We start from the raw sequence: 112,676 nt of genomic DNA, 5'->3' as shown, positions 1-112,676 counted from the left end.
TCGCCCATCTTCCCTGCACCGATGATCGCGATCATGAAGGTTCCTCTCCGCGGGTCCCCTCCACGCTAACGGCACGGGGGCTCCGGTGCGGACGCGACGTCTCACACCGTGGACGGTCAGGGCTGCTCGGGACCCTCCGCGCCCCCGGTCGTCGTCCTGGTCGTCGACGGTCCCCTGTGTGTCGACGGAGAAGTGGCGGGGCGGCGCGGGCGGCCTGCGGCGCAGCAGGGCGATGCGTTCACGGCGGTCGTGCGGCTGGGTACCGGCGTCGGCGGTGGGTCTGGCGAAGTGCAGACGTGTGAAGGCGAGCGCCTCCGCCAGTTCGCGCATGCGGGACGTGCGGTCGGGCGACTTGCGGGTGCTCACCTCCAGGACGAGCTGGCCCTCGTAGCCGTCGCGGCCAGGTGCTCCAGGAGTTCGGCGACGGGCTGCCGCCCTCGGCCGGGGATGAGGTGCTCGTCGAGGTTCTGGCCGCCGAAGCCGTCGGCGACGTGGACGTGCGACAGGCGGTCGCCGAGCCGCTTGGCCATGTCCATGGCGTCGGAGCCGGACATGGCGGTGTGCGACAGGTCGAGCGTGACGTCGGGGTAGTCCCGGTCGAGCGGGTTCCAGCTCGGCGCGTAGGGCACGACCTCGCGGTCGCGCACGCGCACCGGGTACATGTTCTCCACGGCGAAGACGACGTCGGTCTCGTCCTGCATGCGCGCGACGCCGGTCTCGAACTCGCGGGCGTAGTCGCGCTGCCAGCGGAAGGCCGGGTGCACGACGATGGTCCTGGCGCCCAGGGCCTCGGCCATCTCCTTGGAGCGGACGAGCTTGCCCCACGGGTCGCGGCCCCACACCCGTTGGGTGAGGACCAGACAGGGGGAATGGACGGCGGTGACGGGCATCCGGTGGTAGTCCGAGAGGCGCCGCAGCAGGTCGATGTCCTGGCTGGCGGGGTCGGAGGAGACGAGCACCTCCACGCCGTCGTACCCCAGCTTCGCGGCGATCTCGAAGGCGGCCGGGGTCTTCTCCGGGTAGACCGACGCCGACGAGAGGACGACGGGCGCGTCTGGGACCTGGATAGGGCTCACGGGACACAGACTATGCGCTCCGCCCCCTCCCCCGGGTTCCGCTCCGGTGAACGCGGCGTGCCGCGACGGGCGCGGCGGCCACGCCCCACCGGTCACCGTAGGCTGCGGGGATGGTCTCCCGGAGCCCCAGGATCCCTGGGGACGCCATCCCCAGTCCGAACATCTGGAAGCACCCACGGACGTACGAACTGGAGAACGACGCCGTCGGCCCCGACGTGGTGCTCGGCGCCGCCATGGACCGCGTGCGGCCGATCGAGGACGCCCACGTGCTGGACGTCGGCTGCGGCACCGGCTACCACCTGCCCGGCTTCGCGGCGCGGGCGCGTCGGGTCACGGGGGCCGGATCCGGGTCGATCAGGACTGGCGGGCGGCCCCCGTGGCGCCCTTGGACGGGGTCACAGTCGTACGGCCCTCGCGCCGGCCATGACGTCGCGCTCGCGCACGTGGTCGCCGCGCTTGGGGGCGTCGATCATGCGCCCCCCGCCGAGGTAGATGCCGACGTGGTAGACGTAGCCGCCGCCGTGGGCCCAGTAGACGAGGTCACCGCGCCGGGCGCCGGAGTAGGGGATGCGGATTCCGGCCGCCGCCTGGTCGTGGGCGATGCGGGGCAGCTCGACCTCCGCCTGACGGAAGGCCCACTGGACGAGGCCGGAGCAGTCGAAGCCGTTCGGCCCGGTTCCGCCCCAGACGTAGGGCGCGCCCTTCTTCGACTCGGCGGCACGGATCGCCGTCTCCACGGCCGACCAGTGAAGTGTTTGGTGGACGCGGCCGTCGCCCCCTCCGGCGGACGCCGGGGCGGCGTGGGCGAGGGCGGGTTCCGGGACGAGCGCCGCGGCCACCAGGGACACGGTCGCGGCGGTGGCGGAGAGCACCCGCGCGACGGTCCGCACGGATCCGGCCTGCCGCCCGGGTTGGGCCGGACGACAGGCCGGAATTTGCTCGTGGTGTCGGGAGTGGGTCATGAGGTTCCCCGTTCGGATGTGCGTGCCCCGTGCCGGGTCGGCCCCGGGGCGTTCCATCCCAACCGATCACCCTTCGTCGCTTTCGTGCGGTAGCGAATCACCCTCGGTGATCAATTCCCCGCAAGATAACGTAAAATCTCGCACACAAAAGGCGCATCTCAGTCGTTGAGTGCGAAACCTCCATGACTCCTGACACGTTCAGTGACAATGGTCAGGGCTGGACGCCCACTCCCGCCAGCAGCCGCTCGGAGACGGCCTCCATGCCCGCCTTGTTCGGGTGCACGGGAGCCGCGTTGTTCTCCGGGACCAGCCCCTCGACCCAGCGCCGGGACGAGGACTGGCACACGTCGTGACCGCGTTCGAGGACGTCGACGAAGACCGCGCCCGCCGCCCGCGACTCCTCCGCGATCATCTGGTTGAGGGAGGTCTGGACGCCGTCCAGGTAGGCCACGTCGCCCCGGGCGATGGGCGCCTTGGGCCAGCAGCCCTTGCTCTCGGGCAGGATCTGGAGGTACCCGACGCCGACGACGGTCGCCTCCGGGCTGTGCTCGGCGATCTCGGCGTAGACGCCCGACACGTCGTCGCGCAGGCCCTCGACCCGCTGGTCGAGCTCGTCGCCGAAGTGGTCGGCGCACGGGCTCCCGAAGGGGTTGTGCAGGCTCCGCTTGGCGCACTCCATCAGGATGTCGGTGAATCCCAGGTCGTTGCCGCCGATCCCGACCGTGACGAGGTCGGTCTCGGGGGTGAGCGCGTCGAACTGCGGCGGGACGTCGATCAGGTCGGTGTGCTGCGGCTCGCGCAGGTCCCGGATGACCGCGCCGGCGCAGCTGACGTCGGTGAACGCGGCGACGCCCAACGCGTCGGCCGCGAGTCGGGCGTAGTTGCTGGACGAGCGGAGGCAACGGGGGTCGGAGCCCGGGCGACGGGGGAATGGAGCGGCCCCGAGGTGAACGAGTCCCCGAGGGCGACGTAGTGGTCGAAGGCGGCGGCTCCGCGGTCTCGGCGGAGGCGGGCGCGCCGCGGCCAGGCACAGGGCGGCGGCGAGCGGAAGGGCGAGGAGGGGGGTTCGTCGGCGGCCTCGGGGGCGGGCTGCGGGCTCGGGCGTGCTGGCGTCGGTGCGGGACACGTGGGGGTTCCTCTCCAGGGGCGGGGGTTCGGAGGTGTCGGACCCTACGCATTCTGTAACACGACCTACGAGAGACGTTGACTAACCCGTAGGTAACTTTCATGTGTCGCGATGTGCTGGAGAGCTGTCCCGTGAGGCGTGTCCCAGGGAGGCGTTAGCGTGGCGGACATGGCCAAAGCAGCGAAAACGACGTTCCGGTGCACCGAGTGCGGGTGGAGCACCCTCAAGTGGGTGGGCAGGTGCGGCGAGTGCCACGCCTGGGGCACGGTCGAGGAGGCGGGAGCCCCGGCCCCGACCGCGGTCGCGCCCGCGCCCGTGACCTCCCGGGCCCGGCCGATCACCGAGATCAGCGTCGAGACGGCCGAGGCCGTGCCCACCGGGGTCGACGAGCTCGACCGGGTCCTCGGCGGCGGCGCCGTCCCCGGCGGGGTCGTCCTGCTGGCGGGGGAACCGGGCGTCGGCAAGTCGACGCTGCTGCTGGAGGTCGCCGCGATGCGGGCCGCCCAGGGCCCCGTGCTCTACGTGACCGGGGAGGAGTCCGCCGGTCAGGTGCGGCTACGCGCCGAGCGGCTCGGGGCGCTGTCAGACAAGCTGTACCTGGCCGCCGAGACCTCGATCGCCTCCCTGGCCAGCCATGTCGAGGAGGTGGCCCCGCGGCTGCTCATCGTGGACTCGGTACAGACCATGGTCTCCCCCGACGTGGCGGGGGTTCCCGGCGGCGTCACCCAGGTCCGCCAGGTGACCGGCGCGCTGATCCAGATCGCCAAGGAGCGCGGTATCGCCACCGTGTTGGTCGGCCACGTCACCAAGGACGGCTCCATCGCCGGTCCCCGCCTGCTGGAGCACCTGGTGGACGTCGTGCTGCACTTCGAGGGTGAGCGCCACTCCCAACTCCGGCTCCTGCGCGCGGTCAAGAACCGCTACGGCCCCACCGACGAGATCGGCTGCTTCGAACTGACCGAGAGCGGCATCGTCGGGCTCCCCGACCCCAGCGGCCTCTTCCTCACCGAACGCACCGACCCGGTCCCCGGAACGTGCGTCACGGTCACCCTGGAAGGGCGTCGGCCGCTCATCACGGAGGTACAGGCTCTGATCGCGCCCACCCCGCTGCCCGCGCCGCGCAGGGCCACGTCCGGGCTGGACACGTCACGGGTGAACATGATCCTGGCCGTCCTGGAGAAGCGCACGGGCATGCGTCTGGCGAACATGGACGTGTACGCGTCCACGGTGGGCGGCGTGCGGCTGGGCGAGCCCGCGGTGGACCTGGCCCTGGCGATGGCGGCGGGCAGTTCCAACAACGACGTCGCCCTGCCGCGCGGGTTCATCGCGATCGGCGAGGTGGGCCTGGCCGGTGACATCCGAGCCGTGAACGGCGTCCAGCGCAGGATCGCGGAGGCGCAGCGCCTGGGGTTCAGGGAGGCGGTCGTGCCCAAGCACAGCGGAGATCCCGTGCCCGGCATCCGCACGCACGAGGTGGAGGAGCTCAGCGAAGCGCTGGTCTGGGTGGCGCGGCGCTCCAAGCGAACGTGAACCGACCGGCACGGCGCGCCGGGTCGTCACGCGGGCCCGGGGCCGGGCACCGCCTAGAAGTCGAAGACCGCGCGCTTGGCCGCCCGCAGCAGGCAGCCGTTGCCGTAGGTCTCCTGGAAGGCCTCAGCACCCATCGCGGTCGCGGCCACCGGGCGGTACTCCAGCGTGCAGACAGCGGCCGGGTCCGACGAAACGGCCGCGATCGAACCCGCCCGGGCGATCGCGGAACAGGCCTCGGCGGCGCGCGGGTGGGTGCCCCCGCTGCCGTAGGAGGAGCACAGGAGCGAGACCTCTCGCACGGACTCGTTCCCGAACCCCACGCCGTCGACCACGATCAGCCGGTAGACGGCCCGCCCCTCGGCCTCCCGCACGAGGGGCTCGGGCGGGCTCGCACGATCGGCGGACTCGACGGGAACGACGGGCGGCGCCGGAAGGGCGGGCGCGGTGGTGGCGATGACGGTGGCGGCGGCGACGAAGGCGGCCCGGGCGATCGCGGCGAGTCTCATGGTGGCCTCCAGTCGGCCGGGTGGCACGGGGTTGGGCCGCCGTGCCGTCACACCCGTCCCAACACTCCTACCCCGAACAGGGCGAGTCCGCCTGGCCCCGGTCGGCCCGCACCGCGTGGTGCGACGACCGGCCGGGGCCCCGTCCGCACCGGACGGCACGCGGCGGTCTACCAGTTGAACTTGTTGCCGTTGTCCTCGTAGTAGTAGCCGGCGTCGTTGTTGTCCTCGGGCACGCTCGGCGCCTTCGACGTCTTGAAGTCGTCGTGGTGGCCGTGGTGACCGTGCAGCCCGCCGTGGAAGCTCGGGTGACCGACCTCCTGCATGCCGCGGCCCTCGGTCATGTCGGCGGCTCCCCGGTACTCCACGCCGTCGGAGAAGTCGAAGATCGGGCCCTTGACGTCGAGCAGGACGCACTCGTTCGGGAAGGTCTCCTTGAAGTGCTCGGCGCCCTCGACGCGCACGACGACCGGGTCCCAGATCATCGGGCAGGCGCTGTCGCCCAGATCGACCTTCTCGATGGAGCCGAACGCGTAGATGAGGTCACAGGCCTCCTCTGCCTGAGGGTGGTTGCCACCAGGCGGTGCACAGAAAAGGGACCTGTGCTCCTTCTCGCCCGAGTGCTTCTTCTCGACTGAGAGGCGGTAGTAGTCCCGCCCCTCCTCCTCCGCCGCCTGCGCCGAGTCGCCATCGACAGTGCGAAGGCGGAGACGGCGATACCCGACAGGACGGTTCCGGCAAGCTTCACGATTGCTCCAGATGACTGCGAAATCGCTTGACGTCACATAGAGTAACACCCCAATAACAGAATGTGCTTCATGCGGCGTCGCGTGGCGCGCTTCCGGAGGGCCGCCTGTCACCGGACATGGGGTAAGGGCCCGGTCGGACGATCCGGCCGGGCCCGATGTCGCTCAGCGGTGGTCGGGGGCGCGGTCCACGGCCGCCGCGCTGGGCGCGCCGCTCGCGACGGGCGGCATCCGCTGAACACGCCCTAGCGCAGCTGGAACACGACCTCGTCGGTGTCACCCGCGTAGTCGCCCCGCAGGTTCGCGCGGTACCAGCCCGGGCGCGCCGAGGTGGCGTCGCGGCAGTCCGTGAAGGACCGCTGCCGGTCCCACCCGAACGTGGTCTCATAGGGCACGCCCCGCCGGAGCTGGCGCTCGTCGGCGGCCTCGCCCTCGACGCAGTCGCCCGTGGAGAAGACGCGGTCGTCACCGGAGTGGATGCGGATCTCCATCGCCTCGGGGCCGACGTCCACGGTGCAGGTCTGGTTCGCGGTGTTGACCACGGTGACCCGGAACTCCGGCTCGGCGCCGCTCCCGTAGACCTCGCGGTCCTCATCGGCCAGTTCGAAGGTGACGACGACGTCCTCCGGGCGGCAGGCGTCCTCCGGGCTCTGGGGCGCGGCGGCCTCGGCGCCCGCGCCAGATCCCCCGGCGGCCTCCCCGCTCCCGCCCTCGGCGCGCCCCGGGGATCCTCATCGCCCTCGGCGGCCCCAGGGGCCCCCTCCGACGCCTCCTCGTCGGGGTCACCGCTCGCGGTCGGGGAGGGCGTCTCGGGTGGGACACTGGGAGAGGGGTCGGCGTCCGCCACACCCGCCTCCGACCGGACCGGATCGGAATCGTCCTCGGCTGAGGAGCGGCAGGCGAACGTGATCAGCGTGAGCACGAGCAGGGCCCCCGCCAACACGAGTGCACGCCGCTTCCAGTAGGTCTCGCGGCTGACGGCTCCTGGATGTCCGGTACTTGACGCCATGGCCCGTAGTATTGCGGTTTCGCGTGCCACTCACCTACCCAACCCGCCGATACCCCGTAAAAGATGAGCGATAACCCTTACAGCACAGCGGTTCTGGCGTGGTACGAGGCCAACGCCCGTGACCTTCCCTGGCGCGCCCCGGACGCCACCCCCTGGTCGATCCTGGTCAGCGAGATCATGCTCCAGCAGACGCCCGTCGTGCGTGTGCTGCCCGCCTGGCGGGCGTGGATGGAACGCTGGCCCACCCCCGCTGACCTGGCAGGAGAACCCTCCGGTGAGGCCGTGCGCATGTGGAACCGGCTCGGCTACCCCCGGCGTGCGCTGCGCCTGCACGCCTGCGCGGTGGCGATCACCGAGCGGCACCGGGGACGGGTGCCGGACGACCACGCGACGCTGCTCGCACTGCCCGGCGTCGGCTCCTACACCGCGGCGGCCGTGGCCAGCTTCGCCTTCGGACAGCGCCACGCCATTCTGGACACGAACGTTCGACGTGTCCTCGCGCGGGCCGAAACCGGGATCGAGTACCCGCCGAAATCCCAGACGAAGGCGGAGGCCGCGCTCGCGGAGTCGCTGCTGCCGGACATCGCCTGCGTCGCGGCCCGCTGGGGCGTAGCCGTGATGGAGTTGGGCGCGCTCGTGTGCACCGCGCGGACCCCCGCGTGCGTCGACTGCCCCATCGCCCACCAGTGCGCCTGGCGGCTGGCGGGCAAACCCGCGCACGACGGCCCGCCGCGCCGGGGGCAGACCTACGCGGGCACCGACCGGCAGGTCCGGGGCCGACTGCTCGCCGTGCTGCGCGACTCCGCCGACCCGGTGTCCAAGGACGCCCTGGACGCGGTGTGGGACGACGGCGTCCAGCGTGAGCGCGCCCTCGACGCCCTGGTCGCCGACGGTCTCGTGGACCCCCTCGACGACGGGCGCTACGCACTGCCCGGCTGATCCCGCGCGTACGCGGTGCGGCCGGTCAGTCCGTCCGCACCGCGCCGCCGCCGTCCACGTCCGCGAGCGGCTCGTCCTCAGCGGTCCCGCCGTGGGCTCCGCTGCACGACGCGCCCGGTTCGGGCGCCTCCGGGCTCTGCTCGTACTCGCGGATGAAGGCGGCCAGGCGAGGGTCCTCGGGGCCTTCGAGGAGGAGCTGCGCGCCCCACGCGGAGGCGACGACCGGCGCGGGCATCCCCTCCTCCACCGGGCTGACGAGGAGGTAGTCACCCGTGGAGTAGTGGCTCTCCAGCGTGGCCGCCCCGCCGCTGTCGACGGCGGCGGGGTCGTAGGTCACCCACACCGCGCCGTGCTCCAGGGAGTGCACGGCCGTCTCGTTCCGGATCGGCGCGGCGTAGACGCCGCAGTTCTGCCAGTAGATGTAGTGCTCGCCCCCCGCGGGCGGGAACATCTCGTAGTCGACGGTCACCGTGGTGTCCACGTGGTCGGCGGACAGTCCCGAGTACTCGACCACCGCGCTCAGGTCGGCGGAACCGCCGCCCGGCGACGGGTACGCGCCGGAGTTGGCCGCCCACAGGGCCGCAGCCGTTCCCGCGGCGAGGAGGACCACCAGGACTCCGGCCCCCGACACCAGGCCGATGACGAGACCGCGGCCCTTCTTCGGCTGGGGCGGGGGGTGGGGGTGGGGGTGGTAACCCGGCACGGGACCGTACTGTCCGAGCTGGTTGTACTGGCTGGGCTGGTTGTACTGGCTGGGCGGACCGAGCTGGCCCCGCCGGCCATGAGCGCCCTGAGGTGTGTACGGCTGCCCCTGGGGGGCGTACGGCTGACCGTGCGGGCCCTGCTGGCCCTGGGGAGGGAACTGGCCGGGCGGGACGGGGCCGCCGGGCTGCCGGGGTTCCTGTGGAGGGGTCACGCGCACACCCTAACCACACCCGGTGCGGGGGCGATACCCCGCCAAGGGCGTCCCGGGTCCGCACGCACACGGGCGGGGACACCCCCGAAGGGACGCCCCCGCCCGTGATCGGATCCGGTGCGCGACCGGTGCCCTACTCGCTCTTGGCGGTCGACTTCTCGACCTCGGGCGTGTCCGGCACCGCGGCGGGCTTGGGCACACCCTTGAAGGTGAACTTGGCGTCGGTCCCCTCGCCCTCGGCGTCGATCACCACGATCTGGCCCGACTTGAGGTCGCCGAACAGGATCTTCTCCGAGAGCTGGTCCTCGATCTCGCGCTGGATCGTGCGGCGCAGCGGCCGCGCGCCCAGAACCGGGTCGAACCCGCGCTCCGCCAGCACCTTCTTGGCGCCCGGACGCAGCTCGATGCCCATGTCCCGCTCCTTGAGCCGGGAGTCGAGGCTGGAGATCATCAGATCCACGATCTGGAAGATCTCCTTCTCCGTCAGCTGGTGGAAGACGATGACGTCGTCCACGCGGTTGAGGAACTCCGGCCGGAAGTTCTGCTTGAGCTCCTCGCTGACCTTCCCCTTCATCCGCTCGTAGTTGGTCTGGGCGTCGTCCTCCTTGGCGAAGCCCATCGCCACGCCCTTGGAGATGTCCCGCGTGCCCAGGTTGGTGGTCATGATGATGACCGTGTTCTTGAAGTCGACGTTGCGGCCTTGGGCGTCGGTGAGACGGCCTTCCTCCAGAACCTGCAACAGCGAGTTGAAGATGTCGTTGTGGGCCTTCTCGATCTCGTCGAAGAGCACGACCGAGAACGGCTTGCGGCGCACCTTCTCGGTGAGCTGGCCGCCCTCCTCGTAGCCCACGTATCCGGGCGGGGAGCCGAACAGCCGCGAGACGGTGTGCTTCTCCATGAACTCGGACATGTCCAGCTGGATCAGCGCCTCCTCGTCCCCGAACAGGAACTCCGCCAGCGTCTTGGACAGCTCGGTCTTACCCACACCGGACGGGCCGGCGAAGATGAACGAGCCGCCGGGGCGCTTGGGGTCCTTCAGACCGGCGCGCGTGCGACGGATCGCCTGCGAGAGCGCCTTGATGGCGTCCTCCTGGCCGATGACCCGCTTGTGCAGCTCGTCCTCCATGCGCAGCAGACGCGAGGACTCCTCCTCGGTCAGCTTGAAGACCGGGATGCCGGTGGAGGCGGCCAGGACCTCGGCGATGAGCTCCTCGTCGACCTCGGCCACGACGTCCATGTCGCCGGCCTTCCACTCCTTCTCCCGCTGCGCCTTCTTGTTCAGCAGCTGCTTCTCGTCGTCACGCAGCGACGCCGCCTTCTCGAAGTCCTGCGCGTCGATCGCGGACTCCTTGTCCCGGCGGACCTTGGCGATCTTCTCGTCGAACTCGCGCAGGTCCGGCGGGGCGGTCATCCGGCGGATGCGCATCCGCGAGCCCGCCTCGTCGATCAGGTCGATCGCCTTGTCCGGCAGGAACCGGTCGCTGATGTACCGGTCGGCCATGTTGGCGGCGGCCACCAGGGCGCTGTCGGTGATGGACACGCGGTGGTGCGCCTCGTAGCGGTCGCGCAGACCCTTGAGGATCTCGATCGCGTGCGTGATGGTCGGCTCGTCCACCTGGATCGGCTGGAACCGGCGCTCCAGCGCGGCGTCCTTCTCCAGGTACTTGCGGTACTCGTCCAGCGTGGTGGCGCCGATGGTCTGGAGTTCGCCGCGGGCCAGCATGGGCTTGAGGATCGAGGCGGCGTCTATGGCGCCTTCCGCCGCCCCCGCGCCGACCAGTGTGTGCAGCTCGTCGATGAACAGGATGATGTCGCCGCGGGTGCGGATCTCCTTGAGCACCTTCTTCAGGCGTTCCTCGAAGTCACCGCGGTAGCGGCTGCCCGCGACCAGGCGCCCAGGTCGAGGGTGTACAGCTGCTTGTCCTTGAGCGTCTCGGGGATCTCCCCCTTGACGATCTTCTGCGCCAGCCCCTCGACGACCGCCGTCTTGCCGACGCCGGGCTCACCGATGAGGACCGGGTTGTTCTTGGTACGGCGCGAGAGCACCTGCATCACGCGCTCGATCTCCTTGTCCCGGCCGATGACCGGGTCGAGCTTGCTCTCGCGCGCCGCCTGGGTCAGGTTCCGTCCGAACTGGTCCAGGACCAGGGACGTGGACGGGGCGGACTCGGAGGAGGCGCCCGTCGCCTGGGGCTCCTTGCCGCTCTGGTATCCGTGGAGTAGCTGGATGACCTGCTGGCGCACCCGGTTCAGGTCCGCGCCCAGCTTGACCAGCACCTGGGCGGCCACGCCCTCGCCCTCCCGGATCAGGCCCAGGAGGATGTGCTCGGTGCCGATGTAGTTGTGGCCGAGCTGAAGGGCCTCGCGCAGTGACAGCTCCAGGACCTTCTTGGCGCGCGGGGTGAAGGGGATGTGCCCCGAGGGCGCTGCTGGCCCTGACCGATGATCTCCTCGACCTGCTGCCGAACCGCTTCGAGGCTGATGCCAAGACTCTCCAGGGCCTTGGCGGCGACACCCTCACCCTCGTGGATGAGGCCGAGCAGGATGTGCTCCGTACCGATGTAGTTGTGGTTGAGCATCCTGGCCTCTTCCTGGGCCAGAACCACCACTCGCCGCGCGCGGTCGGTAAACCTCTCGAACATGTCTCGTCGCTCCTCTACAGAGCGGTCAGGCAGGGACGGTACTCGCCGACCCAACTCTTCCGCATATCGGCCCCACAGGGATAACCGCCCCGGGGAGCACTGTCGCACCCGTCCGTCCCAGACGGCTGGCTGCCGACCGGTCGGACGCCTCCGCACGGCCGACCGCAGCCGTCCGTGCCAGAGACTTTCCCCGACGATAGGGCGTTCACCCAACATCCAACTACCAATTGGGGCGCCAGATTTCGGTGTACGCCGAAGGCGAACGGCCCGGGGCTCCCATCCATCACGGGAGTCCCCGGGCCGCACGCGCGTAAGCCCGATTATCGGCTCTTAGCGAACACACCGATCGTTGAGTTGTTCTTCGCCGCTCGCTGTGCGAGGCGAAAGCCACCGCCGGAATTCCGCCGCGAGGGCTCGCCCCCGCCGACCCCCACCCGCGGCGGGTGGCGCGACCGGCGGCCGGACCCGTGGCGGGCGGTACCGCCGTGCGACCGGAGCGAGACTCGCACGGCGGAACCGGATCGTGTCCGGGTCCGTACCTCCTCCAACGGTGCGACGGGGCGGGGTGTTCCCGTCGGGTCCCGGAAGGCGCGGGCGAGTGGCGACGTCCCCGGCCCCGCGGCCGGTCGGCCGCGGGGGGACGATGCGGGGGCATTCGCGAGAGCGGGGACCGCGGGGCCGTCACCCGTGCCGGACCGCGGCCGTGACGCACCGCCCCGCCGTCACGGCTCTCGCCGCGTCGAAGGGTCACGCGGTCGCGGCGGTCTGGACCGGCCCGTGTCGCGAGTGTGGCGGCGGTGGATCCGGTCCACGCCGCCCGGGGCCCTGGAGCCCGTGCTATCCCCTTCATCCCGTGTCACGTCGAACCCTCGTGAGGTCCGGGGATGGTCGGGTTCGGGTACGCGCCCCGGGACGCCGGCCCTGAATCGATCAAGAGCTGACAGCATTTCGGCGAACCCGGGTGCTGCGGCAAACCTAGCCCTTGACGGCCTCATATTCGGCGACGATCTTCGCGGGGATACGGCCGCGCTCATTGACCGGCTTGCCAGCGGCCTTCGCCCACGCGCGAATCTCCGCGCTGCGCTCGCGGCTGGGCGCATTCCGCGTTCCGGCCCGACGGGCGCCGCCGCGGCCGGCCGCCTTGGCCGGCGCCTTGCGAGCGGCGTCGACGAAGGGCGTAAGGGCCTCGCGGAGCTTGGCGGCATTACCCGCGCTGAGGTCGATTTCGTACACGGAGCCGTCCAGACCGAACGTCACCGTCTCCTCAGCCTCGCCGCCGTCGAGGTCGTCGACCAGGAAAACCTGGACCTTCTGTGCCATGGATTCAAACCTTTCAGAAGAGCAGTGCCTTCGCACCTGCAATATAAAGCTATCTCGCGCGAACGCGGAAGACAATTCCCGACGTGCCAGTAATCACCTGGACTTGACCCGGGGTTTCGGGGTCGCCTGAGCCGCGCGGGACCCTGACGGGCCGACGCGCACGCATGTTCCCTGATCGGGGCCGGTCGGGGCTCGGCTTGGTCAAGTACCGTATCAACGACCGTCCGATTCGGCGCGTTCCCCACTCCGGGTAATCGACGCGTCATCGGCCGCACCGGTCACGGACGCCGCGGACGCGTCCGCCCCCGCCGACTCGGCCGAGTCACCGCTGACCAGGCTGCCGTCCATCCGACGCGGAGCCATCTCCCTGCGCAGCAGCTTGATGACGAAGGCGCAGAAGACGGTGGCGACGACCACCGGCGGGATCAGCGCGGACAATACGTCGACCAGCCCGGCGGGAACCATCGACGAAAGGTCACCCATCGAAGCCGTCCACCCTTCCTGGTTGTTACTTATCGCAGCAAATACCCGACTCAGCGTCGGGCCAGTCCTGGGGGATGAGCACCGGGAACCCGGGCAATCGCATACCCGACATCATAGACATCGCTTGCCCCCGGTTTGACACCGGACGTACCGAAGCCCGCCCAGGCAAACCCGAAGGTGACCAATGTCCGGCCAAGGCGTCGGTGTCCTGTTGGCCGTGACGCCCTGAGCGAACTCGATTCGCGACCCTTCGTGACCGCCCCGGGGAACTCGGTCCACGGGAGGGTCGCTGAGCGCAGCTACACATTACCCGTCGTCTTCCCCTCTCATACCACCCGGTGGACTTAAACGAGAGGTCAGGACGGCACGCGCGGGCACGCCTCGGACCGACCCAATCGGGCACTCAGTCCCAAGAGCGCCCGAAAACCTTTACCTACGGGCGGTTCGGGACTCTGGCCTCAGGTGCACAAGCATCCGCGTGTTCCCGAGGGTGTTGGGTTTGACTCTCTCGAGATCGAGGAATTCGGCGACGCCCTCGTCATAGGAGCGCAGGAGTTCCTCGTACACGCGGGAGGAGACCGGGGTGCCCTGGATCGGGGCAAAGCCGTGTTTGGCGAAGAAACCGGTCTCGAATGTCAGACAGAACACACGCCGCACGTCCAACTCACGCGCCGCGTCCAGCAGTTCGGTCACGATTCGATGTCCCACTCCGAAACCACGCAGAGAGGGATCGACCGCGACGGTGCGGACCTCCGCGAGGTCCTCCCAGAGGACGTGGAGGGCGCCGCAGCCCACGACGCGATACTCGGCCTCCCCCTCTGCGTCGACGGCACCGGAGGGCGTCGTGGCGGGCGGAGCGTCATCAGGGACCTCTGCCTCGGCCACCCAGAACTCCTGGATGTCCTCGTAGAGGTTGACCGTGCTCTTGGAGAGGACACGGCGGTCGACCGTGTAGGTGTCGACCAGGCGGCGGATGTGGACCACGTCGCGCGTCTTGGCGCGACGGACTCGGACATGACGAACGGACATAGCCGGACCAGACTACGCCCACGTACGCACCCGCACCTACCGGACAGCTCTTCCTCCGGCGGGTGCCGCGTACCCGTTCGCTCTGGGCCGGGTATGCCCGTGGTCTCTCCCGGCTCACGGCGCCGGGACGGCCAGACTCAGATGAGCTGGCGCCGTGCGGCCCAGACGACCGCTTCGATGGGCGTGTTCACGCCGAGCACGTCGCAGATGGTGCGGATGCGTCGGCGCAGTGTGCGAGCGCTGAGTTCGAGCCGCCGCGCCGCCACCTCGGTGGTGACGCCGGTGGCGATCTCGGCGAGGAGTTCGAGGTCCTCAAGAGCCAGTTCGACCGGGGCGAAGGCGCCTCCCAGCGCCGCGTCGCGCGAACGCGGCTGCAGGGGAACCACGTTCTCCCGGTGCTCCCGCGGCTGGAGAGCGCTCTGGTCCTCAGCGTTACGCCGTACGAGTGTGGCCTGTTCCACTCCGTCCTCCCTCATCCATGTGAGTGCGGAACATCAACTCGTCGCCGGGCGAATCGAGCGTGCTTGGGGAGACCGAGCCCCGCGGGCCCGGCGGCCTTCCGAGAGGACCCCTCTGGCACAGGGGTGGAGGCGTCGGGGGACACGGGTCGCAGCGGGCCCGGGCGCCGTGGTCTGGGACGGTCAGACCACGCCGAGGGCACGGGTGCGTGCGGGATGGGCGGGCCGTGGGACGGCCCTCACACCTCGCTCACGGTCGTACTCGATCCACTTCGGCAATCTCGCGGACCAAGGTCCGCCCTCAGCACGCTAGGCGGCCGAGATGATACCGTCAAGGGCCGCTAAATCACCATGCGTAGCCCTGTCACATCGTTCGGTGACAGAGTGGCGAGTGGGATGCATTCACCACCGGATTGACCTGCGTAAACCTTCATCACTCTCGGTGGACTCCCCGAGGAACGGCGTTCCAAGGAAAAACCACGACGTGTCGCCGGCACCATCTCACCCTCACTGCGATTTGGCGTGTTATGTCCCAAGTGTGAGGTCTGTCCAGTGGCGCGCGCCACATTCAGGCACCGTAAACGGGACCGCCGCGATCAAGCGCGGCAGCCCCGTCCCTGATTTCGGTCCGCTGGTAGCCCGGATTCGGTTCGGAGAAAGAACTCAGTCTCCGGAGGGCTTCACGATCGGGAAGAGCACGGTCTCACGGATGTTCTTTCCGGTGAACGCCATCAGGAGCCGGTCGATACCGACGCCGACGCCACCGGTGGGCGGCATTCCGTACTCCAGGGCGCGGAGGAAGTCCTCGTCCAGCTGCATCGCCTCGGGGTCGCCCTCGGCGGCCATGAGCGACTGCTCGGTCAGGCGGCGCCGCTGCTCGACCGGGTCGATCAACTCGGAGAAGCCGGTCCCCAGCTCCATGCCGAAGCCGATCAGGTCCCACTTCTCCGTCAGCAACGGCTCTTCCCTGTGCTGGCGCGTGAGCGGGCTGGTCTCCAGGGGGAAGTCGCGCACGAACGTGGGCTGGACCAGCGTGTGCTCGACCAACTCCTCGAAGAGGTGCTCGACCAGCTTGCCCGGCCCCCACTCGTGGCTGAACTCGATCCCACGAGCCTCGGCCAGCCGACGGACCCGTTCCAGGGGCGTGTGGACCGTGACCTGTTCGCCCAGCGCCTCGGAGACGGACCCGTACAGCGTGATACTCGGCCACTCCCCACCCAGGTCGAACTCGCCGTCCGGCCGCTCGATGACCGTCGAACCGAAAGCGGCGGTGGTCGCCGCCTGGATCAGATCGCGTGTGACATCCGCCACCACGTTGTAGTCGGCGTAGGCCTGGTAGAACTCCAGCATCGTGAACTCGGGGTTGTGCGTGGAGTCCGCGCCCTCGTTCCGGAAGTTCCGATTGATCTCGAAAACCTTCTCCAGACCGCCCACCACGAGCCGCTTGAGCGACAGCTCCGGAGCGATCCGCAGGTACAGGTCCATGTCGTAGGCGTTGATGTGCGTGCTGAACGGGCGCGCCGTCGCGCCGCCGTGCACGCGCATCAGCATCGGGGTCTCGACCTCGATGTAGTCGCGCTCCTCCAGCGCGGTGCGCAGCCCCCGCACGACCCGGGCGCGGCACCGGGCCATCGCCTGGGACTCGGGGTTGACGATGAGGTCGACGTAGCGCTGGCGCACCCGGGCTTCGGGATCGGTGAGCCCCTTGTGCTTCTCCGGCAGGGGACGAAGGCATTTGGCGGTCAACGTCCAGGACTCGACCAGGATGGACAGCTCGCCCCTCCGGGAGGTGATCACCTCGCCCTCGACCCCGACGTGGTCGCCCAGGTCGATGTCGGCCTTCCACGCGTCCAGCCGCTCCTTGCCGACCCGGTCCAGCGACAGCATGATCTGGACGTCGCCGGTCTCGTCGCGCAGTGTGGCGAAGCACAACTTACCGCCGCTGCGGTAGAGCATCACCCGACCGGCGACAGCCACCTTCTCCCCGGTCTGGGTGTCGGGCTCCAGGCCCGTGTGTTTGTCGCGCACGGCACCGATCGACGTGGTCCGCGGGAAGGTCACGGGGAAGGGGTCGATGCCCTCCTCCCGGAGACGGTCCAGCTTCTGGCGCCGGACCCGCATCTGTTCGGGCAGGTCGTCGTAGGAGTCGTGCGCGTCATTCACGGCCCCGATCCTACTCTCACTCGGACACCCGAACGGCGCTGTCCACAGGCTGTCCGGCATCCGCGGACCCCAGCGCGAAGACCATCCGCGGACCCCAGCGCGAAGACGCGGATGTTCTGCGATCAGCCCATCACTGTCCGCGACAGATGTATTATGGGTGTATGAGTCGCACAAACATTGACATCGACGACGAACTGATCGCATTCGTGATGGAGCGCTTCCAGGTCCGAACGAAGCGTGAGGCCGTCGACATCGCGCTCCGCCGCATGGCCGGCACACCTCTCTCCAAGGACTTCCTCCTCAGCCTGGAGGGGATGGGTTGGGAGGGCGATCTGGACGAGATGCGCCGCTCTGGCTTCGAGGATGAGAACGTCCACGTATGACCACGATCTACCTGGTCGACAGTTCCGCGTGGGTGGAGTACCTCCGCAAGACGAAATCCGAGACCAACGACTTCGTCCGTGAACTCATCGAGAGGGAGGCGAATCTGGCGACGACCGAACCTGTCGCCGCCGAACTCCTGAGCGGTGTCAGGAACGCGGCCGAACAGCAGGTCATCGAGCGCCTGACCAACGGGCTCATCCAGTTGAGTCTGGAGAACCGCCTCGACTTCACCTACTCGGCGAACCTGTATCGAGAAGCACGGTCCAAGGGCAAGACCATCCGGAAGCTCTACGACTGCCTCATCGCCGCGGTCGCGCTGCGCACGGACGCGGTCCTCGTCCACTGCGACCGCGACTTCGACCATCTGGCCGAGGTCTTCCCCCGGTTGCGGGTCCAAAGACACAACAAGGACTGACCGGCGGTGCGGGGACGTCCCCGCACCGCACGGCATCGCTCAGGAGACGTTGCGCTCGAAGACCAGGCGCAGACCGGTGAGGGTCAGCCAGGGGTCGTGCACGTCCACGGTCTCGCACTCGCCGACGACCACGGAGGCCAGCCCGCCGGTGGCGATCACGGTCACGTCGTCGGGGACGTCCGTGAGCTCGGTGACCATCCGGTCCACGATCCCGTCGACCTGTCCGGCGAACCCGAACACGATCCCCGAGCGCAGCGCCTCCGTGGTGTTCTTCGCGATGGCCGCGCGCGGCTTGACGATCTCCACCATGTGCAGTTGGGCGCCCCTGCGCGACAGCGCGTCCACCGAGATGTCGATGCCCGGCGCGATCGCGCCGCCCACGTACTCGCCCTTCCCGCTCACCGCGTCGAACGTGGTCGCCGTGCCGAAGTCGACCACCACCGCCGGCCCCCCGTAGACGTGGCTGGCCGCCAGGGCGTTGATGATCCGGTCGCTGCCCACCTCCTTCGGGTTGTCCATCCGGATCGGCACGCCCGTCTTGACCCCCGGTTCGACGATCACGGCCGGCACGTCACCGAAGTGGCGGCGGAACATGTCGCGCATCTCGTGCTGCACCGACGGCACCGAGCAGCACAGGGCGATGCCGTCCACGTCCGCCGGGGACCCCAGTTCGCTCCCGTCGATGAGCCCGCGCAGCACCACCGCCCACTCGTCGGCGGTGCGGCGCGTGTCGGTGCCCACTCTCCAGTGTTCGAGAAGGTCGTCGGCCTGGAACAGCCCGAATACCGTCTCGGAGTTGCCGACGTCGATGGTGAGCAGCATGCTGGGAACCCTCATCCGTGGTCGAAGTGGCGTGTTCTCAGGGAATCTTCCACCAATCGGACCGCTCACGACAGGTCGAGTGCGATATCCAGTGCCGGACTGGAATGCGTGAGGGCGCCGACCGCGAGGTAGTCGACCCCCGTGGCGGCCACGTCGGCGGCCACGTCGAGCGTCAGCCCTCCGGAGGACTCCAGCCGCACGCGCCCGGCGACGAGCTCGACGGCGGAACGCAGCCCCGGCACCGTGAAGTTGTCCAGGAGGATCTCCTCGGCCCCGGCCGCGATCGCCTCCTCGATCTGGTCGATCCGGTCCACCTCGACCTCCAGGGGCAGGCCGGGGAAGCGCTCGCGGATCGCGCGCACCGCCGCGCCGACCCCGCCCGCGGCCACCACGTGGTTGTCCTTGACCAGTCCGGCGTCGCTGAGGCAGTAGCGGTGGTTGACGCCGCCTCCGCAACGCACCGCGTACTTCTCCAGCGCGCGCAGCCCGGGGCGGGTCTTGCGGCTGTCGCGGATCCGGGCGCCGGTCCCGGCCACCGCCTCCGTCCAGGCGCGGGTGGCGGTCGCGATGCCCGACATGTGCGTGAGGAGGTTGAGCGCCGTCCGCTCCGCGGTGAGCAGGTCGCGGGTGCGGGCGGTGACGGACATGAGCACGTCCCCGCGCTTGACCGCGTCGCCGTCCCGGGCTGGGCGGGCGATCTCCAGAGCTCCGTCGGTGACCAGCCAGAAGACCAGTTCGGCCAGGGGCAGTCCGCTGACCGTGCCGTCGGCGCGCGCGACGACGTGTGCGGTGCGCACCTGGTCGGCGGGGATGGTGGCCACGCTGGTCACGTCGATGCGCGGACCGGCGGTGAGGTCCTCGGCCAGAGCGCGGCGCACGAGGTCCACATGGGACTGGTGGGGCGCGGTGTAGGGGAGGGTGAACTGGGCCCGGGTTTCCGGGTCCGGTGTCCCCTCCGCGATCGGGAACGCGATGGCGTCCAGATCGGCGACGAGCGCGGGCGGCAGAGACGGGGTCCAGTCCTCGTCGATGGTCACGGGCGTGCCGCCCTCCAGTCGGACGACGACCGGGCGCGCCGGTACTCGGGGTCGGGTTCGGGGGCGTCGGCGCGCTGGTGCGAACCGCGGCTCTCGGTGCGGTGCAGCGCCGCTGCGGCGACCAGCCGGGCCACGGTGAGCAGGTTGACGGCCTCCCAGGAGGCTGTGTCCGGGCGGACGTCCGTGCCGTGGGTGGTGAGCGCGTCGAGTTCGGTGACCAGCGCGGCCAGCCCCTCGGCGGTGCGCAGGACCCCGGCGTGGCGGGACATCAGCGCCCGGACGCGGGCCGCGGCGGGCGGGTCGACCAGTCGGGTGACCTCCCCCGTGGGCACGCCCCGCGTCGGGACCGGGCGCGCCTCGGCGGCGAGGCGGGCGGCGATCCGGTCCGCGTAGACCAAGCCCTCCAGGAGGGAGTTGGAGGCCAGGCGGTTGGCGCCGTGGACGCCGGTGCGGGCGACCTCGCCGACCGCCCAGAGGCCGGGGACGCTGGTGGCGCCGTCGATGTCGACCTCGGCGCCTCCCGACGCGTAGTGCGCGGCGGGCGACACGGGGATCGGCTCCGTGACGGGGTCGATCCCGTGCGCTCGGCAGGCCGCCAGGATCGTGGGGAAGCGGCGTTCCCAGGCCGGCGCGCCGAAGTGCCGCGCGTCCAGGTGGACGTGGTCGGTGCCCTGTTCGGCCATGACGCGCGCGATGGTTCTGGCCACGACGTCGCGGGGGGCGAGGTCGGCCAGTTCGTGGACGCCCTCCATGATCCGTTCCCCGCGTCCGTCGACGAGGAAGGCGCCCTCGCCGCGCACCGCCTCGGAGACGAGCGGCTGCCTGCCGCGTGCGTCCGGGCCCAGCCAGAGCACGGTGGGGTGGAACTGGATGAACTCCAGGTCGCGCAGGCGCGCCCCGGCGCGCGCCGCGAGCGCGAGGCCGTCACCGGTGGACACCGGCGGATTGGTGGTCGCGGCGAAGATCTGGCCCATTCCGCCGGTCGCCAGGACGACGGCCGGGGCCAGCACGGCGCCGACTCCGTCGCGGGCGCTCGCCGATGACGTGGAGGGTGGCGCCGACGACGGCGAAGGTGTCGGGGTCGCGCAGGACGTCCAGGGCGAGGGCGTGTTCGATGACCTCGATCCGCTCCTCCGCCATGACCGCGGCCTGGAGCGCGCGCTGGATCTCGGCCCCGGTGGCGTCGCCCCCGGCGTGCGCGACCCGGTCGGCGCGGTGTCCGCCCTCCCGGGTGAGGGCCAGGTCGCCGCCGTCGGTGCGGTCGAACTCGGCGCCCACGCCGATGAGCCAGCGCAGGGCGGCGGGCCCCTGGGTCGCCAGGACGTGCACGGCGAGGGGGTCGCACAGGCCCGCCCCGGCCAGGTGGGTGTCGACCATGTGCGCGACGGGGTCGTCGCCGGGGGCCATGGCCGCGGCGATGCCCCCCTGGGCGTAGGACGTGGACCCGGTGGAGAGGCGGTCCTTGGTGACGAGCACGACGCGACCGCGTTCGGTGCGTTGGACGTAGCGCAGGGCCGTGCTCAGTCCGGCGACGCCCGAGCCGATGACGGCGACGTCCGCGCCGACGGTCCACGTCGGGGCGGGAGCGTCGATCCGGGTCTGTCTGGATGAGGTCATGTGCGTCTCTTTCGCAGGTGCCGACCGTGGCTGGGCGGTGGTGGGTCGGCTCGGTCCCGAGGGGCGGTCACCGTCGCGGGGCGACGGAGCGCCGCCCCTAGCGGTGGGGAAGCCGCACCGACACGTTGTCGATGAGCCGGGTCGCACCGACGCGGGCGGCGACGGCGAGGACGGCCTCGCCCGCGTATCCGGCGGGAACGTCGGCGAAGGTGGCGGGGTCGACCAGGGCGAGGTAGTCGGGTTCGACCGGCGGTGCGGCCTCGGCGGCCTCGGCCAGGACGGCCCGGGCGGCGGCGCGGACGGCGTCGGGTCCGTGGCCGGCCGCGGCGCGGCCGGCGTTCAGGGCCCGGGACAGGGCGAGGGCGCTGGCGCGCTCGCCCTCGTCCAGGTAGACGTTCCTGCTCGACGTGGCCAGGCCGTCGGGGTCGCGCAGGGTGGGGGCGCCGACGATCTCCACGGGGAGGTTGAGGTCGGTGACCATCCGGCGGACGACGGCGAGCTGCTGGGCGTCCTTGCGTCCGAAGACGGCCACGTCGGGGCCGACCAGGTGCAGGAGTTTGCTGACGACGGTGAGCACCCCGGTGAAGAATCCGGGCCGGGAGGCGCCCTCCAGGCGCTCGCCCATGGGTCCGGCCTGGACGGTGACCATCTGCTCCGACGGGTACATGGTGTCCACGCTCGGAGCGAAGACGACGTCGACGCCCTCCTGCGCGCAGACCCGCGCGTCCGTGCCGAGTGTGCGCGGGTAGCGGCCGAAATCCTCGTGGGGGCCGAACTGGAGGGGGTTGACGAACACGCTCACGACGACGGTGTCGGCGTGGGCGCGGGCGAGGCGCATGAGGCTGCGGTGGCCCTCGTGCAGCGCGCCCATGGTGGGGACGAGGGCGACGCGCCCGGCGTCGGCGAGAACGCGGCGCAGGTCGTCGGCCGTGTGGACGAGCAGGGGCCCGTCCGCGGGCGCGGTCTGTGGCGTGGGTTCGGTCATGGTGGTTTCCCGTGGTGGTGGTGTTCGGCGCGGGCGCGGTACGCGTCCGGTGTCGTCGGCCGCCGCGGTGGGCCTCAGCGGCGCAGGACGTCGAGCAGGCGTGCGGCGTCGGCGGGGTCGAGCATCCCCGCGTTGATCGCCCGGTCCGCGGTGAGGCGGGCGAGTTCGACGTAGCTGGCCACGCTCTCGGGGGCGTTCTCGCGCAGTTGCTCGATGTGTCCGGCGACGGTTCCGGCGTCACCGCGCAGGACCGGGCCGCTCAGACCGTGGATGCCGAGGCGCAGTGCGTTGTCCAGGGCGGCGCCGAGCATGGGGGCGAGCATCCGGCCGGGCTCGGGCACCCCGGCTGCGGCGAGCAGGGCCGCGCTGTCGGCCACGAGCGTGACCAGGTGGTTGGCGCCCCCGGCGAGGGCCGCGTGGTAGAGGGTGCGTTTGGACTCGGCGATCCACACGGGTTCCGCGCCCATCTCGACCACGAGCGCCTCGGCGATGGGGCGCAGCTGCTCGGGGGCGGTGACGCCGAACGCGCAGTTGGCGAGCCGCTCGATGTCCTCGTCGCGTCCGGTGAAGGTCATCGCGGGGTGGAGGGCGAGCGGCAGGGCCCCGGCGATGGTGGCGGGGGCCAGGACGCCGTGGCCGTGCGCCCCGCTGGCGTGCACGAGGAGCTTGCCGCGCAGGGCGGCGCCGATGGCGGCGAGCCCCTCGACGAGGTCGGGCAGGGCGTCGTCGGGCACCGTGACGAGGACGAGGTCGCTGGCCTCGACGACTTCGGGGGCGTCGACCACCCGGGCGGTCGGCAGCCGGGCGGCGGCGTTGGCCCGGGAGGTCTCGGAGACCGCGGTGGTCGCGACGACCTTGTGCCCGGCCCTGCCCAGGGCCTGGCCGAGAACGGAGCCGACCCGGCCGGGTCCGATGACGCCGACTCGCAGCCGCGCCGGGCGGCCCTGCGTCGTCTCCATGGTCGTGCCCCTTCGTGGTCCCGTGCGTCCTGTCGCTGCCGCACCGTGACGCCTGAGCACACGATAACTCTCCCGGACCCGTGCCCCGCCGACCAGCCCCGGGCGCGACGTGAGGGCCGGCTGCGACGGGCCCGGAGCCGCCCCGGACGCACGCGAGGGGCGCCACTCCGCGTTCGCGGAATGGCGCCCCCGAGCGTGCCGCTCTGGAACCTGACCGGACCGGATCACCCGGGACGTCTCCCGGGTGGACACCCCCGACCGGTCAGGTCGCTCGATCGCGACCCGGTCGGCTACTCGAAGACCTTGGCGTCGGAGCCGGTGCAGCTGGCACCCGCGACGCCGAGGATGCCGATCGCGTTGCCGCAGACGTTGATGGGAACGTTCAGGTCCGCCACGAGCTGGTTGCCTCCGAGGATGCTCCCGTTGCCCGAGGTGGAGATGTTGTCGTCGGCCATGGCCGGAGCGCCGGTGAACAGGACGCTGGCGGCGGCGGCGGTGATGGCGCTGGCGGCGAGAGCCTTCTTCAACATGGTTTCTCCCACTTGACTGGCTGGCTGAGGGCGCCAACCGGGCCAAATCATTGACGATGTGTATGACTGTGAACACTCCCCGTGTTCAACGACCATTTAGCCATACTCAACCGTCGCGCACGACCGAAACACGCGGGCGTGGCGCGACCCTCACCTGGAAATATCACACCGGGTGAGCGTACATGTCGGACATGCAGCCAGATCTTGGTGCACTTCCACCACTCCATGTGACACATCACACATTCACATCCCGGGAGTGTCACCGGATCGTTCAGAGGGGCCCTCCGTCGACCTCGTCGCCCACCGTTCGGTTCCCGCCTCGGGCACCCGTGCCCTGTGCGCGGCCTCGACCAGCGCGTCCAGCAGCCGGCGCCCCTCCGCGGCCGTCCGCCCCGCGGCGCGACCGTCCGCCGGCCCCGGCGGCGTGTCCACGTCCAACGCCACCCGGCCGGTGAACCGCGCCAGAGGCCCAGCCGTCAGCCTCAGGGTCTGCATCCGCTCCACCGGCACGATGTCCGTCACCCGGCCGAACAGGCCGCGCACCGTGACGAACAGGTGCTCGTCCGCGCCCGTCAGCCCCGGCGCCCACCGTCCACCCTGGGCCAACGGCACGAAGGCCGGATCCGACCCGACGAACACCTCGTTCACCAGTGAGAACGCCAGGCGTCGCGGCGCCACCGGCAGCAGCGTCGCCGAGTCCCCCTGGCGGGCGCCCGCGTACCCGGCCACGTTGGCCTCCACGCGCGCCACTCCGAGGACCCGCCACAACAGCGGCTCCACGACGCGCACGGCCTGGACCCGCCCCGGGGGGACCGTCTGCATCCGCCGCTGGAACATGCCGTACCGCAGCCGCAGGCCGTCGGAGGACAGCGAGGCATAGTAGTCCGTATAGCGCGCCAGCGGACCCCAGAAGTAGCGGATCAGGCCGAGGACCAGCGGGATCAGCGCACCCGCGACCCCCGCCTCGGCGAAGAGCAGCCCGATCAGCGCCAGCAGGAGCACCGCGACGAACGAGAGCAGGATCGGGACCCGGAAGGTCAGCGCCCCGAGCAGCAGCGGGAACGGCAGCCGGTAGAACGGCCACTCCGGCGCCTCGGGCGAGGCGCCCGGCAGCCCGGCGGCGTGCGCGAGCACCGCCACCCTGAGGCGTTCGGCCAGCGGCTTGCCCAGGCACCGCAGACGGATCGCGGTGCGGTCCCCGCCCGCCAACTCGATGCGCAGCTCGGCCAGCCCGAACACCTGCATCAGCAGCGGCTGGACCACGTCCACCGCCTGGAGGCGGCTCAGCGGGATCTCCCGCGAGCCGCGCAGCGCCAACCCGCTGTGCACCACCAGGTGGTCCTCGCGCAGACCGAAGGTGCCGTACCACCACGCGGGGAGCGCGTAGGCGAGCGATCCGAAGACGACCGCGAGCGCGAGCAGGAACACCCAGCGACGCCGAAGGTGAACAGGATCGGCCCCACGAGCGCCACGAACACCAGCGTGACGGCCATGACCCGCATCGGGATGATCGACCAGTGCGACCGGAACACTCCGCTGGTGACGTCGTCCTCCGGCCGTGGGCGCCACAGCGGCGGGGGCCGGTGTCCCACGGTGGGCGGCATCAGGGCGATTCCCGGCGGTACCGCGCCGGGGTACGGGGCCGGGCCCCACCACGGCCGTCCCCCGGGTGCGGACGGGCCGGGAGGGGCATGCGGTCCGGGCGGCACCGGTGGCAGCGGTCTCCCGTAAGCGCCCGGGGGGTGTCCGAGCGGCGGCTGTCCGGGCCGGGGGTACTGGGTCGATCCGTCCACTACAGCCCCGTCGAGAAGCTCTCGCTGCGCGCCGCGAGCCGGTCGCGCATCCCCACCGCCTCGCCCAGCGGAAGCCCGACCACCCGGGTGTCGGCCGTGCTCGCCGCGGTGCGCAGCCGAACGGTCGCGATACCCAGGGCCTGTTCCAGGAGGTCTGCGGTCACGTCGACGACCTGCATCCGGCCGTAGGGGACCACCACGAGCTGGCGCAGGAACACACCGTAGGTCAGGTAGAGCTCCCCAGGGCCCTCCACGTAGCCCCACGACCGCTGGAACCGCCCCGCCAGCAGCCATCCGGCCGCGAGGGCGACGAGGGTCAGGGCCGCCACGGCGGCGGCCCACACGGGTCCGAACCACACGTACGACAGGATCGCGGCGGCCGTGCCTCCGACCAGGCACAGCGAGCCGACCACCAGCCTGCGGTACAGGGCCAGGGCGGGCGACACGCGCAGCCAGGACGTCCCCTCGGGCGGGGCGAACGCCGCCGCGAGCAGGTCGTCGGACGGAGGCGGGCCGGGCGGAGGCGGCGTCGGTGCCGGGTCACTGGTGTCCACGACGCCAGTCAACCATCAACGGGCAAACGGCGGTCGTCACGCCTCGGCGTCGAGTAGCCACGTCTCTGGGAGGACACGATGGTCCCGTGGGAGTGTGCGGTGTTCGCCGGACAGCGTCCCCATACGTCCACCCGTCTCGCGTTCGGGGACACCGGACTCACCTCAACCGAGATGCGGCGACCCGTTCCTGAGTGCGTGTTCCACCCGCAGCCGCTGAGTGTGGTGCATGTCCAGCCCGCCCAACTCCTCCGCCGCGAACCAACGCACCTCGTGGGACTCACGACTCACCTGAAGCCCGCCGCCCACCACCACGGCCCGGAAACAGACATTGAACTGACGGCGCACCTCGCCATCGGTGTAGGCGATGATGTGCCGGGCATCGGTGTACGTGCCCACCAGCCCGGTGACACGGACGTCGTACCCCGTCTCCTCCTTCACCTCCCGCACGGCCGCCTCCGGCAGGCTCTCGGTCATCTCCATGCCGCCACCGGGCATCGCCCACAGCCCGTTGTCAGTCCGCCGCTGCAACAACAGGCGACCGGAGCCGTCGAACACCGCGGCGCTGGCCGCCACCACCAGGCTGTTCGGCTCCGGAGCTCCGGGTCGTCGTAGAACTCGGTTCGGGCCATCGGCATCACTCCTGGAGGGGACGGGCAGTACGCCACACGGCATCGACGCTCTCGGCGTAGGCGTCGAACAGACCGCTGTCGGTCTTCCTGTACAGGTGGAACAGCGGGTTACCGTAGGCGTTCACACCGTAGATGTGGGTGTTGACGTACATCTCGTCGTCGGCACGGTAAACCGAGTTGTACAGCGACGAATAGTCCGGTGGGTACACACCTACGCGGGGATCCCGAACACATTTCCTTTCCGGGATCCCCCTGTACCGGGTCCTACCGCGCCACGGACGCCAGCAGCGCCGCCCACTCGCGGGCGTCGAACGGCAGGTGCCCCAGCTCCCGATGCTGGGTGTCCCGGACGTACGCGCCCTGCTCGTGCTCGTAGACCTCCACGCAGTCATGCCCTTGGGTAGGGCTGTAACTCGACTTGTGCCACTCGTTCACTGCCACATTCCTTCCATGAGGGTTCTCGACCGGATCGCGGGCAGTGCCGCCCCCAGCATCCTCTTGGCCTGAGCCGTGAGGCGTTCGACGTCGCCCGGATCGTCGTAGGTCTCCATCCCCCGCACATGTTCGCCAGCGGCGACCGTGCCCCCGTCTCGCTGATGGAACAGGACTACGGGGGCGACGAGGGAAACGGGGGTGTCCTCGGGGATGAGGTGCACCCGCACACGTTCTCTATTGGTCAGGGAGAGTAGCCGCATCACCTGGTCGTGACTTACCTGGTCGGGCAGGCACGTCAACGCGTACACGGGGAAGATCGCCACGATCCACGGGTTGTGGGTCGCCCGGAGTCGGTCGTAGTCCGACAAGGAGATCATCACCTGCGGGGACTGCAACGGAACGGGGGAGAAGTGACGGACCTGGACGACCTGCACGCCCGGCTCGTCGAACGCCTGGACACCACCGACACCATTCGCGCCGCGTTCGCCGACCACCCGCGCCACCACCACATCCCCGATCTCATATGGCCGGACATCCAGGGGCTTCCGCTCCTGCGCAGGAAGAATCCGCGGCGCTGGGCGGAGTGCGTCTACTCGGACGGCTTCGTCGTCACCCAGGCCAACGACGGAGGCAGCGGCCTGGTCAACACCCCCTCCTCCTCGTCCTCGGCCCCCCAGGTGATGGCGGACATGATCGAGGCGGCGAACATCGCCCCCGGGGCGCGGGTGCTGGAGATCGGCACGGGAACCGGATGGAACGCCGCCATCCTGGATTCCCTGGTCGGCCCGACTGGTTCGGTGACGTCGCTGGAGATCGACCCGGACGTGGCCTCTCGTGCCCGCGCACTGCTCGCCGGAACCCGGGTGGACGTCGTCCACGGCACACAGCCGCCACCCGGCACGGTCTTCGACGTGGTCATCGCCACGTGCGCCGTCCGACGCCTCCCCCTCACATGGTTGGACTGCCTCGATGGGGGTTCGACGCTCGTCGTGCCCTGGGCCCCCTACACCGAAGGCGGACCGACCCCGATCGCGGCCCTGCGCAAGACGGGCCAGGCCAGTGCCGCGGGTCCCGTGGTGCGTGACGCGGCGTTCATGCGGGACCGCACCCAGCGCCAGGGCGGGCCCTCCTTCCCCGGAGTCGGTCAGGCTCCCGACACCGCAGCCCGGTTCCCACTGGGATCGGACGATCTGATCGGCCGTGACCTGCTGACCCGGCTCGTGCTGGCCTGCCCTGGCATCCACGTCGCCGTGGGCGGACGGCCGTGGAAGGGCGGGCGGGCGAGATTGGTCGCCGTAGGGGACGCCCAGAGCTGGGCGTGGATCTGGCCGGACGCCTCGGTCACCGGCAGCGATAAGACCACGGCACTGGAGACCTTCACGGCAGCCTATGCGGCGCTGGACGAGGCGGCCTGGCCCCCTCTGGACGCGTTCACGCTGGATGTCGATGCGCAGCGCGGTGTGTGCGTCGTCCGATCCGGGGCTGGTTCCTGGGAGCACCGGGCCTGACCCGCACACGGGTCGGGATGTCCCGTGCGACGGCGAGGATGCCCCGCCCGATCGAACAGAGGAATCCCGTAGCCCGGGTAACGCCACGAGACCCCGGGCAACGAACCTGCCCGGGGTTTCAGTGTGGGGCTCCTACCGCGTGACGGACGCCAGCAGCGCCGCCCACTCGCGGGCGTCGAACGGCAGGTGCCCCAGCTCCCGATACTGGGTGTCCCGGACGTACGCGCCCTGCTCGTGCTCGTAGACCTCGACGCACTCGGGTCCGGTTGAGCTGTAGCTCGACTTGTGCCACTCGTTCAATGGATCATTCCTTCCATGAGGGTGCGGGACTGGTCGGGGGGCAGTGCCCATCCCAAGGCCCGTTTCATCCGCTCGACCATGAGCGGAAGCTTGCCCGGCGTGCTGTAGTCCAACATGCCGCTCACACCATCGCCGATCGCGGCCGTGCCGCCATCCGCCAGGTGATAGATCGTCAACGGCGCGACGGTGGTCGCCATGGTGTTCTCGGGCAGTAGGTGAACGATCAAGCGCCCGTCGTCGATCGCCTTCACCAGGTGGTGCACCTGCACGACACGTACATGGGTCGGGACACCGAGCAGGCCCACGACGGGGAACACCGCCACGACCAAGGCGTTGGAAGTCGCCCGCAAAGTCGGATAGCGACCGCTCTTGCGCGTCACCTCCCGCCGGATGTCGTCGTCATCACCCGGGTAGACGCACTCACGAAGAACGTGCTCGACGTAGACACGGCACTGCAACAGTCCGGGCACGTAATTGGGTGACAGCATCTCGATCACACGCGCCGCCCTGTCGAGTTCGGGCTCGGACTTGCGCCAGTCCGCGAGCACCGACCCCGTTGTCTGTACCTGCCACGCGCGGACGAGGTGGCCTCCGATGCCCAAGGCCGTGTCAATCTGCTCTACCAGAGCACGATCGGGCAGGTTGTGGTCATGGCGCCAGCGGGACACCGTGGACCGGTCCACGTGGAAGCGTGCCGCGAGTCCCTTGTTGCTGATTCCGGCGGTGGCCATGGCTTCGGTGAGGATCCTGCCGAATGTGCGACCCATATCGCACAGGATGGCGCGAGCGTGCACACATGTGCCACGGGGTCGATGCACACCGTAGCGAAGGTGTGACCTGGTCTCATGCAGACCTGGACTCGTAAGGCCGCCCGCCAGCTTCTCCGGAACGACATCGTGCTCGTCGAGGCCGGGCACCTCCGCGTGGTCACCGCCGTGGAGCCCGACCCCGAACCCGGCTTCGTGAACCTCCGTCTCGGAACCGCGTGGTACCGCTATCCGGCCGGGAAGTTGGTGGTGGTGGACGGTGCTCGCCGGTGACCCCGTGGTCTCTTATCTGGGACACGGAGTCTGGCGCGTGGGCGACGTGGCCGGAAGCTGGCACGTCTGCCACACCCACCTCACCCGCCAGTACGGGATGCGGCACTCAGAGGCGAACACCGCCCTCGTCCACGGACACCGGCAATGGGCCGCCGACCAGCTCCACAAGCTGCTCAACGACCCGAGAGAAGGGCGTTGACGTGCTCGCGCAACGGCCCTTCCAGCCCTTCGTGGAATCCCGCCGAGATGGCCGACGTGATCCAACCCGCGCAACAGAGCTGAGCCAGCCGCCCGGCTCGCCACACGAGTGGCTCTCGACCTCGTGCCGACGCTCCGGCACCCGTCCGGTGGGCCGTTGCTGGTGTCCGTGGTGAAGCCGGTCCGTACGAGAGACACCAAAGACTCCACATGACGGAACGTCGATCATGTGGCCACGTGCGGTGAAGGCCTCCGGGCCGGACCCGCACACCCTTAGGAACGCACGAAAGGAAGTACGCAGATGCAGGAGCAGCAGTTCGACGGTGACCTGATGGTCGCCGTCGAGGAGATCACCACCGAGCGCAGCCGAGGCGACCAGCCCTCCGACGGAGGCGGCACCGGCCGCAGCGACACCAACGACGGCATCCGTTAGGAGCAACCGTGCCCGCTGATGTGATCAGCGGCCGTCTGGGCGGGGACCAGTTCCCCGCCCAGGTGCTCGGCCGCACCCACCGCCGCTACGCCGCCAACGCTGACCAGGCCGCTGACTTCGCTGATCTGCTCACCTGGCCCGACTTCAACCAACTGCTCGCGACCCGACGCCTGGACGTGCCGCGTATGCGGCTCTCGGCCGGAGAGACGGTGGACGTGAACGCCTACACCCGTCTCCAGACCTACCGACGCATGCCCTCATGGAACGCGCCCGTCCCGCACCTGTTCCACGCTCAGCTTCGCGAAGGCGCGACGCTGGTCGTGGATGCCATCGATGAGATGCACCCGCCCATCAACAACCTGGCTGCCGAGATCGAGGCCTGGTTGGGTACACGGGTCCAGGTCAACGCCTATGCCTCCTGGACCGCGAAGGAGGGCTTCGGGGTCCATTGGGACGACCATGACGTGATCGTCGTTCAGGTCTCGGGACGCAAGCGGTGGCGCATCTACGGCACCACCCGCGAGGCACCGTTGTACTCCGATGTGGAGGTGGACGACGAGGCACCCACCGAGCCCATCGATGAGTTCACCATGGAGCCCGGCGATGTGCTCCATGTTCCCCGGGGGTGCTGGCACGCGGCGGCGGCCTCGGAAGGCGAGCCCAGCCTGCACCTGACCTGCGGGCTGAACACCACCACCGGCTCGGACTTCCTCGACTGGCTCAACGGCCTGTTGCTTGAACACGTCGAAGTTCGGCGCGACGTCCCCCGAAGCGATGCTGACCAGGCGGCGTGGGCCGCTCGCCTGGCCGATCTGATCACGCAACGCCTTCAGGCCCCCGGCGTTGTCGATGAATATTGGAACCACCTGAACCAGACCGCTCCCGCCCGGATGGCGTTCAGCCTCCCGGTCGCCGTGACCGGGGACCTGGCGTCGTCCTCACGAGTGCGGCTGGCCAGCCACCGAGGCACTGTGCACGAGGAGAAGACGACGGTGGTCCTGTCAGCGCAAGGACGCCGCTGGCACCTGGCGCCTCCCGCCGCTCCAGTGCTGCACCGGCTCGCGGAGGGCGAAGCGGTCACAATCAAGGAGTTGTGCCAGCTCGCCCCCAACGTCGCCGAGGACGCTCTGGTGTCCTTGCTCCGGCGCCTGATGAACGATGGCGCTCTCGTGTGGGAGGGCCCCGCGTGACCCTCCTCGGCCTGGGGACCTACCGAAGCCACGACGCAGCCGCATCGGCCAGCGTCGCGGCTTCGGCCGGATGCCCCCTCATCGACACCGCTCCCGTGTACGGGAACGGGAAGCACCAATCGGCCATCGCACCTGTTCTGCGAGAACACCCCAGCATCCGCGTGACCAGCAAAGTCGGCTACATGACCGAGGGGCAGGCACGGGTCGCGCTCAGCGCCGGGGACCTCACCGGGGAGGACGTCCGATTCCGGCACAGCATCGCCCCGGAGTACGTGCGTCACCAGATCGCCATGTCCCGGACCGAGCTTCGCCGCCCCGTCCTCGATGTGGTGTACCTGCACAACCCCGAACACGATCACCAGAAGCGCGGCGACCTCCACAAACGGATGCGTGATGCGTTCGGTGCGCTCGAAGAGGCGACCGCGGCCGGAGCGATCCGTGGATACGGGGTGGCGACGTGGAGCGGGTTCGACACGGGAGCCTTCACCGTGCGCGATCTCGTCCGACTTGCGCAGGAAGCCGCAGGACGGCCCGAGACCGGCCTTCGCGCGATCCAGCTCCCCGTCTCCTTGGTCAAGATCGCCCCCATCCGAGATGCCTTGTTGGGAAACGGTCCCATCGGTCGGGCCAGCGAGGCAGGATTGGAGGTCTGGGCTTCCGCCCCACTGCACGGCGGCAAACTCGTCCGACTGGTGAATGAACGCCTCGCGCGCTACATCAGCGAGGGCGCGTCACCCGTGGAGGCGGCACTACTCGTGACAGCTTCAGCACCCGGCCTGACCGGGATGCTGATCAGCACGTCGAGTACAGAACACTGGGCGAACGCGGCCTCGGTGGTGGGCGGCCCGCTCCTGCCCGAGACTCGAATCAAGGACATCAGTGACCTCCTCCTCCGAGAACACGCCTGACCTGCATCAGGCGTGGCATCGCGCGATCATGGACCTGGACCTTGCCGCGTCCGACAGTGTCGCACTGCATCACGGTGTGGGTGGCCGGACCCTCAGCGGCCCGGCCACCACCGCCGACGGCTCGCCCGTCTGGCTTCGGGTCATGTCCGCGCCGCGACCCGGCGGGAAAGCGTGGAACGGGGCGGCACTCGCCGACGCACTGGTGAGCGACAACGTCCCCCGACCGCGTCTGCTCGCCGAGCACACCTGGGGCGACGCCCCCGCGTTCCAAGCACTGATGTGGGAGCGAATGAAGGGAACGGTGGTGTCGACGACCCCTGACCTCACCACCCCCGCGAAGAATGACGCCCAATGGTGGACCGACCTACGCCGCGCCCTGACCACTCTGGAAACCGTCCCCGCTCCGGCAGATCGACAGGTGTTCTCCCAAGCGTTCGTCCACCGCATACCCAATCATCTTCCTGAGATCGCCGAAGCCGGGGTGGATCTGAACGTAGGGAGGTGGGTGGCCTCGCATGGAGACCTCCATTGGGCCAACCTGACCCACGATCCCCTGATGATCCTGGACTGGGAGGGGTGGGGGCTGGCCCCGTTGGGCTATGACGCCGCTGTTCTCCACGCCTACGCTCTGCCCCAACCCGAAACAGCGGCCGAGGTGCGCGAGGTGTTCGCCGACATACTGGACACCGACGCCGGACGACTGGCTCACCTGGTGATCTGCGCCGAGATCATTCAGGCAGCCGAGCGGGATGCACTCCATGCGCGTCTCGCCCCCTACGCTCGCCGCTTCGCTACCGAGATACTGACACCGCAGTAGTCACGCACCGCAGGACCTCGGCCGGTGACACCGGCGAGGCCTCGCGTTTCGCACGCCGAGCATGCCTCCTGGAGGCGGGAAAGGCAGCTCACCGATCGGGCGTCCGTTCATCGGCTCCGCTTGGCGGGCTTCACACAGGCCGGATAATTCATCTCGATTCGGACCAAGAGGATAGTTCTGGCGAGGCCGAGAAATGGGACCATCCCTTTCTGCGCACCCCCGACCTGCGACGACACCGAGGGTATGAAGTTTTCCCCGACAAGTTCGCAGAAAAGTTCGCCTCCACTCCACGCGTGCTCTACTCTTCTTGCCAAACCCACAACTCCATACGTCGAAAGACCCCGCGACGCTAGCAAGCGCCCGGGGTCGTGGTCAGCAACTCAACACCTTCAAAGACAAGGATTGCCGACATGGCTCAGTTTAGCCGTGCGGTCCTCAGGTCTGCCCTGGCGACCCTCCAGAACCTCCTCACCCCCGCGTGCGGCCATCACTCGGCCCGGCGTCGCCGCTCCACGCGCGTCCGCCGCTACGCCCCGCTTCCCGTTCCTGAACAGGTCAGCGAGCCGCCCGCGACGTCGGAACCGCTCGCTCCCGCACCTCGCCCCGCACCCCGGCTCTCCCGGCCCACCGAGCGCGTGCGCGCCGACGAAACCGTGTTCGTTCGCCCCTACTACGTGGCCTTCGAACGGGAACTCGCCTACGCCCAGGCCCACCCCGCCCGCCGCCTGCGCGCCCGCACCACCCGGCCGGGCACGGCCGCCGCACCCACCGCCAAGCGCGCGAACCCCTACACGCCCAGGCACGCCGCCCCACGGATCCCCGCTCCGCGCCCGGCCCCGGAAGGCGACCTGCTCGCGGCCCCGGCGACACGCGTGCCCGGTGAGTTCGACGAACTCGCGAGCCTGGTGCGCACCTGGCACGCCCAGCGCGGCGGCCAGCAGCGGGAGGTGGTCGCGTGACCACGACCGTGGTGCGGGAACCCCGCCCCTCAGGCGCGACCGGTCGAGTCGTCGCGGCCCTCGCCGTCCTCCGGCACCCGGCACGCCGACTCCAGCCACAGCGCGGCCCCCAGCAGCAGGCCGCTGGCCCCGGCCGTCCCCAGCGCGGTCACGAACACCTCGCGGTGACTGGGCAGCACCAGGGTGTCGACCACCGCCAGCGCCATCCCGAGGAAGAAGCCCGCCGCCAGCGCCGCGAACAGGGCGCTGGCCTTGGCCAACGCCACCAACCGAGCGGCGCTGAGCGGCTGCATCGGCTCGGTGCCGGGGACCCGGCGAATCCTGCGGCGCGTCCGCCTGGCCGTGAACGCCTCGGCGAACGCCAGCAGGAGCAGCGTCGGGATCGCCGACCACGGCAGCGGCGGCAGCACCTCGATCGCGCCCGTGATCAACCAGCCCAACAACCCGCCGACCACCGCCAGCGACACGGGAACCCGCCAGCCCGTCGGGCGGAGCCTCCCCTCGTGCTCCTCGGTCACCGGTTCCCCGACCCCTCGGGCAGCCGCAGCCGCAGGTCGTCACGGCGGTTCAGCTCCTGCTCCCCCGCGGAGTCGGCCGCGACCACCGCCGCCAGCACGTCCGCCACCGGGCCGTGTCCGGGCAGGTCCGCCTCGGGATCGGCGTCGAGCCAGGGCCGCAGCACGAACGCCCGCAGGTGCGCGCGCGGGTGCGGAAGGATCAGCTCGGGGTCGTCGTCGCGGACGTCCCCGAAGGCGACGATGTCCACGTCGAGCGTGCGCGGGCCCCAGCGGACCTCGCGGACCCGGTCGAAGGCCCGCTCGGCGGCCTGGCCGCGCCGCAGCAGGTCGATCGGCTCGCCGCCCGCCTCCACGACCAGCACCGCGTTCAGGTAGGCGCCCTGTTCGGGTCCGCCCACCGGCGCGGTCTCGTACACGGGTGACACGGCCACCGGGCTCGGGGCGCCCTCCCCGGTCAGCAGGTGGTCCACCGCCCCTTGGAGAGTCGCCATCCGGTCACCCATGTTCGACCCCAGTGCCAGCACCGCGCGCGTCACGACCCCGTCCCCCCGCCCCGCGTGACGGTGACCGCCACGTCCGCGAACTCGTGCGGGATGGGGGCGGACGGCTTGTGCACCGTCAGCTCCACCCGCTCGACCGCGCCTCAGCCAGGCACGCGGCGGCCAGCCGCTCGGCGAGGGTCTCGATCAGGTTGACCGGCTCCCCCTCGACGATCGCCACCAGCCGCTCCGCGAGCAGCCCGTAGTGCACGGTGTCGTCGACGTCGTCGCTGGCCGCGGCCGGCGCCGTGTCCAGGTGCAGCACGGCGTCGACCACGAAGTCCTGGCCCGCACGGCGCTCGAAGTCGAACACGCCGTGGTAGCCGCGGGCCCGGAGCCCGCGCAGCGCGATGCGGTCCGCCATCAGGCCTCGTCCTCCCCGTCGTCGTCCATCAGCACGGGCGAGGCGTGGTGCGACCACAGCCGCCACCCCAGCTCGGTGTCGACGAAGAGGTTCGTCGTCACGACCTTGCCTCCCGCGACGAACCCGGGGCTGTCGTCCTCGGCGGTCAGCACGTTCTCCTCGCAGGTGACCATCGCGACGTCCCCGCCGACCCCGATGTGCGTCTCGGTCAGCACGTACTGGATGTAGGTGACGTTCGCCATGATCAGCGACCACGCCCGCATGATCTCCTCGCGGCCGCGCAGCAGCGGCCAGCCCGGGTTCACGCAGACCAGGTCGGGCGCCTCGTCCTCCTCGGCCCACACACTGCGCATCAGGTCGATGTCGCCGTTCTCGATCGCGCTGTAGAACTGCGTATTGGCCTCGGCGACGCGTTCCATGACTTCCTGGCGGGATCTCACAGGCTGCCCCGGTCCAGCGTCCGCGCGCGGCCCTCGTCCAACCGGGCGCCCCCGTCCGACCACGCGGCGGCCACGCGCACGGCGTCGGCGTTGGGACGGACGTCGTGCACGCGCACGGCCCAGGCCCCCCGGTCGGCGGCCAGCGTGGTGACGGCGGCGGTCGCGGCGTCGCACTCGGCGAACGGGCGGTCCCCGCCCTCGCCGTCGCCGAGCAGTCGGCTGAGGAAACGCTTGCGGGATCCCGCCACGAGCACCGGGCGGCCCAGTTCGTTGAACCGCTCCAGGTCGTGGAGGAGCGACCAGTTGTGGGCGCGCTCGGGGCGTTTGGAGAATCCCAGTCCCGGGTCCAGGACGATCTGGCCCGGGTCGACACCTGCACTGATCATGGCCTCCATACGGTCGCGGAGCTCATCGAGGACCTCCTGGACGATGTCCGTGTACACGGCACGGCTCTGCATGTCATGACTATGCCCGCGCCAGTGCATCAACACGTACGCGACGCCGGAAGAGGCCACGAGACGTGCCATCGCCGGGTCGGCGAGCCCTCCGCTGACGTCGTTGACGAGGACCGCTCCCGCCTCGACAGCGCGTTCGGCGACCTCGGACCGCATGGTGTCCACGCTGACCGCGACGCCGCGCGCGGCCAGCTCCCGGACGACCGGTTCGACCCGGCGCAACTCCTCCGCAGCGGCGACGCGCTGTGCCCCGGGCCGGGTGGACTCACCGCCGACGTCGACGATGTCCGCCCCGTCCTCGACCAGGCGCAGACCATGCTCGATCGCCAGCTCGGGGTCGAACCACTCGCCACCGTCGGAGAAGGAGTCGGGGGTGACGTTCACGACTCCCATCACCAGGCACCGCCCGAGGTCGGGCAAGCCGGAACTGTCTGTTTCGGCCGCATAAGCATCAACCCTACGCTCAGCGGACCCCCACCGGACACAGGCACTGCCGCGCGACGACGCCCCGGCCCGGCCGTGGCGGCCGGTGTCGGGGCGTCGGTGTCGGGGCGTCGGTGTCGGGGTTCGGGCGGCGGCGGGTCAGCGGCGGTCCAGGATGAGGCTCATCGCCTCGGAGCGCGTGCGGTCGCTACTGCGGAAGATCCCCCGGACCGCGGAGGTGACCGTCTGGGCGCCGGGCTTGCGCACACCGCGCATGGTCATGCACAGGTGCTCGGCCTCGACGACGACGATCACTCCGCGCGGCTGGAGGTGGCCCATGATGGCGTCGGAGACCTGCCCGGTGAGCCGCTCCTGAACCTGCGGGCGGCGCGCGTACACGTCGACCAGGCGTGCGAGCTTGCTCAGACCCGTGATCCGGCCGTCCGCGCCCGGGATGTAGCCCACGTGCGCGACCCCGTAGAAGGGCACCAGGTGGTGTTCGCACGTGGAGTACAGCTCGATGTCCTTGACCAGGACCAGCTCCTCGTGGTCGGCCTCGAACACCGTGGTGAGCACGTCACCGGGCTTTTGGCCCAGACCGGAGAACTGCTCCTCGTAGGCGCGTGCGACCCGCTCGGGCGTCTTGACCAGGCCGTCGCGGTCGGGGTCCTCGCCGATCGCGATGAGGATCTCGCGCACCGCGCGCTCGATGCGCAACCGGTCGACGGTTCTGGGCAGACGCTCCTCATCGAAGGTGTCGCTCACGCCTCGTCCCCCTCGATCGTGCCCGCGGTGCTGGGCAGCTGGCCGTTGGTGGAGGAGCCGTGCACCTCGGCGCCGTGGAGCTCGGTCAGCTCCTTCTTGGACAGGACCGGAGGCTGCTGTGAGGGCTGGCGCTTGCCGTAGCCGGTGTAGGAACCGCGCGAGGGGCGCTTGCGCACCGGCGCGAAGATCTCCACCACCTGGTCCTTGGTGAGCGTCTCCTTCTCCAGCAGGGCGACGACGAGGTCGTCCAGGACCTCCCGGTACTCGACGAGGACCTCGTAGGCCTCGTCGTGCGCGGCCTCGATGAGGCGGCGCACCTCCTCGTCGATGATGGAGGCGATCTCCTCGGAGTACTCGCGGGCGTGCGCCATCTCGCGGCCCAGGAAGGGCTCGGTGCTGGCGGAGCCGAACTTGCGGGCCCCCAGCCGCTCGCTCATGCCGTACTCGGTGACCATGTTGCGGGCGAGGGTGGTCGCCTTGTCGATGTCGTTCCCGGCGCCCGTCGTGGGTTCGTGGAAGACCAGCTCCTCCGCCGCGCGCCCGCCGAGCATCATGGCGAGCTGGTCCATCATCTGGGAGCGCGACGTGAGGAACTTGTCCTCGGTCGGCACCGACATGGTGTAGCCGAGCGCCCTGCCGCGCGGCAGGATCGTGATCTTGTGCACGGGGTCGGCGTTGGGCAGCGCGTGACCGACCAGGGCGTGACCGCCCTCGTGGTAGGCGATGACCTTCTTCTCCTCGTCGGACATGACCCGGGTCTTGCGCTCGGGACCGGCCATCACCCGCTCGATGGCCTCCTCCAGGGTGGCGTGGGTGATGACGCTGCGGTCCGCGCGGGCGGAGAGCAGGGCGCCCTCGTTGACGACGTTGGCCAGGTCGGCTCCGGTCATCCCGGCGGTCTGGCGGGCGATGACGTTGAAGTCGACGTCGTCGGCCATGGGCTTGCCCTTGGCGTGGACCTTGAGGATGTCGCGGCGGCCCTCCATGTCCGGCCGGTCCACGACGATCTGGCGGTCGAAGCGGCCCGGGCGCAGCAGAGCGGGGTCGAGGATGTCCGGGCGGTTGGTGGCGGCGATGAGGATGACTCCGCCCTTGACGTCGAACCCGTCCATCTCGACCAGCATCTGGTTGAGGGTCTGCTCGCGTTCGTCGTGGCCCCCGCCCATGCCCGCGCCGCGGTGGCGGCCCACGGCGTCGATCTCGTCGATGAAGATGATCGCGGGCGCGTTCGCCTTGGCCTGCTCGAACAGGTCGCGCACGCGGGAGGCGCCGACGCGACGAACATCTCGACGAAGTCGGATCCGGAGATGGAGTAGAACGGCACCCCGGCCTCACCGGCGACGGCGCGCGCCAGCAGCGTCTTACCAGTGCCGGGAGGGCCGAAGAGCAGCACGCCCTTGGGGATCTTGGCGCCCATGGACTGGAACTTGCCCGGGTTCTGGAGGAACTCCTTGATCTCGTGGAGTTCCTCGATGGCCTCGTCCGCGCCGGCGACGTCGGCGAAGGTGTTCTTCGGGGTGTCCTTGGTGATGAGCTTGGCCTTGGACTTGCCGAAGTTCATCACCCGCGAACCGCCGCCCTGCATCTGGCTGAAGATGAACCAGAAGATGGCGATGATGATGACCAGCGGGAGCAGGCTGAAGAGGGCGGTGGTCCAGATCGGGGTCGTGGCGACCGAGACCTCGTAGGACACAAGGTTGCCGTCCTCGGCGTCGGCGTTGGCCTGGAGCATGTCGGCGAGCTGGGCGCCCTGGCCCTCGACCCAGTAGGCCTCAAGGATCTCGCCGTCCGTGGTGGTCAGCACGATGCGCTGGTCCCGGTCGACGATCTCGGCGTTCTCGACCTGGTCGCGCTCGATGAGCTGGTAGACCCGGGAGATGTCGGCCTGCTCCGGTTGGGGACCGCCCCCGATGTCGAACACACGGAAGCCGATGAAGAGCATGACGGCGACGGCCAGGATCCATATCCACGGGCCGCGGAAAAAACGCTTCAGATTCATGTGAGCGGAACCCTGTCGGGTCCGTCCCTCCTGACCAGGCCGCCCCGCCCCAGTTGACTTCCGAAGCAGGACCAATCGGACATGTGCTCCCTGCGTTTGACGCCGGGATCTTCGACGGTACACCTCGCTCCGCAGAGCGGGCACACCCCTGCGGCGCCCGGAGCGGGGCCGTCACCGGAGCAACGACGAAGCCCGGTGCGGTTGTTCCCGGGACCGGCGGCGACCACCGTCCGCCCGGCGCTCGCGCACGGACCGGGAGGGTTCGGGGGCGGTCGGATCCCGGGGTGAGCGGGGGGCCAGAGCACCGGACACGCGGTGTCCGGCGCCGTGCGCGCTACTTCTCGTAGACGTGCGGGGCGAGGGTGCCGATGAAGGGCAGGTTGCGGTACTTCTCGGCGTAGTCGAGACCGTAGCCGACGATGAACTCGTTCGGCAGGTCGAAGCCGATGTAGCGGACGTCCAGGTCCACCTCGAAGGCCAGCGGCTTGCGGACCATCGTGCAGACCTCGACGGAGCGGGGCCCGCGCGACCTCAGGTTGCCGACCAGCCAGGACAGGGTCAGGCCGGAGTCGATGACGTCCTCGACGATGAGGACGTCGCGGTCCTTGATGTCGGTCTCCAGGTCCTTGAGGATGCGCACCACCCCGGAGGAGGTGGTCCCGGCCCCGTAGGAGGAGACGGCCATCCAGTCCATGGACACGGGGGTGCGCAGCGTCCGCGCCAGGTCGGCCATCACCATGACGGCGCCCTTGAGGACTCCGACGATCAGGAGGTCCTTGCCCGCGTAGTCGGCGTCGATCCGCTCACCCAGCTCCACAAGGCGCGTCTTGATCTCTTCCTCTGTGACCAGGACCTTTTCGAGATCCCGGCCCATGTCTTTGGCGTCCACGCTCACTGTCCTCGCTGCTGGGTTCCCCGTTTGCGGCAACCAGGATAAACGTGCGCAACGAGGCGACGGAGCGCCGCCCACCCAGGAGGCGGTCAGCGCTCGAACCGCAGCCGCCCGGCCGCGCGGCGCGCCCGGATCCCGCCCGGCAGATCGATGTGAGCCTGGCCACGCCACTCCGTGACGAGTCGGTCGATCTCGCGCACGTGGCGGGCGGTCAGCGCGCTGGCCGGGCACCCGGCGGTGAGGGCGGCACGGCGCAGGACGCGTGTGCGAAGGGACGCGGCCGCCGCGGCCAGCGGTCCGACCAGCAGCTCCGGCCCCGGCGGGGTCCGGTCGGTCTCCGGCTGCCCTCCCCGCGCCGCGGTGTACAGCTCCCCGGCCAGGTCGTCGAGGGTGTCGGCGTCGGCGCGCAGCATCGTCGCCGTGCGCGCCAGTGCTTCGGCGATGCCCGGACCGAGGGTCCTCTCCAGGGCGGGCAGCGCCTCGTGGCGTACCCGGGAGCGGGCGTAGCGCGGGTCGGCGTTGTGCGGGTCCTCCCAGGGGACCAGTCCCATGCGCTCGCAGGCCGTGCGCACCGTGGCTCGGTCCAGGTCGAGCAGCGGGCGCAGGTAGGGGCCGTTACTGGGGGACATCCCGGACAGGGAGCGGGCGCCCGACCCGCGAGCGAGACCCAGCAGGACGGTCTCGGCCTGGTCGTCGAGCGTGTGGGCGAGCAGGACCGCCGCGGGCGCGTGCTCGGCCGCCACCGCGTCCATGGCGCGGTAGCGGGCGCGTCGGGCGGCGGCCTCAGGACCGCCCGGACCGCCGACGCGCACCGCGCGGACGGAGACCGGGTCCAGGCCCAGGCCGCGCAGAACGTCGGCGACGGCCCCGGCCCGGGCGGCGGAACCCTCCTGGAGTCCGTGGTCCACGGTGACCGCCCCGCCCCTCCTGCGCGCGCGCGGAGCCTCGAAGGCGACGGCCCCCGCCAGGGCGAGGGAGTCGGCGCCGCCGCTGCACGCGACGAGGGCGGTGGTCTCGGCGGGCAGGTCCGCCAGGACCCGGCGGACCGCCGACCGGACCGCCGCCACGGCGGGATGGGGCCCGCTCACTCGGTGATGGCCGCCGTGCGCACCACCCGGTCGATCCACGCCCGGGGGTCGCGGATCTCGGTGATGGTGGGCAGGGTCTCCCGCGAGGTCCACACCTTGTTGAACTCGGCCATGCCGACCTCGGCGACGACCGCGGCGACGAAGGCCGCGCCCTCCTCGTACTGGCGCATCTTCAGGTCCATGCCCAGCAGCTGGCGCATGATCCGGTCGAGCGGATTGGCCGTCTCCCGGCGCTTGCGGAACCGGGCGCGGATCCGCTCCACGCTCGGCACGACCTCGGGGCCCACCGCGTCCATGACGTAGTCGCCGTGCCCCTCGGCCAGGCTCATGACCGCGGTGATCCGGTCCATGATCTCGCTCTGCTCGGGGCTCTGGAAGGCCGTGATGAGGTTGGCGTCGCCGCCGCGCACGCGTCCGCGACGGCCTCCCCGGCGGCGCGCAGCCGCCCGATGAGGTCGGTGGCGTCCATCTCCGACGACAGCAGGAGGTCGCGCATCAGCTCCTGGACGTGGGAGCGCAGCCACGGCGTGGCCGTGAACTGCATGCGGTGGGTCTCCTCGTGCAGGCACACCCACAGCCGGAAGTCGCGGGAGTCGACGTCCAGTTCACGTTCGGTGTTGACGATGTTGGGCGCCACCAGGGTGAGGCGGCCGGTCGGCGCGTGGCCGTCCGGGTCCGGCGGCAGGAAGAGTTCGTACTGGCCCAGGACCTTCCCGGCGAGGTAGGCCAGGACCGCGCCGAGCTGGACGCCGGTGATCCGGGAGCCGACCGCGGAGGTCAGGTTCACGGCCGTGCCGTTGTTCAGCCGCCCCTGGGCCATCTGCTCCAGGACGGGTTCGAGGACCACGCGGAACCCGTCGACGTTGGCCCTGATCCAGCCGGGCCGGTCGACGATGGCCGCGGGTCCGGAGGGTTCGAGGGGGTTCATCCCGGTGAAGTCGCGCACGTGCCCGGCGGCCACGCCCGAGAGCTCGCGCAACTGCGCCACGGCCCGCCGTGCGTCGGAGAGGTCCACCTGCGGCCCCGGGCGGACGAGGCGGACACCGGTGTTGACGGCTACGTCCCAGTCGATGACAGTCACATCGCCAGCCTACCCACGCGCCGCCTCGCGGCACGGGGATCGGGGGACGAATTCCGGGACGGGCCAGGGTGGTCCCCCGGGTGGCGCTCGGGGACGGTGCCCGGACCCGGTCGCGTCACCGGCGGGGCCCTGGCGGCGCCCGAACACACGGGCCGAGGCGAAGCGGAGACCCCGACCAGGCGCCGCTCAGGTGCAGCCGCAGCGGCTCAGGGCGGCGGCCAGGGTGTCGAGGGCGTGCCCGCTCGCCGCCGGGCTGTTGGCCATGAAGGCGAAGGCGAAGGTGTGCCCGTCCCGGTCGCGGATGGTCCCGGCGAGGGTGCTCACGCCGTTGAGAGTGCCGGTCTTGCCCGGACCAGACCGGCGCCGTCGTGGCTGGACGAGGACGGGGAGTAGCGCTGGTTCTTGCCGAGTGTTCCGGTGGAGTTCGCCGTGGGCAGGCCGGTCAGGGCCGCGTTCAGGTCGGTGTGGGCCGGATCCGCGGCGATGCGCACCAGCTCGACGAGGGCGCGCGGGGAGATGCGGTTCAGCGTGCTCAGCCCGCTGTTGTCGGACAGGTCCACGCCCCCGACGCCCAGGTCCGCCATCACGCGGGCGGTGGCGGCCGCCGCGCCCGCGAAGGACGTCTGCTCGCCCAACTCCTCGGCGGCGATCCGGCCGAGCGCCTCGGCCAGGTTGTTGTCGCTCTGGAGGAGCATGTGCTCGACCAGGGCCGAGACGGGCGGCGAGGCCACACTGGCCACGACGTCGCCGCTGGCCGCGGTCTCGGTCGGGGCGCCCTCGACGGGCACGCCCGCGAGCTCCAGCTGTCGGGCGAAGGCCTCGGCGGCGTACCGGGGAGGGTCGGTCGCGCGCTCGTCCTCGCCCGACTCGATCGCGCCGCTGCCGTCCTCGTCGATCTGGCCGCTGTTGAGCATCAGAGCGTGGATGGGCGAGGTGCTGCCCTCGGAGACGTAGTTGGGCTTCCACCCCGGCCCGATGGGGGGGCCGGTGAAGTGGGAGTCGTCATACCCGACGGAGACGGAGCCGACACCGAGTTCGGCGAGGGCCGCCGCGGTGTTCGCGGCGAGCCCGGACAGGGTCGCTACCTGCGGGTAGGCTGCGGAGTCGGCGGTTTCGGACAGCGTCGTGTCGCCCGCGCCCCGAAGCACCACCCGGCTCCGGTCGGGGTCGAGGTGGACCTCGGTGTGGACGACGTGGTCGGGGCCGACCGCGGCCAGGACCGTGACCGCCGTGGCGATCTTCGTGGTCGAGGCCGGGGTGACCGGCGTGTCCGGGGCCAGCTCGAAGAGCGTCTCGCCGGTGACGGCGTCGACGACGTATCCGGACAGGCCGTCCTCCAGCCCGGAGCCGGACATGGGATCATCGAGGATGTCCGCGATCCTGTCCGGGTCGGCCGGAGCCGAGGTCGCGGGTTCAGCCGCCGCCACGCCCTCCGCGTCCGTGACCGGGGTGGGTTCCGCCGGGACGGGCCGTGCCTCGATCACGTCGAGGACAACGAACCCGGCGACCAGCACGAATATGTTGAGCAGGGCCAGTGCGAGGAGGGCCTCGCCTCGTACCCGTCGCACCCTGGGCACCTGCCTTCCGTCGGTGTCGCGGCCTGACGTTGTTGTTATATGGCGACATTAGTCGCAATGGGAGCCGAGATCAGCATGGAATTCGACGTTACGATCGAGATCCCCAAGGGGGAGCGCAACAAGTACGAGGTGGACCACGAGACCGGTCGCATCCGTCTCGACCGCATGCTGTTCACCTCCACCACCTACCCCGCCGACTACGGTTTCGTCGAGGGGACACTCGGCGAGGACGGCGACCCCTTGGACGCCCTCGTCCTGCTCAAGGCCCCGACCTTCCCGGGCTGCCTGATCCGCGCCCGCGCGATCGGCATGTTCCGCATGCGCGACGAGGCGGGCGGCGACGACAAGCTGCTCTGCGTCCCGGCGACGGACCCGCGCATGGAACACCTGCGTGACATTCACCACGTGAACGAGTTCGAGCGCCTGGAGATCCAGCACTTCTTCGAGGTCTACAAGGACCTGGAGCCGGGCAAGTCCGTCGAGGGCGCCACCTGGGTCGGCCGCCACGAGGCCGAACTGGAGATCATCGCCTCGGTCAAGCGCGCCGAGGAGGCCGGTGTGCACGGCGACCGCTCGCACATCTCCACCGACGAGGACGGCAAGTAGCCGGCGACAGCTCCCGGCATTGCGACCACGGCTCGGTCGGGGTATCCCCGCCGGGCCGTCGTCGTGTCCGGGTCCGGCGCCGCGCCGCCGGGCGCGGGCCTCACATCTGCGCGCCCACCCGGCGCTCCTCCGGTTCCTCCACGTCCTCGGAGCGGCCCTCCGCCGGCGCGGCCCCGGTCGGCGGCACCCGGCGGAGCAGGGCCACCGCGAGCACCGCGGCGGCGGCCGAGAGGACAGCGGCGACCACGGCCGCCGTGTTGAGCCCGCTGGTGAAGGCGGCCCGCGCGGACGCGGTCACCGCAACGCCGAGCTCGGCGGGCAGCCCCTCGGCGGCGGTCAGGGCGCCGGGGAGGGTGTCCGACGCGGCGGCGGCCTCCCCGGCGGGAACACCCTCGGGAACGGCGTCGGCCATGCGGAGGCGGTAGACGGCGGTGCCGATGCTGCCCAGCAGGGCCACGCCCAGCGCCACGCCCAGGTCGCTGGCGGTGCTCTCGACCGCGGAGGCGGCGCCGGCCTTCTCCGGGGGAGCGGAGCCGATCACCATCCCCGGGACGAGCGCCATCGCCGGCGCGATCCCCGGGTAGAGCACGTAGAACCCGACGATGAGCGTCGGGAGCCCGGCCACCGCGTCCACCTGGGTGAGGACGACGTAGCCGACGACGGACAGCAGCAGCCCGGCGGCGATGACGGTGGCGGGGCGCACGCGCCGCGCGATGATCGGTGTGACGACCGAGACGAGGACCAGGACGACCGCCGCCGGAAGAATCCACAGCCCGGCCCGCAGCGGTGTCTGCTCAGCCACCAGCTGGAGGTATTGGGTGAAGAGCAGGTAGACGCCGCCGAGCGCGATCGCGGCGAGCATGTAGACGGCCAGTGATCCGCTGAACTCGCGGTTGGCGAACAGCCGCATGTCGAGCAGCGGCTCGTCCAGTCGGAGCTGTCTGCGGACGAAGACGGCCGCGAGGACCACCCCCGTCACGACGGCGGCCACGGACAGGACGGACGGTCCCGTCTCGGCGACCTTCTTCACGCCGTAGACGAAGGGCAGCAGCGCGCCCAGGGACAGCAGCACACTCAGCGGGTCGAGACGCCCCGCGTCCGGGTCCCGGTACTCCGGGACGAGCAGCGGCACGGCGACCAGGACCAGCGCCATGACCGGCACGCCGACCAGGAGCGCCGCACCCCACCAGAACGACTCCAGGAGCAGCCCGCCGACCAGCGGACCGACCGCCACGCCGACCGACACCGACGCGGCCCACAGTCCGATGGCCACACCGCGCTGGCGTTCGTCGCGGAACAACACGGCGGTGAGGGACAGGGTCGCGGGCATCAGCGCGGCGGCGCCGAGCCCCATGGCCGCACGGGCCGCGATAAGCACCTCGGCGTTCGGGGCGTAGGCCGCGACGACCGACGCGGCACCGAACACCGCCGCTCCGGCCAGCAGGATCCGGCGGCGGCCGATCCGGTCCCCGAGCGACCCCATGGCGACCAGGAAACCGGCCATCATGAAGCCGTAGATGTCGTTGATCCACAGCACCTGGCCGCCGCTCGGGCCCAGGTCGGCGGCGATGAAGGGCGTCGCCATGAAGAGCACGGTCATGGCGAGGAAGAGCAGCACGGTCGGTAGGAGGAGGACGGCGAGGCCGAGCCAGGCGCGCACGCCCGCCCGGGGCGGGGGCGCGGTGGCTACGCGTGAGGTGTGTGACACGGGATGGTTCCTTTCCGGTGAAGCCCTGTGGTGCGGGCGTCGGTACGGGCGTCACCCTGCCCGTCGCGTCTTCGGATTCCCTCCGGACGCGCTCAGGGCCGGCTCAGGGCGGGGTGCCGCGCCGAGGCGGCCCCGGCCCTAGGCTGAGCCCATGCGATTCGGGGTTCTCGGCCCACTGGCCGTCTGGACGTCCCAGGGGCGGCAGGTCCGCGTTCCCGAGGTCAAGGTGCGCACCCTCCTCGCGGAACTGCTGGTCGACCCCGGAGCGGTGGTGTCCGCCGACCGGCTCGTCGACGACCTGTGGGACGGCCCCCTGCCCGCCAACCCCGCCGCCTCCCTCCAGACCCGCGTCTCCCAGCTCCGCAAAGCCCTGGGCGACGCCGAGCCGGGCGGGCGGGAACTGGTGGTCTCCCGGCCTCCCGGGTACCTGCTCGCGGTCGGCGCGGACGCGGTCGACGCGGGCGCCTTCCAGGACCTGCTGTCCCGGGCGCACACCGTCGAGGATCCGGAGCCGCGCGCGTCCCTGCTCTCCGACGCCCTCGCGCTGTGGCGGGGGCCCGCCTTCGCCGACGTCGCCGACCACGCCTTCGCCCGACCCGCGATCGCGCGCCTGGAGGAGCAGCGGCTGACCGTTCTGGAGGAACAGGCCGAGGCCCGCCTCGCACTGGGCGAGCACGACCTGGTCGCCGACGAGCTCGGCGCCCTGGTGGAACGGCACCCCGCACGGGAGCGGCTCCGCGCCGCGCACATGCGCGCGCTCTACCGTTCCGGCCGTCAGAGCCAGGCGCTCGCGTCCTTCCACGACCTGCGCACCCATCTCACCGACGAGCTGGGCCTCGACCCTGGGCCCGAGCTGGTCGCGCTGCACGGCGCCATCCTGCGGCAGGACCCCGGCCTCTCCCCCGCGCCCGCGCGGACCGCGTCCTCCGCGCGGTCGGCGCCGTCCGCCCTGCCCGTCCCACCCACGGAGCTCGTCGGCCGTGACGAGGAGGTCCGGAGCGTGCGAGCCCTCCTGGACACCGCCCGTCTGGTCACCCTCACCGGCCCGGGAGGCGTCGGTAAGACGCGGCTCGCGCTCGCCGTGGCGGAGAAGGCCCGGGAGGCCTTCCCCGACGGAGTCGTGCTCGTGGAGCTGGCCGCGGTCCAGCGGCGGGATCCGGCCGATGTCGCCGAGGCGCTGGCGGCGGCGCTCGGGCTGTGTGACGACTCCGCGACGACGGTTCCCCTCCGCCCGCCCGGGGAGAGCGGGACGGTCCGACGGCTCACCGACGCGCTGCGCGCTCGGAGGGCCCTGCTGGTCCTGGACAACTGCGAGCACGTGGCCGAGCCCGTCGGCCTGCTCGTCACTGACCTCCTGCGCGCGGCACCCGGACTACGGATCCTGGCGACCAGCCAGGCGGCGCTGTCCGTGAACGGGGAGACCCTCCGGCCGGTCCCGCCGCTGGCCGTGCCCGAGGCCGGAACACCCGCCGCGGACCTGGCGGACGCGGCGGCGGTCCGGCTCTTCGCGGCGCGGGCGGCGGCGGCCTCCCCCGGGTTCGCGGTGGACGAGCGCAACGCGGACGCGGTCGCGACGGTCTGCCGCAGGCTCGACGGCGTCCCCCTGGCGCTCGAACTCGCGGCCACGAGGGTGCGCGCGCTCGGCGTCCACGAACTCGCGGCCCGGCTGGACGACCGCTTCGCGCTGCTCACCTCCGGCTACAGGGGCGCGCCCGACCGCCAGCGCACGCTGCGCGCGGTGCTCGACTGGAGTTGGGAACCGCTCAGCGCCTCGGAACGGGCGGTGCTGCGGCGCCTGTCCGTCTTCGCCGACGGGTGCTCATTGGAGGCGGCACGGGAGGTCTGCTCGGATCCGGACGTCCCGGCCGAAGCGGTGCCGGACGTGCTGGCGGATCTGGTCGACCGCTCCATGGTGACCGTGCCCGCGCACGAACCCCGGCCGCGCTACCGGCTGCTGGAGTCCGTGGCCGCCTACGGGGCCGAACGGCTCCGGGAGGCCGGCGAGGAGGACTCCACGCGCGACCGCCATCTGCGCCACCACGCCGACCTGGCGGAGCGGGCCGACCCCCATCTGCGGACGCCGGGTCAGCGGGAGTGGCTCCAGCGCCTGGACACCGAGGGCGCCAACCTGCGCGCCGCGCTGGACCACGCGGTGCGCACGGGGGCCTCGTCGCAAGCCTTGCGGCTGGTCAACGCGCTCGCCTGGTACTGGACGCTGCGCGGTCGACTCGGTGAGGGAACCCGGTCGCTGTCCGCCGTCCTGGACCTCGCCGAGCGGCCCGGAGAAAGCGCTGCCCGGTACACGGCGGCGACCTGGCGCGACGCCCTCGCCCACGGTCTGGGAACGGCCCCGGGCCCCCGGCCGGGGGCGCCCGTCTGGGACGACCCCGCCGACGCGGACGCGGCCGCGCACGCGGAGTGGTTCCTCGCCCACTCGCTCCTGGGGTTCGGCGGCGGCGAGGGAAGCGAGGCCGCCGCGCGACGGCTGCTGGGAACCTTCCGTGCCCGTGGGGACCGGTGGGGCGAGGCGGCGGTGTCGGCCACACTCGCGCGCGCCGCGCAGGGCAGGAGCGACCTGGCCGCGGTGCGCGCGTCGGCGGAGCGGAGCATGGACCTGTTCACTGAGGTGGGCGACGGCTGGGGCCAGGTGCTCGCCGGGCAGCTCCTCGGCGACCACGCCGAGGTTCGCGGCGACCACGAGGCCGCTGCGCGCCACCACCGCGAGGCGTTGCGCACGGCCGAGGGGCTGGGCCTGTGGACCGAGGCCGGTGAGCGGCTCACACTGCTGGGCCGGATCGCGCTCCTCCAGGGCGACCACGACCGCAGCGACGCGCTGCACGGGCGCGCCCGCCGACTGGCCGTCGAGCAGGGGCACGTGGTCGGTCAGGAGTCCGCCGAACTGGGGCTGGCGCTGACCGCGCGCAGGCGCGGCGACCTGGACACCGCGGAGCGGTACCTGCGGGACTGGCTGGACTGGCACCTGCGGATGCGCTCGCACTTCGGCGCGGCGCTGACCTACGCGGAGCTCGGGTTCGTCGCGGAGCTGCGCGGCGACGCCGGGGAGGCGGAACGGCTGCACACCCTCGGGTTGGAGACCGCGCGGACGACGGGGGACCCCCGGGCCGTGGCGCTGGCCCTGGAGGGCCTCTCCGGCGCACGGGCGCTCGCCGGAGAGCACCGGCGGGCCGCCCACCTGCTCGGGACCGCCACGGCGCTCAGGGAGTCGGTGGGCGCGCCTCTGCCCGAGGCCGAGCGCGGCGACGTCGACCGTGTGCTGGGACACGTGCGCGCGGCGCTGGGCGACGCTGTGGCCGACGCGGAGTTCGAGGAGGGGCGCCGCCACGGCGCCGACCGTCGCCGGAGCGTCCTGAGCGCATCCTGAGGATGTCCTGAGCTTGGTCCCGCAGGCTGTCCCCATGGACGACATGGAGAGCAGGGTCCGTCGGGCGGAGGGAGCGGGGACGATGACCCGGAACCGCGTCGGCGGCTTCGACCGGATCAGGGGCGACTTCGACCGCATCGTCGGGTCGGTCGTGTACGCGACGATGACCACCGTGGACGGCAGGGGGCGGCCCCGTGCACGCGTGCTCGTGCCCGTCTGGGAGACCGACGGCGACCGCCCCGTGGGATGGCTCGCCACCTTTCCGACGCCCGTGAAGACCGCCCACCTCGCGGGCAACCCGCACACGACCCTGTCGTACTGGAGCCCCGCCCAGCACACCGTCGCCGTGGACGCGGTGGCGTCCTGGGCCGACGGGGCGGACGTGCGGCGGCGGGTGTGGGACCTGTACCGGGCGGGAAGTCCGCCGGGTGCCGGGTACGACCCGGGCGCCTACTGGAGCGCCCCGGACGACCCGGAGTTCCGGGTCCTGCGGTTCGACCCGTGGCGGATCCAGGTGCTGCGCGGCGCCGACCTCGTGCGGGGCGTGCCCCCCAGGATCTGGCGGGCGCCGGAGGCTACACCTGCCCCAGCTCCCGGGCGATAACGCATCCGGCGAACACGATGACCAGCAGCGCGGCCAGGAGGACCACCAGGATCGACAGCAGGGAGAGCGGCCCGCGCGTGAGGAACCCGGTCGACGGGGGCAGCGGGAACCCGTCGCGGCCGAAGTGGTCGGCGCGCGCGGTCACGTGCGCCCGGTAGCCGTCGAGCTCGGGCCCGGTCATGCCGTTGAGCACCCGCGCCCGCACCAGCGCGGTGTGCTCGGGCATCCGCCACCCGACCGCGGCCTCACAGCGGGCGCCGCGGCGCGTGTGCCGCGCGCACTCGACCTCCGCCAGGGCGTGCAGCCACTCCCCCAACCGGTCCGCGCCGGGCACCTGGCCGATGTGTGCGCGCGCCACGATGAGGGTGTCCCGCAGCACCACGTGCGCGGTGTCGCGGTCGCGCAGGACCAGGATGCAGCGCCGGTACAGCTCCTCCCCGTAGGTGTCGAGCAGGTACGCGTAGGCTTCCGCCGCCGAGGTGCGGCTGGAGCGCAGGGCGCGGAGAAGGTCCCGGTCCGTCATAGACCTAGAATCTACGCCGCGCGCAACACGCCGTTCTCCTCTTTGCGTAAAGACCGGCCGCCCCGCGACCGGGCAGTCAGTCGTCGCCCTCGGCCTTCCCGCCGCGCGGGGCGCGCGCCGGCGCGCGTTCGCGCAGCCACAGCAGCAGGTACGTGAGCATGGTCAGCCCCGCGACCAGCACGGCCTCCCCCGGCCCGAGGAAGCCGAGCGCCATCACCCCGGCCGCCACGACGACGAGCGCGCGCACGAGGACACGCGCCCACAGTCCCGGCACGTCCGGGCTCACCCGGACTCTCCGAGGCGGGATCCCATCACGGCCACTCCTGAATCACTGCGGTTGGGGGATGGGGAGGGCTCCGCGTCGGCGTCGCTCCCACACCGTCCACGGGTTCCACATGTCACCACCGCGCGCCGCGACCCGCAACAAGCCCGGAGCGGTGACCGGGTGAGATGATCGACACGCGCGATTCCCCGTGATCGCTTGACTCCTCCCGGACTTTGCTGGTCTCCTTGGAACCATGCATCCGCACACGCCCGCCGACGCCATGGCTCGCACGGCCCTCGGGGCCCCCTGCCACCTGGCCGTCGAGGCGTGTCCGTGTTGTCGTCGCTGAGTCGCCGCGAGGGCGCGTTCCCGCGCCCGCGTCCGACCGACCCGGTGTCCGCCGTCCACGTTCGCGTGTGATCTGACGGCCCGCACCGGCCCGGGGCGCCTCCGTCTCCGCGTTCGCGCGTCGAGCGGCCACCCCAGCGGCCCCGGTCTCCCGGGGCCCACCGACGACGACGTCCGCGCGCTCCCCGCCGGGGGGCGGCGCGCACACGTGAAGGATCTTCCCACGATGCCGCAGCAGGCTTCCACCGCCCTCCGCTCCGCCGCCGCGTCCGCGGACGCGGCCCCGACCGCCCCGCGCCCCGCCAGGGTCTCCCTGGAGGGCATCGGCGACGTGCTCGACGCCGGGCGCAGTTCGGGCTACGCCCATCTGGGCGAGCACCGTCTTCCGACGATCGGTCGTCTGGTCTCGGCCGCGCGCGCGCCGCCGGGGCGATGCGCCGCCCCACGCTCTGGCCGGCGCGCCGGGGCCGCTGGCAGCTCGCGCCCCGGGCGGCCCGCCGCCACGCGAGCGGTCGGCTCCGTGTGACCACGGTGGCGCTCGAACCGAACACCTTCGTCCCCGAGCCGACCGCCCACTCTGGGCGGAGGCACTCGTTGGAGGTCCTGTACCTGGTCAGCGGCAGGGCGCACCTGATCGCGTCGGGGGCGGGGGCCGCCGGGCGAGCCAGCACTTGGTGAACACCGGAAACGAGGTCGCCGTCGTGGTCCGGGTGACCGCCTGAGGCGACGTGGGCGCGGGGGTCACGCATCGGCGTTCCGCCCCGTGGCGGCCGCGCGGAGTTCGGCGTCCACCGCCTCGATCGAGCGGAGGACGGACGCGGTGCGCCGCCCCTCCTCCAGGTAGGCGTTCATCACCTGGTCCAGCGCGTGCGGCGGCAGGTGCTCGCGCAGGTCCACCCGGGCGGTGCGGTACCCCTCGCGGGCGGCCTCCAGGGCGGCGGACACGTACTGACGGGCCAGACGGGACAGCGCGACCGGGTGTCGGCGCAGCACTCCGTGCAGCCGGTAGTCGGCGGGTACGTGGTCGAACAGCCACACCAGGGCCGTCTGCTCGAAGGAGTCCGACCCGGGTGGGTGCACACTCGCGGGCCAGTCCGGCGTCAGCGACTGATCGGGCATGCCACCAGCATACCCATTGTTCGAAAACCCGTTCGATTCAGGCCGCCGTCTCCGCCTCAGTCGGCGGAGTCGACCTCCTCCCCGGCCCGTCTCTCCATCTCGACCCGGATGGCCTGCTCGGCCGCGTCCACCGCGGCGCGGGCTGTGATGGCGTTGGTGTGCGCGCGGTCCAGCTCCTCCAGGAGGATGCAGTCGAAGGACACGCGCGCGTCGTGGATCGCGGCTTCCAGCTGGCGTGACGCCTCTTCCAAACTCATGACCCCTAACTTCCCCGCACAAGCTCGCACACATCCGCCCCACCCGGCTCATCAGTACTCGAACCCGGCCTGTCCTCGGGCCGTTCTACGATGTTGCTGAATCGCCGCTGTTCACGGCGGTGCCGATCACCCGACCGGAGAGGGACCCCCCATGCGCAACCGCTACCCCGGGACCTGCACGACCTGTTCGGTCCCCGTCGCCGTGGGCGACGGCGTCGTGGTCAAGGAAGGGGGACGCTGGCGCACCTACTGCGTCGAGCACGAGCCCCGTCCCGCACCGCCCGCGCGCGGCGACCACCAAGGATGGCACACGAGCGCCCTGCTCGGCTTCGACTCCGAGACTTCCTCGCGCGACCCCGAGGACGCGTTCGTGGTGTCGGCCGCGCTGGTCGACCGGGACGGCAAGTCGACCACGTGGCTGGTTGACCCCGGCCCCCGGGAGATCCCCGAGGACGCGGTCGCGATCCACGGGATCAGCACCGAGCGGGCGCGCGCGGAGGGGCGGCCCGCCGTCGACTGCCTGACGGAGATCTCCGACGCGCTCACGGCGCATCTGGCGGCGGGGCAGGGGGTCGTGGTCTTCAACGCGCCCTACGACCTGAGGGTGCTCGCCCACGAGCTGGAGCGACACGGACTGCCGCCGCTGTCGGCGCGACTCGGGGGCGCCGTCGCTCCGATCGTGGACCCGTTGGTGATCGATCGGGGCGTGGACCCGTACCGGCGCGGGAAGCGGAACCTGAGCGCGATGAGCGAGTACTACGGGGTGGACCTGACCGAGGCGCACACGGCGACTGCGGACGCCTGGCGGCGCTGGCGGTGGCGGGGGAGATCGGCGCCCGGCACCCGGACGTGGCGGGGTTGAGCCTCGCGGAGCTGCACGAGCGGCAGAGGGAGTGGGCGCTCGGGTTCGCCCGCAGCCGTCAGGAGTGGCTGGACCGGACCAAGCCCGGACACGGGACGGTCGTGGACGGCGCCTGGCCCTGACTCAGGGTTCGAGGACGGGTCCCGGCCCGGCTCCGCCGAGTTCGGCGACGATCCCCCGGGCGCGGCCCTCGTCGACCTCGGCCCGTTCGCCCACCATGCGGACGGCTTCCTCCGTCCGGCCCAGGGCCACGAGGCCACGCACCCGGGCGCGCAGCTCGGGGGGCAGGTCCTCGGGGGACCGTGGGCCCGGGACGTATCCGCCGACCTGGAGTTCGGGGCCCGTGAGCGGGTCGGCGTCCGGCGTCCGCCCGGCGGCGAGACGCTCCTCCAGCGAAGCGATGATCCGCCGCACCGCGTAGGAGCCCCCGCCGAGCACGAGGACGGCTCCCACCAGAAGAAGCACCATGAACATCAGACTCATGGTGCGCATATACCCCAATTCCGGCTATAACAGACACTGGTCGGCGCAACGGACAGTAAGCATCCATTGACCAGGAGCGACGCCACCCCGCGAGCCGCGCCGCGGCTCTGTGACGCTCATGTCCGCCAACGGCGTGCGCCTGGAGGACATCGCGCGGCTGGTCGGCCACAGCAGCACGGCCACGACCGAACTCGTCTACCGCAAGGAGCTGCGACCGGTGATCACCGAAGGGGCGCACATCATGGGGGACCTCTTCGCCGAGTAGGCGTTGGTCACCCAATTGGTCACCTACGCGAAACGCCACCCCGGACCGGGGTGCGTTCGGGCTGAGCCGCCTATCGGAATCGAACCGATGACCTATTCATTACGAGTGAATCGCTCTGCCGACTGAGCTAAGGCGGCACCGCACCGCGTGTTCGACGCGGCGAAGCGGTCACCAGTCTAGCGCCTCCAGCGAGGTGATTCGTCCACGGCCGCCGCGCCGGCTCCCTCACGCGCAGGCCATGCCGTCCACGGGGACCGCCAGATCGATGAGGTACTCGTCCACCATCGTGTCCACGCACGCGTCGCCCATCCGGTAGCCCGTGTGCCCGTCGCCGTCCCGGGTCACCAGGAACCCGGAGTCCAACTGCTCGGCCAGGGCCACCGCCCACGCGTACGGCGTGGCCGAGTCCCGCGTGGTGCCCACCACCATGATCGGGTCCGCGCCCGCCGCGTCGAGCGCGCCGCCCGGCGCCACCGCCTCCTGCGGCCAGTAGGCGCACGGCAGCGCGCCCCAGGCCAGCCCGGGACCGAAGTTCGGCGACTCCTCCGCCGCCTCGACCGCGGCCTCCGCGTAGGCCTCGACGTCGCGGGGGCTGGGCAAGTCCGAGCAGTTCACCGCGATGAGCGCCGCCGTGGAGTTCTCGTACACCGCCGTGTCGGACCGGCTGTACAGGTCGTCCCCGAGCAGGATCAGCCCGGTTCCGTCGCCGTCGTCCATGGCGTCGGTGAGCGCCTCGCGCACCCGCGGCCACCAGGCGTCGGTGTACAGCGCCGCGAGCACGCCCAGCCCGGCACGCGTCCGGTTGACCTCGCGGTCGTCGGCGGAGTTGGCCAGCGGGTCCTCGCCCGCGTCCTCCAGGAAGGCGTTCAGGGCCGCGATCCCGTCGTCCACGCCGTCGCCCGAGCCGCCCAACGGGCAGTCGGTCAGGGTCAGGCAGTCCTCGACGAAGGCCGTCAGCGCGATCTCGAAGCCCGTCGCCTGGTCCACGCTCAGTTCGAGCTGGTCCATGCTCGGGTCGACCGCCCCGTCGAGGACGAGCGCCCGCACCCGGTCGGGGAACTGGTCGGCGTACTGGGCGCCGATGTGCGTGCCGTAGGAGGCTCCGAGGTAGGTCAGCCGCTCGTCGCCGAGCAGCGCTCGCAGGACGTCCATGTCCTTGGCGACGTCGGCGGTGCCCATGTGCAGCATCAGTTCGGGGGAATGGGCCTCGCAGGCCTCGACGAACGCGCGCCCGCTCTCCGACATCTCGGCCACGCCCTCGTCGGTGATCTCCGCCAGGTTCGCGTCCCCGTCCTCGGAGTCCACGTCCATCCCGAGGAACTCGTCGAGCTCGGTGGCGTCCATGCACGTGAGCGGGGTGCTGCGGCCCACGCCGCGCGGATCGAAGCCCACCACGTCGAAGCGCTCGCGCACGTCGTCGCTGACCGCGTAGGCCGTCTGGTCCACGTAGTCGAAGCCCGAGCCGCCGGGGCCGCCGGGGTTGAGCACCAGCGAACCGATGACGTCGTCGCCCTTGGCGGGCAGCCGCTTGACCGCGATCTCGATCCGCGCGCCGTCGGGCTCCCCGTAGTCGAGCGGCACCTCGAAGACCGCGCACTCGGCGCCCTCCAGCCCGCTCTCGCAGGCCTCCCAGTCGAGTTCCTGCGCGGTGAAGTCCGCCAGGGGACCGGTCGTCCCGGCCTCATTGGCGTCCCCCACCGTCCCGTCGGCCCCGTCGAAGGCGCAGCCGGTCGCCAGCAGCACCGCCCCCGCGAGCGCGGCCGCCGTCGACCCCCGCTTGATCGTGCCCACCCGATGTCCGCCTCTCCGTCTCAGCCGACCGTGGTCGGCGCGCTCAACGCCGCACCATTGTGCCGGACCCGAGGGGATCCGGGGCCCGCCGCCCGCTACCCGGCGAGCAGGGCCGACGTCATGGCCTCCATCGCGATCTGCGGGTGCACGTTGGCGGCGATCCGCTCGCGGCAGCCCATGATCGCGTCGATCCGCCGGAGCGTGGCCTCCGGGCCACCGGACCGCGCCAGCCGCTCCAGGTCGCCGGTGCGGTCGTCCGTGGACCGCTCCACCCCGGCGCCCAACTGGAGCGTGAGCACGTCCCGGTAGAACGCCGCCAGGTCCAGCAGCGCGCGGTCGTAGGAGTCGCGTTTGACGCGGGTGGCGCGACGCTTCTGCCGCTCCTCCAGGTCCTTGAGCGCGCCCGCCGCGCCCCGGACCGCCTTGGCCACCCCCTTGCCGGTGGAGCCCTCGCCGAACGCCGCCCTCAGTTCACCCCTCTCCCGTTCGTCGAGCGCGGTGGTCAGGGACTTGGACTCCTCCTCCGCGATCTCGTAGAGGCGAGCGGCCGCGGTCACGCACGCGCCGAGGCCGTCGAGCCGGGCGGGGATGGACAGCACCTCCTCGCGACGCCTGCGCGCCTCGGGGTCGGTGGCCAACTGCCGCGCCCGGTCGATCCGTCCCCCGGCGGCCCGCGCCGCGGCCTCGGCGGTCGCGGGGTCGACGCCGTCGCGCCGGACGAGCGCGTCGACCACCTCCCGCGTGCCCGGAGTGGCCAGGGTGACCAGGCGACAGCGGGAGCGGATGGTGACGAGCAGGTCGTCGGGGGTGGGCGTGCACAACAGCCACACCGTCCGGGGCGACGGCTCCTCGACGGCCTTGAGCAGGGCGTTGGAGGCGGCCTCGGTGGCGCGGTCGGCGTCCTCGAACAACACGACACGGAACCGCCCGCCCGAGGGCTTGCTCCCGGCCCGCAGGACCAGGTCACGGGTGTCGGCGACGCCGTAGCTGAGCCCGCTCGGACGCACGTACAGCACGTCGGGGTGTGTTCCGGCGCGGACCTGGTGGCAGGAGTCGCAGTGGCCGCAGCCGCCGTCCCGGCACTGGAGGGCCGCCGCGAACGCGCGGGCCGCCTCCGAGCGTCCCGAACCGGGGGGGCCGGTGAACAGCCAGGCGTGCGTCATTCCCCCGCCGGGACCGCCCGCGACCAGGTCCCCGGCCGCGGCGACCGCGCGTCGCAGCTGGCCCACCGCGGCGCTCTGGCCGACGAGGTCGTCGAAGACCGTCACATTCTCCCCCTGGGCCGACGCCGATGTCCGGTCCCAGAATAGGAGCCCTCGCAGACGGTCGGCGCGGCTTCGTGTGTACCGTCGGCGACGTCTCCTACTGTTGCGCCAACCGACGCTGGAGGAGCTTCCGTGGGCATGATCCGCACCCATCTGTCCGTCTCCCTGGACGCTTCGCCGCCGGACCGCGCCAGAGCGTCGAGCATCCGCTGGGTGTGGGCGGTGACCGCCTGCACACCTGGGTGTTCGGGCTGCGGGCGTGGCGGACCCGGCACGGCATGGCGGGCGGCGAGGTCAACGCCTCCAGCGCCGTGGTCGAGCAGGTCCAGGGAAACGTCGGCGCGGTGGTCATGGGCCGCGGCATGTTCGGCGGTGGTCCCGGACCGTGGAACGAGGAGGCCCCCTGGACGGGGTGGTGGGGCGAGGACCCGCCGTTCCACGCGCCGGTGTTCGTGGTGACCCACCATCGGAGGGAGCCCCTGCCGATGGCGGGCGGCACCACCTTCCACTTCGTGACTGAGGGCGCCGCGGCGGCCGTGGAGCAGGCCCGGCGGATCGCGGGCGACCGCGATGTGCTCGTCGCCGGGGGCGCCGCCACCGTGCGGGACTGTCTGAACGCCGGTCTTCTCGACCAGCTCGACCTGCACCTGGTCCCGGTGCTCCTGAGAGCGGGCGAGAGACTGTTCGACGGCGTGGACGACGTCCGTCTGGAGCAGGTGCGCGCGGTGGAGGCCCCCGGCGTCACGCATCTGACGTACCGGGTCCTGCGCTGAGCCCGGACTACTCGTCCTTGATCACCGGGATCATGCCGGTCACCGCCTCCGACCCGCTCGGCACCGGGTCGGGCAGCAGCGCTCGGACGCGGCGGCGGATCTCCCGACCGATCTGCTCCTGCGGCTGTCTGGCGTCCAGCACGAGGTAGCGGTCCGGGTCGGCCTTGGCCAAGCTCAGGAAGCTCCGCCGGACCCGCTCGTGGAACTCGGCCGATTCCGACTCGATGCGGTCGGTGGGTCGGCCAAGGCGCGCCAGTCCGTCCTCGGGAGCGACGTCGAGCAGCACGGTCAGGTCGGGGACCAGGCCCTGGGTCGCCCAGTCGCTGATGTCGCGGATCTCCTCGGCCGACAGGTCGCGACCGGCGCCTGGTAGGCGAGCAGTGAGTCGACGTAGCGGTCGCTGATGACGATCGCGCCGCGCTCCAGGGCGGGCAGGATCTCCCGTTCCACGTGGTCGGCCTTGTCGGCCGCGTAGAGCAGCACCTCGGCGCGGTGCGTGATGTGGGAGTTCTCCTTGTCCAGGAGCAGTCCGCGCAGGCGCATGCCGAGCTTGGTCGCCCCCGGCTGGCGCGTCCCCACGACCTCGAAGCCCTGGTCGCGCAGCCACACGGTCAGCTCGCGGACCTGTGTGGACTTGCCCGCGCCCTCGCCGCCCTCGACGACGATGAACGCGCCGCCGTGCTCGGAACGTCCCTCGTCCTCGTCATCACCCGAGTCGACGCCGCGCAGGGCGGCGACGAGCTCGGGGACCAGGCCGGGACCGGCGTCGGGCGCGTTCCGGTTCATCTGGCGGTAGCAGACGAGCGCCACGACCACCGCGAACAGACCGGAGACCATGAGCACCACGCCGCTGCCGCGCAGGTCGTAGGTGAGCGGTCCGGCCTGGAGGGAGTAGTCGCCGATCAGACCGGCGGCCAACGGCGCCAGCGCGGTGGAACCGACCAGGACGATGCGCGCCGCCCCGTGCAGGAAGGCGAACGTCCGCCCCCGGTACTCGTCCTCGACCTCGTGGCCGAGCATGGTCAGGCCGATCACCCACGCGAAGCCCGCGCCCATGCCGAGGACCGCGGTGAGCACGGCGGTGAGCACCATGTCCGCGACGGCGCCGGCGAGCACCAGGGCCACGCCCGCGGCGACGATGCTGAGTCCGAAGAGGCGGCGTCGGCTGAAGCCCTTGAGCACACGCGGTCCGGCGAGCATGCCCAGCGCCATCCCGGTGAACACGGCGGCGAAGACCATGCCGAAACCGGCGTTGCCCGCGCCCAGCGACTCGACGTGGATGCGGCCGACGCCGATGACGGCGCCCCGGCGGCGAAGGCGCCGAGCATGCCCAGGACCAGTCCGCGCACGAGCGGCGTCCCGCCGACGTACCGCCAGCCCTTCCACACCGCGCGCAGGATGCCGCTGTCGGAGGTGTCGCCCTCGCCGTCGCGCGCCGCCTTGTGCTTGGGGATCGGCAGGCCGACGACCACGATCGCGGCGACGAAGAAGGTCACGCCGTTGAGGTAGAGCGCGATGTCCGCCTCCGGGCTGGCCATCGAGGGCAGCAGTGCGCCGAGCAGGTTGCTGACCGAGGCGAGCGCCGCGAACAGCAGCGCCGCCACGGGCGCGGTTCCGTAGGTGGTGAGCAGGCTGAGTTGGTTGGCCTGCTCCAGGAACTTTCTGGGCACCAGGTTGGGGACGGTGGCGTCCTTGGCCGGGGTCCAGAACAGGGCCACGATCTCCGCCAGGAGGTTGGCGATGAGCAGCCACTCCAGCGCGAAGCCGGGGAAGAAGAGCCCGGCGAGCGGGATGGAGACGTAGAGCAGGCCGCGCAGCACGTCGCCGACGACCATCGTCCAGCGTCGGTCGAGGCGGTCGGCGACCACCCCCGCCAACGGGCTGAACACGATCGAGGGGGCCAGCTTGATCACCACGACGCCGCTGACGGCGAGGTACTGGACGAGCTGCGAGCTGTCCGTGGTGAAGATCGCCGCGAGGGACATCAGGGCCAGCAGACTGAGCCAGTCGCCCAGGCTGGAGAGGGAAAGCGAGATCCACAGCCTTCTGAAGGGTGAGATCGCGAGAACGTGGCGCGCCTCGGCCGGCGCTCTCAGGGGTGCAGATCTGCTCATAGCGCTCAAGATTATCGGTGAGGGGGATAGGAACCGACGGGTCGACGACCCGCCGCGTGGTGAATCGAGAGGTGGAGCCGGAGGTCACACACGTTTCACGCGTCCCCCTCCGTCACACACAGAGTAGTACGGAACCCCCGTCCCCGACAGGGGGCACCCGAAGCGGGTCGCCGCCCCGGCCCGAAGACCGGCTCACCCGGGCGCTTCCCGGGGAGGGCCCAGGTGAGCGGACCGGTTCAGGATTCGCCGTCCGCGGACTCGCGCGCGGTCGTCCTCGGCGTCCCGGTCTTCTTCGTCGCGGCGGACCTCGCGGCCGCGGTCGAGCGTGTGGTCGACGCCCTCTTCGTGGTCGAGGCCCCGGACGCGGACGTCGTCTTCCTGGCCGTCGCCTTCTTCGCCGCGGGCTTCTTCGCCGCGGGCTTCTTCGCCGGGGCCTTGGCGCGACGCTCGGCGAGCAGCTCGGCGGCGCGCTCGTCGGTGATCGACTCGACCTCGTCGCCCTTGCGCAGGGAGGCGTTCACCTCTCCGTCCGTGACGTAGGGGCCGAACCGCCCGTCCTTGACGACCATCTTCGCACCGGAGGCCGGGTCCTCCCCCAGTTCGCGCAGGGGCGGCGCGGCGGCGCGGCGGCCGCGCTGCTTGGGCTGGGCGAAGAGCGCCTTGGCCTCCTCCAGGGTGACCGTGAACATCTGCTCCTCGGTCTCCAGGGAGCGGCTGTCGGTGCCGCGCTTCAGGTAGGGGCCGTACCGGCCGTTCTGCGCGGTGACCTCCTCGCCGTCGAGCTCGCCGACGACCCGGGGCAGCGAGAGCAGCCGCAGCGCGTCCTCCAACGTGACCGTGTCCAGGTCCATCGACTTGAGCAGGGAGCTCGTGCGCGGCTTGACCTTGGTCTTCGCCTTCGACTTCGCCGCGCCCTTCCCGGCCTCCTCGGCGGGCTCCTCGACGACCTCGGTGACATAGGGGCCGAACCGACCGGACTTGGCCACGATCACGCGGCCGGTCCCGGGGTCGGCGCCGAGCTCGCGGTCGCCGCTGGGCTGGGCGAGCAGCTCCTCGGCCTTCTCCTTGGTCAGCTCGTCCGGGGCCAGATCCTCGGGCACGTTGGCCCGTTCCCCGTCCCGGTCGAGGTACGGGCCGAAGCGCCCCACCCGCAGGACGATGTCCGTGCCGGGCACCGGGACGGACGAGATCTCCTTGGGGTCGATCTCGGACAGGTGGTCGCCCACCAGGTCCTTGAGCCCGGTCTCCTGCTGGCCCTGCGGGTCCTCGCCGCCGAAGTAGAAGCGGCGCAGCCACGGCAGGCTCTCCGTCTCGCCGCGGGCGATGTCGTCGAGCACATCCTCCATCCGAGCGGTGAACTCGTAGTCCACCAGGTTTCCGAAGTGCCGCTCCAGGAGCTGGACCACCGCGAAGGCCAGGAAGGACGGCACGAGCGCCGTGCCCTTCTTGAACACGTAGCCGCGGTCCAGGATGGTGCCGATGATCGAGGCGTAGGTGGACGGGCGCCCGATCTCCCGCTCCTCCAGCTCCTTGACCAGCGTGGCCTCGGTGTAACGGGCGGGCGGACGGGTGCTGTGCCCCTCGGCCTCCAGGGTCTGCGCCTTGAGCGGGTCTCCCTCGGCCATCGCGGGAAGGCGCCGCTCGCGGTCGTCCAGGTCGGCGGCCGGGTCGTCGGAACCCTCGACGTAGGCCTTGAGGAAGCCGTGGAAGGTGATGATCTTGCCGGTCGCGCTGAACTCGGCGACCTCGCCGCTCGCGGAGGAGCCCTCGATCCGCACGGTGACGGACTCGCCGACCGCGTCCTTCATCTGCGAGGCGACGGTGCGCTTCCAGATCAGCTCGTAGAGGCGGAACTCGGGGCCGGTCAGACCGGTCTGGGAGGGGATGCGGAACTCGTCGCCCGCCGGGCGGATGGCCTCGTGCGCCTCCTGCGCGTTCTTGACCTTGCTGGCGTACACGCGCGGCTTGTCGGGCACGTGGTCGGCGCCGTACAGGCGCTGGGCCTGCGAGCGCGCGGCGTTCACGGCGCTCTCCGACAGCGTCGTGCTGTCGGTGCGCATGTAGGTGATGTGACCGTTCTCGTACAACCGCTGGGCGACCTGCATGGTCTGCTTCGCGGACAGTCCGAGCTTGCGGGACGCCTCCTGCTGGAGGGTGGTCGTGCGGAACGGCGCGTACGGGGATCGACGGTAGGGCTTGCGCTCCACCGACCTGACCGCGAAACCGGCGCCGGTCAGCCGCTCGGCGAGCCCGCGCGCGGCGGCCTCGTCCAGGTGGCGGACGCCGCGGTCGGAGCGCAGGACGCCCTGGGAGGTGAAGTCGCGGCCGACGGCGACACGGGTCCCGTCCACGCTGAGCAGGGTCGCGGGGAAGGTGGCGGGCCCATCGGAGACGCCCGCCTCGGTGGCGTCGAAGACGGCCTTGATGCCCCAGTACTCGGCGGAGGTGAAGGCCATCCGTTCTCGCTCGCGCTCGACCACCAGGCGCGTGGCGACCGACTGCACCCGCCCGGCCGAGAGTTTGGGCATGACCTTCTTCCACAGCACGGGCGAGACCTCGTAGCCGTAGAGGCGGTCCAGGATGCGGCGTGTCTCCTGGGCGCTGACCAGGCGCGTGTTCAGGTCGCGCGTGTTGCTGGCGGCGCGCTGGATGGCGTCCTTGGTGATCTCGTTGAAGACCATGCGGCGGACGGGGATCTTGGGCTTGAGCTCCTCGCGCAGGTGCCAGGCGATCGCCTCGCCCTCGCGGTCCTCATCTGTCGCGAGGAGGAGTTCGTCGGCCTCCGCCATGAGCTCCTTGAGCTTCTTGACGTGCGACTTCTTGTCGGCGTTGACGACGTAGAGCGGCTCGAAGTCGCCGTCGACGTCCACACCGAGCCGCGCCCACGGCTGTCCCTTGTACTTGGCGGGGATCTCGGCGGCCTTGGTGGGCAGGTCACGGATGTGGCCGATGCTGGACTCCACGACGTAGCCGCGGCCCAGATAGCCGGCGATGGTCTTCGCCTTGGCGGGCGACTCTACGATGACCAGAGCGGTGCCCGCTCCCCGCCGTCCGGTGTCCTTGGAGCCGTTCTTGCCGGCGCTGCCCTTCGTGGGTGGCACGTGTTCCCCTACGTCTAGCCCTACGTGATCTGTCCGACCGCGGTCCTGCGGATTCCTGGGAACCGACAGTAACCGAATGCCAGGCCCTCCCCCGTCGATGGGCGAGCGGGCCCTCGGGTCCGGGACCCGTCCCGCGCCGGCGCCGGGCTCACAACCACCGGCACCCGCAGAATAAGCGTTACCCGAACCGATGCCGCCCCGTCGCGTCCCGGCCCGGGCGTGGCGACCGTCTCCCACGATCGCCCACCAGCTTCGGGGAGCACCTGGAACTTGCTTCCATAGTGACATCGGTCACAGTTGAGGTCACAGCGTTCCACGACCACGAGAAAGCGACGAGTCCCCCCGGATATTCCCGGGAGGACTCGGCTCACGTCCTGAGCTGGTGGTCGTCACCCCCACGCTCCCGCAGTCCACCGCGATCCATTACGGAACGGGAGTGCGGAGGCGACTCACCCTTGCCCGACGTCCGCGGCGCGTGTGCGCCGGTCGCGGAACCTTCCCCTGGGCGCATGCCGTCGTCCGACGGCGTCCGACGTCTCGCAGTCCACCGCGATCCATTACGGAACGAGACGCCGTCCTCCTCCGGACGTCGGGGCCAGCACCCCGGGTCGGAACCCGCTGGGTCGCTACAGGCCCACGCCCGCCACCCCGAGAAGCTGGCCGACCGGGTCCACGGACGGCATGGCCGAGGCCTCCGGCAGCTCGTCGGCGCGCTCGGGAGCGTGCGTCTCGACGGTCTGGGTGGTGGTCTCGCTCAGGTCGTATCCGACGGGGACCATCTGCGAGAGGGGCACCTCGGGCAGCTCGTGCAGCACGGGAGCGGCGTCCAGCACACCCGACTGGTGCTCGACCGGGGCGCTCATGCGGCGCACCTCGGAGCCGGTGTCGGTGGAGCTCGCGCCGGCGGTGCCGAGCACGGCGCCGACCGCGTTGCCGGTGACGTTCACAGGGACGTCGCCGTCGACGACGGCCTGGTTGCCGCCGAGGAGGGAGCCGTTGCCGGAGGTGGCCACGTCGTTGTCGTCCTCGACGATCGCGCGCGTGTCGGTGGCCGCCGCGCCCGCGACACCGCCCACGGCTCCGATCGCGTTGCCGGAGAGGTCCACCGGGACCGCCAGGTCGACGACGGCCTGGTTGCCGCCGAGGACCGAGCCGTTGCCCGAGCTGGCGATGTCCGGCTGCGACATGTGCTCGCGCTCGGCGGGCGCGGACTGGCGGAGCACGCCCGCGTCCACGCCGGAGGTGTCGGGCAGCACGTGGACGTTGCGGGCGGCCTCGCCGACCAGGTCCATCGTGCTGACCTCGGCGGGGGCGGCCTGGTGGGACCGGTAGCCGTCGTAGCCGTACTCGTCGCGGTCGTCGCGGTCACTGCGGTCATCGGGGTCACTGCGGTCATCGCGGTCGCGGCGGTCGCGGCGGTCGCGGCGGTCCGCGGCGTCGTGCACGATCGCGTTGGTGTCGGTGGCCGCCGCGCCCGCGACACCGCCCACGGCTCCGATCGCGTTGCCGGAGACGTTCACCGGCACGTCCAGGTCGCCTACGAGCTGGTTGCCGCCGAGGATCGAACCGTTGCCCGAGCTGGCGATCGAGTCGCCGTCCCGACCGCCCCGGCCGCCCCGCTGCGAGACCAGGGCGGTGGTGTCGGTCGCCTGCGCCCCGGCCATACCGCCCAGCGCGCCGATGGCGTTGCCCGACAGGTTGACCGGGATGTCCCCGTCGACGACGGCCTGGTTGCCGCCGAGGATCGAACCGTTGCCCGAGGTCGCGATGGAGCGGTCGCCCTCGATGACGGCGGCGGTGCCACCGGTGCAGGAGGCGCCGGACACGCCCAGCACCGCACCGATGGAGTTGCCGCAGACGTTCACGGGCACGTCGCCGTCGACCACCAACTGGTTGCCGCCGGCGATCGAGCCGTTGCCGGAGGTGGCGATGTCACCGTCGGCGAACGCCACGCCGGTCCCCAGGGCGACGAAGCCGGCTGCCAGGAGCATGGCCTTCGCTGATGTGCCAGCCCACTTGCTCATGTGGGAAGTCCTTTCGGAAATACGAGTTGAGAAGGTGTCGTGCTTGGGCCACGGGCCGTTCCGCGCCCCTGGATGGGGCGGGGCACCTCGGCCAAGGCCGGGGATCATCCGGTCGGGCGCGCACCTGGGCGGTGCGTGTCTGCCGGGCTTGGAGAGCGCGCCGCGGTCCGTCTCCGCTGGATGCGGGCGAACGCGCGCGCTCCGTCGATCAGCTCCGCTCTGGTTGAGCGGCGGCTGACGTGAACCCCGCGACCTCGGCTGCGGCCGGTGCTGCGGGACTCGCGTCAACCCCCGGGCCGGTGACGGCCCGGGCGGCCGATCAGGCGCGGGCGCGCCGGTGGAGGCCGAGGAGGATCAGTCCGGCCCCCACGGCGGCGGCGGCGAGGGCGGCGGCGACCATCCAGAGCACCCCGGTGCCGTCGCCTCCGGTGACGGCAAGCTGCGGGTCGGCGGCGGAAGAGCCGGGCGACCCGGCCCGCTCCTGCGGCGGCACGCCCACCTCACCTGGCGTCTCCCCGCGGTTCTCCTCGGTGGGAGCCGGGGACTCGTCGTCACCGGGCGTCGGGGACGGGCCCTCCTCCGGAGTCCCGCCGTGGTCCGGGGCGCCCTCCCTGGGGTCCTCGCTCTCGTCCGGGCGCCGTCACCGGGGCAACCGTCCGGGTTCTCCTCACCGGGGCGACCGTCCGGGCGCTCGTCGTCGTAGTAGCCGGCGTAGACGTCGTGCTGCGACCGGCGGTCGGTCTGCGTCCGCTCGGAGCCGCCGACTCCCGCCTTCCCGTCGACGCACTGGGCTCCGGCCGCCCCGAGCAAGGCGACCGAGTTGCCGCAGACGTTGACGGGGGCGTCGACGTCGGCCCCGATCTGGTTGCCGCCGCCGATGGATCCGTTGCCGCTGGTCGCGGTGTCGGCGTGGGCGGTCCCGGCAGCGGTGAGGAGTCCGGCGGCCATGAGCGCGAGGATCCGGCTGGATGTTGCGTGGGTCATCATGTGTCCTTGGGTCAACGAGGAAGGCTTCTGCGGCTCGTGTGACCACGGACGGTGACTCCCGGCTGGATCAGCCGAGGGAGAATACGCCCACCGGGACGGTGGGCTGTCGCGCGCTGGGCGCGCGGACCGGCCGCGGTCGCGAGACGCGGCTAGTCAGGGGAGTAGGAGGGGTCTCCGCGGCGTCGCGGACGACCAGGGTGGGGTCGCCGGGAAGGGCGACCGCTGGGCCTGGGGCGCGGTGTGCACGGCCCTGGCCATGAGGAACCCGGCGGCGCCGGGTGTCGGGAAGGACGGCGCGGACGCACCGGTGGCGTCCGTTCCGGCCGAGTGCGGCGCGCCACCGGCGATGAGGTGGACGCGATCGGCGGACGCGTCGTCGCCGGTCTCCTCGCCGGAGTTCGGCGTCGCGGCCGCGTGCCACACGGTCTCGGGTGAGACTGCGGGCGCGGCGGCGCCGGAGTCGGCGGCCGGGTCCTCGTCCCGGTCGCGCGCGGCGTCCGGGGCGACGTGCCGGGAGCCCTCGGAGACAGTGGCGGGTTCGCCTTCTGCGCCGAGGACTGGCGGGTCGACGAAGACGGTGCGGCGGACGGAGTCGCCGACACCGGCGTCGGCGGTGTCGGCGAGGCCCTCGGTGACGGTGTCCACCAGTCCGCCCTCGCGCAGGGAGTCGTCGGTGGACTCCACCACCCCGCGGCCCGCACGGGCGACGCCGGAGACGAGGTCCCCGGCGCCGCGCGCCGTGCCGTCGACGGTGCGGGCGGTGTCGCCGACCACGCGGTGGGTGGCGGCACCGGCGGCGGTGTCGTCGAGCGCCTCGGTGAGACCGGTGTCGTCCAGGGCGTGTGCGGGAAACGCGGCGGCCTGGGGGACGACGGTGTCGGCCAGCGCCGAGGTGGTCGACGCGGCCCGGGCGGCGGCGCCGGTGAGTACGGGCTCACGCGGGCCCGCCGCCCGGACGGTGTGCTCGGCCGCGTCCCCGGCTCCCATGACACGGCTGACCAGGCCGCCGGTCTCGGGCGAGGTGTCCGCGTGGGCGGCACCGAAGGCCCCGGCGAGCCAGGCGACGGCGGCGATGCCGGACAGGAGCAACAGTCGAACCCAGGTGCCCCGGGTGTCACGGGCAGCGCGACTGGTCGACACCAGCCACCCTCGTCCCGCGAGCACCATGGATGCCCCCTTATCTCACTGTCACTGGACGGTCCCGTGCGGCGGTTCTACCGCGGTCGCACGGCGGTGCCGAGTTCGCGGCGCACGCTGACGCGTACGAGGAACCACGACATCGTCGAACTGAAAGCCACCGTAGCATCACGTTGAGTGAACATGGGCACGATCGCGAAGGACAGCGAGAACTTCTCGACCGATCTGGACTGGCAGGGCAGCGCATATCGGGACGGGCTCAGCTCAGTCCGACGAACCTGTCGAGCACACGCACACCGAACCGAAGCCCGTCGATCGGGACACGCTCGTCGACCCCGTGGAACATCCCGGCGAAGTCCAGCTCCGGAGGAAGCCGCAGGGGGGAGAAGCCGTAGTTGCGCACGCCCAGGCGGGAGAAACTCTTGGCGTCGGTGCCGCCCGACAGGCAGTACGGCACCGCCTTCGCCCCGGGGTCCTCGGCCAGGAGGGACGCCGACATCGCGCTGACCAGACCGCCGTCGAAGGAGGTCTCGACCGCGGGGAGGTGGTGGATGAACTCGCGACTGACCTTGGGGCCGAGAAGGCGGTCGATCGTCGCGAAGTACTCGTCCTCCGTTCCCGGCAGGAAGCGGCCGTCCACCTGCGCCGTCGCCTCACCGGGGATGACGTTGGCCTTGTAGCCGCCGCCGAGCACCGTGGGGTTGAGGGTGTTGCGCAGGGTGGCCCCGATCATGCGGGCGATCGGGCCGAGGCGGGCCACCGTGGCGTCCACGTCGCGTTCGTCGAAGGGGATCCCGAACTCCTCGCAGATCTCCTCCAGGAAGGTCCGGACGGTGGGGGTGAGCTGGACGGGGAACTCGTGCTCGCCCAGGCGGGCGACGGCCGCGGCCAGTTCGGTGACCGCGTTGTCGGCGTTGACCATCGAACCGTGCCCGGCGGTGCCGCGCGCGGTCAGCTTCATCCAGGCGATGCCCTTCTCCGCGGTCTCCACCAGGTAGAGGCGTCGGTCGTCGCGCACGGTGAAGGAGAAGCCGCCGACCTCGCTGATCGCGGAGTCGCAGTCGGCGAACAGCTCGGGGTGCTCGGCGACCAGGTACTGGGCGCCCCAGGTACCCCCGGCCTCCTCGTCGGCGAGGAAGGCCAGCACGATGTCGCGCGGGGGGCGGCGGCCCTCGCGCAGGCGCTGCCTCAGCATGGCGAGGACCATCGCGTTCATGTTCTTCATGTCGACGGCGCCGCGACCCCAGACGCAGCCGTCGGCGATCTCCCCGGCGAAGGGGTGGCGGGTCCAGTCGTCGGGCGCCGCGGGGACGACGTCCAGGTGGCCGTGGACCAGCAGCGGGGCCCGGCTGGAGTCCTCGCCCGCGATCCGCGCCACGACATTGCTGCGGCCAGGGTGCTTCTCGTAGATCCGGGACTCGACGCCGACCTCGTCGAGCTTGCCCGCGACGTACTCGGCGGCCTTGCGCTCTCCGGGCCCCGAATGGTCGCCGTAGTTGGACGTGTCGATCTCGATGAGCTCCCTGCACAGGTCGACGACCTCGACCTCTGCCGCGCTCAACGCGTTCTCCGGCTCCGCCATCTCGCAACTCCCGTCCAGCCACTTGGGCTCCTGCGTTTCCCCCGACGATGCCACGCCGACCCCCCGCCCGAAAACTGGTTCGCGGCACTTCCGACCTTTGCTATGGTTGACCTGTCCGGCGCGGGAAGCGCCGCGTCCAGCCCAGTCCGGGTGGCGGAATAGGTAGACGCGCTAGCTTGAGGTGCTAGTGGCCGTTAAGGCTGTGGGGGTTCAAGTCCCCCCTCGGACACAAGCGAAGGCCCTGGTGACAGGGCCTTTTTTCATGCCCGGGTTGCAACGGAGGGTGCAACCGAGGTGGATCACCCGAAGAGGGATGCCACCTGCTCAGCAGCACGGGCCTGCATCCCCGGGAGCGCGTGAGCGTAGATGTTCATCGTGATGGACGGGTTGGCGTGGCCCAACCTCTCCTGAACCACCTTCACGGATACCCCAGCCCTGGGAGCCAAGGTCGCCCACGTGTGCCTCAGGTCGTGGAGCCGGATGTCCGTGGCCCGCGCCTGTGAATACGGGCGTCCCCGTGGGCTTGCGGGATGGCGACGACCACAGTGACCAAGCACGGTGGCGTGATCTTCGACTTCTTCGGCGTCCTGACCTTCAACATGGTCGAGGTCATCTCCTCATTCGAGGACCGCGAGAGGCTCACCCGGGGAACCTTCCTACGCGCGTGGGCCAACCCACGCGGTCAGGAACTCTTCCAACGGCTCGAACTCGGCCACATCACCCAGACCGACTGGAACAAAGGGTTCGCCGCCCTGATCGGGGTCGCCCCCGACGACCTGACGGCCCGCTACCTCCACGACGCCTTCCCCGCCTACCAGATGCTCAAGCCGCACGGCAAGCACGCGCGGCCGGGATCAAAACCGCGGTGCTGTCCAACAGCCTCAGCCGGGAACACGTAACCCCAGCGCCACGTGTAGGGGCCCGGCCACCGGCCGCCGCGCCGGGACGCGGACCGGAACTGGACGGCGAGGCCGACTCCGAACAGCAGGGTGAGCAGGGACAGGAACGTGCCGTTGGTGAACAGCAGGAACACGCCCTGGGCCAGTCCGGCGGCCGACGGGTCGGTCAGGAAGGCGCCCAGGGGGCTGAGCACGTCTGTCCCGTAGAGCATGACGCCTTCGCCGCCGCGCGCGGTGAAGAGCCACACGTTGGTGCCGAGGGTGCCCAGGATCGCGATGCCGCGCAGGACGTCGAGCAGCGGAAGCCGCGCGCCCGGCCGCTGCGCCCCCGGGGTCCGTTCGGTCGTCGGTGTCCGTTGGTCGGAGCGGGTCATGGGGACCGCCTTCACGGTGCTCGATCGGATGGCCGCGGACTCCCAGGGGCCGTGCGGAGCCGGTCGAGGTAGGCGCGGAGGGATGCTCGGATCTCCTCCTCGGGGAACTCCCGCGTGGTGACGAGGTGGTGCAGGGTCAGTCCGTCGACGAAGGCGACGAGCCGGGTGGCCTCGCCGCGCGGGTCGGTCCCCTCGGGGAGGTCCCCGTCGCGCACGGCGTCCTCGAACCCGTGCGTGATCGCGTCGACGAGGGCCCGGGTGGTGTCCTGGTGCAGGCGCGCCATCTCCGGATCGGTCAGGGTGGCGGGCAGGAACTCCAGCCAGACGGTCAGCTCCACGCGGCGCTCGTCGTCCAGCGGGAGGAGGGTCTCGGCGAAGCGGTACACCCGGTCGTGGAAGGCGCCGCTCATGTCGACCGCCTGGAAGCGCTCCCCCGCGCGCCGGTACATGTGCTCGACGCCGAACCGCAGGAGGTCGGACTTGGCGCGGAAGTAGCGCTGCACCAGTCCCACGGAGACGCCCGCCTCGTCGGCGACGTCCGCGAGGGTGGTCCTGGCCAGCCCGCGCTCTGCCACCGTGCGCATGAGCGCCTCGGCCACCTGCCGCCGCCGTGCCCCGTGATCCGCCGTTCGTGCCATAAGAAAATATTAATGACATATTTTTATTCGCGCCACCCGGACGCGCCTCGGGAGAACCCGGAATTCCCCGGCAGTTGACCTCAACCTTTGTTGAGATAGGACGCTGGTTCCCTCGCACCCCGAAAGGCGGTGGCGGCGGTTCGATCGTGAGGAGCGATGGTCATGCGTGCGGTTCGCGTCAGGGACTTCGGCGGCCCCGAGAAACCGGTGGCAGAGGAGGTCCCCGACCCCGTCGCGGGTCCGGGCGAGGTCGTGGTCGACGTGGCCGCGGCCGACGTCCTCTTCATCGACACCCTCATCCGCAAGGGCTGGGGCCAGGACTTCTTCCCGATCCCCCGTCCCTACACCCCGGGCACGGGCGTAGGTGGGACCGTGTCCTCCGTAGGGGAGGGCGTCGACCCCACGTGGGTCGGGAGCCGGGTCATCGCGGAGACGGGCCGAGCCGACGACGGGGGCGAGCGGAACAGCCCCACGGACGGGTACGCCGAGCGGGCGGCGGTGCCCGAGGAACGGCTCATCCGGATTCCCGAGGGCCTCGACACCGTCCACGCCCTGGCACTCCTGCACGACGGCGCGACGGCCATGCGGCTGGTGCGGGTCGCACCGGTCGAAGCCGGCGCATGGGTCCTCGTCGCGGCGGCCGCGGGCGGCGCGGGCAGCCTGGCCGTCCAGCTGGCACGCGACGCGGGGCGCGCGTGATCGGCGCGGCCCGAGGCGAGGCCAAGCTCGACCTCGTGCGTTCCCTGGGCGCGGAGGCGGCCGTCGACTACTCGAAGCCGGGCTGGGTCGACCAGGTGCGCGCCGGTCTGGAGGAGCGCACCACCGCCGGGAAGTCGGTCCTGGTTCCCTGACCCGTGCGGGGGAGGCGTGCGACCGCGCCTCCCCCGCGGTCCGGCGCGGAGATCGACGCCGGATTCCCGGACGGCCGCGCGAGCCCGCCACGTGTTCCACGGGCGGTACGGGCAGCCCCTCCGGTCCACCACCACCCCAGACGGAGAACCTCGATGACCCGCGGACGCGTCGCGCTCGACTCCCTGATCACGCTCATCGCCCCGGTGGTGTGGGGCAGCACCTACATCGTCACCACCGAACTCCTGCCGCCCGACCGCCCGCTGCTGGCCTCCGCCATGCGCGCCCTGCCCGCCGGGCTGATCCTGCTCGCCGTCTGCCGGGTCCTGCCGCGGGGTGTGTGGTGGTGGCGCGCCCTGGTGCTGGGCACGCTCAACATGGGCGCCTTCTTCTACCTGCTCTTCGTCGCCGCCTACCTGCTGCCCGGCGGTGTCGCCGCCCTGGTCATGTCGGTCCAGCCGATGATTATGCTCGTCCTGGCCGCGTTCGTCCTCGGCAACCGCGTCCGCCCGGTCCATGTGCTCACCGGAGTGCTGGGCGTCGTGGGGGTCGGTCTGCTCGTCGTCGGACCGGAGGCGGCCCTGACACCGTGGGGCGTCCTGGCCGGGCTCACCGCCGCCGCCTCCATGGCGACCGGGATCGTCCTCACCAAGCACTGGGGACGCCCCGAGGGGGTGGGCGTCCTGGCGATGACCGGTTGGCAGTTGACCGCCGCCGGACTCCTGCTGGCCCCGGCCACCCTCGCCCTGGAGGGGCTGCCCGACCGGATCACCGGCCCCAACCTCGCCGGATTCGCCTACCTGGGTGTGATCGGCGCCCTGTTCGCGTACGTCCTGTGGTTCCGGGGTGTCGAGCGTCTGCCCGCGTTGGCCGTGTCCTTCCTGTCCTTCGGCAGCCCGCTGGCCGCGACGGTCCTCGGTTGGGCGATTCTCGGCCAGGCCCTGACCCCGGTCCAGCTGACCGGGGCGCTGATCGCGGTGGCGGCGGTGGCCCTCGCCCAGGTCGTCGCGCTCCGGAGCGCACCGGCCGGCGCCGCACGCGGTCACCAGCGGGCCGAGGACACCAGTCCCTCGGTCTCGGTCGACCACTCGTCGCCGCCGGACCCCCGGTCCCCCCGCATGGGGAAAACGACCTCCTCCGAGCACGCCCCCGGGGTCGAGGAGGGTGCGCCCCCGGACCGGCGCCCGCGGTGAACGGGTCGCGCACGGCGAGGCCACCGGTTCCGTACCGGTGGCCTGGACTGGCGTCGGCCGGGCCGCAGCTCAGTCGGCGCCCCTGGGCTTCCTCGCGTACATGCCGTCGACGATGTAGACGATGACGGCGGCGACCAGCACCTGGACGATCAGCACCCACCACCACATGGACGAGACCAGGGTGGCGAGGAACCCTCCCACGAAGGCCGCCACGATGCCCAGGAGCAGGGTCAGCCAGATCGGCAGGTGCTGTTTGCCGGGCACGACGAGCCGACCCAACGCACCGATGATCAGACCGACGACGAGTGCGCTGATGATTCCGGTGATCTCCACGGTCCCTCCCCAGATCGACGCCCTTGCCTCGTTCCCCCGTGTCTGCTCGCGGACACCGGCCACACGCCGGACGGGGGAAACCCTTGGCACGACTTTGGAACCCGCGTGGGGTGGCCCTTCTGCCGTCGGCAGAAGCCCGGCCCTCCTCTCCCACGGCGGGGGGCGCGCGGCGTACGCTCGGAGTCGGACCAGCGCCGCACGCCCGCAGGAGGCACCGATGACCGAGACCGTCCTTCGCCTCCTGGACGAGGCCCGGCGCGGCCCCGCGCGCGAGGTACGCGGAGATCCGCTCATGCGCGATCTGATCGGCGACCTGCTGCGGCGCACCCGGACCGAGCAGGGGCGGACGCTGCGCGAGGTCGCCGAGGACGCGCAGGTCTCCCTGCCCTACCTGTCGGAGATCGAGCGCGGCCGTAAGGAGGCCTCCTCCGAGGTGCTCGCCGCCGTGTACCGGTCCCTGGGTCTGGGGCTCTCGGACGTCCTCGCCGAGCTCTACCGCAGCACCGTGGACCAGGTCGCGCCGCGCACCGGCGCCGGTCCGGGCGACGTCAGGCGGGCGGGTGCGGCCCCCGCGCCCGCCCACCGCGCCCAGGTCATGTCCCTGGCCGCCTGAGGGCGGCCCCGGGGCCGCGCGACCCGGCCCTGAGCGGAACCGGTCGCCGCGCCCCGGGCCGAACGTGCGCACCGGAAGGGGCGGCCCCGTGGCCGGCGACGGCTCCGACGAACGACGCGGGCACGGCGTCGGAACCGGGAACGCCCCCCGGCTCCAGTCGTTCCCGCGTCTGGGAGAGTGTGTCCTCGTGATGCCTTCGTCCCCGTGCCGCACGGGGCTCCGATCCCCGCCGGGCGCGAACGGTTCGGCCCGGCGGGGATGACCTGCTCCCGACCGCCTACGCGGGCTGACGCGCACCGCCCGACGCTTCGCGGGTGGTGACGATGCCGTCGACCAGACCGTAGTCCCGTGCCTGCTCGGCGGTGAGGATCCGGTCCCGGTCGGTGTCGGCCCGCAGGCGCTCCAACGGCTGGCCGGTGTGCCGGCACAGAATCGACTCGACCTGCGACCGGACCCGCAGGATCTCCTCCGCCTGGATCTCCAGGTCGGCGGCGACCCCCTGCCCCTCGGTCGACGGCTGGTGCAGCAGCACCCGGGCGTGCTCCAGCGCCATCCGCTTGCCCGCCGCCCCCGCCGCGAGGAGCACGGCCGCCGCCGAGGCCGCCTGGCCCATGCAGACCGTGGCGACGTCGGCGCGCACGAACCGCATCGTGTCGTAGATGGCGGTCAGCGCGGTGAAGGAACCGCCCGGCGAGTTGATGTACAGCTGGATGTCGGTCTCGCTCGACTCGTAGTCCAGGTGCAGCATCTGCGCCATCACCACGTTGGCGACGTCGTCGTCGATCGGCGTCCCGAGGAAGATGATCCGCTCCGAGAGCAGTCGGCTGAACACGTCGGAGGAGCGCTCCCCCTTCGGCGTGCGCTCGACGACCACGGGCACGGTGTAGCGTCCGCTCACTGGTCCCCTCCCCCGACCCGGTGGGCGAACCCGGGCGTCGCGGCGCCGAGCCGGAACCCGCTGCCCTCCCACTCGTGCACCGACTCCACCACGTGGTCCACGAAGCCGTACTCCTTGGCCTCCTGGGCGGTGAACCACGCGTCGCGGTGCTGGTCCCTGGCGACGGTCTCCTCGCTCTGACCGGTGTGCTCGGCGATGAGCCGCACCATGGTCCGCTTCGTGTGCACGAGGTTCTGGGCCTGGATGGCGATGTCGGCGGCGGTCCCCCCGAGGCCGCCGGAGGGTTGGTGCATCATGATCCGCGCATGCGGGAGGCTGTAGCGCTTGCCCGCCGTCCCCGCACAGGCCAGGAACTGGCCCATGCTCCCCGCGAAGCCCATGACCAGGGTGGACACGTCGTTGGGCACGAAGCGCATCGTGTCGTAGACCGCCATCCCCGCCGTGACGGAGCCGCCGGGGCTGTTGATCGCGAGGGTGATGTCGCGTCGGGGGTCCTCGTCGGCGAGCAGCAGGATCTGGGCGCACACCCGGTTGGCGCTCGCCTCGTCGACCTGCGTGCCCAGCAGCACGATCCGGCTGCGCAGCAGGCGGGCGGCCAGCTGGTCGTCGAAGGCGCCGCCCGACGCCTCGTGTTCGGCGACGGGCCCTCGGTGGGTCAGCATGGAACTCTCCTTCCCCGGTCGGCGGAGCCTTCGTCCGCCCGACCGGTGGTTCCACACTGCGGCGGCGCGCACGGTGGCTTCCAGCGTTTCGGCCCGGGGCAGATCTGCCCACGGCAGACCGGGGCGCCACGAAGCCGCCAGTGATCCGTTGACAGCGGCTCCACGACCGCGCATGGATGGCCCCGCCCAGAGCGGTCGCCGTGCCGGCGCGACCTCACACGTCGTCGATCGCCTCGCGCAGATCGCGCAGGACCATGAGCACCTGGGGCCGCAGCGAAGGCCGGATCGCCGCGTACATCTGGCGCTGTTTGCGCTCCATCGCGCTCCGCCGGACGGCCAGGACCCGCTCGCCCTCCTCGGTGAGCCCCACCACGGTGCTGCGCTCGTCGCGCAGGGACCGACGGCGCGCCATCATGCCCTTGCGCTCCAGCTGTTGGATCATGCGAGTGGCGGAAGGGGACGAAACGCCGACGACCCGGGCGACCGCGCCGACGCTCGGATCGCGCATGCCGCGCACGGTCTCCATGAGGAGCGCCTGCGTCAGTGTGAGTTCCTCGTGCCCGTGTCCGCCGCGGAAGCGGGCGTGGATCGCCGCGTTGATCAGTGCGGTCCAGGCCCGCTGGAACTCCGCGAGTCCGGCGTCGGGCGGCTCGGGGTCGCGCGGATCGGCGTCGGGCGGCGGGGCCCCGGGGTCGACTGAGTCGTAAGGCACGAAACGATCCTCGCTGGTTCGGCGTCCTTCGCGCACCCTGGTGCGCGCGGTGGTTTGACCCTTGTGTAGTCTAGCTATTAGATAGCAAATGCACGTAATTTCACGATGATCCATGCCCCGCCGAGGCCACCCTGACACCCGATCCGGGGCCCCGCCCCGCGCAGGCGTCACCCCGGACCCGGGGTGACGGGTGTCCGCCCCCGGGACTCGGGCGGGCCCGGACCCATCCGGGAGGGACGCATTGACCACCGTGCTCGTCGCACACTTCGTCGCCGCGACGATCGCCCCCCTGCTCATACGCCGATGGGGGCGGAACGCGTTCGTCGCGCTCGCCCTCGTCCCGGGCGCCGCCACCGTCTGGGCGCTCCTGCACGCCCCCGCGATCGCCCGCGGCGACGCGCTCTCCTCGTCAGTCGTGTGGGCGCCGCAGTTCTCCTTGCGCCTGGGCCTGTACATGGACGCGCTCGGTCTGGTGATGACGCTCATCGCCGCCGGGGTCGGCGCGCTCATCCTCGTCTACTGCGCCCGCTACTTCGAGGACTCCGAACCCGGGCTCGGCCGCTTCGCGGGGGTGTTCGTCGCCTTCGCCGCCGCCATGCTCGGGCTGGTCCTGGCCGACGACCTCATCCAGCTCTTCGTGTACTGGGAGCTGACCACGGTCTTCTCCTACCTGCTCATCGGGCACAGCACCGAGCAGAAGGAGAGCCGCCGCGCCGCCATGACCGCGCTGACGGTCACCACCGCGGGCGGCCTCACGATGTTCGTCGGCATGATCATGCTGGGCGAAACGGCGGGCACCTACGTCGTCTCCGAGATCGTCGCCGACCCCCCGCCCGCCGGGGCCGCGCTCAACGTGGCGCTCGTCCTCATCATGGTCGGCGCCATGTCCAAGTCGGCGCTGTTCCCGTTCAGCCTGTGGCTGCCCGCCGCCATGCGCGCCCCCACGCCGGTCTCCGGGTACCTGCACGCGGCGGCGATGGTCAAGGCCGGTGTCTACCTGGTCGCGCGCCTGACCCCCGCCTTCCACGACGCCGCCGTCTGGCAGTCCATGGCTCTGGTGTTCGGCGTGCTCACGATGCTGCTGGGCGGGTGGCGGGCCCTGCGCCAGTTCGACCTCAAGCTCCTGCTGGCCTACGGGACCGTGAGCCAGCTCGGATTCCTCGTCGCCCTGTTCGGGGCCGGGACGCGCGCCGCCGCGCTCGCCGGGATCGCGATGCTCGTCGCGCACTCGCTGTTCAAGGCGGCGCTGTTCCTCGTGGTCGGCGTCATCGACCACGCCACCGGCACCCGCGACCTGCGCGACCTGTCCGGCCTGCGCAACGCCGCGCCCGCCGTCTTCTGGACGGCTCTGGCCGCCCTCGTCTCCATGGCGGGGCTCCCGCCCGCGATCGGGTTCGCCGCCAAGGAGCTGGCGTTCGGCGCGTTCACCGACGGCGGAGCCGCCGACACCGCGGTCCTGCTCGGCCTGGTCGCCGGCTCCGCCCTCACTGTCGCCTACAGCATCCGGTTCCTGTGGGGCGCGTTCGGCGTCAAGGAGAACGTCCCCGCCACCGCCGTCCACGCGCCCGGACCGCTGTTCCTGGCACCCGCCGTGCTCCTGTCCGGGCTCGGGCTGGCCGCCGGGCCGTTCTCGGGCGCGATCAACCCGCTCCTGACCGTGTACGCCGACACCGTCCCCCCGGCGCCGGGCGCCGCGACCACCTACCTCGTGCTGTGGCACGGCTTCGAGTTCCCACTGCTGCTGTCCGCGCTGTGCCTGGGCCTGGGCTACGTGCTGTTCCTGCTGCGCGGGCAGGTCGTGCGGCTGGGCCTGCGGTTCGCCCTCGTCGACCCCGACCGCGTCTACCGGCGGATGCTCGCCGCGCTGGAGAGCATCGCCCTCCAGTTGACCGGCGGCACCCAGCGCGGTTCGCTGCCCGTCTACCTCGGCACGATCCTGGTCGCCATGGTGGTCGTGTGCGGCTGGCCGATCATCTCCGGACGCCTGTGGGAGCTGCCCGCGCCGCCCGTGCGCGTGTGGGACACGCCCGTCCAGCTGATCCCGGCCGTGATCATCATCCTCACCTGCCTGTTCGTCCTGTTCGTGCGACGCCGCCTGTTCGCGGTCGTCCTCGTCGGCATGACCGGATACGGGTGCGCGGTGCTGTTCTTCCTCCAGGGCGCGCCCGACCTCGCTCTCACCCAGTTCCTCGTGGAGACGGTGAGCATCGTCGTCTTCGTCCTGGTCCTGCGCCGCCTGCCCGCACGGTTCTCCACACCCGCCCTGCGCGGGCGGCGCCTGTGGAACGTGGTGATCGGGGTGGCCACCGGGGCACTCGTGGCGAGCATGACCTACTTCGCCCTCGCCGGACGCCAGGACGAGTCCGTCTCCCCCGGCTTCGCCGACGCCGCGCGAGAGGTCGGCGGGGACAACATCATCGCCGTCCTGCTGGTCGACGTGCGGGCCTGGGACACCATGGGCGAGATCTCCGTCCTGGGCGCCGCCGCCGCGGGCGTGGCCAGCCTGATGTTCGTGCGCCGCAAGGCCCAGCCGCGCGGCGGCCCGCACGGGCTCCGACCCCGGTCGGTCACCGCCCCCCACGCGCCGCCCGGCGGCGCCGGTCAGATCGACCTCGGCGGCCTGCGCGCCGCCCCGCGCGAGCTGCACGTCAGGCCCGCGCCCAGCCGGGCGTGGCTGACCGGGGCCGACGCCCTGCCCACGGAGCGGCGGTCGGTGATCTTCGAAGTGGTCTCGCGCTTCCTCTTCCCCGTGGTCATGGTGATTTCGGTCTACCTGCTGCTCACCGGCCACTCCGCGGTCGGCGGCGGGTTCGCCGGGGGCATCGTGGCCGGGCTCGCGCTCATCGTCCGGTACCTGGCCGGGGGCCGCTTCGAGCTGTACGCGACCGCCTGGGTGCAGCCCGGGGCGCTGATCGGCGCGGGGCTGGCCCTGGCGACCGGGGTGGCCCTGGCCGGCCCGCTGATCGGCGGCGACATCCTCTCCGGCGGCTCGCTGGACCTGCACGTCCCCCTCATGGGCGACCTGCACCTGACCACCAGCCTGGTCTTCGACACCGGCGTGTACCTGCTGGTGATCGGCCTGGTCCTGGACATCCTCCGCAGCCTCGGCGCCCGGATCGACGAACAGATCGAGCGCGACGCCGTGCACGCGGCGGAGGCCGCCCGACGCGGGGTCGAGGCCCCGACCGAGGAGGTCACGCCTTGAACGACACCCCCACCCTCGTCCTGGTCCTCGTCGTCGGCGTCCTGGTCGCGGTGGGCGTCGTGCTCCTGTTGGAGCGCAGCCTGACCCGCGTCCTCCTCGGGTTCGTGATGCTCAGCAACGGGGTCAACCTCATGATCCTGGCCTCGGGCGGCGCGGCGGGGGGCCCGCCGATCCTGTGGCTGACCGACGAGCACCGGATGACCGACCCCCTCCCGCAGGCGATGATCCTCACCGCCATCGTCATCACCCTCGGCATCACCGCGTTCCTCCTGGCCATGGCCTACCGGAGCTGGCAGCTGGAGGGCAACGACGAGGTGCAGGACGACGCCGAGGACCTCCGGATCGTCCGGGGCGAGGGGATCCGCGCCGTACGCCGGCGGTTCCGCCGAGAACGCCGCCGCCTGCGCGCGGACATCCGCGCCCAGCGGGCCGAGCTCCAGGCGACCATCGCCGCCGCCGATGCCCAGGAGCTGGCCGAACAGGCCAGGATCAAGGCAGAGATCGCCGCCGCCCAGGCGGAGCTCGCCCGGTTCGAGGTCGACGCCGAGGAGAGCGGCGCCGACGAACACTCCCAGGAGACGGTTCGTCGGCTCACCCACCGGACGCAGACCATGGTCGAGCAGGTCGCCGAGCTGCGCGGCCGCATCCGACGGGGCCGCCGGAAGCTGCGGGAGCACCGCCGCGCCGACCGGGCCGCCGAGCGAGAGCTGTGGAGGGAGCTGCGGCGCCGCGTGCGGACCCAGCGGCGCCAGATGCGCCAGACCATGCGGGCCGAGCGCGAACGCCTCGCCCGCGCCGAGGACAGCGAGCTGCAAGGGAACGACTGATGATCGACGGATCCCTCTTCGCCGCGACCGTGCACCAACTCGTCCCCCTGCCGGTGGTCCTGCCGCTCTTCGCCGCCGGGGTCAAGCTCGCGCTCGGCACCCGCTGGCCCCAGTTCCAGCAGTGGGTCAGCGTCGCCACGCTCAGCGCCGTGCTCCTGATCGGGTTCGCCCTCATGGTCGGCGCGGACCTGTACGGACCGTTGGCCGTGCAACTGGGCGGATGGGAGGCCCCGCTCGGGATCACCATGGTCGCCGACCGGCTCTCCGCCCTGTTCGTGACGGTGTCGTCGGCGATCACGCTGGCCGTGCTGGTGTACTCCATCGGTCAGGGCATGGCGGGCAAGGCCGAGGTGGCTCCGCTGTCGGTGTACCAGCCGACCTATCTGATCCTGGTCGCCGGCGTCTCCAACGCCTTCCTGGCCGGGGACCTGTTCAACCTCTACGTCGGCTTCGAGATCCTGCTGACCGCCAGCTACGTGCTGCTGACCCTGGGCGGCACCCAGCCCAGGATGCGCGCGGGCGCCATCTACGTGGTGGTCTCGCTGCTGTCGTCGGTGTTGTTCCTCATCGCGATCGGGCTGGTCTTCGCGGCCACGGGCACGGTGAACATGGCGCTGCTGGCCGAGCGGCTGTGGAACATCCCCGCCGAGCTGCGGCTCGTGCTGGAGGTCATCCTGGTCATCGCGTTCGGCATCAAGGCGGCGGTGTTCCCGCTGTCGGCGTGGCTGCCCGACTCCTACCCGACCGCGCCCGTGCCGGTCACGGCCGTGTTCGCGGGCCTGCTGACCAAGGTGGGCGTGTACGCGATCATCCGCTCGGAGACCCTGATGTTCCCGGGGACGAGGATCGACACGTTCCTGCTCTGGGTCGCCCTGGCCACGATGATCATGGGCGCGCTGGGCGCGGTCGCCCAGAACGACATCAAGCGCCTGCTTTCCTTCACCCTGGTCAGCCATATCGGGTTCATGCTGTTCGGAGTGGCGCTCGGCAGCGAGCTCGGTCTGTCCGGCGCGGTCTTCTACGTGGCCCACCACATCACCGTGCAGACCACGCTGTTCCTCATCACGGGGCTGATCGAGCGCCGGGGCGGGTCCACCTCCCTGGACGACCTCGGCGGTCTGGGACGGATCGCGCCGGTCCTGGCGGTACTGTTCTTCATTCCGGCGATGAACCTGGGCGGCATCCCGCCGCTGTCGGGGTTCCTCGGCAAGCTCGGCCTGCTCCAGGCTGGTGTGGAGGCCGGGACGCCGATGGCCTACGCGCTGGTCGTGGCGTCGGTCGTCACCAGCCTGCTCACGCTCTACGTCATGGCGCGGGTGTGGAACTACGCGTTCTGGCGCACGCCCACCGAGGGGATGGTCGCCGAACCGGGCACCGTCCTGGAGGAGAGCGAGGACGGCGAGGAGACGACCACCGCGGCCCTGGGGCCGGAGGAGGCGGTCGGGCCCACGTCCCGGCTGGAGGACACCGCGACCCGCGCGGCGACGCGGGTGGTCACCTCGGTGGTCCTGCCCAGGAGCATGGTCGGCGCCACCATGGCGCTGGTCGCGATGGGGCTGGCCCTGACCGTGCTCGCGGGGCCGCTCATCGCCTACTCGTCGGACGCCGGCGCCGAACTGCTCCAACGCACCCCGTACGTCACCGCGGTCCTGGGAGGCGACCGATGACCGTGAACGATGCCCGCGGCCGAAGGGGGCCGCGCCTGCGGGCGGTGCGCCGCCGTCTGGGCAAGGTGCAGCTGCCGTCGCGCTCGGGATGACCCTGGTGTGGATGCTGCTGTTCAACGGCTTCCGGTGGCGGGAGGAGTCGCTGGGTCTGGCCGTGTTGGGGTTCGGGGTGTCGGTGCTGGTCACGGTGGTGTTCCCGCTACCGCCGATCGGCCCCGGGCTGCGGCTGCGCCCGCTGGCCACGCTGCGGCTGCTGGGCTTCGTCGCCCGAGAGATGGTCGTGTCGAGCCTCCAGGTCAGCCGTCAGGTGTTCGCGCCCGGACCACCCGTGCGCAGTTCGGTGATCGCGGTGCCGCTGCGCACCGACTCGGACCTGATGCTCGTGTGCACCTCGATCGCCCTGTCCGCGATCCCCGGAAGCATGGTCGTGGAGGTCGGACAACCGGACCGGGTGCTGTACGTGCACGTCCTCGGCGCGGTCGACGAGGCGGGGACGGCCAGCGCGCGGGCGGGGTCGCTGCTGCTGGAGGAGCGCATCGTGCGCGCCGTCGGAACCCGTCAGGACATCGCCGATCTGGAGGCCGCCGCGGCGGCCGGGAGGGAGGGCGCGTGACCGCGCTGTGGATCGCCATCTCCGTGCTGCTGGGGCTGGCCGCCCTGCTCAGCACGGCCCGCCTCATGCTCGGTCCCAGCATCCTGGACCGGGCGCTGTCCGTCGACGTGCTGGTGGCCTCCGCGCTCACCGGGATCGGCGCCTACGCGGCGTTCAACCGCGACCCGACGGTCCTGCCGATCCTGCTGGTGCTGTCGCTGATCGGGTTCGTGAGCTCGGTCAGCGTCTCCAAGTTCGTGGTCCGCCGCCATCTGGACGAGGCGGAGGGCGCCGAGGAGAGGGGATGGAACACGTGAGCGAGCCCCTGGTCACGGTCCTGGACTGGCTGGCGGCGGTGTGCCTGCTGTTGGGCGCCGCGCTGTCCCTCGTCGCGGGTGTGGGACTGGTCCGGTTCCCGGATCTGCTGTCCCGGATGCACACGGCGGCCAAGCCGCAGGTGTTGGGACTGCTGCTCGTGCTGGTGGGGATCGGCCTGCGCATCGCCCCGCATGACACGGGCGTGTTCAACGTGGGGACGCTGATCCTGGTGGGTCTGTTCCAGGTCATGACGGTGCCGGTGGCCGGGCACATCGCCGCGCGTGTGGCCTATCGGACCGGGCGCATCCGCGAGGACCTGCTGGCCCGCGACGAACTGGCCGATCGGATCGCCGAGCGACGGGGAGGCGGGGCGGAGGGGAGCCGGGGCGCCTGAGGGCGGGGCGCGACGGGCCCGCCCGCACGACCGCACGGTCCCTCGTCCCCCGCGGTGGACCGCGCGCGACGTCCGAGCGTCCGGTGCGTTTGGTGCGTCCGATCGGCGGGTCCGCACCGGACGCCCGGGGTCGAATCCTCCGGGCCGGGCAGGCGAGTCCCGGGCTCGGGTCGGGGCCCGGTCAGGCCAGCCGTTCGGCCTCGTCGTCGGTCAGGAGCCTCGACCGGATGAGGAAGCGCCGCCCCGTCGGCGCCTCCAGGGAGAACCCGGCGCCGCGTCCAGGGACGACGTCGATGGTCAGGTGCGTGTGCCGCCACAGCTCGAACTGGGCGCGGGACATCCACACCGGCACCGGCTCGGGCCCGCCCACGTCGAGGTCGCCCAGGTGGACGTCGGCCGCGCCCGTACGGAACTCCCCCGCCGGATAGCACATCGGGGAGCTGCCGTCGCAGCACCCGCCCGACTGGTGGAACATCAGCGGCCCGTGCTCGGCGCGCAGGTCGCGGAGGAGGGCGGCGGCCTCGTCGGTGACCGCCACCCGCTCCGCCCCCGCGCCACCCGCGGGGGCGGGCATCAGAACAGCCCCAGCGCCGAGTCGGAGTAGCTCACCAGCAGGTTCTTCGTCTGCTGGTAGTGGTCGAGCATCATGCGGTGGTTCTCCCGGCCGATCCCCGACTGCTTGTAGCCGCCGAACGCCGCGTGTGCGGGGTAGGCGTGGTAGTTGTTCACCCACACGCGCCCGGCCTGGATGTCGCGGCCCGCGCGGTAGGCGGTGTTGCCGTCGCGGGACCACACGCCCGCGCCGAGGCCGTACAGGGTGTCGTTGGCGATCTTGACGGCGTCGGCGTAGTCGGCGAACCGGGTCACCGACACCACCGGGCCGAAGATCTCCTCCTGGAAGATCCGCATGTCGTTGCGGCCCTCGAAGACCGTCGGCGTGACGTAGTAGCCGCCGGACAGGTCGCCCCCGAGGTCGGCGCGCCCACCTCCGGCGAGCACCTTGGCGCCCTCCCGGACCCCGATGTCGATGTAGGACAGGATCTTCTCCAGCTGGTCGTTGCTGGCCTGGGCGCCGACCATGGTCGCGGTGTCCAGCGGGTCGCCCTGGACGATGGCGCCGACCCGCTCCAGCGCGTCGCCGAGGAAGCGGTCGTAGACGGAGTCCTGCACGAGCGCCCGGGACGGGCAGGTGCAGACCTCGCCCTGGTTGAGCGCGAAGAGGGTGAAGCCCTCCAACGCCTTGTCGTAGAAGGCGTCCGCGCGGTCGGCGACGTCGGCGAAGAAGAGGTTGGGGCTCTTGCCGCCCAGCTCCAGGGTGACCGGGATGAGGTTCTCGGACGCGTACTGCATGATGAGGCGGCCGGTGGTGGTCTCGCCGGTGAAGGCGACCTTGCGCACGCGCGGGTTGGAGGCGAGCGGCTTGCCCGCCTCCACGCCGAAGCCGTTGACGACGTTGACCACGCCCGGCGGCAGGAGGTCGGCGATCAGCTCGACCAGGAGGAGGATCGAGGCGGGGGTCTGCTCGGCGGGCTTGAGGACGACCGCGTTCCCGGCGGCCAGGGCGGGCGCCAGCTTCCAGGTGGCCATCAGCAGGGGGAAGTTCCAGGGGATGATCTGGCCGACCACGCCCAGCGGCTCCTGGAAGTGGTAGGCGACGGTGTCCTCGTCGATCTGGGAGGTGTGCCCCTCCTGCGCGCGGACGGCGCCCGCGAAGTAGCGGAAGTGGTCCACCGCCAGCGGCAGGTCGGCGGCCAGCGTCTCCCGGACGGGTTTGCCGTTCTCCCAGGCCTCGGCGACGGCGAGCCGCTCCAGGTTGGCCTCGATCCGGTCCGCGATCCGGTTGAGCACGAGCGCGCGCTCGGCGGCGGACGTGCGGCCCCACGCGGGCGCGGCGCCGTGGGCGGCGTCGAGGGCGAGTTCGACGTCCTCGGCTCCGCTGCGTGCGACCTCGGTGAAGGTCTGGCCGGTGACGGGGGTGGGGTTCTCGAAGTAGCGGCCCCTGACGGGCTTGACCCACTCGCCGCCGATCCAGTTCTCGTAGCGCGGCGCGTACTCCACGACACTGCCGGGCTCGCCGGGGCGCGTGTAGATGGTCATGGCTGTCTCCTGGTGTCCGTCGGCGCCGATTCCGGTCCCGGCGTCGTGGGCGTGACGCTAGTCACCCGGACGTTGCGAGCACGTTGCGGTGGCGTGGCGGGGTCACCGGGACGGGGACCGGCCGCCGAGCCAGTGGAGCCGACCGCGCAGGGCGGCGTGCCGGGGCGAGGAGGGGTCGGCCGCGCCGAGCGCCGCCGCCACCGCTCGGGGGTCGTCGCGCCACTCGGGGTGCTCCGCCCAGGCCAGCAGCACCTCGGAGGACGCGTGGTCGGCGAGGACGGCGCACACCTCGGCCTGGAGGGAGTCGCGGACCTCCACCACGCCCGGGGCGTCGGAGCGCGGCAGGACCGGGCCGGGGTAGGCGTCCAGGGCGCGTCGGTGGTCCCCGGCGGCGAGGTGGCCGCGGACGTCGTCCACGTCGGAGTCCACCGGGAGGCACAGCCGGTAGGGGCGGGAGGCGAGGGGACCCGGCCCCAGGAGGCGGCGCAGGCGGGTCATCTCGGCGCGGACGGTGACCGGGGAGGCGTCGCGTTCGTGGAGCAGGGCGCCGAGGGCGGCGCCGGTCAGGCCGCGCGGGAAACGCGACAGCAGCAGGAGGATCTCGGCGTGGCGCAGGCTGAGCGCCGTGGCCCCCGCGCCGCAGGAGAGCTCGGCGCCGTCGCGCCCGAGGACGCGCAGGCGAAGGCGGTCGCCGTCGCCGGGCGGGCACGGCCGGGGCACACGGCCGTCGAGCCGCAGGGCGCGCAGTTCCGCCTCGGCCGCCGCCGCGGCGGCGCGGACGAGCGCGAGGGCGTGCGGCGAGGCGACGTGGTCCTCTCCGCTGAGGTCGAGGACGCCGAGCAGCGCCCCGGTGTCGGGGTCGTGCAGGGGCGCCGCCGAGCAGCTCCAGCGGTGCACTCCCCGGGCGAAGTGCTCGCTGGCGAAGACCTGGACCTCGTGGTCGAGGGCGAGCGCGACGCCGGGCGCGTTGGTGCCCGCCGAGCGCTCGTCCCAGTTGGCGCCCTCGACGAAGGCCATGCCCGCCGCCCGGTCGCGCAGCCGGTGGTCGCCTTCCACCCACAGGAGGCGGCCGGAGGCGTCGCCGACCGCGAAGAGCTGGGGCCCGGATGCGGTGTCGACGAGGAGGCGACGCAGCAGCGGCATCACGGGGGCGAGCGGGTGGGCGGCTCGGTGGTCGCGCAGCGCGTGACCGGCGAGCTCGACGCGCGGGGTGGTGCTCTCGGGGTCGACGCCGTGCCGGGCGCTGCGCCGCCAGGAGGCGCCGACGACGGCGCGGACGCGGTCGCTGACCTGCCCGGAGTCGGTGAAGTGCGCGTGCGCCACGGCGACGTCCCGCCGCACGGCGTCGGGGTCGGCGCCCCGCGGCCAGGCGATCCATCCGTCGGCCATCCGATGTCTCCCCTCGCCGGGCCAGTGCCGGGCCACAGTGGCCGCCTGCCCCGTGACCACGAGTGAAGCCCCGCGCGAGCCGCTTGGCAAGGGGGTGTGAGGATGTGTGTCCCGGGTCGGTCGCACCGGCGCCGACCCCGCAACACTACCTTTGGTCACTGATCCATGGCACAGGGTTCGACATGTCCGCACGACCCCTGATCAGCCTCACCGCGTACACCGGCGCACCGGCCGCGGACGCCCGTCCGCGCGAAGTCCGGCAGGGGGCGCCGGGCCCCATGTCCGCGCACGGGTCGCGGCGGCTCCCGGAGGGCGTCCGGCCCGACCGCCGTCACCGCGAACCGGGTGCCGGAGTCACGCGTGCGGGGGCTCGCCGGTGACCACGTGGTCCGCGTGGTTGAGCGCCTCCAGGACGAGTCGCCGCAGATGGCCGTCGCGCATGCGGTAGATCGAGTGGCGCGACTCCCGCCGCGCCTCCACCAGGCCCGCCAGCCGGAGTTTGGCCAGGTGCTGGGAGACAGCCGTCCGCGAGGCCCCGCACGCCTCGGTGAGTTGGCCGACGTCGGCCTCGCCCCGGGCCAGTGTCCACAGCAGGCACAGGCGTGTGGGGTCGGAGAGCAGCCGGAAGACGTCCGCGGCCACGGCGAGCCGCTCGGGGCCCGGGGGTTGTCCGTGGAACAGGCTCGGGGCGGACGTCGGCTCACGATCGGACATGGGCGCAGTCTAGGCGTTGCGTTCGGCGAGGCGGGCTCCACGAACGCCGGTGTGGCCGACCGCGTCGACGGCCCGCGGATCGCACGTCCGCCGGATCGCCGCGTGGCCGGTCGCAAGCCCGGCGAGACGGGCCGCCGAAAACCCTCACATGACATGTGCGCGTGTGCGCACTTATAATGCTCGAATCCGCTGTCGACCCCCGGGAGCCCGCCCATGCTCCGTGTCCTGGCCCACCCGACCTACCGCCGACTGTTCACCGCGCAGGTCCTCGCCCTGCTCGGCACCGGACTGGCGACCGTCGCCCTCGGCCTGCTCGCCTACGACCTCGCGGGCGCCGACGCCGGAGCCGTCCTGGGCACCGCCCTGACCATCAAGATGGTCGCCTACGTCAGCGTGTCCCCGCTGGTCGGGGCGGTGGCCGCCAGACTCCCCCGCCGTGCCTTCCTGGCGTGCGCCAGCACACTTCGCGCGATCTGCGCCCTGGGACTGCCCCTCGTCAGCGAGCCGTGGCAGGTCTACCTGCTGATCCTGCTCCTCCAGGCGGCCTCGGCAGCGTACATCCCCGTCTTCCAGGCCACGATCCCCGACGTCCTCACCGACGAGCGGGACTACACCCGGGCGCTGTCGCTCTCCCGCCTCGCCTACGACCTGGAGAGCCTCGCCAGCCCACTCGTCGCGGCGGCCCTGCTCACCGTGGTCGGCTACGACACCCTGTTCCTCGGCACCGGAGCGGGGTTCCTCGCCGCCTCCGGGCTGGTCCTCCTGACACGGCTCCCCCGGTCGCGCTCGGACGCGGGAGCCGGACGGACGGGCCCCGCGCTCGGGCTCGGAGCCTTCCTCAAGGTGCCCCGGTTGCGCGCCCTCCTGGCGATGAACCTCGCGGTGGCGTCGGCGACCGCCGTCGTGCTCGTCGACACCGTCGTCATCGTGCGGGATGTGCTGGGACGGGACCAGTCAGCGGTGGCACTGACCCTGGGAGCCTTCGGCGCAGGTTCGATGATCGTGGCCCTGACGCTGCCCCGGATCCTGGACAGGGCACCCGACCGCGCGGTGATGCTGCCCTCGGGGTTCGTGCTCGCCCTGGGCCTGACGGTCGCCGCGCTCACGCTGTCCGTGACCACCGGCGCCGTGGCGTGGGCGGGCGTCATCGGATGCTGGTTCGTGCTGGGCGCGGGCACGTCGCTCGTCCTCACCCCCGCCGGCCGACTGCTGCGCAGGTCCGCAGCACCGTCCCAGCCGTCTCCCGGCACCGCCCGGCAGCCGCTTCGCGGAGAGGCGGCACACCCCCAACGGACGCCTCCGGCGCAGCACTCCCTCCCCGTGCTGTTCGCGGCCCAGTTCGCGCTCTCCCACGCCTGCTTCCTGCTCACCTACCCCCTGGCGGGATGGCTGGGGGCACGGGCGGGACAACCCTTCGCGCTCGGGGTGTTCGCGCTCCTGGCACTGGCCGCGGCGGGGGCCGCCGCCGCCCTGTGGCGGCGCCGCGAACCGGCCGGCGCGGCGCGGTCCGGTCAGCGCTCCGGTTCGGACACCGGGTAGGGCGAGACGGTGCTGGAGTTCTCGTTGACCAGCAGCGAGCGGCCCGCCGGAGGGAACGCGCGCTGGGGGCACGCGGGGCGCTCGCACACCTTGCACCCCAGCCCGATCGGGGTCGCCGCGCGCGGGTTCCCGAGGTCGAAGCCCGCCGAGTAGACGAGGCGGTGGGCGTTCCTCAGCTCGCAGCCCAACCCGACCGCGAAGGTCTTGCGGGACGCCCCGTAGCCGCCGTAGCTCCGCCCGACGGTCCGCGCCACCCAGAAGTAGGCGCGGCCGTCGGGCATCTGAGCGATCTGTGTCTGGATGACGCCCGGTGCGGAGAAGGCCGCGTAGACGTTCCACAGCGGGCAGGTGCCGCCGGCGCGGGAGAAGTGGAAACCGGTCGCGGACTGGCGCTTGGACATGTTCCCCGCCCGGTCCACGCGCACGAACGAGAAGGGAACTCCGCGCAGACCACGCCTCTGAAGCGTCGACAGGCGGTGGCAGACGGTCTCGAAGCCCACACCGAACCGGTCCGCCAACAGCTCGATGTCGTACCGCTCCGCCTCCGCGGCCGCGTGGAAGGCCGTGTACGGCAGGACGAACGCCCCCGCGTAGTAGTTGGCCAGGCCGATGCGGGCGAGGCGCACGGCCTGGTCGTTGGCCAGCTCCTCGCCCCGCGCCAGCTCCTCCAGCAGGTCGCCGTGTTCGAGGAAGGCGAGCTGGGTGCCGAGCTGGAAGGCCCGCTGTCCGGGACGCAGGTGGGCGGCGAGGGTGAGGACGCGGCGGTCGGGGTCGAAGGCGCGGTGCCGGGAACCGGGGTCGCCGCCAGGGGCCTCGGTCTCCACGCGCACGCCGTGGCGTTCACCCAGGATGCGGGCCAGAACGGTGTGCGCCTGGCCGGGGACGACGTCCTCGCGCCCGGCGAGCTCCTCGGCGCGTTCGTCGAGTTCGCCGATGTAGTTCTGGCGGGCGTAGAAGAAGTCGCGGACCTGCTCGTAGGCCATGGGCGCGGGGGCCGGGCCGTCGCCGCGTCCCTCGGCCAGGGCCGCGGCCTGGGCGGAGGCGTCGCGGTAGCGGCGGTGGAGGTCGACCAGGGCGCGTGCCACCGAGGGGAGCGAGGTGGCGAGCTCGTCGAGTTCGTCCGCGCCGACGCGCTCGCCCGAGGGAGCGTCGACGAGCGCCTCGCGGAGTTCGGCGATGAGGCGGGTGGTGTCGCCGGTGGCGAAGAAGCCGGGGTCGACGCCGAACACCTCGGTGACACGCAGGAGCACGGGCACGCTGAGCGGCCGCTGGTTGTGCTCCATCTGGTTGAGGTAGCCCGCCGAGATGCCCAGTTCCCGGGCGAGTTCGACCTGCGACAGCGATCGTTCGCGCCGCAGCCCGCGCAGCCGGGGCCCCGCGTAGACCTTGCGCACCGTGTCCCCCTCCGTCGGTGCTCAGGGTAGTCGCCGGGGGCGGTCGCGGCGGGCGGCGGCCCCGTGGTCACGTCCAGCGCAGCGCGAACTCGTCGCCCTCGGACACGACCCGGCAGCCGAGGTCGCGGCTGACGTCGTCGAGGGTCCCCTGGAGCCACCGGGCGTCTGCGCGGGAGGCGTGGTCCAGGCGCATCCCGCGCGAGACCAGCGGGACCATCCGCAGTGCGAGAAGTCTGCCGGTGCCCGCGTCGACCGAGGGCAGGAACATCAGCCGTAGGTCGTCGCGGAAGTCCTCGTAGCCCTGGATGCCCTCGTAGTCGTTGACGAAGTCGCCGCAGCCGTAGAGGATCAGCCGGTCGCGGTAGACCTCGATCGGCCGTGGGTGGTGCGAGGAGTGGCCGTGCACGACGTCCACGCCCCCGTCGACCAGGGCGTGGGCCATCGCGCGCTGGTCGGAGACGCCGTAGCCCCAGTTGGAGCCCCAGTGGACCGACGCGACCACCACGTCGCGGGGGCCGCGCGACTCCGCGACGCGGGCGACGACGCGTGCCGCGCCCACCCGGGCGTTCTCGGGCACCAGGTGGACCCCGGGTCCGTCGTCGTGCGCCGCCCAACCGGGCGGGATGCCGGTCGAGGCGGTTCCGAACGCCGCGACCACGACCCGGCCGTCCCGTTCCAGGTCGACGGCGGCCGGCGCGCGGGCCTCCTCGGCGTCGCGGCCCGCGCCCGCCGAGCGCAGCCCGGCCGAGGCCAGGGCGTCGAGGGTGTCCTCCAGTCCGTGGACGCCGAAGTCCATGACGTGGTTGTTGGCGAGCGAGCACACGTCCGGTCGCGCCGCTGCGAGGCACGGGAGGTTGCCGGGGTTCATCCGGTAGTGGATGCCCTTACCGGGGACGAACTCGCCGTCGTCGGTCACGCTGGTCTCCAGGTTCAGCACCCGCAGGTCGGGGGCGGCGTCCTCCAGCACACTGAGCGCCTCGCCCCACGGCCAGTCGAAATTGACGGGGCGCGGGATCGGGCCGTTCATCCGTTCGGCCAACTCGACGTAGCCGCGCGCGTCCCGGACGTAGTACTCCTCCAACGTCGGATCGCCGGGGCGCGGCAGGATCTGGTCCACGCCGCGTCCGAGCATCACGTCTCCGCAGAGGAACATCGTCACCGGCTCGGTGCGCATCTTCTCAGCGTACTCCGGACGATCCGGATATATCGACACACAGACCCCGGGAGCACTCCGAGAATGAGCAAGGCGACGCGATCACCATTGTTCGGAGTTTTCGGCTTTTGTCATGCGAGAAGGAATCTTTCCCCCTCACGCCATCTTTTCGTACCGTTCTCACACCCCGTTTTGATCAGGCAATCTCTGAAAAATCAGGGAAAACCCTGCGGCCCGACCGTCCACGTCCTATCGTCATGGAATCCGCAGAGGCCGCCTGACCATTCGCCCGCGGGCCGACTCGTGTCGCCCGCTCCCCGCAGAGGAGCCGACGTGCCCACCATCGACCAGCAGATGCGGGAGATGCTCCAGACACCCGGAGTCCGCAGTGTCTGTCTCGTCGACTGGCGGGCCGGTGGCACCGTGTCCCACGTCGGCGACGAGGACGGAACCGAGGACTCGGCGTCGATCCTCCAAGCCGTCGACGACTGTCCTCTGTACACCGTGGAGACGGTGGAGGACATGGTCGTCACCGGTGCCGACCACCATCTGCTCCTCGCTGTTCTGAAGGGCTCCGACCTCTGCGTGCAGGTACGGATGGAGCGGGATCGGGGGCATCTCGGCTTCGCTCTCCGACGACTACGCGGGCTGGTGAGCACAGCCCGTGTACCGCTCGCCCGGCGCGCAGGCGGGTACCGCCCGGTGCCGCACCCCGCCGTCGCGGTGGACCGCGCGGTGCTCGAACGCGTACTGGACGGGCTTCGCACGCTGTCCGTCGATCGGCCTCGGACGGGGTCGGTGGTCGCGTGAAGGGCCGCAGGTTCCCACTGCGACGGGTGCCGGCCGTGCGCCGGTGGATCGCACAGCGACCGCAACCGCGTCGGACCAACCCAAGGAGAGAGAACGATATGGCGAACATCGAAACCGGCCTGAAGGACATGATGGCGATCGAGGGCGCCGTCGGCGCCGCGGTGGTCGACTACAGCAGCGGGATGGCGCTGGGAACGCTCAGCGCCACCAGCACCCTGGACCTCAACATCGCCGCGGCGGGGAACACGGAGGTCGTCCGGGCCAAGATGAGGACCGTGGACCAGCTGGGACTGAACGAGGCGATCGAGGACATCCTCATCACCCTGTCCAGCCAGTACCACATCATCCGCCCCCTCAGGAACCGCCAGGGGCAGGGTCTCTTCCTGTACCTGGCGCTGGACCGCACCCGGGGCAACCTCGCCCTGGCCCGGCACCGCCTCAAAGCCATCGAGGACGTTCTGGAGGTCTGACCCGAGGCCCCGCGGGTGGAGGTGGGAAGCGGCCTCCACCCGCGTCGGCTGGTGCGCGGACCCGCGACTGCGCGCCTGGCCGGGCGCGGACTCAGTCCGACGACCACGTTCCCCGGAAGGTGCGCCGGTAGGCGCTGGGGGACACGCCCAGCTCGGCCCGCATGTGCTGGCGCAGCGACGCGCCCGTGCCGAACCCCGCGTCGGCCGCGACCCGGTCCACGGACAGGTCGGACCCCTCCAGGAGCTGGCGGGCCCGGTCGAGGCGCTGCTGGGCGACCCACCTGCCCGGCGAATGCCCCACCTCGTCCCGGAAGCGGCGCGTGAAGGTGCGCACGCTCATCGACTCCCGCTCGGCCATCTCCCTCAGGCCCGGCTGGAGGTGGAGGTGCTCCAGGGCCCAGGCGCGGGCGCGGGCGCGGGCGGTGGCCGAACGCTCCGGCTCCGGCACCGGGTGTCGGATGTACTGGGCCTGGCCCCCGTCCCGGTGGGGCGGGACGACCGTGGTGCGGGCCACTTCGTTGGCGACGGCCGCGCCGTGGTCGGTGCGGATCATGTGCAGGCTCAGGTCGATGCCGGAGGCGACCCCGGCGGCGGTGAGCACGCGCCCGTTGTCGGTGTAGAGCACGTCGGGGTCCAGGTCGATGTGCGGGTACATGGCGCGGAAGGACCCGGCGGACCTCCAGTGCGTGGTCACCCGGCAGCCGTCGAGCAACCCCGCGGCGGCGAGCACGAACGCGGCCGAGCAGATGGAGGCCACCCGCGCCGTCGGCGGCACGCGTGCGATAGCGGCGGCCAGGGCGGGGTCGAGGGGGTCGTGGGGGCGTTCCTCGTCGTCCTCCTCGGCGGCGGGGACGATCACCGTGTCGGCCTCGTCGATCGCTTCGGGGCCGTGCTCGACGTTGAGGGTGACGTCGCTTCGCCGGGCTCGACCAGCACCTGCGGGCGGCGCGCGGCGAGGGAGCCCCCGGGACGTTCACCGCCGCCAGCCTCTCCTGCATTCAGCACCCGGGACACGAGTCGTGCACCTGCGACGGCCACTTCACACCCGACATCGGCGGAGAGCCACGCGGGGTGTACCTGCACGCCGCCGGGCGGGAGACGTGCGTCGAGGGGGAGTCGATCGCGGCCGTGGACGTGGGCGCGGACCATCGGGTGTACGGGCCCGACGGCTCCCGGGAGTGGATCCTGTCCGTTCTCCTCCTGCTGGGACCGCTGGCCGTCGCCGTGGGCATCGCGGTGTCGTGGGTGCGGTGTCGTCGGCGGTGACGAAGGACAGCCGGGCGGAGCTCCGCCTCGCACCGCCGGAGATCGAGGCGGCCGAGGCCGCGCATCCCAGCGGTGAGCGGATGCTTCGGGGGAACACGGCGACCGGGTTCCGCGTCCCGCTGGCCGACGTCACCGGTAGTCACCCACCTTGACCCGCCAGAGGTCCGTAGTGCCTTTGACCTTCACACACCCGGGTGGGCGCGGGTCCTTGGCCAGCTCGTGGGCCTTGTCCAGCACCCGTCGTTGCAGCGATTTGTCGAGCTTCTTCACCTGCTTGGCGGCCGGGGTGTCGAACCGGACCGCGTAGGGCCGGTCAGTCACAGACCCAGCTCCCGCTCCAGGTCTTCGAGGGCGATGGTCTGGCTGCGTCCGGCCTCGATGTCGGCCAAACGCTCAGCGGCGATGCGAGCGTCGCGCTCGTCAAGCAGCTCCTCGTAGTGGTCGACCAGGTCAGCCGGGACGATCGCGGCGGCCCGTTGGTGGCGGCGACCGCGGGTGACGTAGGTGATCTCCCCGCCGTAGATCGCGCGGTTGACCCGGTCGGAGAAGTGGTCACGGGCCTCGGTCACCGACAGCTCAGGGTGGTCGGACGAGTCGGCGAACTCGTGCTCATGCCTCTCATGATGCCCCACATGTGCGCCAACCACGCCAGTTTGGCCAAGAGAGGACCCGTACCAGAGTGTTGACCATCCCCGCGTGCGCGGGGAGCAGGGCGACCCCCATCCATGACCCCGACCAGGGCGAGGACCATCCCCGCGTGCGCGGGGAGCAGACTTCCTGACCCGCGCTTCCATCCGGCCAGCACCGCCAAATCTGCAAGTTCCTGAGAAACAGACATCCGCACCATCCATCTCAGATGGGCACACGGGCACCAGCTGGGACTCCTACGGCTTCAACACAGCAAGCAGACCGGCCCACTCCGCGCTCGGGTACGCCAGGTGCCCGAGGTCCCGGTTCTGCGTGTCACGGACCAGCACGCTCCGGCCTTCGGCCACCTCCACGCACTCGCCACCGTTGGTGCTGTAGGTGCTCTTGTGCCAATGGGTGGTGGTCATGTCCATCAATGGCCCCTGCCTCCTCTGTCAGAACTGATCGGAACCCACAGCTTGGCCGATCGGGAAGACATGCCGTGACGCGGCACAGATCGTCTCCAGGGCATGTACCGGAACGTCCTCGGTGGAGAAACTGACCCGGAGCACCTGCACGACCCACTCGCCGGGCACATCGAGAAGATCCGCTTCGTAGGGTGTCGGCGGCCGAACGGTCAAGGTTTCGGTGGCGTGCCCGAAGACGTGTCCGAGATCCTCGATGGCGGCCTGGAGCGTCGGAAGGACGAAGCCATCGCCCGCGAGACGGGTCCCTTCCGCCACGTCGGGGCGAAAGTACGACGTGGAGATCCGCACGGGAACGTCGTTCGCCCAGAACATCTTGCGCCGCGCGACGACATCAGCGCCAGGCTCCAGACGCAGACCTGTGGCGACGTGCTCCGACGCGGGTTCCTTGCCGACGAAGAGCATTTTACGTTTCGGTTCGAGCCCCTGCTGCTCCGCCTCGGTGAGATAGAGGCTCTTGGACCCACGGGTGCTCGGCGGAGTCGGCAGTGCACGCTGGACCAGGACACGAGGCCGGGGTTCGAGCGGTCCGGCGGGAGCCTGGTGGGGCGGGCCGCCACCCGCCTTCTTCATCTGACTCACTCTGCCCGGCGTGACCCCGAGGTGCCGTGCGATCTCGTCCTGCCGCATTCCCGATGCCTGGGCCTCGACAATCGCCCCGCGCCGGATCCTGGACAGCTCCACGCTCTGTCCCTGCAACGTGGTCATGGCGGACGACGCCGCACGAGCCCTCTCCACCGGGTCCGAAATGGCGGCGATGTCGTGCAATGTCCTGGCATCCAAGGCGAATCCTCCGGTCGACTGCTCCACCAAACTTTAGCCCCCCTATTGCAACGGCAGGGAGTTGGGGCCACCGTCGTCGACAGACGAGGTTTAGCCCCTCTAAATCGACTCGACTCCGGCATGTCTGCCGTTGGTGGAGCGATTGAGGGTCACACGCACAGTGTGCCCCAGTCGGCTGGGCCTCCGGACACGACCTCTGTGGAGGAGCAGCGATGCATGAAGCCGACATCTTGCGACCGAGGCGGGGCCAGTACGACGGCCGGCGGGTGGCGGGTGGGTTGCCGGTCCGCGCGCGCGGCGAGCGGTGCGGGGTCAGCACGGCGTACTTCGACGGGACGCCCGATCTCCCTGCCCCGGCTGGCCGAGCGGGACGACCCGCTCAGCACGGGCGGACGCGCGCCGTGATCGATCCGGCCCCCGAACGCCCCGTGCTGTCCCCGGTTCCTCCGATCGGAGAGGAACCGGACCCCGACGAGATCGGCGGCGCCCTCGTCCGCCCCTACGTCCTCCTGGCGGAACCGACCCCGGGTGAGTTCGGCGAACTCGCCGGGCTCGTCCGCCGGTACCTCGACGGACCGGGCTGACCCGCGACGCTTGTGACCCACAGTCTTAGCAGACTTAGCAAAAACACCCCTCCGGCTTAGCTGAACCCAGCTGATTTAGCCCCTTCCACCTGGGGAATCCCTTTGGCACGCTCGTTCGCGCAACGTGCACCACGCCGAGGGGACGAACATGCAGCAGTACCGCGTCCGGGTCCACCGCAGTTCCGAGGGCCCGCCCAAGGAGCAGCAGCTCGCGCACCGGATCGCGACCGTCGCGGCCGACCCGGTGGCGGTGGAGGCCGACGTCGTCGAGATGATCGGCAACCGCGTCATCGACAACGCCGCCGTCGCCGCCGCGTCCCTGCGCCGCCGCCCCGTCCGCAGCGCCCGCGCCCAGGCCACCCGCCACCCGCTGCGCCCGGCGCGACGATCATGGGCACCCCGCCGTCGACCCGCGTCTCCCCCGAGTGGGCCGCCTGGGCCAACGGCGTGGCCGTGCGCGAACTGGACTTCCACGACACCTACCTGGCCGCGGACTACTCCCACCCCGGTGACAACATCCCCCCGATCCTCGCCGTCGCCCAGCACACCGGGCGCGACGGCCGCGACCTGGTCCGGGGCATCGCCACCGGGTACGAGATCCAGGTCGCCCTGGTCCGGGGCATCTGCCTGCACGAGCACAAGATCGACCACATCGCCCACCTGGGCCCGTCGGCGGCGGCGGGCATCGGCACCCTGTTGGACCTTCCGGTCGAGGTCGTCTACCAGGCGGTGCAGCAGGCACTGCACGTCACCACCACCACGCGCCAGTCCCGCAAGGGCGAGATCTCCAGCTGGAAGGCCTACGCCCCGGCCTTCGCCGGGAAGATGGCCGTGGAGTCGGTGGACCGGGCGATGCGGGGCGAGGGCGCCCCGTCGCCCGCCTACGAGGGCGAGGACGGCTTCATCGCCTACCTCCTGAGCGGGCCCGGAGCGGAGTACACCGTCTCACTGCCGGGCCCGGGCGAGGCCAAGCGCGGCATCCTGGACACCTACACGAAGGAGCACTCGGCCGAGTACCAGAGCCAGGCCCTCATCGACCTCGCGCGGCGTCTGGGCCCGAGGATCGGCGACACCTCACGGGTCCGCTCGATCACCATCCACACCAGCCACCACACGCACTACGTGATCGGCACCGGATCGGGCGACCCGCAGAAGATGGATCCGAACGCGAGCCGGGAGACCCTGGACCACAGCATCCCCTACATCTTCGCCGTGGCCCTCCAGGACGGTGAGTGGCACCACGAGCGCTCCTACGCCCCCGAGCGCGCCCAGCGCCCGGACACCGTCGAGCTGTGGCACCGGATCCGCACGGTCGAGGACCCCGCCTGGACCAGGCGCTACCACGCGACGGACCCGGCGGAGAAGGCCTTCGGCGGCCGTGTGGTGGTCGAGCTGGACGACGGCACGGTGATCGAGGACGAGATCGCCATGGCCGACGCCCACCCGCTCGGCGCGCGCCCCTTCACCCGGCCGGACTACGTCGCCAAGTTCCGGTCGCTGACCGAGGGCGTCGTCGCACCCGAGGAGCAGGACCGATTCCTGGGGCTGGTCGACCGTCTGCCGACGCTGACCGCCGAGGAGGTCGGGCAGCTGACGTTCACCGAGGACCAGGCGACCGCGCCGCGGGGTCTGTCCGTGTCGAAGGGGATCTTCTGATGCTGCACTCCAGGACGCTCGCCCAGGACAAGCGCCGCCGCCTGCGCGACGACCTCGCCTCCGGGCGACTGCTGCGCGTGCCCGGGGCGTTCAACCCGCTGACGGCCGTCCTCATCCAGGAGCTCGGCTTCGACGGGGCGTACGTGTCCGGCGCGGTCGTCGCCGCGGACCTGGCCCTGCCCGACATCGGCCTGACGACGCTGCCGGAGGTGGCCGCGCGCGGTGGCCAGATCGCCCGGGTGACGGACCTGCCGACGATCATCGACGCCGACACCGGTTTCGGCGAGCCGATGAACGCCGCCCGCACCGTGCAGACCCTGGAGGACGCGGGGCTGGCGGGGTGCCACCTGGAGGACCAGGTCAACCCGAAGCGCTGCGGCCACCTGGACGGCAAGGCGGTGGTGGAGACGGAGGAGATGGTCCGCCGGATCCGCGCGGCCGTCTCCGCGCGGCGTGACGACGGCTTCGTCGTCTGCGCACGCACGGACGCCGCGGCCGTCGAGGGCCTGGACGCGGCGATCGCGCGGGCGAAGGCGTACGTGGACGCGGGCGCCGACATGGTCTTCCCAGAGGCGATGAGCGGTCCGGCCGACTTCGAGGCGTTCCGCGCGGCCGTGGACGTGCCCCTGCTGGCCAACATGACCGAGTTCGGCAAGAGCGAACTGCTCGGCGTCGGCCAATTGGAGTCGCTCGGCGTGAACATGGTCATCTACCCGGTCACCACCCTGCGGCTGGCCATGGGCGCCGTGGAGGACGGCCTGCGCACCATCCGCGACGAGGGCACCCAGACGGGGGTCGTCGACCGGATGCAGACCCGCGCCCGCCTGTACGAACTGCTCGACTACCCCGCTTACAACGCCTTCGACGGCGATGTCTACAACTTCACGATCTGAACGGATGTGGTGAGCATGGCCGACACGGCGATCCACAAGGGCCTGGCCGGGGTGGTGGTCGACACCACCCGGATCTCCATGGTCGACGAGGCCTCCAACTCGCTGACCTACCGCGGTTACCCGGTGCAGGACCTGGCCGCCTCGTGCACCTTCGAGGAGGTCGCCTACCTGCTGTGGCACGGCGAACTACCCGACGCGGCGCAGCTGCGCGCGTTCCGTGCCCGCGAGAGCGCCCGCCGGTCGCTGGACCGGCACACCCTCGACCTGCTTCGGTACCTGCCCGAGACCGCGCACCCCATGGACGTGCTGCGCACCGCGATCAGCTACCTGGGCGCGGACGACCCCACGGAGGACGACGGCTCGCCCGAGGCCGACCGGATCAAGGCCGAGAGCATGCTGGCGAAGCTGCCCGCCGTGGTCGCCGCCGACCACCGTCGGCGACGGGGCCTGGACCCGATCCCGCCTGACCCCGGGCTGGACCTAGCGGAGAACTTCTTCCACATGTGCTTCGGCGAGGTGCCCGCCGCCGAGGTGGTCCGCTGCTTCGAGACGTCGATGATCCTGTACGCGGAGCACAGCTTCAACGCGTCGACGTTCACCGCGCGTGTGGTGACGTCCACGCTGTCCGACATCTACAGCTCGGTGACGGCCGCGATCGGCGCGCTCAAGGGCCCGCTGCACGGGGGCGCCAACGAGGCCGTGATGCACACCTTCGAGGAGATCGGCGACGCGGCGCGGGTCGAGGCGTGGCTGGACCGGGCGCTGGCGGAGAAACGCAAGGTCATGGGCTTCGGGCACCGCGTGTACAAGCACGGGGACTCCCGGGTGCCGACGATGCGCGCCGCGCTGGAGGAGATGGCCGCGATCAAGGGCGCCGACGACCTCATGGAGCTGTACCGGGCGTTGGAGCGGGCGATGTTCGAGCGCACCGGCATCCACCCGAACCTCGACTACCCGGCCGGTCCCGCCTACCACCTGATGGGCTTCGACATCCCGACCTTCACTCCGTTGTTCGTCATGGCCCGGATCACCGGGTGGACGGCGCACATCCTGGAGCAGCGCGAGGCCAACGCGCTGATCCGCCCGCTGAGCGACTACACCGGCCACGACCGCCGGCCGGTCCCGCTCCCGGCGCAGCGGCTGGCGGGCTGACTGGCGGCGATCGGCCGTCCGCGCCGCCCTCGGCGGCCCTCGGCGGCCCTGGGCGGGCGCGGCGCGCGGTCGGCGTCGGCGCCCGCGGCTAGGCTGGTGCCATGGTGTCCAGTCAGGCCGCGACGGTGGACGAGTACCTGTCCGAACTCCCCGAGGAGCGGGCCGAGGTCGTGCGCGCGATCCGCCGGGTCGTCCTCGACCGGCTGCCGCCCGGCTACGAGGAGGGCATGCTGTACGGGATGATCGGCTACTACGTCCCGTTGGAGCGCTTCCCGGACACCTACAACGGCCAGCCGCTGTCCTACGTGGGCCTGGCGGCGCAGAAGCGGAACTACTCCCTGTACCTGATGGGGGTGTACTGCGAGGAGCGCCAGGACGAGTTCGCCGAGCAGTGGCGGGCGACCGGCAAGAGGCTGGACATGGGCAAGTCGTGCGTCCGGTTCAGGAAGTTGGACGACGTCCCCGTGGACGTGGTGGGCGACTGGGTGGCTCGCTACCCGGTGGACGACTTCGTCGCCGCGCACCACCGCACCTGAGAGCGTCGACCGCCTCCGCGCCCGGAGGAGGCGCGGAGGCGGCCGGTGGTACGGCTCGGCCTCAGGAAGCGTCGCCGGACGCCTCGTCCGGTTTCCCGGAGCGCTCGCGGATGGCGTTGACGATCGCGGAGAAGTCCCGCTCGGCGTCGAGCTCCTCGGCGAAGGCCGTGTAGATCCTGGCCGCGTGCAGCCCGATCTGCGCCTCCACCCCGGTGTCGCGCAGCGCGTTGGCCGCCAGGCCCAGGTCCTTGGCCATGAGCGACGCGGCGAACCCCGGTTTGTAGTCCCGGTTGGCCGGGCTCGTCGGCACCGGTCCCGGCACGGGGCAGTTGGTGGTGAGCGACCAGCACTGCCCCGACGCGGTCGACACGACGTCGTACAGCGCCTGGTGGGTCAGGCCGAGCCGTTCCCCGAGCACGAACGCCTCGCTGACCGCGATCATCGACGCGCCCAACACCATGTTGTTGCAGATCTTCGCGGCCTGGCCGCCACCGGGCCCGCCGCAGTGCACGACCTTGCGCCCCATCGACGACAGGACCTGCTCCACGTCGGTGAAGTCGGCGGCCTCGGCGCCCACCATGAAGGTGAGCGTCGCGGCGGTCGCGCCCACGACGCCGCCCGAGACCGGCGCGTCCACGGCGCGGTGGCCGGCGGCGACGGCCGCCGCGTTGGCGGTGCGGGCGTCGGCCACGTCCACCGTGGAGCAGTCGACGAAGAGCGTCCCCGGGCGGGCCGCGGCCAGGAGACCGGTGCCTCCGGGCCCGTTCCCCTCGGCGTCGACCCCGTTGTACGCGGTGAGCAGGTGCCGCCCGCTCGGCAGCATCGTGATGACGAGCTCGGCGTCGGCGACGGCCTCGTCCGCGCTCCCCGCCGCGTGCACACCGGTCTCGGCGGCCTTGGCGAGGGCGTCGGGCACGAGGTCGAATCCGGTGACCCGGTGCCCGGCGGTCACGAGGTTGGCGGCCATGGGCGCGCCCATGTTGCCCAGTCCGACGAACGCGACGGCGCTCATGCGTGGCTCCTCTCGTCGACGAGTCCCAGCGGCCCGTCCGGTGCGGGTTCGAAGAAGCGTGCGACGTGCGCCTCCGACACGGCGGACAGCCTGTCCGGCGCCCACTTCGGGTTCCGGTCCTTGTCGATGACCTGGGCCCGGATGCCCTCGACCAGGTCGGGCGAGGTCAGCGTGGCGCAGGAGACGCGGTACTCCTGCTCCAGGACCGCCTCCAGGGTGGGCAGCTTCCGGGCACGGCGGAGGGCGGCCAGGATGACCTTGACTGACGTGGGCGACTTGCCCTCGATGACCTCGGCGGCGCGCGCGGCGTCCCGGTCGCGTGGGAGCGCAGCCTTTCGACGATCTCCTCGGCGGTGTCGGCCGAGTAGCACGCGTCGATCCAGTGGCGAGCGCCCGCGAGGTCGCCGGCCGGGACGGTCTCGGCGAACCGGCCGACCGCGTCGGAGACATCGGCTGCGGAGGCGGCCTTGGTGAGCTCCTCGGTCAGGTCCGGGAGCCGGTCGGACGGGACGTAGTGGTCGGCGAGGCCGGTGTACACCGCGTCCCCGGGTCCGACGGGCTCGGCGGTCAGGGCCAGGTGCGTCCCCGTCTCGCCCGGAGCCCGGGAGAGGAGATAGGTGCCGCCGACGTCCGGAACGAAGCCGATCGTGGCCTCCGGCATGCCGACGGTCGAGCGTTCGGTGACGACGCGAACGTCGCCGTGCGCGGAGACGCCCACGCCCCCGCCCATGACCACGCCGTCCATCAGGGCGACGTAGGGCTTGGGGAAGCGGGCGACGCGGGCGTGAGGTGGTACTCGTCGCGCCAGAAGGCGGCGGCCTCGCGCCCGGCCTGCCTGGCGCTGGCGTGGATGGAGCGGATGTCGCCGCCCGCGCAGAGTCCGCGCTCGCCGGCCCCGTCGATGAGCACGGCGAGGACGGCGTCGTCCTTCTCCCACGCGGTGAGTGCGGCGTCCGTCGCCCGCACCATGGCGTGGTTGAGGGCGTTGATCGCGCGCGGTCGGTTGAGCGTCACGCGGCCGAGGGCGCCCTCGACGCGGAGGAGGACCTCGGGGTCGGCGGAGGCGGTTCCGGGCGGCGTCGCCGGTGTCTCGGACATCAGGCGGCCCCGGTGAGTCCGCGAGCGATGATCAGGCTCATGATCTCGTTGGTCCCTTCCAGGATTCGATGCACCCGCAGGTCGCGGACAATCTTCTCGATGCCGTACTCGGTGAGGTACCCGTACCCCCCGTGCAGCTGGAGGGCGCTGTCGGCGACCGCGTACCCGGCTTCGGTGGCGTACCGCTTGGCCATGGCGCACAGGTGCTGGGCCTGGGGGGACCCCGCGTCGAGCGCCTCGCGGCCCGCCAGAGCAGGGATCGGGCGGCCTCCAGTTCGGTGGCCATCTCGGCGAGGCGGAAGCGGAGCGCCTGCGCGTTGATCAGCGGCCCGCCGAAGGCCTCGCGGTCGGTGAGGTAGGCGGTGCTGGCCTCCAGGGCGGCCTGGGCGCCGCCGAGCGAGCACGCGGCGATGCCGAGGCGCCCGCCGTTGAGCCCGTTCATCGCGATGCGGAAGCCGTCGCCCTCGCCGCCGAGGAGGCGGTCGGCGGGGACGCGGACCCCGTCGAGGAGGACCTGCCGGGTGGGTTGGGCGTTCCAGCCCATCTTGGTCTCGTTGGCCCCGAAGGAGAGGCCGGGGTCGTCGCGGTGGACGATGAACGCGGACACGCCCGAGGCCCCGTCGTCGGTGGTCCGGGCCATGACGAGGTAGACCGACGAGGCGCCCGCGCGGAGATGAACTGTTTGGTGCCGGTGAGGACGTAGTGGTCGCCGTCGCGGACGGCGCGTGTGCCCAGTGCGGCGGCGTCGGAGCCCGCGCCCGGTTCGGTGAGGCAGTAGCTGCCGAGGGCCTCGGCGGAGCAGAGGTCGGGCAGCCAGCGGGCGCGCTGGTCGTCGTCGCCGTAGCGGCCGATCATCCACGCGACCATGTTGTGGATGGACAGGTACCCGGCGATCGACGGGCAACCGGTGGCGAGCGCCTCGAAGACGACGACGCCGTCGAGCCGGGTCAGCTCGGAGCCGCCGGAGCCCTCGGCGACGTAGACGCCGCCCAGGCCGAGGTCGGCCGCTTGCGCAGGACGTCGACGGGGAAGTGTTTGGCCTGGTCCCACTCGACGGCGTACGGAGCGAGGTGTTCGCGGGCGAAGTCGCGGGCGGTCTCGGCCAGGATGAGTTGGTCACGGGTGAGCGCTGTCATGGTGGCGGCTCCGCTCACTTCATGACCGGGATCGTGAAGCTGGCGCCCTCCTTGGCCCCGGACGGCCAGCGGGAGGTCACGGTCTTGGTTCGGGTGTGGAAGCGGATCGAGTCGGGTCCGTGCTGGTTGAGGTCACCAAAGCCCGACCGCTTCCATCCGCCGAAGGTGTGGTAGGCGACGGGCACCGGGATGGGCACGTTGACGCCGACCATGCCGGTGTCGACGCGCTGGGAGAAGTCGCGGGCGGTGTCGCCGTCACGGGTGAAGATCGCGACGCCGTTGCCGTACTCGTGCTCGCTCGGCAGGCGGAGGGCGTCCTCGTAGGTGTCGGCGCGCACGACGGAGAGCACCGGGCCGAAGATCTCCTCGCGGTAGATCCGCATGTCGGGCGTGACGCGGTCGAAGAGGCTGGGACCGGTGAAGAATCCGTTCTCGTGGCCCGGGACGGTGTGGCCCCGGCCGTCGACGACCAGGTCGGCGCCCTCGTCGACGCCGAGGTCGACGTAGCCCTCGACGCGCTCCAGGGCCTCGCGCGTGACGAGCGGGCCGAAGTCGGCGTCGGGGTCGTGGGACGGGCGACCCGCAGGCCGGTGATGCGCTCCTTGAGGCGGGCGACCAGGGCGTCTGCGGTCTCCTCTCCGACCGGGACCGCCACGGACACGGCCATGCAGCGCTCGCCCGCGGAGCCGTAGCCCGCGCCGATCAGGGCGTCCACGGCCTGGTCGAGGTCGCGTCCGGCATGACGATCATGTGGTTCTTCGCCCCGCCGAAGCACTGGGCGCGCTTACCGTGCGCGGTGGCGGTCGTGTAGACGTACTCGGCGATGGGCGTGGACCCGACGAACCCGACGGCCGCCACGCGCGGGTCGGTGAGGAGCGTGTCGACGCTCTCCTTGCCGCCGTTGACGACGTTGAGCACGCCGGGGGGCAGTCCCGCCTCCACGAAGAGTTCGGCCAGGCGCAGGGGGACGGAAGGGTCGCGCTCGGACGGCTTGAGGATGAAGGCGTTTCCGCAGGCGAGGGAGGGTGCCGCCTTCCAGAGCGGGATCATCGCGGGGAAGTTGAAGGGCGTGATGCCCGCGACGACGCCCAGGGGTTGGCGGAGGGAGTGGACGTCGATGCCGGTGCCCGCGTTGTCGGTGAACTCGCCCTTGAGCAGGTGCGGGATCCCGGCGGCGAACTCGACCACCTCCAGGCCGCGTTGGATGTCGCCGTGGGCGTCGGGGACGGTCTTGCCGTGCTCGGAGGAGAGCATGCGGGCGAGGCTCTCGCGCTCGTCGTCGACGAGTTGGAGGAAGCGGAGGAGGACGCGGGCCCGGCGCTGGGGGTTCCAGGCGGCCCACTCGGGCTGGGCGCGCTCGGCGTCCGCGACGGCGGCCTCGGTCTCGGCGCGGTCCGCGAGCGGAACGCGGGCCTGGACGCGCCGGTGTTGGGGTCGTACACGTCGCCGAAGGAGTCGGATCGGCCGGGGACGTGCTTTCCGTGGATGAAGTGCGTCAGCTCGCGGGGCTCGTCGGCCGGGTCGGGGCTGCGGGGCGCGCTGTGGTCGGTCACCATGCAAACCAGCTCTCGTCTGGAGGCGGAGCGATGCGCCGGGCATGGAGGAACAGGGCCGCGATGGTACGCGGTCCGCCGGGGTCCCGGGGTGTCGGGAGGCCGGGTTCACGGTGCGCGGTCCCAGACGGCCCGCCCGGGCGGCGGTGCGTGTCTGGGGCGAATCGCGCGTGCCGGTGCCATGCGTACTCGCTCCGTCCTCGTGGATCACACGGACGTCGAGCCGCGGCCGGTGTCCCGGCTCCCGGGGCGCTCCCCGGTCGCGGCGGGGACCGTGCTGGTCTCGCACCAGCCCCCCTTTCCCGCTCCGCGGCTCTGTGACGCCCACCATATAGTTGGACGTCCAAGTAAATCCAGAACCGGACGAACGTGAACTGAGTCACACGAAAACCGCGAGGAGGGCACCCCGTGTCGACCGGGTGGAGCCGCGGCGACGGGCGACGGGGCGACCGCAGGCTCGACCCCCTTCGCGGACCGCCTCCGGGACGTGTGACGCCACCAGGGCGCGTGCCGCGCGAACCCGCCTCGCCGCGCGACGCACAGGCAGGACTCGCGCCGCGTTCTGATCGGGCGACAGGATCCGCCCGGGCCGTCGCCGCACGACACCGCGGAGTTCGCGGGACAGGACACGGCGCGGGCACTCGCGCATCGGCCCCGGGACAGCCGTACTGGACCGGCCCGCCCGTCGCCCTCCACCGCCCTCGACCGACGCCTACGGCGCGGTCCTCACCCCGCGACGGGCGCGTCCGCAGCACGTCCTCGTGGTCGGCGAGGAGCTTGTGGACCTCGTCCAGGCGGTCGGACAGGTACTCGGGGGTACCTGACAGACGCGCCGCGGCGAGTTCGCAGGCCATCGCGAGCTGGGCGGCCAGGACCGCCACCGTCTCCGAGGTGCCGGTCTCCACCAGGGCGTTGGCCAGCTTGTCGGCCCGGGACTGCTGCATCAGGAGGTAGCGCGACCGCAGGTCGTCGCTCTCACGCAGGAGGCGGGAGAGCACGCGCGCGTGCTCGGGGGACTGGGTGGTGTGCGGGCCCGCCTCACGGAGGAGTCGGACGGCGGCGCGCAGGTCGTCCCCCACGGACGCCCTCTCGCGGACGTACGCGCACATGCGGTCGGCCTCAGCCGCGTCGTCGGCGAACAGCACTTGTTGTTTGTCGCCGAAGTACCTGAAGAAGGTGGTTCGTCCCACTTCGGCACGTTCGGCGATCGCCGCGACCGTGACGTTGTCGAATCCGTGCTCGGCGAAGAGCTGGAAGGCGGCCGACACGATCAACGCACGGGCCTTACGCCGTTTACGAGCGTGGAGCGTGTCCGGGGGGTGGTACATGAGTCGACCCTATCGAGTGAGAACCCGGTGCTCCGTGAGACGCGGGACCATTAGGACTGTGGTCCCGAAACGCCCAGTGAGCACTCGGGTAGCGGGAAGTCGTCTGGCCGAAGTCGTCGTGGACACGGGCGTCGGGCACGACCAGGAGCCCACCGCACATGTTCCGGTTGGCCCGGAATTTTATTGCAGAACCGGCGCCGGATGACAACCGTCTTGGAGTGGACGGCGCTGATCGGCGTCGAATGTGCCCCCTCTCACGGAGGTTATGCCATCGGTTTTTCCGGCGGGACCAGAATTCTGACGGGAGTTTAATGGTGAGGTTTCTTAACTGTAGCCCCGCGTGTTGCCTTCCGCCAATCTCCGACCCGTGTGCCACAGTGAGAGACCTGAATCACACCCCTGGAGTTGGTTATGACGTATCTCCTGGTCATCGGCACGCGCAAGGGGCTCTTCACCGCTCGGAGCGAGGATCGGCGCGCGTGGGAGGTGATCGGACCGCACCGACTGGACGCTGCGGACTACGCGAGTATGGCCTCGGTGTACGCGGTGGGGATCGACCCGCGCTCCGGTCGGATCCTGGCGGGAGCCGAGAGCTCGCACTACGGCCCCAGCGTCTGGTACAGCGACGACGCTGGCTCGACCTGGCACGAGCCCGACGCCGCGCCCATCGTCTTCCCGGAGGACACCGACGGCTCCCTGACCCGGGTCTGGCAGATCGCCTTCGGGGAGGAGCCGGGGGTGGTGTACGCGGGCGTGGAGCCGCACGCGCTGTTCCGGTCGACGGACGGGGGGCTGGGCTTCCGGCTGATGCGCGCCCTGTGGGACCACCCGCACCGCCCGGAGTGGTTCCCGGGCGCGGGCGGAGGCGCGATCCACACGGTCCTCCCGGGCCTGCTGGCCTCGGGCGACCGGTCACCGGACGGCATGACCGTGGCCATGTCCACGGGCGGTGTTTACCAGACACGCGACGCCGGGGCCAACTGGGCGCCGGCCAACCGGGGCGTCTCGGCCGTCTTCCTGCCCGACGGGGAGCCCGAGTTCGGGCAGTGCGTCCACAAGGTCGCGGCGGCCCCGAACGGCGTCATGTACCTGCAGAACCACCACGGGGTCTACCGCAGCGCCGATCCGGCGGGCGAGGGCTGGACCGCGGTCGAGAAGGGGCTGCCCTCCAACTTCGGGTTCGCGGTGGTCGCCCATCCGCGGCGGCCGGAGACCGCGCTGAACTTCCCCGTGCTCAGTCAGGAGGTGCACCTGCCCCCGGGGAACAGGCTGGGCGCGTACCGGACGGACGACGGCGGGGACAGCTGGCGGGCGATGACGGAGGGGCTGCCCCAGGGTCCCTACTTCGGCATCGTCCTGCGCGACGCGGCGTGCACAGACGGGGCGGACGTCCCCGGGTTCTACTTCGGAACGCGCACGGGCGACGTGTACGCCGCCACGGACGACCGGGAGCGCTGGCACCAGGTGGCCGCGCACCTGCCCGACGTCCTGTGCGTGCGCGCGGCGGAGGTCTGAGATGCGGGTGACCGTCCACCTGCCCGGGTTGCTGCGGGCGGACGCCGACGGCGCCGCCCACGTCCCGGTCGAGGTCGACGACGACGCCAGGCTGAGGGGAGTCCTGGACGCGCTGACGCGGCGGTACCCGGGACTGGACCGCCGGATCCGCGACGACCGGGGCGTCCTGCGCAGATACGTGAACGTGTTCGTCGGCGAGGACGAGTGCCGGGGCATCGGCGGACTCGACGCCCCGGTCCCGGACGGCGCGGACGTGCGGCTGCTGCCCTCGGTGGCCGGGGGCTGAGCCCGCTCAGCGGCGCATGGGCATCGGCCGCAGGTAGGTCAGGCTCCGCGACACCCACTCCAACGGGCCCAGCCGGAACCGGACCTCGTCCTTTCGGTCGAGGCCGCTCGGGAGATCGCGCCCTAGCCTGAGGGTCATGGCGTTGAACAGGGCTTCGGCCCGGGTCTCCGGGCAACTCGCCGCCACGGACGGGGGTCTGCCGAGGCTGGTCGCGTGGGCGGCGGGCGTGCTGCTCGCGCTCGCCTGGTGCGTCGACCTGGCCAACACGGCGCGCGTCCTCGGCGAGGAGGACTGGGTCGGGCCGCCCGAGCGGTCCCTGTACCTGCTGACCCTGGTGTCCGGGTCCGTTCTCGTCGTCCTGGGGTGGATCGCGCTCTGGCCGGGGACCCGGGCGTCGACGACCACGGTTCTCGGGGTGTGCGGGGCCCTCGTCGCGACGGGGGCCTCGGCGGTGCTGTGGGACGCGCCGAAGGGGGTGTTCGGCTACTCGTTCGCGTCGTCCGAGGCGTTGGGACTGCTGCTCCTGCTGACGCTCATGGCGCTGCGGGGCCGGGTGTGGCAGATCGGTCTGGTCTCGGCGCTGGCCTTCACGGCATTCCTCACGGACTACCTGCGCGAACCGTACTGGCCGGGTCAGCTGTCGGGGACGCTGGTGGCCGTCGGGGTGGGGCTGGCGCCCGGCCTGTTCCTGCGCTGGCGGGCCGCCCGGCACCGCGAGCACGTGGCGACCGTGCGGGCCCAGGAGCGGCTGTCGCTGGCGAGGGACCTGCACGACGTGGTCGCCCACGAGGTCACGGGGATCGTGGTGCAGGTCCAGGCGCTGCGGTACGTCGCCGAGAGGGATCCGGAGGCGGTCCGCGCGGCCCTGCCCGGGATCGAGGCGGCGGGCGGCAGGGCCCTGGAGTCGATGCGCGGCCTGGTCACACGGTTGAGGGAGCCAGACGACGCGCCGCTGGCGGCCAACGTCGCGCAGGGGCTGGAGCAGCTGGCCGCGCCCGCGCGGTGCGGTCGGCCGCAGGTCCGCGTCCACGCGGGCGCGGCGGTGGGAGACCTTCCCACGGACGTGGGCACGGCGGTGCTGCGGATCGCCCAGGAGTCCGTCACGAACGCCCTGCGGTACGCGCGCGGCGCGGAGCGGGTGACCGTCGTGGTGGAGGTTTTCGACCGCGGCGTGCGCCTGCGCGTCTACGATGACGGGCGCGGCGGCGCGGTCCCGGTCGGCGGCGGACACGGGCTGCTCGGCATGGCCGAGCGGGCCAGACTGGTCGGCGGCGAACTGACCGCGGGCCCGCTGGGGCCGACGCGGGGATGGGTCGTCCGGGCGTGGCTGCCGCTCGGCGGGGACGGGGACGAGGACGCTTGACGATTCGGGTACTCCTCGCCGAGGAGGACAGGACACATACACACCATGTATGTGACCTGTGGATATAGACCTCTAGGATCACGCATATGGACGTCTCCCCCGAGATTGACCTGTATGTCAGGAAGTCGAAGCTCGTTCGCGGTCACCGACAGGAGTTGAGCACCGACGCCCAGGAAGAGCAGGGGCGAAGGTGGGCAGCACGCAACGGTTACACCGTGCGACGGGTCTGGAAGGACATCGCATCCGGCTACGCGGACGTGGAGCGGGCCGACTTTGACCGCGCGCTCTCGGCACTCGCCGACGGGGACGTTCCCGCCCTGTGGGCCTACGCGGTTGACCGATTCAGCCGTAAGGGCGCGGAAGACCTCTTGCGCGTGATCGGTAAGGCACGCGTCGTCTTCGACATGGACGGCTTGGACTCCAACGAGTCCCGCGACCGCCGTTGGATCATCAACCGCGCGGAGGAAGCCCGCGAGTACTCCGAGACCCTGTCTCGCCGTGTCCGCGACACGAAGCAAGAGCAGCGGGACGCGGGGTTGTGGGTAGCGGCCAAAGCCCCATGGGGCTACGCCGTGTCTCGGGACCGTGTGCTCTCCCCGGCAGCCCCCGACCAGCCGTCCCGCGCGGACATCGTGCGCGAGATGTTCCGCCGCGTCTCCGAGGAACGTGCCAGTACCCGCGAGATCGTTCGTTGGCTGGACAACGAAGGGATTCCCTCGCCCGGGGGTACGCGGTGGCGGTACAACGTCGTCCACTCCATGATCCATCACCCCGTGTACGCGGGGTGGCAGGTCGTAGCGGACAAGGGGAAGCGGAACATCTACCGCAACGGGAGCGGCGAGCGCGTGTATCTCCGCGACCAGGACGGCGAACGGGTTCCCGGTCTGGTGACCGACGCGCAGCAGCGCGACGCCATGGCGACAGTCCAGGGACTCAAAGTTGGCCGCGCAGTGCCCGCGAACGACGGTAAGCGCGACACACGGCCCCGCCACCTGCTCACGGGGTTGACCTGCTGCGCGGGGTGCGGACGGTCGATGCCGTACCAGGGACGGTCATACGCGTGTGCCGCCGTTCTGGGGGGTCGTGCGTGCGAAGCCCGCGCGTCCGTCCGGGGCCACGCGGCGGAGGAGTACGTGTTTCAGCAGTGGGTGGCACGGCTGAGTAACGCGGAGGCGGACGACCCCCTGTTGCATGTCGTGTCCCAGCGGTGGGCCGCGCTCGTCAAGCCGGAGGAGACGGAGGAGGAGGCAGCCGCGCGCAGCCCTCCGCGCGGAGGAGAACGGGCTGGAGCGACTGCTACAGGACCGGCAAGCCGGGGTGTACGACGGTCCCGCCGCGCGCTACTTCGGTCCCCTACTCGCGGAGGCCACGCAAGCCGTGGACGACGCGAAAGAGACCCTGAGTAAGTGGGAGACGTCCCCGACCCTGGATCTCCCCTTCCTGTCCGGCGACGACGACGCCGTTCGCGAGGCATGGGAAGCCGCGTCCCTTCCGCTCCGGCGGGACCTGCTTCGCCTAGCGATCAACAAGGTAACGGTCCGCAAGGCACGCGCACAGGGCGTGAAGTTCGTTGGCGCGGAGCGCATCACGATTCATTGGGCCGACGCCGCGTAGCCCCCACTGGCGTACACAGCGCGTAGCCACCCGGGGCGTTCGGCGGGGATACCTCGCGAAGCGCCCATTTTGTTGCACCCGGGGCCACTACTCACGGTAGGCGGACCCTTGCCCCGAGATGGGCAGTGTAGATCTAGAAGTTAGGGTGCCCTAAAATCATCCGGCCTGACCTGGGATGATGTAGAAGTGTAGATTCTTAGAGCTCATCTCAAAAGGCATCGGTGTGCTTGGCCAGGTGCTCGTAGCAGATGAGGATGCAGGCGATGCCGAGCATGGCCAGGAAGTTGGAGGCCTTGC

At 71.5% G+C, this 112,676-nt stretch carries 105 protein-coding genes, 2 tRNA genes and 19 pseudogenes (1 of these 126 running past the window's edge); 47 read left to right on the top strand and 79 right to left on the bottom strand.

Features of this window, described 5'->3' with window-relative positions:
- From proC to BJF83_RS19720, 4 genes and pseudogenes are all read right to left on the bottom strand, one after another.
- Positions 1–35 (bottom strand): annotated as a pseudogene (gene proC, locus BJF83_RS19740) (pyrroline-5-carboxylate reductase); it reaches 759 nt to the left of the window's first position.
- A gap of 118 nt (positions 36–153) precedes the next feature.
- Positions 154–1,076, bottom strand: a pseudogene (locus BJF83_RS19735) (sugar phosphate isomerase/epimerase family protein); the annotation flags it as partial.
- A 395-nt stretch (positions 1,077–1,471) separates the two neighbouring features.
- Entirely contained in the window at positions 1,472–2,038 is a 567-nt protein-coding gene (locus BJF83_RS19725; RefSeq protein ID WP_075927541.1) for a C40 family peptidase, read from the bottom strand.
- A gap of 211 nt (positions 2,039–2,249) precedes the next feature.
- Positions 2,250–3,164, bottom strand: coding sequence for an SGNH/GDSL hydrolase family protein (locus BJF83_RS19720; protein ID WP_316042318.1), 915 nt, complete (start codon positions 3,162–3,164; stop codon positions 2,250–2,252).
- Between the two features lie 168 nt (positions 3,165–3,332).
- On the opposite strand from BJF83_RS19720, the gene radA reads away from it, so the two are divergent.
- Entirely contained in the window at positions 3,333–4,694 is a 1,362-nt protein-coding gene (gene radA, locus BJF83_RS19715; RefSeq protein ID WP_075927540.1) for a DNA repair protein RadA, read from the top strand.
- Between the two features lie 53 nt (positions 4,695–4,747).
- Here the strand turns inward: radA and BJF83_RS19710 are convergent, their stop codons facing one another.
- The 3 genes from BJF83_RS19710 to BJF83_RS30640 form a co-directional block, all read right to left on the bottom strand.
- Entirely contained in the window at positions 4,748–5,200 is a 453-nt protein-coding gene (locus BJF83_RS19710) for an SSI family serine proteinase inhibitor (RefSeq protein ID WP_143831998.1), read from the bottom strand.
- Positions 5,201–5,367: 167 nt separating this feature from the next.
- A complete protein-coding gene (locus BJF83_RS19705; protein ID WP_075927477.1) occupies positions 5,368–5,982 on the bottom strand; it encodes an SSI family serine proteinase inhibitor in 615 nt (204 codons plus the stop codon).
- Positions 5,983–6,188: 206 nt separating this feature from the next.
- Positions 6,189–6,485 carry a hypothetical protein gene (locus tag BJF83_RS30640; RefSeq protein WP_316042317.1) on the bottom strand — a complete coding sequence of 99 codons (297 nt, stop codon included), beginning with the start codon at positions 6,483–6,485 and terminating at the stop codon, positions 6,189–6,191.
- Between the two features lie 530 nt (positions 6,486–7,015).
- On the opposite strand from BJF83_RS30640, the gene BJF83_RS19695 reads away from it, so the two are divergent.
- Positions 7,016–7,891 carry an A/G-specific adenine glycosylase gene (locus tag BJF83_RS19695; protein WP_075927476.1) on the top strand — a complete coding sequence of 292 codons (876 nt, stop codon included), beginning with the start codon at positions 7,016–7,018 and terminating at the stop codon, positions 7,889–7,891.
- 25 nt (positions 7,892–7,916) lie between these two features.
- Here BJF83_RS19695 and BJF83_RS19690 read toward each other — a convergent pair whose 3' ends face one another.
- The 7 genes and pseudogenes from BJF83_RS19690 to lysX form a co-directional block, all read right to left on the bottom strand.
- Complete coding sequence (locus BJF83_RS19690; protein ID WP_262391688.1) at positions 7,917–8,807, bottom strand: DUF3105 domain-containing protein; 891 nt, start codon at positions 8,805–8,807, stop codon at positions 7,917–7,919.
- 133 nt (positions 8,808–8,940) lie between these two features.
- Positions 8,941–11,449, bottom strand: a pseudogene (locus BJF83_RS19685) (ATP-dependent Clp protease ATP-binding subunit).
- Positions 11,450–12,424: 975 nt separating this feature from the next.
- Positions 12,425–12,769: an Lsr2 family protein gene (locus BJF83_RS19680; protein ID WP_075927474.1), complete on the bottom strand. Its 345-nt coding sequence runs from the start codon at positions 12,767–12,769 to the stop codon at positions 12,425–12,427.
- Between the two features lie 213 nt (positions 12,770–12,982).
- Entirely contained in the window at positions 12,983–13,252 is a 270-nt protein-coding gene (locus BJF83_RS19675; protein ID WP_075927473.1) for a hypothetical protein, read from the bottom strand.
- Between the two features lie 429 nt (positions 13,253–13,681).
- A complete protein-coding gene (locus tag BJF83_RS19670; RefSeq protein WP_075927472.1) occupies positions 13,682–14,281 on the bottom strand; it encodes an amino-acid N-acetyltransferase in 600 nt (199 codons plus the stop codon).
- A 137-nt stretch (positions 14,282–14,418) separates the two neighbouring features.
- On the bottom strand, positions 14,419–14,742 hold the full coding sequence (locus BJF83_RS19665) for a LuxR family transcriptional regulator (RefSeq protein ID WP_075927471.1): 324 nt from the start codon (positions 14,740–14,742) through the stop codon (positions 14,419–14,421).
- 660 nt (positions 14,743–15,402) lie between these two features.
- Positions 15,403–16,902 carry a bifunctional lysylphosphatidylglycerol synthetase/lysine--tRNA ligase LysX gene (lysX, locus tag BJF83_RS19660; protein WP_075927470.1) on the bottom strand — a complete coding sequence of 500 codons (1,500 nt, stop codon included), beginning with the start codon at positions 16,900–16,902 and terminating at the stop codon, positions 15,403–15,405.
- A 161-nt stretch (positions 16,903–17,063) separates the two neighbouring features.
- Between lysX and BJF83_RS19655 the strand changes: the two genes are divergently transcribed.
- Together BJF83_RS19655 and BJF83_RS19650 are read left to right on the top strand one after the other, a co-directional pair.
- Positions 17,064–17,285: a type II toxin-antitoxin system VapB family antitoxin gene (locus BJF83_RS19655; RefSeq protein ID WP_143831997.1), complete on the top strand. Its 222-nt coding sequence runs from the start codon at positions 17,064–17,066 to the stop codon at positions 17,283–17,285.
- Entirely contained in the window at positions 17,282–17,701 is a 420-nt protein-coding gene (locus BJF83_RS19650; protein WP_075927468.1) for a PIN domain nuclease, read from the top strand. The genes BJF83_RS19655 and BJF83_RS19650 overlap by 4 nt, the downstream gene beginning before the upstream one ends.
- A 39-nt stretch (positions 17,702–17,740) precedes the next feature.
- On the opposite strand, the gene BJF83_RS19645 is transcribed toward BJF83_RS19650, so the two are convergent.
- The 11 genes and pseudogenes from BJF83_RS19645 to BJF83_RS19595 form a co-directional block, all read right to left on the bottom strand.
- A complete protein-coding gene (locus BJF83_RS19645; RefSeq protein ID WP_075927467.1) occupies positions 17,741–18,523 on the bottom strand; it encodes a type III pantothenate kinase in 783 nt (260 codons plus the stop codon).
- A gap of 65 nt (positions 18,524–18,588) precedes the next feature.
- Positions 18,589–21,177 (bottom strand): annotated as a pseudogene (locus tag BJF83_RS19640) (L-aspartate oxidase).
- A gap of 97 nt (positions 21,178–21,274) precedes the next feature.
- Entirely contained in the window at positions 21,275–22,162 is an 888-nt protein-coding gene (panC, locus tag BJF83_RS19635) for a pantoate--beta-alanine ligase (RefSeq protein WP_075927466.1), read from the bottom strand.
- 74 nt (positions 22,163–22,236) lie between these two features.
- Positions 22,237–23,121: a Rossmann-like and DUF2520 domain-containing protein gene (locus BJF83_RS19630; RefSeq protein ID WP_075927465.1), complete on the bottom strand. Its 885-nt coding sequence runs from the start codon at positions 23,119–23,121 to the stop codon at positions 22,237–22,239.
- Between the two features lie 290 nt (positions 23,122–23,411).
- Positions 23,412–23,651 carry a chaplin family protein gene (locus BJF83_RS19625; RefSeq protein ID WP_075927464.1) on the bottom strand — a complete coding sequence of 80 codons (240 nt, stop codon included), beginning with the start codon at positions 23,649–23,651 and terminating at the stop codon, positions 23,412–23,414.
- A 243-nt stretch (positions 23,652–23,894) separates the two neighbouring features.
- Positions 23,895–25,255 (bottom strand): annotated as a pseudogene (locus BJF83_RS19620) (PH domain-containing protein).
- A gap of 188 nt (positions 25,256–25,443) precedes the next feature.
- On the bottom strand, positions 25,444–25,890 hold the full coding sequence (locus BJF83_RS19615) for a PH domain-containing protein (RefSeq protein WP_075927539.1): 447 nt from the start codon (positions 25,888–25,890) through the stop codon (positions 25,444–25,446).
- A 270-nt stretch (positions 25,891–26,160) separates the two neighbouring features.
- A pseudogene (locus tag BJF83_RS19610) lies at positions 26,161–26,627 on the bottom strand (NUDIX hydrolase).
- Between the two features lie 5 nt (positions 26,628–26,632).
- Positions 26,633–26,836 (bottom strand): hypothetical protein, encoded by a 204-nt coding sequence (locus BJF83_RS19605; protein ID WP_187347192.1) that lies wholly within the window; start codon positions 26,834–26,836, stop codon positions 26,633–26,635.
- A gap of 55 nt (positions 26,837–26,891) precedes the next feature.
- Positions 26,892–27,062 (bottom strand): DUF397 domain-containing protein, encoded by a 171-nt coding sequence (locus tag BJF83_RS19600; RefSeq protein ID WP_075927463.1) that lies wholly within the window; start codon positions 27,060–27,062, stop codon positions 26,892–26,894.
- The gene (locus BJF83_RS19595) at positions 27,059–27,496 is read right to left on the bottom strand and encodes a Scr1 family TA system antitoxin-like transcriptional regulator (protein WP_143831996.1); all 438 of its coding nucleotides are present in this window, start codon (positions 27,494–27,496) and stop codon (positions 27,059–27,061) included. Before BJF83_RS19595 ends, BJF83_RS19600 begins: the two co-directional genes overlap by 4 nt.
- Between BJF83_RS19595 and BJF83_RS19590 the strand changes: the two genes are divergently transcribed.
- On the top strand, positions 27,473–28,570 hold the full coding sequence (locus BJF83_RS19590; RefSeq protein ID WP_075927461.1) for an rRNA adenine N-6-methyltransferase family protein: 1,098 nt from the start codon (positions 27,473–27,475) through the stop codon (positions 28,568–28,570). The genes BJF83_RS19595 and BJF83_RS19590 overlap by 24 nt on opposite strands.
- 132 nt (positions 28,571–28,702) lie before the next feature.
- Here the strand turns inward: BJF83_RS19590 and BJF83_RS19585 are convergent, their stop codons facing one another.
- Together BJF83_RS19585 and BJF83_RS19580 are read right to left on the bottom strand one after the other, a co-directional pair.
- Positions 28,703–28,870, bottom strand: a complete 168-nt coding sequence (locus BJF83_RS19585; protein ID WP_075927460.1) for a DUF397 domain-containing protein — start codon at positions 28,868–28,870, stop codon at positions 28,703–28,705.
- Positions 28,867–29,601, bottom strand: a complete 735-nt coding sequence (locus BJF83_RS19580; protein WP_143831995.1) for a Scr1 family TA system antitoxin-like transcriptional regulator — start codon at positions 29,599–29,601, stop codon at positions 28,867–28,869. The genes BJF83_RS19585 and BJF83_RS19580 overlap by 4 nt, the downstream gene beginning before the upstream one ends.
- Before the next feature lie 114 nt (positions 29,602–29,715).
- On the opposite strand from BJF83_RS19580, the gene BJF83_RS19575 reads away from it, so the two are divergent.
- The 7 genes from BJF83_RS19575 (at position 29,716) to BJF83_RS19550 (ending at position 34,415) form a co-directional block, all read left to right on the top strand.
- A complete protein-coding gene (locus BJF83_RS19575) occupies positions 29,716–29,910 on the top strand; it encodes a hypothetical protein (RefSeq protein WP_075927459.1) in 195 nt (64 codons plus the stop codon).
- A gap of 4 nt (positions 29,911–29,914) precedes the next feature.
- Entirely contained in the window at positions 29,915–30,109 is a 195-nt protein-coding gene (locus BJF83_RS19570) for a hypothetical protein (RefSeq protein WP_143831994.1), read from the top strand.
- 300 nt (positions 30,110–30,409) lie between these two features.
- Positions 30,410–30,541, top strand: coding sequence for a hypothetical protein (locus BJF83_RS29655; protein WP_017601747.1), 132 nt, complete (start codon positions 30,410–30,412; stop codon positions 30,539–30,541).
- Positions 30,542–30,549: 8 nt separating this feature from the next.
- A complete protein-coding gene (locus BJF83_RS19565) occupies positions 30,550–31,731 on the top strand; it encodes a cupin domain-containing protein (protein ID WP_075927457.1) in 1,182 nt (393 codons plus the stop codon).
- Positions 31,713–32,639 carry an aldo/keto reductase gene (locus BJF83_RS19560; protein ID WP_316042316.1) on the top strand — a complete coding sequence of 309 codons (927 nt, stop codon included), beginning with the start codon at positions 31,713–31,715 and terminating at the stop codon, positions 32,637–32,639. The genes BJF83_RS19565 and BJF83_RS19560 overlap by 19 nt, the downstream gene beginning before the upstream one ends.
- Positions 32,611–33,456 (top strand): phosphotransferase, encoded by an 846-nt coding sequence (locus BJF83_RS19555; RefSeq protein WP_083678618.1) that lies wholly within the window; start codon positions 32,611–32,613, stop codon positions 33,454–33,456. The genes BJF83_RS19560 and BJF83_RS19555 overlap by 29 nt, the downstream gene beginning before the upstream one ends.
- Before the next feature lie 410 nt (positions 33,457–33,866).
- Complete coding sequence (locus tag BJF83_RS19550; protein ID WP_075927456.1) at positions 33,867–34,415, top strand: hypothetical protein; 549 nt, start codon at positions 33,867–33,869, stop codon at positions 34,413–34,415.
- A gap of 29 nt (positions 34,416–34,444) precedes the next feature.
- Here BJF83_RS19550 and BJF83_RS19545 read toward each other — a convergent pair whose 3' ends face one another.
- From BJF83_RS19545 to dacB, 11 genes and pseudogenes are all read right to left on the bottom strand, one after another.
- A complete protein-coding gene (locus BJF83_RS19545; protein WP_075927455.1) occupies positions 34,445–34,933 on the bottom strand; it encodes a DUF3180 domain-containing protein in 489 nt (162 codons plus the stop codon).
- A complete protein-coding gene (gene folK, locus BJF83_RS19540) occupies positions 34,930–35,469 on the bottom strand; it encodes a 2-amino-4-hydroxy-6-hydroxymethyldihydropteridine diphosphokinase (protein WP_075927454.1) in 540 nt (179 codons plus the stop codon). Before folK ends, BJF83_RS19545 begins: the two co-directional genes overlap by 4 nt.
- A pseudogene (folB, locus tag BJF83_RS19535) lies at positions 35,466–35,836 on the bottom strand (dihydroneopterin aldolase). The gene folK and the pseudogene folB overlap by 4 nt, the downstream one beginning before the upstream one ends.
- Complete coding sequence (locus BJF83_RS19530; protein ID WP_075927453.1) at positions 35,836–36,276, bottom strand: nuclear transport factor 2 family protein; 441 nt, start codon at positions 36,274–36,276, stop codon at positions 35,836–35,838. The pseudogene folB and the gene BJF83_RS19530 overlap by 1 nt, the downstream one beginning before the upstream one ends.
- Complete coding sequence (gene folP / locus BJF83_RS19525; protein ID WP_075927535.1) at positions 36,273–37,124, bottom strand: dihydropteroate synthase; 852 nt, start codon at positions 37,122–37,124, stop codon at positions 36,273–36,275. The genes BJF83_RS19530 and folP overlap by 4 nt, the downstream gene beginning before the upstream one ends.
- A 189-nt stretch (positions 37,125–37,313) precedes the next feature.
- The gene (gene folE / locus BJF83_RS19520) at positions 37,314–37,919 is read right to left on the bottom strand and encodes a GTP cyclohydrolase I FolE (RefSeq protein ID WP_075927452.1); all 606 of its coding nucleotides are present in this window, start codon (positions 37,917–37,919) and stop codon (positions 37,314–37,316) included.
- Positions 37,916–39,918, bottom strand: a pseudogene (gene ftsH / locus BJF83_RS19515) (ATP-dependent zinc metalloprotease FtsH). Before ftsH ends, folE begins: the two are co-directional and overlap by 4 nt.
- Before the next feature lie 334 nt (positions 39,919–40,252).
- The gene (hpt, locus tag BJF83_RS19510) at positions 40,253–40,807 is read right to left on the bottom strand and encodes a hypoxanthine phosphoribosyltransferase (protein WP_187347191.1); all 555 of its coding nucleotides are present in this window, start codon (positions 40,805–40,807) and stop codon (positions 40,253–40,255) included.
- A gap of 92 nt (positions 40,808–40,899) precedes the next feature.
- A complete protein-coding gene (tilS, locus tag BJF83_RS19505) occupies positions 40,900–41,898 on the bottom strand; it encodes a tRNA lysidine(34) synthetase TilS (RefSeq protein ID WP_075927450.1) in 999 nt (332 codons plus the stop codon).
- Positions 41,895–42,979 (bottom strand): annotated as a pseudogene (locus BJF83_RS19500) (zinc-dependent metalloprotease). The gene tilS and the pseudogene BJF83_RS19500 overlap by 4 nt, the downstream one beginning before the upstream one ends.
- Positions 42,980–43,165: 186 nt before the next feature.
- Positions 43,166–44,334 (bottom strand): annotated as a pseudogene (gene dacB, locus BJF83_RS19495) (D-alanyl-D-alanine carboxypeptidase/D-alanyl-D-alanine-endopeptidase).
- A gap of 297 nt (positions 44,335–44,631) precedes the next feature.
- Between dacB and BJF83_RS19490 the strand changes: the two are divergent.
- Positions 44,632–45,162 (top strand): inorganic diphosphatase, encoded by a 531-nt coding sequence (locus BJF83_RS19490; RefSeq protein ID WP_187347190.1) that lies wholly within the window; start codon positions 44,632–44,634, stop codon positions 45,160–45,162.
- 100 nt (positions 45,163–45,262) lie between these two features.
- Here BJF83_RS19490 and BJF83_RS19485 read toward each other — a convergent pair whose 3' ends face one another.
- Positions 45,263–46,870 (bottom strand): MFS transporter, encoded by a 1,608-nt coding sequence (locus BJF83_RS19485; protein ID WP_075927448.1) that lies wholly within the window; start codon positions 46,868–46,870, stop codon positions 45,263–45,265.
- 151 nt (positions 46,871–47,021) lie between these two features.
- Here BJF83_RS19485 and BJF83_RS19480 point away from each other — a divergent pair, with 151 nt between their 5' ends.
- Entirely contained in the window at positions 47,022–50,252 is a 3,231-nt protein-coding gene (locus BJF83_RS19480; RefSeq protein WP_075927447.1) for a BTAD domain-containing putative transcriptional regulator, read from the top strand.
- Positions 50,253–50,334: 82 nt separating this feature from the next.
- Positions 50,335–50,856, top strand: coding sequence for a pyridoxamine 5'-phosphate oxidase family protein (locus BJF83_RS19475; protein WP_075927534.1), 522 nt, complete (start codon positions 50,335–50,337; stop codon positions 50,854–50,856).
- Here BJF83_RS19475 and BJF83_RS19470 read toward each other — a convergent pair.
- The gene (locus tag BJF83_RS19470; RefSeq protein WP_075927446.1) at positions 50,828–51,379 is read right to left on the bottom strand and encodes an RNA polymerase sigma factor; all 552 of its coding nucleotides are present in this window, start codon (positions 51,377–51,379) and stop codon (positions 50,828–50,830) included. The two genes, BJF83_RS19475 and BJF83_RS19470, sit on opposite strands and share 29 nt — an antisense overlap.
- A gap of 76 nt (positions 51,380–51,455) precedes the next feature.
- Entirely contained in the window at positions 51,456–51,665 is a 210-nt protein-coding gene (locus BJF83_RS19465) for a hypothetical protein (RefSeq protein WP_075927445.1), read from the bottom strand.
- A gap of 553 nt (positions 51,666–52,218) precedes the next feature.
- Between BJF83_RS19465 and BJF83_RS30635 the strand changes: the two genes are divergently transcribed.
- A complete protein-coding gene (locus BJF83_RS30635) occupies positions 52,219–52,518 on the top strand; it encodes a hypothetical protein (protein ID WP_316042315.1) in 300 nt (99 codons plus the stop codon).
- Positions 52,515–52,670, top strand: a complete 156-nt coding sequence (locus tag BJF83_RS30630; protein ID WP_316042314.1) for a hypothetical protein — start codon at positions 52,515–52,517, stop codon at positions 52,668–52,670. Before BJF83_RS30635 ends, BJF83_RS30630 begins: the two co-directional genes overlap by 4 nt.
- A 63-nt stretch (positions 52,671–52,733) precedes the next feature.
- Here the strand turns inward: BJF83_RS30630 and BJF83_RS19455 are convergent, their stop codons facing one another.
- Positions 52,734–53,111 (bottom strand): hypothetical protein, encoded by a 378-nt coding sequence (locus BJF83_RS19455; RefSeq protein WP_075927444.1) that lies wholly within the window; start codon positions 53,109–53,111, stop codon positions 52,734–52,736.
- Positions 53,112–53,167: 56 nt separating this feature from the next.
- Positions 53,168–53,368 carry a hypothetical protein gene (locus BJF83_RS19450; RefSeq protein ID WP_075927443.1) on the bottom strand — a complete coding sequence of 67 codons (201 nt, stop codon included), beginning with the start codon at positions 53,366–53,368 and terminating at the stop codon, positions 53,168–53,170.
- Positions 53,369–53,519: 151 nt separating this feature from the next.
- Here BJF83_RS19450 and BJF83_RS19445 point away from each other — a divergent pair.
- Positions 53,520–54,352: pseudogene (locus BJF83_RS19445) on the top strand (exonuclease domain-containing protein).
- A 1-nt stretch (position 54,353) separates the two neighbouring features.
- On the opposite strand, the gene BJF83_RS19440 reads toward BJF83_RS19445, so the two are convergent.
- Entirely contained in the window at positions 54,354–54,704 is a 351-nt protein-coding gene (locus BJF83_RS19440; RefSeq protein ID WP_316042313.1) for a hypothetical protein, read from the bottom strand.
- A gap of 127 nt (positions 54,705–54,831) precedes the next feature.
- On the opposite strand from BJF83_RS19440, the gene BJF83_RS28000 reads away from it, so the two are divergent.
- Positions 54,832–54,978, top strand: a complete 147-nt coding sequence (locus BJF83_RS28000; RefSeq protein WP_187347189.1) for a hypothetical protein — start codon at positions 54,832–54,834, stop codon at positions 54,976–54,978.
- Positions 54,979–55,042: 64 nt separating this feature from the next.
- On the opposite strand, the gene BJF83_RS19435 is transcribed toward BJF83_RS28000, so the two are convergent.
- The 3 genes from BJF83_RS19435 to BJF83_RS19425 form a co-directional block, all read right to left on the bottom strand.
- Positions 55,043–55,115 (bottom strand) — tRNA-Thr (locus BJF83_RS19435).
- A gap of 88 nt (positions 55,116–55,203) precedes the next feature.
- Positions 55,204–56,769 carry an alpha/beta hydrolase gene (locus tag BJF83_RS19430; RefSeq protein ID WP_075927442.1) on the bottom strand — a complete coding sequence of 522 codons (1,566 nt, stop codon included), beginning with the start codon at positions 56,767–56,769 and terminating at the stop codon, positions 55,204–55,206.
- Between the two features lie 95 nt (positions 56,770–56,864).
- Positions 56,865–58,037, bottom strand: coding sequence for a DNA polymerase III subunit delta' (locus BJF83_RS19425; RefSeq protein WP_075927441.1), 1,173 nt, complete (start codon positions 58,035–58,037; stop codon positions 56,865–56,867).
- A gap of 212 nt (positions 58,038–58,249) precedes the next feature.
- On the opposite strand from BJF83_RS19425, the gene BJF83_RS19420 reads away from it, so the two are divergent.
- On the top strand, positions 58,250–58,807 hold the full coding sequence (locus BJF83_RS19420) for a dihydrofolate reductase family protein (RefSeq protein ID WP_262391687.1): 558 nt from the start codon (positions 58,250–58,252) through the stop codon (positions 58,805–58,807).
- A 7-nt stretch (positions 58,808–58,814) separates the two neighbouring features.
- Here the strand turns inward: BJF83_RS19420 and tmk are convergent.
- From tmk to BJF83_RS19390, 6 genes and pseudogenes are all read right to left on the bottom strand, one after another.
- A pseudogene (gene tmk / locus BJF83_RS27015) lies at positions 58,815–60,921 on the bottom strand (dTMP kinase).
- A 236-nt stretch (positions 60,922–61,157) separates the two neighbouring features.
- Complete coding sequence (gene topA, locus BJF83_RS19410) at positions 61,158–64,022, bottom strand: type I DNA topoisomerase (RefSeq protein ID WP_075927440.1); 2,865 nt, start codon at positions 64,020–64,022, stop codon at positions 61,158–61,160.
- Positions 64,023–64,648: 626 nt separating this feature from the next.
- On the bottom strand, positions 64,649–66,046 hold the full coding sequence (locus tag BJF83_RS19405) for a hypothetical protein (protein WP_075927439.1): 1,398 nt from the start codon (positions 66,044–66,046) through the stop codon (positions 64,649–64,651).
- Positions 66,047–66,400: 354 nt separating this feature from the next.
- The gene (locus BJF83_RS19400) at positions 66,401–67,033 is read right to left on the bottom strand and encodes a chaplin family protein (protein WP_083678617.1); all 633 of its coding nucleotides are present in this window, start codon (positions 67,031–67,033) and stop codon (positions 66,401–66,403) included.
- Between the two features lie 153 nt (positions 67,034–67,186).
- Positions 67,187–68,173 carry a hypothetical protein gene (locus tag BJF83_RS19395; RefSeq protein ID WP_316042312.1) on the bottom strand — a complete coding sequence of 329 codons (987 nt, stop codon included), beginning with the start codon at positions 68,171–68,173 and terminating at the stop codon, positions 67,187–67,189.
- A 256-nt stretch (positions 68,174–68,429) separates the two neighbouring features.
- Positions 68,430–69,752: a M20/M25/M40 family metallo-hydrolase gene (locus tag BJF83_RS19390; protein ID WP_075927438.1), complete on the bottom strand. Its 1,323-nt coding sequence runs from the start codon at positions 69,750–69,752 to the stop codon at positions 68,430–68,432.
- A gap of 144 nt (positions 69,753–69,896) precedes the next feature.
- Here BJF83_RS19390 and BJF83_RS19385 point away from each other — a divergent pair.
- Positions 69,897–69,981, top strand: a tRNA-Leu gene (locus BJF83_RS19385).
- A 70-nt stretch (positions 69,982–70,051) separates the two neighbouring features.
- Here BJF83_RS19385 and BJF83_RS19380 read toward each other — a convergent pair.
- Positions 70,052–70,309, bottom strand: coding sequence for a tyrosine-type recombinase/integrase (locus tag BJF83_RS19380; protein ID WP_187347188.1), 258 nt, complete (start codon positions 70,307–70,309; stop codon positions 70,052–70,054).
- Here BJF83_RS19380 and BJF83_RS27010 point away from each other — a divergent pair.
- Entirely contained in the window at positions 70,283–70,651 is a 369-nt protein-coding gene (locus BJF83_RS27010) for a hypothetical protein (RefSeq protein WP_187347195.1), read from the top strand. The two genes, BJF83_RS19380 and BJF83_RS27010, sit on opposite strands and share 27 nt — an antisense overlap.
- Here BJF83_RS27010 and BJF83_RS19375 read toward each other — a convergent pair.
- Positions 70,642–71,025, bottom strand: a pseudogene (locus tag BJF83_RS19375) (hypothetical protein); the annotation flags it as partial. The gene BJF83_RS27010 and the pseudogene BJF83_RS19375 overlap by 10 nt on opposite strands.
- Before the next feature lie 11 nt (positions 71,026–71,036).
- On the bottom strand, positions 71,037–71,663 hold the full coding sequence (locus BJF83_RS19370; RefSeq protein WP_075927437.1) for a TetR/AcrR family transcriptional regulator: 627 nt from the start codon (positions 71,661–71,663) through the stop codon (positions 71,037–71,039).
- Between the two features lie 162 nt (positions 71,664–71,825).
- Between BJF83_RS19370 and BJF83_RS19365 the strand changes: the two genes are divergently transcribed.
- The 3 genes from BJF83_RS19365 (at position 71,826) to BJF83_RS19360 (ending at position 73,705) form a co-directional block, all read left to right on the top strand.
- A complete protein-coding gene (locus BJF83_RS19365; RefSeq protein ID WP_262391686.1) occupies positions 71,826–72,362 on the top strand; it encodes an alcohol dehydrogenase catalytic domain-containing protein in 537 nt (178 codons plus the stop codon).
- Positions 72,359–72,514, top strand: a complete 156-nt coding sequence (locus BJF83_RS29650) for a hypothetical protein (RefSeq protein WP_262391685.1) — start codon at positions 72,359–72,361, stop codon at positions 72,512–72,514. The genes BJF83_RS19365 and BJF83_RS29650 overlap by 4 nt, the downstream gene beginning before the upstream one ends.
- 153 nt (positions 72,515–72,667) lie before the next feature.
- Entirely contained in the window at positions 72,668–73,705 is a 1,038-nt protein-coding gene (locus tag BJF83_RS19360; RefSeq protein ID WP_083678615.1) for an EamA family transporter, read from the top strand.
- A gap of 69 nt (positions 73,706–73,774) precedes the next feature.
- Here BJF83_RS19360 and BJF83_RS19355 read toward each other — a convergent pair whose 3' ends face one another.
- Positions 73,775–74,038, bottom strand: a complete 264-nt coding sequence (locus tag BJF83_RS19355) for a GlsB/YeaQ/YmgE family stress response membrane protein (protein WP_075927531.1) — start codon at positions 74,036–74,038, stop codon at positions 73,775–73,777.
- A gap of 217 nt (positions 74,039–74,255) precedes the next feature.
- On the opposite strand from BJF83_RS19355, the gene BJF83_RS19350 reads away from it, so the two are divergent.
- The gene (locus tag BJF83_RS19350; protein WP_075927435.1) at positions 74,256–74,651 is read left to right on the top strand and encodes a helix-turn-helix domain-containing protein; all 396 of its coding nucleotides are present in this window, start codon (positions 74,256–74,258) and stop codon (positions 74,649–74,651) included.
- Positions 74,652–74,928: 277 nt separating this feature from the next.
- Here BJF83_RS19350 and BJF83_RS19345 read toward each other — a convergent pair whose 3' ends face one another.
- The 3 genes from BJF83_RS19345 to BJF83_RS19335 form a co-directional block, all read right to left on the bottom strand.
- Positions 74,929–75,549 carry a ClpP family protease gene (locus tag BJF83_RS19345; protein WP_075927434.1) on the bottom strand — a complete coding sequence of 207 codons (621 nt, stop codon included), beginning with the start codon at positions 75,547–75,549 and terminating at the stop codon, positions 74,929–74,931.
- Positions 75,546–76,211 carry a ClpP family protease gene (locus BJF83_RS19340; RefSeq protein WP_075927433.1) on the bottom strand — a complete coding sequence of 222 codons (666 nt, stop codon included), beginning with the start codon at positions 76,209–76,211 and terminating at the stop codon, positions 75,546–75,548. The genes BJF83_RS19345 and BJF83_RS19340 overlap by 4 nt, the downstream gene beginning before the upstream one ends.
- Positions 76,212–76,425: 214 nt before the next feature.
- The gene (locus BJF83_RS19335; RefSeq protein ID WP_075927432.1) at positions 76,426–76,923 is read right to left on the bottom strand and encodes a MarR family winged helix-turn-helix transcriptional regulator; all 498 of its coding nucleotides are present in this window, start codon (positions 76,921–76,923) and stop codon (positions 76,426–76,428) included.
- A 250-nt stretch (positions 76,924–77,173) separates the two neighbouring features.
- On the opposite strand from BJF83_RS19335, the gene BJF83_RS19330 reads away from it, so the two are divergent.
- From BJF83_RS19330 to mnhG, 6 genes are all read left to right on the top strand, one after another.
- Positions 77,174–80,128, top strand: a complete 2,955-nt coding sequence (locus BJF83_RS19330; protein ID WP_075927530.1) for a Na+/H+ antiporter subunit A — start codon at positions 77,174–77,176, stop codon at positions 80,126–80,128.
- Positions 80,125–80,955 (top strand): Na(+)/H(+) antiporter subunit C, encoded by an 831-nt coding sequence (locus BJF83_RS19325; protein ID WP_075927431.1) that lies wholly within the window; start codon positions 80,125–80,127, stop codon positions 80,953–80,955. The genes BJF83_RS19330 and BJF83_RS19325 overlap by 4 nt, the downstream gene beginning before the upstream one ends.
- Positions 80,955–82,622 carry a Na+/H+ antiporter subunit D gene (locus BJF83_RS19320; RefSeq protein WP_143831991.1) on the top strand — a complete coding sequence of 556 codons (1,668 nt, stop codon included), beginning with the start codon at positions 80,955–80,957 and terminating at the stop codon, positions 82,620–82,622. Before BJF83_RS19325 ends, BJF83_RS19320 begins: the two co-directional genes overlap by 1 nt.
- Positions 82,623–82,710: 88 nt before the next feature.
- Positions 82,711–83,235, top strand: a complete 525-nt coding sequence (locus tag BJF83_RS19315; RefSeq protein WP_316042311.1) for a Na+/H+ antiporter subunit E — start codon at positions 82,711–82,713, stop codon at positions 83,233–83,235.
- Entirely contained in the window at positions 83,232–83,531 is a 300-nt protein-coding gene (locus BJF83_RS19310; RefSeq protein ID WP_075927430.1) for a monovalent cation/H+ antiporter complex subunit F, read from the top strand. The genes BJF83_RS19315 and BJF83_RS19310 overlap by 4 nt, the downstream gene beginning before the upstream one ends.
- Positions 83,528–83,926, top strand: coding sequence for a monovalent cation/H(+) antiporter subunit G (gene mnhG / locus BJF83_RS19305; RefSeq protein WP_075927528.1), 399 nt, complete (start codon positions 83,528–83,530; stop codon positions 83,924–83,926). Before BJF83_RS19310 ends, mnhG begins: the two co-directional genes overlap by 4 nt.
- Before the next feature lie 181 nt (positions 83,927–84,107).
- On the opposite strand, the gene BJF83_RS19300 is transcribed toward mnhG, so the two are convergent.
- The 4 genes from BJF83_RS19300 to BJF83_RS19285 form a co-directional block, all read right to left on the bottom strand.
- On the bottom strand, positions 84,108–84,500 hold the full coding sequence (locus BJF83_RS19300; RefSeq protein WP_075927429.1) for a DUF779 domain-containing protein: 393 nt from the start codon (positions 84,498–84,500) through the stop codon (positions 84,108–84,110).
- Positions 84,500–86,023: an aldehyde dehydrogenase family protein gene (locus tag BJF83_RS19295; RefSeq protein ID WP_075927428.1), complete on the bottom strand. Its 1,524-nt coding sequence runs from the start codon at positions 86,021–86,023 to the stop codon at positions 84,500–84,502. Before BJF83_RS19295 ends, BJF83_RS19300 begins: the two co-directional genes overlap by 1 nt.
- 102 nt (positions 86,024–86,125) lie before the next feature.
- Positions 86,126–87,412, bottom strand: coding sequence for a GAF domain-containing protein (locus tag BJF83_RS19290; protein WP_075927427.1), 1,287 nt, complete (start codon positions 87,410–87,412; stop codon positions 86,126–86,128).
- 354 nt (positions 87,413–87,766) lie between these two features.
- Positions 87,767–88,126 carry a metalloregulator ArsR/SmtB family transcription factor gene (locus BJF83_RS19285; protein WP_075927426.1) on the bottom strand — a complete coding sequence of 120 codons (360 nt, stop codon included), beginning with the start codon at positions 88,124–88,126 and terminating at the stop codon, positions 87,767–87,769.
- Between the two features lie 213 nt (positions 88,127–88,339).
- On the opposite strand from BJF83_RS19285, the gene BJF83_RS19280 reads away from it, so the two are divergent.
- Positions 88,340–89,665 (top strand): MFS transporter, encoded by a 1,326-nt coding sequence (locus BJF83_RS19280; RefSeq protein ID WP_075927425.1) that lies wholly within the window; start codon positions 88,340–88,342, stop codon positions 89,663–89,665.
- Here BJF83_RS19280 and BJF83_RS19275 read toward each other — a convergent pair.
- Both BJF83_RS19275 and BJF83_RS19270 read right to left on the bottom strand, forming a co-directional pair.
- On the bottom strand, positions 89,638–91,059 hold the full coding sequence (locus BJF83_RS19275; RefSeq protein WP_075927424.1) for a short-chain fatty acyl-CoA regulator family protein: 1,422 nt from the start codon (positions 91,057–91,059) through the stop codon (positions 89,638–89,640). The genes BJF83_RS19280 and BJF83_RS19275 overlap by 28 nt on opposite strands.
- A 67-nt stretch (positions 91,060–91,126) precedes the next feature.
- The gene (locus BJF83_RS19270; protein WP_075927423.1) at positions 91,127–92,233 is read right to left on the bottom strand and encodes a CapA family protein; all 1,107 of its coding nucleotides are present in this window, start codon (positions 92,231–92,233) and stop codon (positions 91,127–91,129) included.
- Between the two features lie 312 nt (positions 92,234–92,545).
- On the opposite strand from BJF83_RS19270, the gene BJF83_RS19265 reads away from it, so the two are divergent.
- Positions 92,546–93,022: a hypothetical protein gene (locus BJF83_RS19265; RefSeq protein WP_187347187.1), complete on the top strand. Its 477-nt coding sequence runs from the start codon at positions 92,546–92,548 to the stop codon at positions 93,020–93,022.
- Positions 93,023–93,120: 98 nt separating this feature from the next.
- A complete protein-coding gene (locus BJF83_RS19260; protein WP_075927422.1) occupies positions 93,121–93,492 on the top strand; it encodes a hypothetical protein in 372 nt (123 codons plus the stop codon).
- A gap of 91 nt (positions 93,493–93,583) precedes the next feature.
- On the opposite strand, the pseudogene BJF83_RS19255 reads toward BJF83_RS19260, so the two are convergent.
- Positions 93,584–94,408, bottom strand: a pseudogene (locus BJF83_RS19255) (GlxA family transcriptional regulator); the annotation flags it as partial.
- A 155-nt stretch (positions 94,409–94,563) separates the two neighbouring features.
- On the opposite strand from BJF83_RS19255, the gene BJF83_RS29645 reads away from it, so the two are divergent.
- Together BJF83_RS29645 and BJF83_RS27620 are read left to right on the top strand one after the other, a co-directional pair.
- Entirely contained in the window at positions 94,564–94,758 is a 195-nt protein-coding gene (locus tag BJF83_RS29645) for a hypothetical protein (protein WP_075927421.1), read from the top strand.
- Positions 94,755–94,910, top strand: coding sequence for a hypothetical protein (locus BJF83_RS27620; protein WP_158070409.1), 156 nt, complete (start codon positions 94,755–94,757; stop codon positions 94,908–94,910). Before BJF83_RS29645 ends, BJF83_RS27620 begins: the two co-directional genes overlap by 4 nt.
- On the opposite strand, the gene BJF83_RS19245 is transcribed toward BJF83_RS27620, so the two are convergent.
- From BJF83_RS19245 to BJF83_RS19230, 4 genes are all read right to left on the bottom strand, one after another.
- Complete coding sequence (locus tag BJF83_RS19245) at positions 94,888–95,079, bottom strand: type II toxin-antitoxin system RelE/ParE family toxin (RefSeq protein WP_187347186.1); 192 nt, start codon at positions 95,077–95,079, stop codon at positions 94,888–94,890. The two genes, BJF83_RS27620 and BJF83_RS19245, sit on opposite strands and share 23 nt — an antisense overlap.
- Entirely contained in the window at positions 95,076–95,390 is a 315-nt protein-coding gene (locus tag BJF83_RS19240; RefSeq protein WP_075927420.1) for an antitoxin of toxin-antitoxin stability system, read from the bottom strand. Before BJF83_RS19240 ends, BJF83_RS19245 begins: the two co-directional genes overlap by 4 nt.
- 252 nt (positions 95,391–95,642) lie before the next feature.
- Positions 95,643–95,813: a DUF397 domain-containing protein gene (locus BJF83_RS19235; protein WP_075927526.1), complete on the bottom strand. Its 171-nt coding sequence runs from the start codon at positions 95,811–95,813 to the stop codon at positions 95,643–95,645.
- Positions 95,814–95,840: 27 nt separating this feature from the next.
- Positions 95,841–96,680 carry a UTRA domain-containing protein gene (locus BJF83_RS19230; RefSeq protein ID WP_316042310.1) on the bottom strand — a complete coding sequence of 280 codons (840 nt, stop codon included), beginning with the start codon at positions 96,678–96,680 and terminating at the stop codon, positions 95,841–95,843.
- A 185-nt stretch (positions 96,681–96,865) separates the two neighbouring features.
- Between BJF83_RS19230 and BJF83_RS27995 the strand changes: the two genes are divergently transcribed.
- The 5 genes from BJF83_RS27995 (at position 96,866) to BJF83_RS19205 (ending at position 101,474) form a co-directional block, all read left to right on the top strand.
- A complete protein-coding gene (locus BJF83_RS27995; RefSeq protein WP_187347185.1) occupies positions 96,866–97,237 on the top strand; it encodes a hypothetical protein in 372 nt (123 codons plus the stop codon).
- 390 nt (positions 97,238–97,627) lie between these two features.
- Positions 97,628–98,893 (top strand): MmgE/PrpD family protein, encoded by a 1,266-nt coding sequence (locus BJF83_RS19220; RefSeq protein ID WP_262391684.1) that lies wholly within the window; start codon positions 97,628–97,630, stop codon positions 98,891–98,893.
- Positions 98,893–99,786 carry a methylisocitrate lyase gene (prpB, locus tag BJF83_RS19215; protein ID WP_075927417.1) on the top strand — a complete coding sequence of 298 codons (894 nt, stop codon included), beginning with the start codon at positions 98,893–98,895 and terminating at the stop codon, positions 99,784–99,786. The genes BJF83_RS19220 and prpB overlap by 1 nt, the downstream gene beginning before the upstream one ends.
- Before the next feature lie 15 nt (positions 99,787–99,801).
- Complete coding sequence (locus tag BJF83_RS19210; RefSeq protein WP_075927416.1) at positions 99,802–100,938, top strand: bifunctional 2-methylcitrate synthase/citrate synthase; 1,137 nt, start codon at positions 99,802–99,804, stop codon at positions 100,936–100,938.
- 101 nt (positions 100,939–101,039) lie between these two features.
- On the top strand, positions 101,040–101,474 hold the full coding sequence (locus BJF83_RS19205) for a DUF1801 domain-containing protein (RefSeq protein ID WP_083678613.1): 435 nt from the start codon (positions 101,040–101,042) through the stop codon (positions 101,472–101,474).
- Between the two features lie 61 nt (positions 101,475–101,535).
- On the opposite strand, the gene mmsB is transcribed toward BJF83_RS19205, so the two are convergent.
- From mmsB to BJF83_RS29640, 7 genes and pseudogenes are all read right to left on the bottom strand, one after another.
- On the bottom strand, positions 101,536–102,486 hold the full coding sequence (gene mmsB, locus BJF83_RS19200; protein WP_075927415.1) for a 3-hydroxyisobutyrate dehydrogenase: 951 nt from the start codon (positions 102,484–102,486) through the stop codon (positions 101,536–101,538).
- A pseudogene (locus tag BJF83_RS19195) lies at positions 102,483–103,584 on the bottom strand (enoyl-CoA hydratase/isomerase family protein). Before BJF83_RS19195 ends, mmsB begins: the two are co-directional and overlap by 4 nt.
- Positions 103,584–104,026, bottom strand: a pseudogene (locus BJF83_RS30625) (acyl-CoA dehydrogenase family protein). Before BJF83_RS30625 ends, BJF83_RS19195 begins: the two co-directional pseudogenes overlap by 1 nt.
- Complete coding sequence (locus BJF83_RS30620; RefSeq protein WP_316042321.1) at positions 104,023–104,439, bottom strand: acyl-CoA dehydrogenase family protein; 417 nt, start codon at positions 104,437–104,439, stop codon at positions 104,023–104,025. Before BJF83_RS30620 ends, BJF83_RS30625 begins: the two are co-directional and overlap by 4 nt.
- Positions 104,434–104,720, bottom strand: a pseudogene (locus BJF83_RS30615) (acyl-CoA dehydrogenase family protein); the annotation flags it as partial. The pseudogene BJF83_RS30615 and the gene BJF83_RS30620, both read right to left, overlap by 6 nt.
- 14 nt (positions 104,721–104,734) lie before the next feature.
- Positions 104,735–106,276 (bottom strand): annotated as a pseudogene (locus BJF83_RS19185) (CoA-acylating methylmalonate-semialdehyde dehydrogenase).
- A gap of 767 nt (positions 106,277–107,043) precedes the next feature.
- Positions 107,044–107,601: pseudogene (locus tag BJF83_RS29640) on the bottom strand (TetR/AcrR family transcriptional regulator); the annotation flags it as partial.
- Between the two features lie 411 nt (positions 107,602–108,012).
- On the opposite strand from BJF83_RS29640, the gene BJF83_RS19175 reads away from it, so the two are divergent.
- Both BJF83_RS19175 and BJF83_RS19170 read left to right on the top strand, forming a co-directional pair.
- Positions 108,013–109,116 (top strand): sialidase family protein, encoded by a 1,104-nt coding sequence (locus BJF83_RS19175; RefSeq protein WP_075927414.1) that lies wholly within the window; start codon positions 108,013–108,015, stop codon positions 109,114–109,116.
- Position 109,117: 1 nt separating this feature from the next.
- Positions 109,118–109,402 (top strand): MoaD/ThiS family protein, encoded by a 285-nt coding sequence (locus BJF83_RS19170; RefSeq protein ID WP_075927413.1) that lies wholly within the window; start codon positions 109,118–109,120, stop codon positions 109,400–109,402.
- A gap of 6 nt (positions 109,403–109,408) precedes the next feature.
- Here BJF83_RS19170 and BJF83_RS29635 read toward each other — a convergent pair whose 3' ends face one another.
- Complete coding sequence (locus BJF83_RS29635) at positions 109,409–109,540, bottom strand: hypothetical protein (RefSeq protein ID WP_262391683.1); 132 nt, start codon at positions 109,538–109,540, stop codon at positions 109,409–109,411.
- On the opposite strand from BJF83_RS29635, the gene BJF83_RS19165 reads away from it, so the two are divergent.
- The 3 genes from BJF83_RS19165 (at position 109,539) to BJF83_RS19155 (ending at position 112,379) form a co-directional block, all read left to right on the top strand.
- Positions 109,539–110,765, top strand: coding sequence for a sensor histidine kinase (locus tag BJF83_RS19165; protein WP_075927412.1), 1,227 nt, complete (start codon positions 109,539–109,541; stop codon positions 110,763–110,765). The two genes, BJF83_RS29635 and BJF83_RS19165, sit on opposite strands and share 2 nt — an antisense overlap.
- 86 nt (positions 110,766–110,851) lie before the next feature.
- Entirely contained in the window at positions 110,852–112,171 is a 1,320-nt protein-coding gene (locus tag BJF83_RS19160; protein WP_075927411.1) for a recombinase family protein, read from the top strand.
- The gene (locus BJF83_RS19155) at positions 112,143–112,379 is read left to right on the top strand and encodes a hypothetical protein (protein WP_075927410.1); all 237 of its coding nucleotides are present in this window, start codon (positions 112,143–112,145) and stop codon (positions 112,377–112,379) included. The genes BJF83_RS19160 and BJF83_RS19155 overlap by 29 nt, the downstream gene beginning before the upstream one ends.
- Positions 112,380–112,676: the final 297 nt, after the last annotated feature.

It is taken from the genome of Nocardiopsis sp. CNR-923 (genome assembly GCF_001942255.1).
GTDB lineage: Bacteria > Actinomycetota > Actinomycetes > Streptosporangiales > Streptosporangiaceae > Nocardiopsis.
Note: the sequence above shows the minus strand (reverse complement) of the source record. Positions and strands in the feature narration are given on the sequence as shown.

Coding starts and splice junctions, on each gene's coding strand:
- BJF83_RS19725 (WP_075927541.1), bottom strand. CDS start 2,038: ATGACCCACTCCCGACACCACGAGCAAATTCCGGCCTGTCGTCCGGCC.
- radA (WP_075927540.1), top strand. CDS start 3,333: ATGGCCAAAGCAGCGAAAACGACGTTCCGGTGCACCGAGTGCGGGTGG.
- BJF83_RS19710 (WP_143831998.1), bottom strand. CDS start 5,200: ATGAGACTCGCCGCGATCGCCCGGGCCGCCTTCGTCGCCGCCGCCACC.
- BJF83_RS19695 (WP_075927476.1), top strand. CDS start 7,016: ATGAGCGATAACCCTTACAGCACAGCGGTTCTGGCGTGGTACGAGGCC.
- BJF83_RS19680 (WP_075927474.1), bottom strand. CDS start 12,769: ATGGCACAGAAGGTCCAGGTTTTCCTGGTCGACGACCTCGACGGCGGC.
- BJF83_RS19675 (WP_075927473.1), bottom strand. CDS start 13,252: ATGGGTGACCTTTCGTCGATGGTTCCCGCCGGGCTGGTCGACGTATTG.
- BJF83_RS19670 (WP_075927472.1), bottom strand. CDS start 14,281: ATGTCCGTTCGTCATGTCCGAGTCCGTCGCGCCAAGACGCGCGACGTG.
- BJF83_RS19655 (WP_143831997.1), top strand. CDS start 17,064: ATGAGTCGCACAAACATTGACATCGACGACGAACTGATCGCATTCGTG.
- BJF83_RS19650 (WP_075927468.1), top strand. CDS start 17,282: ATGACCACGATCTACCTGGTCGACAGTTCCGCGTGGGTGGAGTACCTC.
- BJF83_RS19645 (WP_075927467.1), bottom strand. CDS start 18,523: ATGCTGCTCACCATCGACGTCGGCAACTCCGAGACGGTATTCGGGCTG.
- panC (WP_075927466.1), bottom strand. CDS start 22,162: ATGACCGAACCCACGCCACAGACCGCGCCCGCGGACGGGCCCCTGCTC.
- BJF83_RS19630 (WP_075927465.1), bottom strand. CDS start 23,121: ATGGAGACGACGCAGGGCCGCCCGGCGCGGCTGCGAGTCGGCGTCATC.
- BJF83_RS19625 (WP_075927464.1), bottom strand. CDS start 23,651: ATGTTGAAGAAGGCTCTCGCCGCCAGCGCCATCACCGCCGCCGCCGCC.
- BJF83_RS19580 (WP_143831995.1), bottom strand. CDS start 29,601: ATGGCCACCGCCGGAATCAGCAACAAGGGACTCGCGGCACGCTTCCAC.
- BJF83_RS19575 (WP_075927459.1), top strand. CDS start 29,716: ATGCAGACCTGGACTCGTAAGGCCGCCCGCCAGCTTCTCCGGAACGAC.
- BJF83_RS29655 (WP_017601747.1), top strand. CDS start 30,410: ATGCAGGAGCAGCAGTTCGACGGTGACCTGATGGTCGCCGTCGAGGAG.
- BJF83_RS19550 (WP_075927456.1), top strand. CDS start 33,867: ATGGCTCAGTTTAGCCGTGCGGTCCTCAGGTCTGCCCTGGCGACCCTC.
- folP (WP_075927535.1), bottom strand. CDS start 37,124: ATGGGAGTCGTGAACGTCACCCCCGACTCCTTCTCCGACGGTGGCGAG.
- BJF83_RS19490 (WP_187347190.1), top strand. CDS start 44,632: ATGGAATTCGACGTTACGATCGAGATCCCCAAGGGGGAGCGCAACAAG.
- BJF83_RS19480 (WP_075927447.1), top strand. CDS start 47,022: ATGCGATTCGGGGTTCTCGGCCCACTGGCCGTCTGGACGTCCCAGGGG.
- BJF83_RS19475 (WP_075927534.1), top strand. CDS start 50,335: ATGACCCGGAACCGCGTCGGCGGCTTCGACCGGATCAGGGGCGACTTC.
- BJF83_RS19470 (WP_075927446.1), bottom strand. CDS start 51,379: ATGACGGACCGGGACCTTCTCCGCGCCCTGCGCTCCAGCCGCACCTCG.
- BJF83_RS30635 (WP_316042315.1), top strand. CDS start 52,219: ATGCCGCAGCAGGCTTCCACCGCCCTCCGCTCCGCCGCCGCGTCCGCG.
- BJF83_RS19455 (WP_075927444.1), bottom strand. CDS start 53,111: ATGCCCGATCAGTCGCTGACGCCGGACTGGCCCGCGAGTGTGCACCCA.
- BJF83_RS19450 (WP_075927443.1), bottom strand. CDS start 53,368: ATGAGTTTGGAAGAGGCGTCACGCCAGCTGGAAGCCGCGATCCACGAC.
- BJF83_RS19440 (WP_316042313.1), bottom strand. CDS start 54,704: ATGTTCATGGTGCTTCTTCTGGTGGGAGCCGTCCTCGTGCTCGGCGGG.
- BJF83_RS28000 (WP_187347189.1), top strand. CDS start 54,832: ATGTCCGCCAACGGCGTGCGCCTGGAGGACATCGCGCGGCTGGTCGGC.
- BJF83_RS19405 (WP_075927439.1), bottom strand. CDS start 66,046: ATGAGCAAGTGGGCTGGCACATCAGCGAAGGCCATGCTCCTGGCAGCC.
- BJF83_RS19400 (WP_083678617.1), bottom strand. CDS start 67,033: ATGATGACCCACGCAACATCCAGCCGGATCCTCGCGCTCATGGCCGCC.
- BJF83_RS19390 (WP_075927438.1), bottom strand. CDS start 69,752: ATGGCGGAGCCGGAGAACGCGTTGAGCGCGGCAGAGGTCGAGGTCGTC.
- BJF83_RS27010 (WP_187347195.1), top strand. CDS start 70,283: ATGGCGACGACCACAGTGACCAAGCACGGTGGCGTGATCTTCGACTTC.
- BJF83_RS19370 (WP_075927437.1), bottom strand. CDS start 71,663: ATGGCACGAACGGCGGATCACGGGGCACGGCGGCGGCAGGTGGCCGAG.
- BJF83_RS19365 (WP_262391686.1), top strand. CDS start 71,826: ATGCGTGCGGTTCGCGTCAGGGACTTCGGCGGCCCCGAGAAACCGGTG.
- BJF83_RS19360 (WP_083678615.1), top strand. CDS start 72,668: ATGACCCGCGGACGCGTCGCGCTCGACTCCCTGATCACGCTCATCGCC.
- BJF83_RS19350 (WP_075927435.1), top strand. CDS start 74,256: ATGACCGAGACCGTCCTTCGCCTCCTGGACGAGGCCCGGCGCGGCCCC.
- BJF83_RS19340 (WP_075927433.1), bottom strand. CDS start 76,211: ATGCTGACCCACCGAGGGCCCGTCGCCGAACACGAGGCGTCGGGCGGC.
- BJF83_RS19320 (WP_143831991.1), top strand. CDS start 80,955: ATGATCGACGGATCCCTCTTCGCCGCGACCGTGCACCAACTCGTCCCC.
- BJF83_RS19315 (WP_316042311.1), top strand. CDS start 82,711: ATGACCCTGGTGTGGATGCTGCTGTTCAACGGCTTCCGGTGGCGGGAG.
- BJF83_RS19300 (WP_075927429.1), bottom strand. CDS start 84,500: ATGCCCGCCCCCGCGGGTGGCGCGGGGGCGGAGCGGGTGGCGGTCACC.
- BJF83_RS19295 (WP_075927428.1), bottom strand. CDS start 86,023: ATGACCATCTACACGCGCCCCGGCGAGCCCGGCAGTGTCGTGGAGTAC.
- BJF83_RS19290 (WP_075927427.1), bottom strand. CDS start 87,412: ATGGCCGACGGATGGATCGCCTGGCCGCGGGGCGCCGACCCCGACGCC.
- BJF83_RS19285 (WP_075927426.1), bottom strand. CDS start 88,126: ATGTCCGATCGTGAGCCGACGTCCGCCCCGAGCCTGTTCCACGGACAA.
- BJF83_RS19280 (WP_075927425.1), top strand. CDS start 88,340: ATGCTCCGTGTCCTGGCCCACCCGACCTACCGCCGACTGTTCACCGCG.
- BJF83_RS19270 (WP_075927423.1), bottom strand. CDS start 92,233: ATGCGCACCGAGCCGGTGACGATGTTCCTCTGCGGAGACGTGATGCTC.
- BJF83_RS19260 (WP_075927422.1), top strand. CDS start 93,121: ATGGCGAACATCGAAACCGGCCTGAAGGACATGATGGCGATCGAGGGC.
- BJF83_RS19235 (WP_075927526.1), bottom strand. CDS start 95,813: ATGACCACCACCCATTGGCACAAGAGCACCTACAGCACCAACGGTGGC.
- BJF83_RS27995 (WP_187347185.1), top strand. CDS start 96,866: ATGCATGAAGCCGACATCTTGCGACCGAGGCGGGGCCAGTACGACGGC.
- BJF83_RS19220 (WP_262391684.1), top strand. CDS start 97,628: ATGGGCACCCCGCCGTCGACCCGCGTCTCCCCCGAGTGGGCCGCCTGG.
- prpB (WP_075927417.1), top strand. CDS start 98,893: ATGCTGCACTCCAGGACGCTCGCCCAGGACAAGCGCCGCCGCCTGCGC.
- BJF83_RS19210 (WP_075927416.1), top strand. CDS start 99,802: ATGGCCGACACGGCGATCCACAAGGGCCTGGCCGGGGTGGTGGTCGAC.
- BJF83_RS19205 (WP_083678613.1), top strand. CDS start 101,040: ATGGTGTCCAGTCAGGCCGCGACGGTGGACGAGTACCTGTCCGAACTC.
- mmsB (WP_075927415.1), bottom strand. CDS start 102,486: ATGAGCGCCGTCGCGTTCGTCGGACTGGGCAACATGGGCGCGCCCATG.
- BJF83_RS30620 (WP_316042321.1), bottom strand. CDS start 104,439: ATGATCGGCCGCTACGGCGACGACGACCAGCGCGCCCGCTGGCTGCCC.
- BJF83_RS19175 (WP_075927414.1), top strand. CDS start 108,013: ATGACGTATCTCCTGGTCATCGGCACGCGCAAGGGGCTCTTCACCGCT.
- BJF83_RS19170 (WP_075927413.1), top strand. CDS start 109,118: ATGCGGGTGACCGTCCACCTGCCCGGGTTGCTGCGGGCGGACGCCGAC.
- BJF83_RS19165 (WP_075927412.1), top strand. CDS start 109,539: ATGGCGTTGAACAGGGCTTCGGCCCGGGTCTCCGGGCAACTCGCCGCC.
- BJF83_RS29635 (WP_262391683.1), bottom strand. CDS start 109,540: ATGACCCTCAGGCTAGGGCGCGATCTCCCGAGCGGCCTCGACCGAAAG.
- BJF83_RS19160 (WP_075927411.1), top strand. CDS start 110,852: ATGGACGTCTCCCCCGAGATTGACCTGTATGTCAGGAAGTCGAAGCTC.